This is a genomic window from Dyadobacter sp. LHD-138 (genome assembly GCF_030929615.1).
In the GTDB taxonomy this organism is placed as follows: Bacteria; Bacteroidota; Bacteroidia; order Cytophagales; family Spirosomataceae; genus Dyadobacter.
On the sequence record NZ_JAVFVU010000036.1, the window covers coordinates 1 to 84,591 of the forward strand.

At 44.5% G+C, this 84,591-nt stretch carries 71 protein-coding genes, 1 pseudogene and 1 riboswitch; of the genes and pseudogenes, 45 read left to right on the forward strand and 27 right to left on the reverse strand.

Annotated elements, in window-relative coordinates; translation table 11 throughout:
• Positions 1 to 222 (forward strand): hypothetical protein (locus RB622_RS23315; RefSeq protein WP_308049117.1); only part of this gene is annotated, 222 nt, incomplete at its 5' end.
• Positions 223 to 243: 21 nt separating this feature from the next.
• Here RB622_RS23315 and RB622_RS23320 read toward each other — a convergent pair.
• The 6 genes from RB622_RS23320 to RB622_RS23345 form a co-directional block, all read right to left on the reverse strand.
• On the reverse strand, positions 244 to 1,482 hold the full coding sequence (locus RB622_RS23320) for a DUF6596 domain-containing protein (protein WP_308049118.1): 1,239 nt from the start codon (positions 1,480 to 1,482) through the stop codon (positions 244 to 246).
• A 53-nt stretch (positions 1,483 to 1,535) separates the two neighbouring features.
• Positions 1,536 to 1,883 (reverse strand): YciI family protein, encoded by a 348-nt coding sequence (locus RB622_RS23325; RefSeq protein WP_308049119.1) that lies wholly within the window; start codon positions 1,881 to 1,883, stop codon positions 1,536 to 1,538.
• Positions 1,884 to 1,944: 61 nt separating this feature from the next.
• The gene (locus RB622_RS23330) at positions 1,945 to 2,397 is read right to left on the reverse strand and encodes a carboxymuconolactone decarboxylase family protein (RefSeq protein WP_308049120.1); all 453 of its coding nucleotides are present in this window, start codon (positions 2,395 to 2,397) and stop codon (positions 1,945 to 1,947) included.
• Positions 2,398 to 2,554: 157 nt separating this feature from the next.
• Positions 2,555 to 3,334, reverse strand: coding sequence for an aminoglycoside 6-adenylyltransferase (locus tag RB622_RS23335; protein WP_308049121.1), 780 nt, complete (start codon positions 3,332 to 3,334; stop codon positions 2,555 to 2,557).
• A 179-nt stretch (positions 3,335 to 3,513) separates the two neighbouring features.
• On the reverse strand, positions 3,514 to 3,963 hold the full coding sequence (locus RB622_RS23340; RefSeq protein ID WP_308049122.1) for a VOC family protein: 450 nt from the start codon (positions 3,961 to 3,963) through the stop codon (positions 3,514 to 3,516).
• Positions 3,964 to 4,044: 81 nt separating this feature from the next.
• Positions 4,045 to 5,064 carry an alkaline phosphatase D family protein gene (locus tag RB622_RS23345; RefSeq protein WP_308049123.1) on the reverse strand — a complete coding sequence of 340 codons (1,020 nt, stop codon included), beginning with the start codon at positions 5,062 to 5,064 and terminating at the stop codon, positions 4,045 to 4,047.
• Between the two features lie 433 nt (positions 5,065 to 5,497).
• Between RB622_RS23345 and RB622_RS23350 the strand changes: the two genes are divergently transcribed.
• Positions 5,498 to 6,346: a neutral zinc metallopeptidase gene (locus RB622_RS23350; RefSeq protein ID WP_308049124.1), complete on the forward strand. Its 849-nt coding sequence runs from the start codon at positions 5,498 to 5,500 to the stop codon at positions 6,344 to 6,346.
• A gap of 167 nt (positions 6,347 to 6,513) precedes the next feature.
• Here the strand turns inward: RB622_RS23350 and RB622_RS23355 are convergent, their stop codons facing one another.
• From RB622_RS23355 to RB622_RS23375, 5 genes are read right to left on the reverse strand one after another with little or no spacing between them, the layout of a single operon-like run.
• Entirely contained in the window at positions 6,514 to 7,302 is a 789-nt protein-coding gene (locus RB622_RS23355; RefSeq protein WP_308049125.1) for a phytanoyl-CoA dioxygenase family protein, read from the reverse strand.
• A 12-nt stretch (positions 7,303 to 7,314) separates the two neighbouring features.
• Positions 7,315 to 8,601, reverse strand: a complete 1,287-nt coding sequence (locus RB622_RS23360; RefSeq protein ID WP_308049126.1) for an MFS transporter — start codon at positions 8,599 to 8,601, stop codon at positions 7,315 to 7,317.
• Positions 8,598 to 9,479, reverse strand: coding sequence for a TIM barrel protein (locus RB622_RS23365; RefSeq protein ID WP_308049127.1), 882 nt, complete (start codon positions 9,477 to 9,479; stop codon positions 8,598 to 8,600). The genes RB622_RS23360 and RB622_RS23365 overlap by 4 nt, the downstream gene beginning before the upstream one ends.
• A gap of 51 nt (positions 9,480 to 9,530) precedes the next feature.
• The gene (locus tag RB622_RS23370) at positions 9,531 to 10,898 is read right to left on the reverse strand and encodes a Gfo/Idh/MocA family oxidoreductase (RefSeq protein WP_308049128.1); all 1,368 of its coding nucleotides are present in this window, start codon (positions 10,896 to 10,898) and stop codon (positions 9,531 to 9,533) included.
• Positions 10,895 to 11,614 (reverse strand): DUF1080 domain-containing protein, encoded by a 720-nt coding sequence (locus RB622_RS23375; RefSeq protein WP_308049129.1) that lies wholly within the window; start codon positions 11,612 to 11,614, stop codon positions 10,895 to 10,897. The genes RB622_RS23370 and RB622_RS23375 overlap by 4 nt, the downstream gene beginning before the upstream one ends.
• 114 nt (positions 11,615 to 11,728) lie before the next feature.
• Here RB622_RS23375 and RB622_RS23380 point away from each other — a divergent pair, with 114 nt between their 5' ends.
• The gene (locus RB622_RS23380) at positions 11,729 to 12,622 is read left to right on the forward strand and encodes an AraC family transcriptional regulator (RefSeq protein ID WP_308049130.1); all 894 of its coding nucleotides are present in this window, start codon (positions 11,729 to 11,731) and stop codon (positions 12,620 to 12,622) included.
• Between the two features lie 51 nt (positions 12,623 to 12,673).
• On the opposite strand, the gene RB622_RS23385 is transcribed toward RB622_RS23380, so the two are convergent.
• Genes RB622_RS23385 through RB622_RS23395 form a run of 3 tightly spaced genes read right to left on the reverse strand, consistent with a single transcriptional unit; the run spans position 12,674 to position 16,454 of the window.
• Positions 12,674 to 14,911, reverse strand: a complete 2,238-nt coding sequence (locus RB622_RS23385) for a xanthine dehydrogenase family protein molybdopterin-binding subunit (protein WP_308049131.1) — start codon at positions 14,909 to 14,911, stop codon at positions 12,674 to 12,676.
• Between the two features lie 12 nt (positions 14,912 to 14,923).
• Positions 14,924 to 15,943 carry a xanthine dehydrogenase family protein subunit M gene (locus RB622_RS23390; protein ID WP_308049132.1) on the reverse strand — a complete coding sequence of 340 codons (1,020 nt, stop codon included), beginning with the start codon at positions 15,941 to 15,943 and terminating at the stop codon, positions 14,924 to 14,926.
• Entirely contained in the window at positions 15,936 to 16,454 is a 519-nt protein-coding gene (locus RB622_RS23395; protein WP_308049135.1) for a 2Fe-2S iron-sulfur cluster-binding protein, read from the reverse strand. The genes RB622_RS23390 and RB622_RS23395 overlap by 8 nt, the downstream gene beginning before the upstream one ends.
• 151 nt (positions 16,455 to 16,605) lie before the next feature.
• On the opposite strand from RB622_RS23395, the gene RB622_RS23400 reads away from it, so the two are divergent.
• The gene (locus tag RB622_RS23400) at positions 16,606 to 17,172 is read left to right on the forward strand and encodes a 2'-5' RNA ligase family protein (protein ID WP_308049136.1); all 567 of its coding nucleotides are present in this window, start codon (positions 16,606 to 16,608) and stop codon (positions 17,170 to 17,172) included.
• A gap of 11 nt (positions 17,173 to 17,183) precedes the next feature.
• On the opposite strand, the gene RB622_RS23405 is transcribed toward RB622_RS23400, so the two are convergent.
• The 3 genes from RB622_RS23405 to RB622_RS23415 all read right to left on the reverse strand — a co-directional run bounded on the left by RB622_RS23405 (position 17,184) and on the right by RB622_RS23415 (position 22,769).
• Positions 17,184 to 19,046, reverse strand: a complete 1,863-nt coding sequence (locus RB622_RS23405) for a right-handed parallel beta-helix repeat-containing protein (RefSeq protein WP_308049137.1) — start codon at positions 19,044 to 19,046, stop codon at positions 17,184 to 17,186.
• Between the two features lie 139 nt (positions 19,047 to 19,185).
• A complete protein-coding gene (locus RB622_RS23410; RefSeq protein WP_308049138.1) occupies positions 19,186 to 19,992 on the reverse strand; it encodes a DUF4397 domain-containing protein in 807 nt (268 codons plus the stop codon).
• A 23-nt stretch (positions 19,993 to 20,015) separates the two neighbouring features.
• Positions 20,016 to 22,769 (reverse strand): TonB-dependent receptor, encoded by a 2,754-nt coding sequence (locus tag RB622_RS23415; protein ID WP_308049139.1) that lies wholly within the window; start codon positions 22,767 to 22,769, stop codon positions 20,016 to 20,018.
• Positions 22,770 to 23,231: 462 nt separating this feature from the next.
• Positions 23,232 to 23,331: riboswitch (SAM riboswitch) on the reverse strand.
• 183 nt (positions 23,332 to 23,514) lie between these two features.
• On the opposite strand from RB622_RS23415, the gene RB622_RS23420 reads away from it, so the two are divergent.
• On the forward strand, positions 23,515 to 24,423 hold the full coding sequence (locus tag RB622_RS23420) for an Rpn family recombination-promoting nuclease/putative transposase (protein WP_308049141.1): 909 nt from the start codon (positions 23,515 to 23,517) through the stop codon (positions 24,421 to 24,423).
• 59 nt (positions 24,424 to 24,482) lie between these two features.
• On the opposite strand, the gene RB622_RS23425 is transcribed toward RB622_RS23420, so the two are convergent.
• Positions 24,483 to 25,796, reverse strand: coding sequence for a hypothetical protein (locus RB622_RS23425; protein WP_308049142.1), 1,314 nt, complete (start codon positions 25,794 to 25,796; stop codon positions 24,483 to 24,485).
• Between the two features lie 316 nt (positions 25,797 to 26,112).
• On the opposite strand from RB622_RS23425, the gene RB622_RS23430 reads away from it, so the two are divergent.
• The 20 genes and pseudogenes from RB622_RS23430 (at position 26,113) to RB622_RS23530 (ending at position 48,220) form a co-directional block, all read left to right on the forward strand.
• Positions 26,113 to 27,429: a TlpA disulfide reductase family protein gene (locus tag RB622_RS23430; protein ID WP_308049143.1), complete on the forward strand. Its 1,317-nt coding sequence runs from the start codon at positions 26,113 to 26,115 to the stop codon at positions 27,427 to 27,429.
• Between the two features lie 29 nt (positions 27,430 to 27,458).
• Entirely contained in the window at positions 27,459 to 28,013 is a 555-nt protein-coding gene (locus tag RB622_RS23435) for a protein-disulfide reductase DsbD domain-containing protein (RefSeq protein ID WP_308049145.1), read from the forward strand.
• Between the two features lie 19 nt (positions 28,014 to 28,032).
• Entirely contained in the window at positions 28,033 to 28,989 is a 957-nt protein-coding gene (locus RB622_RS23440) for a cytochrome c peroxidase (protein ID WP_308049146.1), read from the forward strand.
• Between the two features lie 21 nt (positions 28,990 to 29,010).
• On the forward strand, positions 29,011 to 29,400 hold the full coding sequence (locus RB622_RS23445; RefSeq protein ID WP_308049147.1) for a carboxypeptidase-like regulatory domain-containing protein: 390 nt from the start codon (positions 29,011 to 29,013) through the stop codon (positions 29,398 to 29,400).
• Positions 29,401 to 29,451: 51 nt separating this feature from the next.
• Positions 29,452 to 30,696 (forward strand): dipeptidase, encoded by a 1,245-nt coding sequence (locus tag RB622_RS23450; RefSeq protein ID WP_308049149.1) that lies wholly within the window; start codon positions 29,452 to 29,454, stop codon positions 30,694 to 30,696.
• Positions 30,697 to 30,959: 263 nt separating this feature from the next.
• On the forward strand, positions 30,960 to 31,367 hold the full coding sequence (locus RB622_RS23455) for a hypothetical protein (RefSeq protein WP_254562059.1): 408 nt from the start codon (positions 30,960 to 30,962) through the stop codon (positions 31,365 to 31,367).
• A gap of 26 nt (positions 31,368 to 31,393) precedes the next feature.
• Positions 31,394 to 33,220, forward strand: coding sequence for a hypothetical protein (locus RB622_RS23460; RefSeq protein WP_308049150.1), 1,827 nt, complete (start codon positions 31,394 to 31,396; stop codon positions 33,218 to 33,220).
• Positions 33,221 to 33,578: 358 nt separating this feature from the next.
• Positions 33,579 to 35,189: an aminotransferase class V-fold PLP-dependent enzyme gene (locus RB622_RS23465; protein WP_308049151.1), complete on the forward strand. Its 1,611-nt coding sequence runs from the start codon at positions 33,579 to 33,581 to the stop codon at positions 35,187 to 35,189.
• A gap of 623 nt (positions 35,190 to 35,812) precedes the next feature.
• Positions 35,813 to 36,202, forward strand: a complete 390-nt coding sequence (locus RB622_RS23470; protein WP_308049152.1) for a nuclear transport factor 2 family protein — start codon at positions 35,813 to 35,815, stop codon at positions 36,200 to 36,202.
• 24 nt (positions 36,203 to 36,226) lie between these two features.
• The gene (locus RB622_RS23475) at positions 36,227 to 38,158 is read left to right on the forward strand and encodes a hypothetical protein (protein ID WP_308049153.1); all 1,932 of its coding nucleotides are present in this window, start codon (positions 36,227 to 36,229) and stop codon (positions 38,156 to 38,158) included.
• Between the two features lie 24 nt (positions 38,159 to 38,182).
• Positions 38,183 to 39,235 (forward strand): ferritin-like protein, encoded by a 1,053-nt coding sequence (locus RB622_RS23480; RefSeq protein ID WP_308049155.1) that lies wholly within the window; start codon positions 38,183 to 38,185, stop codon positions 39,233 to 39,235.
• 247 nt (positions 39,236 to 39,482) lie between these two features.
• Entirely contained in the window at positions 39,483 to 40,901 is a 1,419-nt protein-coding gene (locus RB622_RS23485) for an enolase C-terminal domain-like protein (protein WP_308049156.1), read from the forward strand.
• A 110-nt stretch (positions 40,902 to 41,011) separates the two neighbouring features.
• Positions 41,012 to 41,452 (forward strand): hypothetical protein, encoded by a 441-nt coding sequence (locus tag RB622_RS23490; protein ID WP_308049157.1) that lies wholly within the window; start codon positions 41,012 to 41,014, stop codon positions 41,450 to 41,452.
• Positions 41,453 to 41,596: 144 nt separating this feature from the next.
• On the forward strand, positions 41,597 to 42,439 hold the full coding sequence (locus RB622_RS23495) for an ankyrin repeat domain-containing protein (RefSeq protein WP_308049158.1): 843 nt from the start codon (positions 41,597 to 41,599) through the stop codon (positions 42,437 to 42,439).
• Between the two features lie 88 nt (positions 42,440 to 42,527).
• Positions 42,528 to 43,387 (forward strand): annotated as a pseudogene (locus tag RB622_RS23500) (alpha/beta hydrolase).
• Positions 43,388 to 43,395: 8 nt separating this feature from the next.
• Entirely contained in the window at positions 43,396 to 44,181 is a 786-nt protein-coding gene (locus tag RB622_RS23510) for a glucose 1-dehydrogenase (protein ID WP_308049161.1), read from the forward strand.
• A gap of 416 nt (positions 44,182 to 44,597) precedes the next feature.
• Positions 44,598 to 45,296, forward strand: a complete 699-nt coding sequence (locus tag RB622_RS23515) for a response regulator transcription factor (RefSeq protein ID WP_308049162.1) — start codon at positions 44,598 to 44,600, stop codon at positions 45,294 to 45,296.
• Positions 45,280 to 46,644: a HAMP domain-containing sensor histidine kinase gene (locus RB622_RS23520; RefSeq protein ID WP_308049163.1), complete on the forward strand. Its 1,365-nt coding sequence runs from the start codon at positions 45,280 to 45,282 to the stop codon at positions 46,642 to 46,644. Before RB622_RS23515 ends, RB622_RS23520 begins: the two co-directional genes overlap by 17 nt.
• A 155-nt stretch (positions 46,645 to 46,799) precedes the next feature.
• Positions 46,800 to 47,261, forward strand: a complete 462-nt coding sequence (locus tag RB622_RS23525; RefSeq protein ID WP_308049164.1) for a hypothetical protein — start codon at positions 46,800 to 46,802, stop codon at positions 47,259 to 47,261.
• Positions 47,262 to 47,311: 50 nt separating this feature from the next.
• On the forward strand, positions 47,312 to 48,220 hold the full coding sequence (locus RB622_RS23530; protein ID WP_308049165.1) for a bestrophin family ion channel: 909 nt from the start codon (positions 47,312 to 47,314) through the stop codon (positions 48,218 to 48,220).
• Between the two features lie 372 nt (positions 48,221 to 48,592).
• On the opposite strand, the gene RB622_RS23535 is transcribed toward RB622_RS23530, so the two are convergent.
• Both RB622_RS23535 and RB622_RS23540 read right to left on the reverse strand, forming a co-directional pair.
• Positions 48,593 to 50,692, reverse strand: coding sequence for a metallophosphoesterase (locus tag RB622_RS23535; RefSeq protein WP_308049166.1), 2,100 nt, complete (start codon positions 50,690 to 50,692; stop codon positions 48,593 to 48,595).
• A 58-nt stretch (positions 50,693 to 50,750) separates the two neighbouring features.
• Positions 50,751 to 52,580 (reverse strand): cytochrome c peroxidase, encoded by a 1,830-nt coding sequence (locus tag RB622_RS23540; RefSeq protein WP_308049167.1) that lies wholly within the window; start codon positions 52,578 to 52,580, stop codon positions 50,751 to 50,753.
• 268 nt (positions 52,581 to 52,848) lie between these two features.
• Here RB622_RS23540 and RB622_RS23545 point away from each other — a divergent pair, with 268 nt between their 5' ends.
• The 6 genes from RB622_RS23545 to RB622_RS23570 all read left to right on the forward strand — a co-directional run bounded on the left by RB622_RS23545 (position 52,849) and on the right by RB622_RS23570 (position 57,463).
• A complete protein-coding gene (locus RB622_RS23545) occupies positions 52,849 to 54,171 on the forward strand; it encodes an MFS transporter (protein ID WP_308049168.1) in 1,323 nt (440 codons plus the stop codon).
• A 175-nt stretch (positions 54,172 to 54,346) separates the two neighbouring features.
• Entirely contained in the window at positions 54,347 to 54,733 is a 387-nt protein-coding gene (locus tag RB622_RS23550) for a VOC family protein (RefSeq protein WP_308049169.1), read from the forward strand.
• Between the two features lie 64 nt (positions 54,734 to 54,797).
• Positions 54,798 to 55,292, forward strand: a complete 495-nt coding sequence (locus RB622_RS23555) for a DinB family protein (RefSeq protein ID WP_308049170.1) — start codon at positions 54,798 to 54,800, stop codon at positions 55,290 to 55,292.
• A 45-nt stretch (positions 55,293 to 55,337) separates the two neighbouring features.
• Complete coding sequence (locus tag RB622_RS23560; protein WP_308049171.1) at positions 55,338 to 55,847, forward strand: DinB family protein; 510 nt, start codon at positions 55,338 to 55,340, stop codon at positions 55,845 to 55,847.
• A 23-nt stretch (positions 55,848 to 55,870) separates the two neighbouring features.
• Positions 55,871 to 56,443, forward strand: coding sequence for a dihydrofolate reductase family protein (locus RB622_RS23565; RefSeq protein WP_308049172.1), 573 nt, complete (start codon positions 55,871 to 55,873; stop codon positions 56,441 to 56,443).
• Between the two features lie 147 nt (positions 56,444 to 56,590).
• The gene (locus RB622_RS23570; protein ID WP_308049173.1) at positions 56,591 to 57,463 is read left to right on the forward strand and encodes a poly(3-hydroxybutyrate) depolymerase; all 873 of its coding nucleotides are present in this window, start codon (positions 56,591 to 56,593) and stop codon (positions 57,461 to 57,463) included.
• Positions 57,464 to 57,579: 116 nt separating this feature from the next.
• Here RB622_RS23570 and RB622_RS23575 read toward each other — a convergent pair whose 3' ends face one another.
• Positions 57,580 to 60,750 carry a metallophosphoesterase gene (locus RB622_RS23575; RefSeq protein WP_308049174.1) on the reverse strand — a complete coding sequence of 1,057 codons (3,171 nt, stop codon included), beginning with the start codon at positions 60,748 to 60,750 and terminating at the stop codon, positions 57,580 to 57,582.
• A 257-nt stretch (positions 60,751 to 61,007) separates the two neighbouring features.
• Here RB622_RS23575 and RB622_RS23580 point away from each other — a divergent pair, with 257 nt between their 5' ends.
• On the forward strand, positions 61,008 to 61,562 hold the full coding sequence (locus RB622_RS23580) for a hypothetical protein (protein WP_308049175.1): 555 nt from the start codon (positions 61,008 to 61,010) through the stop codon (positions 61,560 to 61,562).
• Between the two features lie 510 nt (positions 61,563 to 62,072).
• On the opposite strand, the gene RB622_RS23585 is transcribed toward RB622_RS23580, so the two are convergent.
• A complete protein-coding gene (locus RB622_RS23585; RefSeq protein ID WP_308049176.1) occupies positions 62,073 to 64,388 on the reverse strand; it encodes a carboxypeptidase-like regulatory domain-containing protein in 2,316 nt (771 codons plus the stop codon).
• Between the two features lie 144 nt (positions 64,389 to 64,532).
• Between RB622_RS23585 and RB622_RS23590 the strand changes: the two genes are divergently transcribed.
• Positions 64,533 to 65,087: a TetR family transcriptional regulator gene (locus RB622_RS23590; RefSeq protein ID WP_308049177.1), complete on the forward strand. Its 555-nt coding sequence runs from the start codon at positions 64,533 to 64,535 to the stop codon at positions 65,085 to 65,087.
• Between the two features lie 89 nt (positions 65,088 to 65,176).
• Positions 65,177 to 66,085 (forward strand): NAD(P)/FAD-dependent oxidoreductase, encoded by a 909-nt coding sequence (locus RB622_RS23595; protein WP_308049178.1) that lies wholly within the window; start codon positions 65,177 to 65,179, stop codon positions 66,083 to 66,085.
• 89 nt (positions 66,086 to 66,174) lie between these two features.
• Here the strand turns inward: RB622_RS23595 and RB622_RS23600 are convergent, their stop codons facing one another.
• The 5 genes from RB622_RS23600 to RB622_RS23620 form a co-directional block, all read right to left on the reverse strand.
• Entirely contained in the window at positions 66,175 to 67,110 is a 936-nt protein-coding gene (locus RB622_RS23600) for a sugar phosphate isomerase/epimerase (protein WP_308049179.1), read from the reverse strand.
• Positions 67,111 to 67,146: 36 nt separating this feature from the next.
• Entirely contained in the window at positions 67,147 to 69,996 is a 2,850-nt protein-coding gene (locus tag RB622_RS23605; RefSeq protein WP_308049180.1) for a PQQ-dependent sugar dehydrogenase, read from the reverse strand.
• A 113-nt stretch (positions 69,997 to 70,109) separates the two neighbouring features.
• The gene (locus tag RB622_RS23610) at positions 70,110 to 73,052 is read right to left on the reverse strand and encodes a TonB-dependent receptor (protein ID WP_308049181.1); all 2,943 of its coding nucleotides are present in this window, start codon (positions 73,050 to 73,052) and stop codon (positions 70,110 to 70,112) included.
• A gap of 201 nt (positions 73,053 to 73,253) precedes the next feature.
• Positions 73,254 to 74,378 carry a FecR family protein gene (locus tag RB622_RS23615; RefSeq protein ID WP_308049182.1) on the reverse strand — a complete coding sequence of 375 codons (1,125 nt, stop codon included), beginning with the start codon at positions 74,376 to 74,378 and terminating at the stop codon, positions 73,254 to 73,256.
• A 110-nt stretch (positions 74,379 to 74,488) separates the two neighbouring features.
• The gene (locus RB622_RS23620; RefSeq protein ID WP_308049183.1) at positions 74,489 to 75,049 is read right to left on the reverse strand and encodes a sigma-70 family RNA polymerase sigma factor; all 561 of its coding nucleotides are present in this window, start codon (positions 75,047 to 75,049) and stop codon (positions 74,489 to 74,491) included.
• 272 nt (positions 75,050 to 75,321) lie between these two features.
• On the opposite strand from RB622_RS23620, the gene RB622_RS23625 reads away from it, so the two are divergent.
• From RB622_RS23625 to RB622_RS23675, 11 genes are all read left to right on the forward strand, one after another.
• A complete protein-coding gene (locus RB622_RS23625) occupies positions 75,322 to 75,714 on the forward strand; it encodes a hypothetical protein (RefSeq protein WP_308049184.1) in 393 nt (130 codons plus the stop codon).
• Positions 75,715 to 75,852: 138 nt separating this feature from the next.
• On the forward strand, positions 75,853 to 76,680 hold the full coding sequence (locus RB622_RS23630; RefSeq protein ID WP_308049185.1) for an MbnP family protein: 828 nt from the start codon (positions 75,853 to 75,855) through the stop codon (positions 76,678 to 76,680).
• Positions 76,681 to 76,698: 18 nt separating this feature from the next.
• The gene (locus tag RB622_RS23635; RefSeq protein ID WP_308049186.1) at positions 76,699 to 77,838 is read left to right on the forward strand and encodes a cytochrome c peroxidase; all 1,140 of its coding nucleotides are present in this window, start codon (positions 76,699 to 76,701) and stop codon (positions 77,836 to 77,838) included.
• 10 nt (positions 77,839 to 77,848) lie between these two features.
• The gene (locus RB622_RS23640; protein WP_308049187.1) at positions 77,849 to 78,754 is read left to right on the forward strand and encodes a hypothetical protein; all 906 of its coding nucleotides are present in this window, start codon (positions 77,849 to 77,851) and stop codon (positions 78,752 to 78,754) included.
• A 144-nt stretch (positions 78,755 to 78,898) separates the two neighbouring features.
• Positions 78,899 to 79,735, forward strand: coding sequence for an MbnP family protein (locus RB622_RS23645; RefSeq protein WP_308049188.1), 837 nt, complete (start codon positions 78,899 to 78,901; stop codon positions 79,733 to 79,735).
• A gap of 24 nt (positions 79,736 to 79,759) precedes the next feature.
• Positions 79,760 to 80,902: a cytochrome c peroxidase gene (locus tag RB622_RS23650; protein WP_308049190.1), complete on the forward strand. Its 1,143-nt coding sequence runs from the start codon at positions 79,760 to 79,762 to the stop codon at positions 80,900 to 80,902.
• A gap of 9 nt (positions 80,903 to 80,911) precedes the next feature.
• Positions 80,912 to 81,289, forward strand: coding sequence for a hypothetical protein (locus RB622_RS23655; protein WP_308049191.1), 378 nt, complete (start codon positions 80,912 to 80,914; stop codon positions 81,287 to 81,289).
• Positions 81,290 to 81,443: 154 nt separating this feature from the next.
• Positions 81,444 to 82,235: an MbnP family protein gene (locus tag RB622_RS23660; RefSeq protein WP_308049192.1), complete on the forward strand. Its 792-nt coding sequence runs from the start codon at positions 81,444 to 81,446 to the stop codon at positions 82,233 to 82,235.
• 20 nt (positions 82,236 to 82,255) lie between these two features.
• The gene (locus tag RB622_RS23665) at positions 82,256 to 83,293 is read left to right on the forward strand and encodes a cytochrome c peroxidase (protein ID WP_308049193.1); all 1,038 of its coding nucleotides are present in this window, start codon (positions 82,256 to 82,258) and stop codon (positions 83,291 to 83,293) included.
• Between the two features lie 63 nt (positions 83,294 to 83,356).
• Positions 83,357 to 83,842 carry a hypothetical protein gene (locus tag RB622_RS23670; protein ID WP_308049194.1) on the forward strand — a complete coding sequence of 162 codons (486 nt, stop codon included), beginning with the start codon at positions 83,357 to 83,359 and terminating at the stop codon, positions 83,840 to 83,842.
• A 1-nt stretch (position 83,843) separates the two neighbouring features.
• The gene (locus RB622_RS23675; RefSeq protein WP_308049195.1) at positions 83,844 to 84,473 is read left to right on the forward strand and encodes an SCO family protein; all 630 of its coding nucleotides are present in this window, start codon (positions 83,844 to 83,846) and stop codon (positions 84,471 to 84,473) included.
• Positions 84,474 to 84,591 lie beyond the last annotated feature (118 nt).

The window sequence follows — 84,591 nt, forward strand, 5'->3', positions numbered from 1 at the left end:
GAAGAAGTAAATCAAGCCCTATATTTAATTGGGGTGCCTCAAGCACATCAATTAAATATAGGTTCCAAGGGGTCTGGGGAATGGAAGATTCCCCAGGACGATGGAAAAAGATATTGCCTAGCAAATTCCTCCAACAAAAGGTTGCAATTCCACATTAATTCGACACAAAACAGTGAGGAACATGCTTACCTTAGTGTCCTTTTTGATGATTATAATACTTGAAATTGCGAATCATAAGCTTAATCACAATGAGGATTCAATTCGTTCAATATTTCGATTAATCGTCGCTTTATCCGCATTCGAGCCTGCAAGTTGTAGTGCCGTTTCAAAATGAGCCCTTGCTTTTTTATTATCAATATCCGTGTACAGGTTGCCCAGCAACGAATAATAAAAGTGGTTTTCTTTCAGGTTTAGTTTTTCGGCTTCGATGATTGCCTCCTTTTTCCCATTGGTCTTGGCGAGGGCAAAAGTTCTGTTCAAGGCGGCAATCGGGGAGTATTCCAAAATTAGCAAATGATTGTAGAGCTGTAATATGTTTTCCCACTTGTCATTTGAATCTTCCTTTTGCGTGTGCCAATAGGCAATACCGGCTTCGAGGTGATATTTTGACAACTGATTTCCGGTGGAAGCGTTGTTTAAGAAATACCGACCCTGGTTAATCAGTTCCTGGTTCCAAAGTGTTTCATCCTGATCCTGATACAAAATTGTTTCGCCGTTTTCGTTTATTCTCGCTTCAAAACGTGACGAATGAAAACTCATTAAGGCGAATAAGGCGTTTACGGCCGGCGTATTGGTGCGCTCATTTTCGATTAGAAGATAACACAAGCGCATGGCTTCCGCACAGAGATCCTTGCGGACAATCGTATTTTGAGAGGTGGAGTAATAACCTTCTGAAAATAACAGATAAACGGTCGTTAAAACGGTTTCCAGTCTGTTGTTGATATCGGCAAGCGTGGGTTCTTCGATTTTTATACTGGCCGATTTCAGCTTCTCTTTTGCGCGGTTGATTCTTTTGTAAACAACTTCCTTATTGGTCAGATAGGCGTCTGCTATCTCCTGTATCCCGAAACCGCAGAGCAAATTCAGGGCAAGCGCCACTTGCGACTCACTGGAAATAACGGGGTTGCAAACCGTGAAAATCATAGCCAGCTGGCTATCCGATATGTTTTTGGTAGACAAATCAATTTCAATTTCTTCTGTTTTTTCGGTATTGTATTTTATTTCAGCAGCGAGTTTTTGCTCGAAAAGTGAATTTCGTTTCAGGTAGTTTTTTGTTTTATTTTTGGCAACCGTATAGAGCCATGCGGTAGGATTTTCAGGCAACCCCTTTATAGCCCATGATTCGGTTGCTGACAGAAACGTATCGCTTACAATATCTTCTGCAATTTCGATATGTTCGATACCAAACAAATAACAAAGTACCGCAACGATTTTCCGGTATTCGGTTCGGAATAGATGCGGCAAAAGTTCTCTTTCTTCCATAGATCAATATAACTGCCTTTGCGGACAATACAAAGGCAGTTTCTTTTTGTCAGTTATTCTGTCGGAACCGCCATGCGGATTTCCACTTTCGCCCCCCACTGAATGATTGGGCAGCCTTTTGCTATTTCCACGGCTTCATCATAATCACTAGCCCTGATGGTGAGCATGCCGCCAATGGATTCTTTAATTTCCGCGTACGGGCCGTTGGTAACCACATTGTTCTGACCGACAACCCTGCCCTCGGATTCCCAGCGCTTGGGAGGAGTCACCAGCTTGTTTTGTGCGGCAATACCGCCGATCCAATCCTGAAAAGGTTTTATCGCAGCTTGCATTTGCTCCGGAGAGGGTTTGGCGTCTTTGCTTGTAAGATCTCTGTGGATCACGATTAAGAACTCGTTCATTGTGGTTTAGTTTAAAAAGGGATTGACTGAATTTATTTTGGCCAATATTATGCAAAAGCAATTACCCAAATTGTCCTACCTGGTAAGTGCCAGGTTCATTTGGAAATGCAAGGTTAATACGATTCCAGGTATTAATCGTCGTGATTGCAAGGGTCAGGTCAATTAATTCTTCGTCTGAAAATTGTGCTTTTGCCTCTTTGTAAGCTTCATCAGGTACGTGGCATTTGGTCACCGCTTCCGCCCAGCCTAATGCGGCCCGCTCACGGTCTGTGTAATAGGGTGTTTCGCGCCACGCACTCAGCCCGTACAGGCGCTGCTCGGTTTCTCCCTTGGCACGGGCGTCTTTGGCGTGCATATCCAGACAATAGGCACAGCTGTTGATTTGTGATACCCGGAAATAGATCAGTTCGAGAAGGTTTATTTCAATAGGTGATTTTTTCAAATAACCACCGATTCCGTAAAGTGCTTTTAATGCGTTTTGTCCTTTTTGATGGACGTTGATTCTCTGTTCCATTTGCTTGAAAATTAATTGTTAAAAACTAATGACAATCGGATTTTCAGTTCTGGACAAAGTTGGGGAAATATTTTTCTGATATTTTAATATTTTTTTTGGAGGGGTGATTTTTTGTGCTTGCTAATGGTTGCAGTGTTAAGTTTAGACAATTGCTTGATTAGCGAATTTCTTTTAAATACTCCCTAACCCGTAATTCTGCTCTGGTTTTAAATTCAACTTTATTGGTCATTAAAGCTTCCCGAAGGCTGCAATAATAAGCTACAATATTGTGAAGCGACGTCAGACAGGATTGTTTGTCATAGGATGTATTGGTTTGGCGCATTGCCTGTAAATCAGCAGGCGGTAAAATCATTTCCAGCTTTCTGACACCTTTTGGAAGCTGTCCGTTGCGGATTAGTGCCAGTGGGCCCAAAACGGTTTGTTGCATGAAAGATACAAATGTCAGCGTTTCAAATAATTCTCCACGCCCGATTTTGACTGCCGCATAATGAATCCAGACCCAAAAACGATCTTCAATCCATTGGAAATCCGGGTGCGGGAATTGTGCCGTAGAGCTGGCTATAATATCGGTCAGGACTTTATCTCTTTCCCAAAGTATTACGGGATTTTCAACCCTTTCTTGCATGTCGGACAGTTGAACGAATTTCAGGTCCACATGCAAAAGCGGATTTTCGTACAAACAAATCAATAACCGAGGCTCTCCTACATGTTCCCCGGTAAAACAGGACAGCAAATCGCCCGCGGATTCGGCAATGGATTTTCTTTGCTGAACAGGCAGTGCCGCAGATTGATGCACGATCACAAGATCGATATCGGAAAATACGTCAATCTTATCCTCAATCCATGAACCACCCGCTGCGACAGCCAGAAATTCATGATCCTGAGCAAGAATATTGGTAAGATTTTTGACAAAATGCTGGAAATATTCAGGGATCATGGCTAAAAGTTTACTTTGCGTTATGGATTGAACGGTGTTGTAAATTGATCCTAATATTAGAAAATACAAGGATGGAAGGAAACTTTTGTGGGAAATGTTTTCCTGAAATTAGTCAGGCGCCATAACAGCAAAATGGACCTGCGATATCGTAAGCCCATTTTGTCGTTAAAAATCATTCTTTATTTTGCCCGCTGGTTCAGCTCAATCAGATAACCGTCAGGATCAGCGAAATAGATTTGTGTCACTTTATCGAAACGAACCTGTTTGTGGAATTCAATATTTTTAGCGGTCAGAAACTTTTCAGCCTCGTCAATAGAATCCACAAAAACCGAAAAGTGACTTCCGTTTTTGTCGTTAACCACCGGCGTCGTTCTCCCCGCCAACAGGTGGATCATCTGGCCATTTCCGATATCGAACCATCCGCGGATCGCTTTTAAATTGTCGGGAACGGTAACGGGAGTGAGTCCGATAATGTCTTTGTAAAATGTTTTACTCGCCTCAATGTCTTTTACCTGAAGGGCCAGATGGTTCCAGGTCACATGTCCAAGTTTTGAAGAGGCCACCTGAGCCGAAGAATCAGTAGTATGGAGTAGCTGGACGAGTAATAATAAAAAAAATATTCTTTTCATCAGAGAAAATAGTTAGTGGATTATTGCCACTTCAAAGGTAGGTCAGGAATAGAAATATCAGGTCTTACTGAAAAGGTTTAATCAGAATTTAATTTCCTGCGTCAGGTACGTGGTATTTTCGTCTCCATTGATTTTAACAGTCGCCGAAAGTGGCTTTTTGTCCCAGTTAATGGTGATCAGTCCGTAATTTAGTTTCGCCACCATATCGCCAACGCGATGCTTATTGGGTTCTTCATGTGGTTTGGAAACATGGGTTAATCCGCTGCTGGTAATATCGAAAAGATCGTAAGACAATCCGGGTAAAGTCACTTTTGATACTTCCGCAATGTGACGGTCGCCGCTGATCAGCATGGCACCTTTGGGTTTTGTTTTGCTCAGCAGGTCCAGAAAACGCTGACGGGACGTCGGGAAATTTCCCCATTTTTCATACGGATGCTCTTCCGGTAAAAACTGAACTCCACAACCGATTACGTGTACATCGGCATCGGAGCCGGTCAGTTCAGTTTCAAGCCATTTCCACTGCGACTCCCCAAGCATATCAGCCGACGGATCGGGTACGTTGTCTTTGCCGTTTTTTTTCAATGGATCTCTGAAATAACGACCGTCGAGCAAAATTACTTTCACACGCTGGCCTTTGGGTCCGTAAGTATGTGTAGAATAACCGCCTTCGCGCGTACGCTGCGGACTGTTTGCCGCCACATCCATAAAGTCGAGCATCAGCTGCTGGCTTTCCTTTTTGCGTGGATATTCTTTCCCTCCGTCATTGACACCATAGTCGTGATCGTCCCAGACGCCGATAACAGGTGTTGATTTTCGCAATTGCTGATAAAACGGATTGGATTTTTGCCTGTCATATTTTGCTTTCAGCGTATCCATGTTTTCTGAGTCGCCATAAATATTGTCGCCAAGCCAGATCCAAACCTGTGGTTTTTGGGCCAGAATATCATCCCATAAAGGCTGTGGCCGTTTTTGATCACTGCATGATCCAAAAGCGATGGTCGAGACTGTTTTCTGGTGACCGGCGGCGGTATTGATTTTGGACGTGTGGCAGCCGGCAAAAGCCAAAGTGCCTATGAGGCCAAGTGCAAATAGTTTTTTCATGGGAAGATTAGGTGATTAATCTCACAAAAGTAGAAAATGGAACCACGCTTTCACCAAGTTTACAATTTGTTCACATGCGCCTTAGCATGTCAGAATCTAAACCATCAACACCCCGATTACAAATCGGGGCGAGCCTGGTATTTGTGTTTTAAATAAAAGTGAAAATATTCGGCCGGGAACCTATGACATTTTTTTCGTTTGGTCGTCATGGTAATTGACATGCATTTACAAGCCTTTAAGCAAAATATTCTCTCCGACGGGTCAAATCTACTGCCATTCTACAAATTTATTTTTTTGTAACAACAAGTTTTTCCTGTACCTTATCCTGCGTTTTTTAGCTCATTTTAAACGGACAATTTTATTGATATCGTTAAGTATGGTACTTTTGTTCTTGCTATACAAAACTAAAAACAACACTTAAAAATTAAGCAATATGCGTTGGCAGGATTTACGAAGAAGTGGAAATGTGGAAGATCGTCGCGGCATGTCTGGCGGCGGTAAAGTGGCCATTGGTGGTATGGGTGTCATCATCGTGCTGGCAATAGGTTTGCTGACAGGGCAGGATCCATCTGAAATCCTGTCAAACTTGCAGCAGGCCCAGGGTACCGAACAGGTTGGAAGCCGGCTGGCTGGCCCGCGTCCTGATGACAAAACTGCCGATTTTATAACGGCGGTTCTGGGTAGTACGGAAGATGTATGGAGTCAGATCTATGCGGAAAACGGCAGTCAATATGAATTGCCAACCTTACAGATCTTTGAAAATGCTACGCAGGGCGGATGCGGAGGAGCTTCTGCCGCGATGGGGCCATTTTATTGTCCGGCGGATCAGAAAGTGTACATCGATCTTTCTTTTTGTGAAGAGTTGAGAGAAAAGTATAACGCACCCGGTGATTTTGCCGTGGCCTATGTGGTGGCACATGAAGTAGGGCATCATGTACAGAATCTTATGGGGATTTCGGATCAACTTCAGCAGCAGCGCGGACGGATCAGTGAGGCAGAATACAATAAGTTGTCCGTAAAACTTGAACTTCAGGCGGACTTTCTGGCTGGTGTTTGGGCCAATCGTGCTCAGAAAATGAGTAACATTCTCGAGCCAGGCGACCTGGAAGCGGCCTTAACGGCGGCCAATGCAATAGGGGATGACAAGCTGCAAAAACAGGCACAGGGGTATGTTGTCCCGGACGCCTTTACACATGGCTCTTCCAGACAGCGTATGTATTGGTTTAAAAAAGGATTTGATACCGGAGATCTGAATCAGGGGAAATATAATGACATACAATAACGCGTTGATTTTTAACTGAAATATTAAAAACGAGTATTTGAACAGGAGATTGCATCGGTGCGATCTCCTGTTTTTTTAGGGTAAGTGGTAGGTAGTGTTGCAACCCACGATGCGATACCCCTTACGAAGGGTCATTCACCCAGACTGTTAGATTCGATGGTCAGACACTACTTTATTAAAAAATCGGCATCATCTGAAATACTGACTGTTTTCTCGGTCAATAAATCTCCGGTGAAGGGTTGAATGGGTGTATGACTGCTGGCATGGATATCCTTGTAAGGTTTGTTGCTGACAAGATTATAGGCGGTAATGATAGACCAGCGGGATTTATCCGACAGGTTTGCCGCGGAGGCGTGCAAGGTATTGCAATGAAAAAATGCGGTATCGCCGGGTTCCATTTCGAGATAATCCAAAGGCATAATCTTGAGTGCTTCATTTACCTTTTCCATATCGGCTCCCACCTGTTCTCCTGAAAAGCCGTGCTCTACACGTCCCAGCCTGTGCGAGCCACGGATCATCTGCAGACAGCCATTTTCCTTTGTAGCCTGAGTAAGTGCCGTGAGCACGCTCAACATGTCGGGAAACAGAAAGCCGTTGTTTTTATACCAGTAACCATAGTCCTGGTGCCATTCCCAGGCCCCTCCCGTTCGGGGCTCTTTCTGCATTAATTTGGAGTGGTAGTGGCCCGCTGGTCCACCTAAAATTTGCTCTACGCCAAGCACGATACGTTCTGATCGGGCAAATTTGCTATACAGGCTTTCATCCAGTGAGTACCATAAAGCAAGTTTGGTTTTTAGTCCCGAGGCGTCTGTCCGGTCATAACTTTTTTTGTTCATGATTTCATCGCCAATGGCGATGTTATAAAGCAAATCTACTTCTTGCTTTGAAAAAAAATTGCGCACTACCACGTACCCATCCCGGTGATAGGTTTCGAGATGCTCTTTTGTAAACTTCATGATCTTACTTGTTTAAGATTTTACTTTATCAATATCAGGCACTAAAATGTGAATCAGGGCAAGGGCGATGCTGTACATGGAAGCAGCCACGATAAATAAACTTTTGTAACTTCCGGTAGCTTCCAGTAAATGCCCGGTCGCGGAGGCCATTAACATACCGCCAATAGCCCCAGACATCCCAATGAATCCGACAACGGTCGCAATGTCTTGTTTTGGGAAAAAATCGGTGGCCAGGGTATACATATTGGCGGACCAGCCCGTATGCGCAGCCATACCCAATCCAATTAAAAAAACGGCGGGCCATAACGTACTTATATCGGACACCAGGTAAATGGGTATTACCATCACGGCGCAAATCAATAGAGTTGTTTTCCGGGCGGCATTGATGGTCCATCCTATTTTCAAGAATTGGGATGAAATCCATCCACCACCAATACTACCGGCATCGGCAATCAGGTAAACGGTTATTAGTGGTAAACCTATTTTGTCTAACTGTAATCCATAGGTTTGGTTTAAAAATTTTGGCAGCCAGTACAGGAAAAACCACCAGATGGGATCGGTCAGGAATTTTCCAATAGCAATGGCCCATACTTTCCGGGTGCGGATAATCTGCCAGATAGATGCGGGTTTTTCACTGCCGGTGTCTGTATCAGATTCAATCAGCGCTAATTCGGAGACGTTGACGTCCGGGTGATTTGCCGGGCTGTGCGCCATTCTGAGCCAAAAGAACAGCCAGACAAATCCCAGTGCTCCGGTAGCAATAAAGGCCCACTGCCAACCGAAATGCAATGCGATCATGGGCACGATCAACGGTGCTACGATGGCACCTATATTGGACCCTGAATTAAAAATTCCGGTCGCCAGGGCACGCTCCTTGCGTGGAAACCATTCGGCAATTGTTTTGACTGCAGCAGGAAAATTACCGGATTCACCGATACCCAGCGCCATTCTTGCTACACCAAACCCGGCAGCTGTACGGGCAAATGCATGGCTCACGGCGGCAAGAGACCATAAAACAATGGAAATGGCGAACCCTTTTTTGGTTCCTAAAAAATCAATCAGTTTCCCCGCCAATAACAGACCAATGGCATAAGAAAATTGAAAGGAGGTTACAATGTAGCCATATTCTACTTCCGACCATCCCATTTCCTTTTGAAGCTGGGGGGCCAATATCGCCAGCACCTGACGGTCGATGTAGTTGATGGTGGTGGCAAAAAACAACAGCGCGCATATCCACCAGCGCATAGAGGAGGGTTTATGCGTAACGTTGACCTGGATTTCCGTAGTTGATTTCATCATTCGGTTTCTAAACGCGATTTGTATTCCTTCCAGACCGTAATCGTATTTTTGATCAGGGCCGGTTTGTCTCCTGTTATCCCATAACACTGGGCGCCTATCGGTCCTTGGAATTTCAGATCCCTTATCATGTATTTTAATAATCCGTAGGTATCATAACTGCCGGTTCCCAAGGGTAAAATATAATCATTCCAGACGTTTTTCTGCTGTGACATTACCTCATTTGCCCCGCTAATGGTGATCATTTTTAGGTAAGGTTTAAGCATTGTCAGGTGTGATTTTAAACCAGATCGTTCCTCAGAAGTTGTGGTAGCCAGCCAATGACATAAATTGAAAGTAAGACCCGCATTTTTCCGGTTAACCTGTTTTGCCAGAGACAAAGCGTGGTCGGTACGTTCTACATAAAATCCAATATGAGGATAAATAGCAACCTGCAAGCCCGATTCCCTTGCCCAATCTGCCAACTGGCACACTTGTTCTACAACCGTTTGGTCGGCACCATGTGTGGAAGGTTTGTTCCGCTTGGAATCACTGATAAAGAAAGGGGCTATGATTGTCCGGGATCCTTTGAGTTTCCGGATGTAGTCTTTTAACCGTACATCAATATACGAGGTATCTGGATTGAGTCTTACATAAAAATAGGAACCTTCCAGCTTGTATTGATCAAGGGCCTCCTTCATTCCGTTGAAGCTATCGACCTGATTAATTTCAAGCCCGTCATATCCGGCCTCCTTGATTAACTTCACTTGCTTGTCGAAAGTGTTGTAAATAGAATCCCCCCGAATAATATTGTGCAGGGCAAAGAAATGATTCCGTACTTTTTGTGCGGAAACATTCCCGGAAACCAAGACGAATAATAGTAAAATCAAGCTTGCTCTCATCTTGCTGTTATTACAAATAAATGTGCTTCTTCTAAATCCGCTTCCAGTCACTCAGACAATCCATTCCTTTCTTGCTAAGGGCGCTGCCAACAGGGCATTGGCCGCATTGTTGCCTTCAAAAAGCTCTTTTTCCGGATTCCATTTTAATTTTTCTCCGATCTGGCTGGCAATCAGCCCGATTTGAGAAATGGAAATGGTGCGGTGCCCCGTTTCGATTGGTTCCTGCGTTTTACGTTTGGATCTAATTGCGTCAATAAAATCCACTTTGTCCCACAAGGTCTGCGATAGGTCCAATTCTCCGCTTCCTGGCTTGGAAGTAAGTATTTTCGGATTTGATGTCGTAATAGTCCCGGGATAACCATCCACCATGATCCATCCCTCGGAACCAATATACTTAATGCTGGCGCCGCTGGTTGGTGTCTGTTCGCAGGTCATTTCCACACCGTTGGCATAACGATACTTTACGTGGAAGTTGATCATCGAATTCCACAAACTTTTAGGAAACATACCCTGACCCTCCACCTCAACCGGGCCGGACAATTCAGTGTTGTTAGCCCATTGGGCAACGTCAAAATAATGCGCGCCCCAATTGGCGATCATGCCTTGGGCATACGTATCAATGCGCATCCAGTTCGGGCGGTTTTTCAGATCGAACGGCTGGTGCACACGCTTTTCTGTATAGGGTACATAGGGGGCCGGGCCGAGCCACATGTCGTAATTGAGCTCCTTAGGGATCTGCATGTCGGACTGGCTTGGAACAGGGGTGGGATCAGACGGGAATGAAATTTCAATCTTTTTTAAATCTCCTATCCGGCCGTTTCGAACCAGTTCCACGGCGTGATTCTGGGGGCGGATGGAACGCCATTCACTATCGGTTCTGTTCACCACACCATATTTTTTCAGGGCATCAACCAATGCTCTTCCCTGATGCACCGTCATACTCAGTGGTTTTTCGCAACTGACATGCTTATTCGCCTTTGCTGCCAGAATCCCCATCGGTACGTGCCAGTGATCCGGTGTTGAAATCATTACGGCATCAATGTCCTTGCGATTGAGCAGCTCCCTGAAATCAGCATATGCCGAGATTCCTTTAAATGTGCCACTGGCTGCATCTTTTCCATAACGTGCCTCAATAATTTTTTTTGCCTCATTCATCCGCCAGCTATCCGTGTCGCTGATGGCTATAATTTGCGCCTCTTTCACATCCAAAAGCCCGGGATTTCTGACTGCATTGAGGGGAGCAGGTAAATTAGCGCCCTGAAGATTGACACTGATTCCTTGTCTTCCGGTTCCGATCATACCAACAGTAATCCTGTTCGAAGGCGCATTTTTACCAAAAACAGAGGCAGGAACAATCGTCGGAATACCCATGGAAGCCGTAGCCAGGGTTGTGTTTTTCAAGAAACTTCTGCGATTCATAATTCTTTAAGTTTGATATTTTTAAAAGCCACATTGTGGCCATGGTCTTGCAATAAAATATGACCGCTTGGAATGGTCGCAAATCCCGGATAATTTTTGAATTTACCGTTTTCAACACCTTTCAGGAACTTCTCGGATTTCCGGTCTGTCTCCATAACCAGTTTTCCATCGAGCCAGTGTTCAATGTGGTTATCCTTTACGACAATCTTCGATGCGTGCCATACATCCATTTTAACATCAGGTTGCTGAGCCGGGACGACATCGTAAATGGCGGCTGTTTTAAGATTCTGAGGCAATGGTTTTCCGTTATAAATATAATTGGCATCATCAATGAGCTGATACTCATAGGCTGGCTGAGAACCCTGAGGTTTGGGCTGGCGCTCTTCGACAAAATATTTGACCCCCGAGTTACCCATTTTCTTCAATTTCCAATCAAAAACCAATTCGAAACTTTTGTATTTTTTCAGGGTTACAATATCCCCTGCGTCACCGGATTCTCCTCCCTCGGACAATTCTCCTTTTATCTCACCATCCCGAACCGCCCAACCATTTTTAGGAAACTCGGTACCATAGGCGCTCCGCCATCCCTGCTTGGTTTTACCGTCGAATAACAGGTTCCATCCGGCCTTTTTCTCCGATTTGGAAAGCACGTTATCTTTTGAACAGGAAAGTAAGCCCAGCGACAGGGCAGATAAAAGTAGATAATAACACTTCATATTTTTTTGTATTTTGTTTAGCAAAAATAAGATAAATAAAATATGACGAATATCAATAATTTTGCGTTTTGTTATATTATTTTTGCATTAAGTATAAATTTATAGCAAAATTATATGAAACCTAAATTATTAAAGGTTCAGGAAAACCCGGTTCAGTCATTTGATATTCGTCATGAAAAGGCAAAATATTTTGGAAATCCCTGGCATTATCATCCGGAACTCGAACTTGCACTGATTTTAAAAAGCACGGGAACCCGGTTTGTGGGTGACAGTATTGCACCGTTTGGCGTGGATGATCTGGTTCTAATCGGTTCTAATCTGCCGCATCATTGGCAAAACGATGGGAGTTTCTATGCCGATGACTCGAAAAGTAGTGCGGAAGCAATCATTTTACGCTTCAAATTGGATATATGGGGGGCTCGTTTCTGGGAAGCTCCGGAGAGTCAGGAAATAAAAGCACTGTTTCAACTGGCTTCCAAGGGAATTTTATATGATAAAAGTGTAGCCCAACTGGTAAAACCCATGCTTTTCCAGTTATGCCAGGCAAAAGGGAGTGAGCGCATGTGGCTTTGGATACAAATTTTTGAGGTATTGGCCCAAACCTCAGCCTATCAGTTATTGTCACAATCTGCGTTCGTTAATATAAATCCGAATAAGGATTCCGACCGGATCAACAAGGTGCTGTCGTATACACAGGATCATTTGGCCGAAAATATTACGTTGGAAACGATCGCCGGGATAGCCAATATGAATGCCGCGGCCTTTTGCAGGTATTTTAAGCAACAAACCAATAAGACTTTTATTGAAACACTGAATGAGATCCGGATCCATTATGCCTGTCGGCTGCTTATTGGCTCGGATAAGGATATCGGGCAAATCGGGTTCGAAAGTGGATTTCGCAACGTTCCTCATTTTAACCAGGTTTTTAAGGCAAAAACAGGTGAAAGTCCGTCGCGCTATAAGCTGAAATATGAAAACAGGGCAAACGGGACTAGTTTATCCCCATGATCTGCGGGTAAAATGAATAGCAGATATTTCATTTGGAACACGATATCAGTTTTATAAAAGCTGATCAAAATGAATGGGCAATTGATTGATACGCTTTCCGGTGGCATGATAAATGGCATTGGCTATCGCCGGTGGCATGGCAACCAACCCGATTTCTCCAATCCCCTTGCTGCCCAGCTCGTTCACGATCTCGTCTTTTTCCGTTACGAAGATCACATCCAGATCATGAATATCGGCATGCACGGGGATATGATATTCGGCCAGGTTTTGGTTCATATATTTCCCGAACCGATGATCCGTGACCGTTTCTTCAAACAAGGCTTTACTGATTCCCCAAACCATTCCGCCCAAAATCTGGCTCCGGGCTGTTTTGGGGTTAATGATATTCCCTGCTGCAACTGCGGTAATCGCCCTTGTCACCTGTATCGTTCCTAGTTCCTCATCCACTTCGACTTCCACAAAAGCCGCGCTGTGCGCCGCACGGGTGTAATTTTTTAGTTTAAAAACATTCGGGAAAGCCATGTTTGTTGTTTTAATCGCCTTGTTTTTGCGGGTGGCAACGATGTCTTTAAAATAAACAATAACGTCCGGATTATGCTTTAAAGCGATACCACCGCGTTCAAATACCACCTCTTTTTCTGACATATTTTTCAGAGGAGAATCAGCCATATTTTTGGCTTTTTTCAATAACTTTTTTCGCAGCGCTTTTCCTGCAGCTTTCACCGCCGAACCAACGGTTGAAACGGTAAATGAACCTCCCTGAACCGGTGCGAAGGGCATTTTGCTGTCGCCATACGAAAAAGTAACATTTTCAAGTGGTAAACCCAGTTCATCCGCCGCGATTTGCGTCATGACGGTAAGCGTTCCGGTTCCTATGTCGGTAACGGCGCTGTTTATTTCCAGTTTTCCTTCTGCGGTCATCAGTGCTTCTACTCTGGCAAGCACTTGCATAGCCTCCCAGATTCCGGTAGCCATGCCGTAGCCAACGAGCTTATGTCCGCGACGCATGCTCCGGGGTTCCGGGTTTCGGTCTGACCATCCGAATTTTTCAGCGCCCTGTAAGTAGCATTGTCTTAGTTCTTTGCTGGAATAAGGCCGGTTCGCTGTCACGTCAAAATCGGTGTAATTGATTAGCCTCAATGCCAGTGGATCGATTTTTAGTGCATAAGCAAGCTGGTCCATACTGCTTTCGATGGCGTGCATACCTGTGCTGCCGCCGGGCGCACGCATATCCAGCGGACTGAATACATCCAGCGGAACCAGTTTATAACCAAAGGAAGTATTCGCTGCCGGATATAACATATTCGACCAATTGACAACAACTTCGGTGTAATCCTCATACTGGGATGTTTCAGCCAGGGCTTCATGGCTTAGCGCAGTAACTTTTCCTTGTGCATCCGCACCGAAACGCGTTTGTTGCATGGTTGGAGGCCGGTGCCCGAACGTAAACATTTGTTGCCTGTCCAGCGTCACCCGCACGGAGCGTTTCAATTCCAGTGCCGCCATGACCGACAAAAATAATTGGTACTGTGGCCGCAAGCCGGATCCGAACGCCCCACCGACATAAGGAGAAATCACCCTTACATCGTTGTAATGCAGTCCAAAAACATTCCCGACATACAACTGACAGTTAATCGTTCCCTGTGTTTTGTCATAAATGGTAAGTTTCCCATCTTCTTCATAAACCACGGTTGTTGCGAACAATTCGATGGGGTTATGGTGTTCAGCGGCATGTGTAAAGTCAGCCGAAACCTGCGCCGTTGCATCGCTAAAGGCTTTATCGAAATCACCGCTGGGTTTCGCTGGCAATGGTTTCAAAAAAGTAGCCAGTCCCATTTTGGGGTTCCGGGCTTTATCCTTATTGCTTTCAAGATCCGTGGAAAAACGTTCTTCCTTATAAGTTACACTGATGATAGAGGCCGCATATCGCGCGAGCTCAAAAGTTTCCGCCACCACCAATGCGATGGGTTGACCGTTGTATTTGATATCATCATGCTGCAAAGGCCGGAACGGGGCGCCGGAAGGTGCATCCATATCGGCATACTGTAAGTCAAACCAGGCCAGTGACGGTCTGTTTTGATGCGTAAAAACCTCAACCACCCCATTGATTGCCTTTGCTTCCCGAGTATCAATTTCTAGTATTTTGCCCCTGGTTATAGCGCTGTTAACGACATAACCGCACAAAAGTTCGGGGACGTGATAATCTCCGGCGTAGCGCGCAACGCCAGTTACTTTTAGCTGGCCTTCAATACGGCTGACCGGTTGGCCTATCCATGGTTTATGAGACATGATGTTCAGTTTTTATAAGGAAGGATGCGCACCAGGCCGTTGGGATTCCGGATTAAGCGCCATCAGACAATTGCGTACGATTGCTCTTTTTGCCAGCTCGATTTTAAAATTATTATGTCCGTAACCGATAGCTCCGGCGATAATTATTTCGGCTGCGGTGGCAAAGTTGCCGGGCGTTGGAGGTTTTCCTGCTAAAAAATCTTCGGCACCTTTAACGCGCCAGGGTTTATGGGCAACACCGCCTAAGGCGATCCTGGCTTCATTTATTAACCCCTCTTTCAGATCAAGGCCGGTCGCCACGGACACCAGTGCAAAAGCGTAGGAACTTCTGTCCCGTAATTTCAAATAAGAATAATTTTTCTCAAATCCGTTGGCAGGCAGATCAATACTGGTGATGATTTCTCCCGGCTGCAAATTGTTATCCCGTTCCGGGGTATTGCCAGGTAAACGATGAAATTCTGCAAAAGGCAAACTACGCGTCCGATCAACTCCCTGCATAGTAACAACGGCATCCAAAGTGGCGAGTGCCACACACATGTCTGATGGAAAAACGGCGATACAATCCTCGCTCGTACCTAAAATGGACATAATCCGATTGTAACCACCAACCGCCGAACAACCGCTGCCGGGTTTTCGTTTGTTGCAGGGCGTATGCGGATCGTAGAAATAATAACACCGCGTCCGTTGCAAAAGATTACCTCCGTTGGTCGCCATATTTCTGATCTGCGCAGATGCTCCGGCCAGTATCGCCCTGGATAATAAAGGATAACGGGCTTCGATGAGCGGGTGATAGGCCGTTTCGGCGTTGGTTGCGAACGCGCCAAGCCGTACGCCGCCATCTGCGTTTTCTGTTACCGCCTGATGTCCTGTGATATGATTTACATCCACCAATAACGTAACATGGATGAGATTATATTTAAGCAGGTCTATCATATTGGTCCCGCCCGCAACGAATCCGGCATCAGAATTTTGGCTGACCGATAAAACCGCGTCCTCAATATTTTTGGCTCTGGTGTAGTTGAAATTATTCATAACCACCGGCATTTTTAATCTCCATGATCGCATCGATGATATTGGTATTAGCACCGCAGCGACACAGATTTCCGCTCATCAATTCCTGCACTTCTGCCCGCGAATTCGCTTTTCCTTCACTTAACATACCTATCGCACTGCATATTTGACCGGGTGTGCAATAACCACACTGAAAAGCATCATGTTTTATAAATGCTTTTTGCAATGGATGCAGATGGTTATCCTGAGCTAAACCTTCAATGGTTGTAATTTCAGAACCTTCCTTCATGACCGCCAGCGTCAGGCAACTAAGAATCCTTTTTCCGTCACAGAGCACCGTGCATGCGCCGCATTGTCCATGGTCACAGCCCTTTTTTGTTCCTGTTAAATCGAGGTGCTCTCTGAGTGCATCCAATAAACTCACCCACGGTGACACGTCTACCATGCGGGGAATGCCATTGACATGAAATGAAATAACCCTTGAATTCGCCAGGGCAATTTTCGGCTTTAAACCTGTTGGATTTGTCTGCATAGTGAGTATCTGAAGAGGAATGTACGGATAAAGTGCCGGGTAAATGCGGAACTTGTAAATAACTGTGCCAGTAAATTTAACTTAAATCCCGGTTGCCCGGATTTAACTTTTTAAGTTTTTTGTTAATAAGCTTGTTGTTAAAATGTGTACCATGGAAAATCAAAACTTGTATTTCATAGCCATTGTACTCCCTGAGGAGCTGGCACAGCACGTTATTGAAGTCCAGCAAGACATTGCCTACCGGTTTCAAAGCCAGAAAGCGTTAAAGGTGATGCCGCATATCACTTTGAAAGCACCGTTCCCATTGTCTGCGGCGGACCACGATGATTTATTGCAATGGTTTTCGGATCTGTCGGTTAAGGTATCACAATTTACAATAAATTTAAAAGGTTTTGACGCATTCCGAAATCCTAAGCACCCGGTTATTTACATCAAACCAGTGCCAAATCCTGACTTAATGGATTTACAAAAAGTACTTATCCGGCAATTTTACAGTGCATTTAACAACACCGCAGCCAGTGGAACGGAGGCCAGTTTCAAGCCGCATGTAACAGTCGCATACCGAGATCTCGAACCGGAAGCCTTTAACAATGCCTGGCCGGAATTTGTGACAAAACCGTTTTCAGGATCATTTTCTGTAAACCGTTTTCAGTTATTGCAGCACGACAGGAGAAAATGGAATGTGATTGCTAGGCATGATTTGAGGGAAATTGAGTAAAGAATACTTTCTTATTCAATCACCAGATTGCTATTTTTATCCAGCTTAATGTCGCTTTTGCCCATATTATTCAGTTTTATATTTTTCCCTAAAACATCACCTTCCAGTTTTACGTTGCTGATCACGACCTCGGAGCATGCATTCAGGTCAAACATTTTTTTGCTGGTAGACTGAGGTTTCATGTCATTCGTTCGGAGCACCGAATTGTTGCTGAAAATCAAACCCTTGGTGCTTTTTGCAAAGAGGACCGGATAGTCAAACGTTTTGAAAATGTTATTCTCAATTTTGATATTAAAGTGAACAGGTGTTTTGATGTCAGCCGCCTTGTTGGACGGATTGATGGCGATAATGGCATTTCCAGGGCCGCCCTGATAGGCGCAATCGATAAACTCATTGTTACGAATGGTGACATCACGTACCGGTCCCGATTCGAACCAGCCTTCGGCGTCGGCTTCTATGAGTATAGCGCTCATGCCGGTTTTGTAAAAGGTATTGTTTTCTATAATGGCTTTTCTCGGTGTCGTTAACAGAATTCCTCTTGTATTCGTCCGGGTAAAATGGGAGCCCTTGATCAATACTTCGGGCGTCCAGGTCATGTTTTCGACGCAGTCGTTGGGTTCAAGATTCTGGGGCACGGACTTTTCAAAAGCGAGTTCAATTTCACGATCGCTGATTCTGTTGACCGTTTTAACCTTCCCTTTTGCAAACCGCTGCATGGAAGCCGAGTGTACAAAGGCAACTTCATCACCCACGAAAAAAGCGTTGAAACCATAACTCTGGCCGTGCATAAACCGTACTTTCAGCTTGTTGCTTTCAAGTTTTTCAGCGATACGGAGATTGGTGCCATGCACATTGATAGGGTCATCATGTGCACCGGAAAACTTACAATCTTCAACAGTAATTTGCCCACGACAACCTGAAAAGTGCATGAAATCGGCTGAGGATGCAATGATACGTTTGGTTTCAGGACGGGGCGCACAGGTTACCCTTCGCATCGTGATATTTTCAGTGTACTGGCTGACAATGCCCAGTCCGTGCATGTAGTGCATGCCCACGTCCTGCAATGTGACATTTTTACTTTCAAGAATAAACATACCAACCTGATCGCGGATGATATCCCGTACCGTCAGGATGTTGCCGGAAACAGGTTTGAAACCGGGTGGTGTTTCAAAATGTACAAGACCAGGACGGATTTCAGAGGCTTTGCTTTTGTTCAATGTTTTCCAATCCGCATAACGCATCGTTTTGACTGTTGTATCAAATTCCACTGCATGAAAGTGATTTGTTTTCCAGCCCTCGCCATGCCATACAAGCTGTCCGTCCTGAATAGAATATTTTGCATCCGGGTGAATTTCAAGATCGACACCTCCCTCAGTCACGTTTGTATAACGCATTTCCGACATCGTTGGGCGCTCAAAATCGATATGGATGTTTTGAAAGAGTACATTTTCACAATGATCAAAGAGAACGGTTGTCATTTTACCATGAAAAATAAAAAGAGACCCATTGCCATCAATCGTCAGATTTTTCATGTTTTTGAACAACATGCCGATGGTCTTGACTTTTAAGGAATTTTCCTGTTCCGTGGATGTATTGGAGACAAAATACTTTGCCCTTATCGCGCCGTCCGGCCAAAAATCATAGCGGCCCTTTGGGAAAACAAGTTTTGAGGCATTATTCTTTCCGATGTGTTCAATGATCTTTTGAACCCGCTGCGTAACGTTTTCATAACTGTCGGGCTTTATTCCAAAATCAGCGACGGAAACAGACTGGCAGTCGGCATGAGCTATTGTGAAACAATAGATTACGATGAGGAGTAAAATTCGGGAAAGTGAAACGGTAAAAGGCATAGGGATGGTTGTAAAATAATTCAAAGGATACTATTTTACAGAAGGAGTTGAAAGCGGATTTTTACCGATAAATGCTGTGTAAGTCTTGTGAAAATATTGAATTGAAAACAAAAAATCCCCGCCATTAAAGTTAACGGCGGAGATTGAAACCCTGATCACCATTTTATCTGGCCGGGTGTTCCAGTACCTTCACGTCGAATGACGGAGAGCCGGTCGTGAGCCCGTTGCTAAAAACGGTATAAATTTTACCCGCTTCCAATGTTACGGAAGAAGTTGAACCGGTAGTGTTGCCGTTGGCAGCGTCGGTAAAATTTAAGTCGTATTTACCAGGATTTACCGACTGGAACGGTCCCAAAGACCACACATTTAAACTTTCACCGGCAAGTGACGAATTTGCGGCGCGGCCATAACCCACGTTATTAAAAAGTGGTGTTTTACCGTTTAATACATTGATTGTCCCGGTACCCGGAGCGAGATTGACAAACCTTAGCTTTGCTTTGCCGGACTCAGGTGTTTTCAGATCGTCATAAAAAAGAATGAGCGAATCTGCTTTGTTATTGGCCGTTCTGACAGCGACGACGGTATGGTAGTAAGTCGCAATGGGCCCGTTGGGTCTGCCCGTTGCAGTAAACGTGGCACTATTTCCGAACTGATAGGATGCCTTGTAACTCGTGTTGGTGCCTTCCGTGAAGTTAATCTGCACGTTCCCGAAAACGGTTGGATAGTAGGTCGATGCAGCATTGATCGCTACCGGCGTTGGTGTTATTTTGTCAGTAAACGTCCAGAAATTCAGGCCTGTGTTAATCGGACGGGCATTGACAAAACTGATGTAAGCGCTCAGGGGAGGGCGATCGGCCGCATTAACGTCCAGGTAATCGGTATCCTTGCAGCTCGACAATCCGGCCAGCGTCACAATGCCAAAGGTCAGTTTGCCCAATGATTTTATCGAAAATATATGTTGAAGTTTCATCTTGATCGGATTTGATTTTGAGATTAAAGTCTGGCCGTAATTCTTACGAAAGGCTGGATGCCTGCGCTTCCGTTTTGCAAGCCGATGATCGAAGGATTGTTCAAGGCAGATAGTTTAGGATCGGAATAGTCGCCAAGTTCGTTGAACAGGTTGTTTACGCCAATCGTAGCATGGATGATTTTTGAGAACGCATAGGCAACGGACGCATCAACAACCCAGATCGGTTTAAGTTTCTGGTAGAAATAATCAGGCTGCGGGAATGTTGCGTTCAGGGCAGAAGCATTGGTAACCGATCCAAAATAAATGGCGCGGGCCATGTAAGTCAGTTTTCCAACCTTGTAAGTTCCCTGAAGGTTAATTTTCTTGCCCGGAATATGGGAGGTTACCCTCGCTTTCTCGCCATCGTTGAAGATGATGTAACGATAAGCTTCCAGTCCTTTTGGCGTGTTCACTTTTGTTACCTCATTTTTTACAAAATTTGCGCCAAAAAGAAGGTTAAGTGTTCCGCGGCGAAATGGTGTGCGATAGCTTCCTGTTAATTCAAGCCCTTTGGTTCGTGTGCTGAAAGAATTGTAAAAGAATTTCGCCTGCGTTGTTCCGGTTTGCACAAACAACGACCTGACTTCCTGCGGGAGGTTAACATCCGTTGCTGAGAAATTTCCTGTGTTTCCAACCCGGTTGTTGACATCAACCAGATAGGCATCCGCCGTCAATTCGAAATTTTTGAAGGGCTGTGAAGTGAATCCGAACGTATAACCTTTTGATTTTTCAGGGGTTAAAGTCGGGATACCCAGAGCTCTCGTTGCTGCACTCTGATTGGAAGCCGTAACCTGGTCAATCGCGCGGCCCTGCTGGAAACTTGTAGAAGTTTCCGTGTAATAAAACTGGGCTAAATCCGGCGCCCGGAAGCCTGTGTTATGAGATCCGCGAATACCCAGCCAGTTTGAAAAACTGTATTTTGTCGCCACTTTATAGGTGGTCACGTTACCAATCTGCGAGAAGTTTTCCAGACGTAAAGCCCCGGAAACAAGCCAGTTGGTGGTAATGTTCGCTTCCACGTCCGCATAACCCGCCAAAATCGAACGGTTGACATTAACCTGGTTTTCCGGACGGAAACCAGCGTGGATCTGTGAGCCAGGAGACAGTCCGTTTAATCCGATGCTGCCTTCTTTGGTATTGTAAATGATGCCGGCTGCGGTGGTGTCCAGTCCGTAAACTGTTCTTAAATCACCTTTGGAATAGGAAGCCTCTTCGCCAGCAATGATCTGATAGGTTTCAACCCGGTATTGCGCCCCGAATGCTACGTTGACACCTTTCAGTGCTTTGTCAAAATACCTGCTGATGTCGATGCTTCCGGTATTCTGGCTTGCGTTATAACTTCCGGCGTCAAAAGTTGTCGGTGTTTTTAATCCCAAACTTGCGTTTAAAGAATTGGTGATCACGTTGCCAAAACTGTTTTTTCCATAAACATTTGAAATATCTACGTCCCAGTTATGGATTTTTCCTTTGATCCCCACAGCCAGTGATTTGTCACTGATAATGTTTTCCATGGCCGGCAAAAATCCGTCGGGATATAAGAAAGCATTGTTGCGTTCAGTCCAGCCTGGTAAGCGATATACCGCTGTGAACTGTGAGCTGCGATGACTGATGCCTCCGAAAGCATAAACTTCTGCATTTTGTTTCAAAGGAATCGCAGCGTTGAAAAACAGCAATGCGTCTTTGGCTTTGTTGGAGCCTCCGCCACGGCGATCGAAGTAATGACGGTCGATGCCGCGTTCTTTCAAAATGGCCTCATCAATTTCTTTGGTGTAAATAGCATCATAATTTCTCGTGTTGGCACCACCACCATAAACAGGCCCGAGGTATAGTCCGGCGTCGTCTTTACCGGGTAAAAGTGAAATGGCCTGTGTGGCAAATTCTGCGGTGGTGTTCAGATATCCGCCTGTTTTTCCCAAAGCAAAACCGTAATTGGCATTGGTCCGGGTGGTCGTTCCATCGCCACGGCGGCGGGTACTGGCGGTTGAACTCAATGTTAGCTGGTCTGTGCTTTTGCTTAGGACGATGTTGATCACCCCCGCAATGGCGTCGGAGCCATACTGTGCGGCCGCTCCGTCACGCAGGATTTCTACGCGCTCAATGGAGGCTGTCGGGATAGAATTCAGGTCATAACCTGTGGCACCGTTTCCTAAGCCACCCCAGTTGATGTTGGAGCTTTTGTGGCGACGCTTGCCATTTACCAACACCAAAACCTGATCAACACCCAGGCCGCGAAGCTGAGATAAGTTTAGGGCCGAACCGGCGTCACCGGCATTACTGCCATTCACGGAGTGAAAAGAGGGTGAAACATATTGCAGGAGCTGCGTGATGCTTCCCTGCGGAGCGGATTCCAGAAGTGGTTTAAGGTCAATCACGTCCACCGGAACGGGAGAGTCTAACTTGGTACGATTGGCGTTACGGGAACCTACGACCTGAACCTCGCCTAAGGTGTGGGTAGTCGGTTCCAACACCACGTTGTATTCGTTTGCGGAGCCAATCGCAACTTCTTTTGCAGTAAAACCGATGAAGGAGAAAACGAGTGTCGTTCCTTTTACCAGATTAAGGCTGAACCGGCCGTTGGCGTCGGTGATCGTGCCTTGTTTGGTGTGTTTAATGGAGACATTTACGCCGGGGAGTGCTGATCCGTCTTCCGAAATGGTTACGACGCCGCTGAGCGTTGGCTGCTGTGCAATGGATTTTAGGGAGACAAGAAGGAATAGTAATAGGATATATTTTTTCATTCAAAGATCTGGTTGAAGTGTTTTCAGTTGATCAGGGTAAACCTTTCAACTAAAAACTGTTGCGTTTTAATTTTTTAAAAAGCTCGTTGCGGTGAGTTGAGCCAAGTGCTTTTGAGTTTTTCAATAACCCTGATTCGGCGATGAAAAGATTGGATAATTGCCTTTAAAAAGATGCCGGAGAGCCTGCAGTCCCGGCATTACTTCTGTACAACGGATACTCCTGAGAATACTTCCTTTCTTTTATCGCCGAATCAGGATGTTGGGTTTTGTTGCTATATAGAATATTAATTCTATCAATTTAGTATACTATTTATCTAAATTTTAAACTTTTAGTATACCGATCCCGTTTCTGACAAAGACGATGGTCAACTACGCCATTTATCTCCCGGACAACATCTGCGATTGTTTACTTTTCCGCACAAAGCGGTGTTTGCTGAAAAACAGTTTTGTGACATAGCTGTAAATTTATAGTTCCTAAATTTTAGGCAGGTTAGCACTTATTCCACCCTGGAAAGTTGCTAAGAGTTCAATGAGCCTGTCTCTCCCTCTTTCTTTATAAATCCACATTTACTTTGCAGGTAGTAATTGTAAGACGATGCAAAGGTAAGCGCAAGATTTCCGGTTTGTCAAAAATACGGATAACTATTTCGGAGAAAATCGGGAACAATGCCACCAAGCCATGGTGACTTTATTGGCCTTTCGGAGTCTTTAAACAGGCAGCAACAGGTTATAAATTTGACGTTCTATGGGAAGAATACAATCGCCGCATGACACCTTTTTTCGTGGTATTTTAGCTGATAAAGAGGTTGCCAGCGATTATTTTAAGGCTTACCTTCCGACGTTCGTAACAGAAAAGCTTGACTTTGATACGCTGGTTCAGACTGGGGAAAGTTATATTTCAAAACAATTGAAAGAGTCCTTTTCGGACGTGGTCTTTACCTGTAAATTAAAAGAGGGAGAACGGCAGGTAAAGGTCTCGCTGCTCATTGAACACAAAAGTTATATCGACAAATACACGCCGATACAGCTCGGAAGTTATATTTTTTCTGGTTTGCAAAAGCAGCTTGATAACCGTGAAAAGTTATCAATTATCATTCCAATATTGTTTTATCACGGAGAGGAGCGCTGGGAATACAAGGATTTATCCGGTTTGTTTAACAATCCCGATCCTGATTGGGATCAATATGTTCCCAATTTTTCGTATGTTTATAATAACCTTTGGGAGATGTCCGATGAGCAGCTGGAAGCATTGTCCAACCAGTTTCTTACGGCTTCATTGTTAACCTTAAAACATTTTAAACAGAATACCTGGCTGGAAGAAAATGCAACGAAAATATTCATCAAAACGCGGGACGTTCCTGAAAATTTGTTGGAGCTATTGATCGTTTATTTTTTACAGATTAATAAATCGGACGAACCAAAATTTATTGAGATATTTGAGTCAATTCCGGAAGCTTTAAAAGATAAGATTATGAGCACGTATGATATGTTGATTGAAAAGGGTGAAAAGAGAGGTTTTGAGAAAGGCTTTGAAAAGGCCCAGGCTGAATATGTAAAAAATATGCTCTTGAAAGGATTTGCTGAGGAAGTAATTTGTGACACACTCGGAGTGAAGTCTGAATTTGTGAAAACCATTGCTGAGACATTGAAATAGGCTCCAAACGCTGCGCATAACATGCAGCCTTTGGAGCCTATTATTATAGAAAACTTCTATTAATATTTCCGTTTTTCTTCCAGTGGGTATTTCTTTTCTATTTTCTTTAAAACGACATAAATCGAATCTTTACGCTCATTGATTCCTGACAACACAAACTGCTTGTCGTCAGGATGTTCGTAGTGCAAAATTAACTTGCTGGCTGTATCGGCCCGGTTGCTGAGGGTAAAAATCTTATTGATCGTATCGGCCTTATAACCATAATAATACCGCCCGATGTTGGCATAGTATTCGGTCGTTCGAATGGAATTTTTGGTGTTAATTTTGAACGGTTTGTCGATTTTTATACTGATACTGTTGAATTTTTCAAACACCACATTTTGCCAGCGTGTGGTATCTCCGGGCGTGCTCGGAATGGTCTGGTTATTGACCTTAAATTCGGATACGCTGTACAGTCCGTTGGTTTCGGTGAGGCCGTTATCCAGCGGAAGCTTGAATGATTTTCCACTTGCATAAAGATTGCCGTAGCCAAAGCCGCGATAAACGATAAACAAGGCAATGAAGCTGCCTTTCAACACAAGTCGCGCCGTATTTTTCCATTGTTCGGGGAAAACAATTTTTGGAATGTAGGTTAATGCAACTGCTTTATGTTCGATCAGTATTTCCCAGAATCTTCTGCCATCTCGTACCAAAAGCAGCAAGGAAAGGCTCAGGATATGCAGGCTGGTGAGCTCCACACCGGCATCATAACCGATGTTCACAAACCAGATCGGTAGCAGTATGGAAACCATCATAATAGCGCCAAGCGTGGTTGTTCTTCTGAAAATGATCAGCAGGGTGGCGATAAGTTCAAATACGCCGGCGAAAACTTCGAAAAAGGGAGAAACGCCGGTGGTGAGCCAATATAATTTGCCCGGCGTGAAATCACCCAGATTCGTGTTTAGCTGGCTGATCGTCGGAAAGGGCATCTGAACGGGAAACACCTTCGCCCAGGCAAACCAGGACATCCGCAGCGCAATGCCGTATCGCGCCGCGACGTAAAACCAGTAGTACAGGCTCTCAAAATTTTTTCGGTTTTTGTCAATAATATTCCAGATAAAACCGGCTGCAAAACACACAAGTACCGTGATGAACCAGCCCGTATAATTCTTGCCTTCCTGACTGGCGAAAAACCAGGGCTTGTTTTGAGAAATAACATCAAGCCAGCGAAATGCGTAGGAATTTACATTAAATCCTGCATCGAAATCCTGTAAATAAAATTCGGGGGTGAATGGAATGGTGCTTATGACGGCATAAATAAGTGCGGTTCTGACGGCAATTTTTTCATAAATCTTCCAGCCGGAAGACGGAGCGGGTATTTCTGTAAAAGACATAATTTTGGTAAGTGAAGTTTCGAATATCTGCAAAAGTAGGAGGGCTAAAACTTCCCTGCAACAGATTTGGTGGTACGAAACCGGATTTATTCTATTAAGTCTATAAAATTAATAGACAATTTGTTTGTAACCTTGCTCCCGCGCTTTATATTTGCCAAACGTTTAAGAGACGACTGATTAAAAACCACCTTTGATTAGTTAACGTATTATCGGAAAAAATCCTGCAAATGTTTCCGGTTCAGTAAGAGTTCTTTCGGAGCAGTTCCGTAAGGCATATAGTTAACTATTATTTCAAAACTTAACAAAATCAAGTTGTATGAAAATCAACAACCAGATTAAAGCCGTGGCTTTGGCAGGCGCCACCATTTTAAGCAGTTATGCAAATGCAGGAGACGATAAACCGGGTGCAAAAGCGCCGAAACAGGGGATTTGGCGTGGTGAATTCGTAATCAGCGAAACCCACATTCCATTTAATTTTGAATACAACAACAAAGATAAAGACCATCCGATCCTGACACTTTTGAACGGAACGAGAAGGGATGATTTCAAGGTGACAAAACTGAGCGGTGACTCTATTTTTGTCAAAATGAACACCTATGATGCCGCTCTCGTGGCCAATGTGGAGTCTGATGGAAAAATTACCGGAGAATACAGAAGTCTGGTTCCTGGTTTCCGGGGAAGTTCGCTTCCATTCTCTGCGGAGCATGGTAAGGACTACCGTTTCGTAGAAAAAGGAAAAGAACAGCCAACCAAACATAACCTAACGGGAAAATGGGATTTACAGGTTTACAGTAAAGCAAAAATGCCTGACAACGTGGCGCTTTTGAAGCAGGAAGGGAATAAACTTACCGGCGTGGTGATGTCGACCGTGGGCGATAGCCGTGAACTGGAAGGCGTTGTGGAAGGCGATGAATTTGTGCTTTCACATTTCTCTGGCCCAAACCCAAGGGTTTACAAAGGAAAAATCAATGAAGACGGTTCGATCACAGGCGTGATCAGCTCCGGTATTTATGACAACACCAAGTTTGAGGGATCTAAAAACGCGCTGGCGGAATTGCCTGATCCATATAAACTTACGCACTTGAAAGAAGGTTATACCAAGCTTGATTTTACACTGCCTGACCTGAACGGAAAACAGGTTTCGTTAAGCGATGACAAGTATAAGGGAAAGGTTGTAATCGTCGAAATTGTAGGTACCTGGTGCCCGAACTGTACGGACCAGACTGCATTTTTATCACCATGGTTTAAAGAAAACAAAGCACGTGGTGTAGAAGCGATTGCGATCGGTTTTGAGCAAAAAGATGACCTTGAATACGCAAAATATACCCTGGGTACTTTGAAGAAAAAGTATGGAATCGAGTATGATGTTCTTTTCGGTGGTATTGCTGATAAAAAAGTGGCATCTGAAAAACTTCCTGCCCTTAACCGCATGATGGCTTTCCCAACAACCATCCTGATTGACCGCAAAGGAGAAGTTCGCCAGATCCATACAGGATACACCGGAACCATTACCGGTGATTACTATACGGAGTATGTGAAAAAGTGGAACAAGGATCTTGACGAGTTAATCGCTGAGCCGGTACCATCCACATTTACGTCTGCAAAGACATCTGCAACAAAGAGTTCTAAATAATATGCGTGTAAGTTTAGGTACGCTGTAATTTGAAACAACTGCAAAGCCTCCGGAAACGATGTACTTTGCAGTTGTTTATCGCTTTGTACCTGAAATTATTGGCTTCGCTTATTTCACGGATTATTATCATGATTAACAAACTGATCGTTTTTTTACTGATCATCATGTCCTCGGCGTATGCGCAGGAGACAAAGGATATTTCTAAATGGAAAGTTTCGGTTTCAAAAAACAGCGTCAAGCCCGGCGATGAAATTGAGGTGGTCTTTTCGGCAGATATCAACAAGGACTGGAAATTGTATTCGTCCGATTTTAAGGGTGATATCGGTCCGCTGCCCACAGAATTTAAATTTACCGGCACCGAGCATTACAAGTTGCTGGGTGATATAACGGCGGTTTCTCCATTGAAAACCGTTGACCCGATCTGGGATGTGGCTTATACCTATTTTCTTGAAAAGGCGGAATTTCGTCAGAAGATTAAAATTGTAAAAAAGGATGCACTGGTGAAAGGGACCATCAAAGGGCTTCTTTGCAATAACAAAGACGGAATCTGCGTGCCTTTCCAGGAAACTTTTCAGGTTAATTGATCAATAATTTTTTCAAAAAATGTTAAGGATAAAAAAATTTTTTATCGTGATCCTTAGTGGGTTTGCCTTTACGCTGACTGTGGCCTTTCAGGCTCAGAAAGAAGAGGAGGTATTAACAAAAGAGGGCCTGGGGGAAAAGCTTTTTTTCGATCCCGTTTTGTCGCGCGGGCAGGTGATCAGCTGTGCCTCATGTCACATTCCGGCTTTCGCATTTGCCGATACTGCCGCGTTCAGTATTGGTGATAAGGGTACACGTGTGGCCAGGAATAGCCCGGCACTTACCAATTTGTCGGGGCGGACAGACTTTTTCTGGGATGGCAGGGCTTCTTCACTTGAAGAACAGATTCTTGGTCCGCTTTCTGCACACGACGAAATGGATTTGCCGGTTGAGCAGGCTGTTGAGCGCTTAAAGAAGCATGATTTTTACAGCGCTGCTTTTCAAAAAGTATTTAAGACAGAAGTAAACCAGAAAAATCTTTTAGGAGCGATCGCCGCATTTGAAAGAACGCTGGAAACGACGGATACGCCTTACGACCGGTATCTGGACGGCGATGAAAAGGCGATGTCGGAATCGGCCATTCGCGGACGTATATTGTTTATCGGCAAAGCGAATTGTGCTACATGCCACTCAGGAGAAGACTTCACAGCCGACCGTTTTAAAAGTATCGGATTGTTTAACGGCAAAGAATTGACCGATACCGGGCGGTTTAAAATCAGTAAGGATAGCGCGCATATCGGTATGTTCAAAGTGCCGGGATTGCGGAATGTGGCCGTCACTGCCCCGTACATGCACAATGCGATGTTCAGGACATTGCGTGAGGTGGTGCAATATTACAACACACCAGACAAATTTATCAGTAACAGTATCAACCGGGATTTGTCGCTGGGCAGCTCGCTTAACCTGTCAGACAGAGAAGTGGATGACGTCGTTGCGTTTCTGGAAGCACTTACCGACGACCGGTTTAAAAAGAAGTGATTTATACTTAATTATCGGGTTATGAAACGAAAAATCATAGTACTTGGCATTTTGTCTGTCGCGATTTCGGCGCCATCCTTTGCGCAAAAGAAAAGCATTATCGGGACGATTACTTCCAGCGAAAACGGCAATCCGGTAGGCGGGATCATTGTGATGGTGAAAGGTACGCATCAGGGTTTGGTGACTGCCGATGACGGCTACTTTGATCTGATTGTTTCAGAAGGCGATACGATCGAGTTATCGCCCAGGTATTTTGTTGACCGGGAGGTTATTGTTGGTGCCGATTTTAAATACAACATCAATCTGGACGAGAAGTACGGACAGAAACGCACGGGATATCTTTTCCGGCAAATGGATAAAAAAGAAGAAAACGTGTTTACACAAAATACATCTTCATCAATTAACAAATAGCAACATCACTGATCGGCCTCAATCCTGAGACCGATTTTAACACCATAAAAAATGAAAAGAATAATCGTAACAGCACTTGTTCTGGGGTTGTCGCTCAACTTCTCGTGCAAGAAAAAAGCAGAAGAAACGGCTACAAACGAAGATTTTGCAAAAGTTCATCAGGCTGCGCTCACGATCGATCCGCACATCGATATCCGCGAAGACTTTGACGCAGAAGGCAATGACGCCGGTACCGAAACGTTGGATCAGATTGACCTGGTCAAATTGGAGAAAGGGCAGCTGGATATCGCGACGCTCGCTCTTTTTGCGGATCCGCTCCGCCGGACTCCGGAAAATATTGTTTTGGCAAGAAAGCAGGTGGATTCGAAGCTGACGACCATTCAGGATTTTGTCAATAAACATCCGGACAAACTGGAATTCGTAAAGTCGACCAAAGACATCGAGCGGATTGCCGATGGTGGGAAACACGGGATTTTGTTAAGTTTTCTGAATGCCCTTTCGCTTGGGAAGGATACCTCGCTGATCAGCCATTATTATGATAAGGGTGTGCGTCTCTTTGGTTTTGCGCATGCCGGAAATAACGACTGGACTGACTCGTCGCGTCCTAGCGAAGCTTATGGCGACAAACCCAATGAGGCTGGCGGTTTGACAGCTATTGGAAAACAGGCCGTTCCGATTTTAAACCGTTTGGGCGTGATCATTGATGTTTCTCAGCTGACAACCGATGCTTTAAACCAGACCCTGGCACTGAGCAAAGCGCCGGTTATTGCTTCGCATTCGGGCGTCAGAAGTATCGTTGACAATACAAGAAATTTGTCTGATGCGGAATTGAAGGCGATTGCGGACAAAGGCGGGGTTGTGCATATTGTTGCGTTTGCAGCTTATTTGAAAGACACGGCTGCTTTTAAGGAGGATTACAAAAAGAAAATATTTGAACCGCTTGGGCTGGTGGTGGGTAAGGATAACCCGAAAGAAAAACTGGATTCAGCCGGGTACCGGAAGTTTAAAGATGCTTACAAGGAGTTTTCGCGAAATGAATGGAAGTATGCTACGCTAAACGAATATCTCAATTCGGTTGACCATGCCGTTAAACTGATCGGGATTGATCACGTGGGTTTCAGTGCCGATTTTAATCACGGTGGCGGAGTGAAAGGTTATGCCAGCGTAGCTGACGGCCCGAACATTACGCAGGAGCTTATCAAAAGAGGTTACTCCGAAGAAGATATCAAAAAACTTTGGGGAGGCAACTTCCTGAGGGTTTTCAAAGAAGTTGAAAAACAGGCTGGCAAGAGCTGAGCAGTTTTATATCGATTTTAGATTTACGTGTCTGGAAATATTCATTTTCCGGACATTTTTTTGTCTGTTACAAAAATTCGGCAAAGGTTAATTTGGGTAAATTAAACGGAGGCATACAAAAGATCATTCGAAACCGGAAGATGACCATTGAATAAAAATGCTCCGGTTTTACGATTGATTTAAAAATGTTCATGTTAAGTTTGAGTGCTGTTTTAAGAAAGAATGAGCATTGTTTGTAAATCAGTACTTTATTTAATATTACTATGCCAACGAACATCACAACGCCCGAAACCGTCAAAAGATGTATTCCTTTTTTATTACGGGTTATGGTTTTTAGTCCCGAATCCGGATATAAGTTTACCATCGAAGTTCAGAAAGCCTGCACGGCTGAAAATGAAGAGGTGTGGAAGCTGCTTTTCGATCTCTATAAGAAGAAAACGCCAGAGAGCGATTTTGACCAGATTGTGAGTGTCGAGTTTGTGGCCGGTGACCCCAATGATATTGATAAAGTTGCCGCAATTACCGACGAAGGCATGAAAAGAGCACAGGTACGGGCGTTCCGGGATAATGTCTATCCGTTGGTTAAACCGTTTGGTGAGGATGGTCAGGTTCCGACCGAAGCAGATCAGGCTGCCATTGACGCAGCAATGAAAAAGGCAATCAATGCCTGATGTTTCCGGGGCTCGGATCTCCTGATATGATGGTAGAAAATGATGGTGTCTGTTTCAAAGCTGCGCTTAAAATGTTGTCTCGGAACGGATTCGTACTGAAAATTTTCCTGTTTTTACTCCTGATTTCGGACATCGCGTCGGGACAGGCGGCTGATTCGTGTAATGCCATTACGGCAAGCATGCACTATACCGTGCGGTCTGTTTCGATAAAAGGGAGATTTGTTCCCGATGTTTTACAACAAAAAACAGAGCAGATCATAGGGGTTGGAACGTTGTTTGATCCGGCAAGACTGGGCCCGGCACAAGAGGAAATCAGGACAGCACTTGTCAGTTCGGAGCAGAATTTTTTCATGCGGTTTGTCAAACAGTCTTCCTCTGTTTTATATATCTATACCAAAGTTTGCCCCGTCGTGACAGACTCGACGTCCGGTCAGGTAAGCGTCGAAATTTTCCCTTACTATCTTCGTGTGGACCTGGTTAGTATTGGCGACAATATCTTACCCATTCCCCGAAGCGCACGACCGGTCTTTTTTACGCAGGTTCCGCCAATACTCAGAATTACCTCCCCAATCGCCGGTTTTTACAATGACAGAAACTACGGCCCGGCAATTTTTGTGCGGACTAATACCGACCTGCTGCATGTTTTGGGGAAACCCTCCGGTCGTAAAGACAACGGCTTATGGCATTTGAATTTTGGACTGCAAATACGGAAATCGCTGAGCGAGTCTTTCAATGATATCGGTACGGGTTTCGAACTGAACAGGTCGGATTTTAACGTTAAAAATCTGGGATGGAGCCTTGGCGGTTATTACGGACATCAGTCTTTGCCGCTGGGCAAAGAGGAGAGTACACGAAATGTGTTTGGCGTAAATGTCGGAATGACCGGAATCCGTCGATTGCTGGTGTTCTCTAAATATGCTGTCAATGCAGGTTTCAGATACTCACGGAACGACTTCGGAAACCAGGCCCGGCAGTTTGTCTCCGAGCGAGGCCTGAGAATAGCATTTATAGGAGACAGCCGGATAGGGCAGGGGATGTCCCGGTTTGGTATTTATTTTGATGATAACTTTCCCAAAAACTTTGATTCCGGGACATCTTATCAGCGGCTTAGCTCGAATTTGGGCTACAACACCGTCATCGGTAAAGAGCATAACAATATTGATATGGAAGTGCTGGCCGGTGGCGGGCTGAGTTGGGGGAATGTACCTTTATATAATCAGTTCTGGTCTGGAAATGGTGCGAGAAACTTTATGTATGAGTCTTTGTCAGGTATGGCAAACCAGGGGTACTCACCGGGGCCCTCGGTACGGAGTTTGGGCGAAAATGAAGGGGGGATGAGAAATCCTTCGGGGTATTTGCAGGGCGGGAGTGCCTACTGGCATATTAATCTCAATCTGTCCATTCCCATCAGAGCCTGGTCCAGACCGCTAATCCCCGATATTGTTATTTCAGAAACTGCACGGCGCAGAAGTACGCTCCGCTCAGCATTGAAAGGTGTGGTGGAAACGACAAAAAATGCCATTATATCCGATTTGATCGATAATGACAGCTTGCCAGACAACGAAGAAACTGAGAAAATTGCCGATAATATCGTGAACCGGGATATTCGCCCGACCATCAATTTTCTTGCCGACCGCGCCAATGTTTATGCCATCAAACCGGTCGCATTGTTTGACATGGCCAGGTTATACAACGATGGAAATTCCAAAACCTGGTACGCAGCTGGTGCCGGTCTTCAGGTGATTATCATCAACGCGAGACTTCAGGCGGGTTACATGCACACCCTTTCTCCGGCGTCGGATCATCACAAGGGTAATTTTTTTGTCAAACTTACCGTGAGTGATTTTTACTAATGCCCGACGCAGCTTAAATGTGTAACTTTGACAGTTTTCTTCTTGGCCACATCTCGCCCTGTTCCATTGTCGTCGATGGCTCTTCCGCTTACCGGTAACGTTACCTTAAAAGGTTAATTATATTTGGTTAAGAACCGTTTTAGTGTTAAACTCGTCCGGTTTTTAGCCGAAACAACAATACAATGAGCCGTTTTGCTTTTTTTATTCAAAATATTATACTTTAAGCATAATTCGGACCCCGCATAAAAAGATTGTCCGAAAAATCGATATCAGGATCGTGTTGTAACATGCAGAAACCGGCATTAAATTTCGATTAATATTTCCTTGAAAAAATTCCTAAAACTCTTATTTTATTAAAATGAATCGTAGAGATGCTATTAAAGATTTATCACTGCTCCCGCTCGCGGGAGGTGTGATGCTTCCTAAAATGTCAGCTCCTGTGGCAGAACCAAACGGTGCTGCGGTGGCTGCTGGGAAGGAAATTTACCAGGCTATTGGTGTGGAGCCTATTATCAATTGCAGAGGGACGTTTACGATTATAGGAGGCTCCATTGAACGTCCGGAGGTGAGAAATGCCATGGATGCTGCTGCGCAGGTTTTTGTACAATACGATGAATTGGCTTTCGGGGCTGGAAAGCGCCTGGCCGAACTTACTGGTGCGGAATGGGGTATGGTTTCGGCTGGATGTGCCGCCGGAATGAAACATGTTACTGCGGCCTGTGTTACAGGCGGTAATCCCGAAAAGCTGATCCGGATTCCTAATCTGGCTGGTTTTGATAAAACGGAAGTGATTATTCCAAGATATTCCCGCAACGTTTATGATCACGCGCTTCGGAATGTGGGCGTAACGTTGATCACAGTTGATTCTATTGATGAACTGAAAAATGCGATAAGCTCCCGTACAGCCATGATTTATCTGATGGCGATGCAGGAATCCATGAGTGGACCGATGTCTCTGGAAGTTATTTCTAAAATAGCGAAGGAGAAAAACGTTCCCGTTATGGTGGATGCTGCGGCAGAAGATCTTACAGTCCCGAATGTTCACTTAAAAATGGGCGCGGACGTGGTGATTTATAGCGGCGGAAAAGCATTATGCGGTCCGCAATGTGCCGGGCTGGTTTTAGGTAGAAAAGACCTACTGATGTCAGCCTGGCAGGCCAGTGCACCGCATCATGGTCCTGGCCGTGATAACAAGGTAGGCCGCGAGGAAACGATGGGTATGATTGCTGCTGTGGAAGCGTGGACAAAACGTGACCATGCAGGCGAGTGGAAAAGATGGCTGCTGTGGTTGGATACTATTTCCAAAAAAATGGCTACGATTGACGGTGTAAAAACGACTGTGGTGGAACCGAAAGAACTTTCTAACCGGACACCGCAGTTGCGGATCACCTGGGATCCGGCCAAACTAAATATTTCAGGCGAAGAAATTGCGGAGCTTTTTGGCAGAACGAAGCCACGCATTGCACTCGGCGGCGGTACCCGCGATGGCGCGACTTTTGTTTCCATCACCACCGGGCAAATGCAGCCTGGGGACGATAAAGTCGTTTCAGATCGTTTGCACGAAGTTTTAACACAAAAACGCGCGCCGCAAAAAACAGATATGGCAGCGGCTTCTTCCTCTGTTAAAGGGCACTGGGATATGGAAGTTGAGTTTTTTACAAGCACCAGCAAGCAGTCTTTGATCATCGAACAGGACGGAAATTGGCTGGTGGGTTCGCATAAAGGCGAGTTCAGCGTGCGGGAAATGCAGGGTACGCTGGAAGGAAACGAGATAAAAATGAGAAGTACGGATCGTCAGCTTGGAGACGCCATCACCTTTATGTTCTCTGGCGTTGTGAAGGATGATGCGATGACCGGTTCGATTTATATGGGTGAATATATGACCGCGAAGTTTACCGCGAAACGCCATACGTTTAAATCCAAAAGGGAAAAAATAATGATCCCGTCAGGACCACCGCTGGCGACTTAGGATTGATTAATTTAGTACAAAAAAGAGCTGTCTTCACAGCTCTTTTTTGTTTTGATACTGCGTGATGGGACAAATTTGGTAGTGTCGTTAAAACGGCAGTCCATCAAGTCGTTTGTAATGATTACCGGATTAGGTGGAAATTTTTGAATATTGATTGTCAGGTTATTAGTGTTCGATAGCCACGAAACGTTCCTACGGAACGAAAACCACCTCGATCTGTCCCTGCTACCAACGAAATGTCCCTATGGGACAAGGATATAAGGCTGTTTCTGTGTTTTTGTCCCATAGGAACATTTCGTTGGTAGCCATGATATGGAAATTATAAAATATCGTTCCTTGGGAACGGCTGGTGGTGTTGGCCGCAATTTTGATCGTCCGGCGCGCGGCGCGGTACGTCCGGGTTCTTATGCGGTCTCTGCCCGCTGTATAGGAATGGCATCATACACATTACCGTTAAATAAGTTAAGTCATATTAATTCTACTTTCTGTGTAGAATATTGCAGTAGTTGTTTCTTCTTGCATTCTTATTGATATGGTTTTCAGAATCTCTGTTTTAAAACAGAGATTCTGTTGATTTGTTCGATATCAGTAGGATACTATGCGTTACCTGAAACTTCACAACCATGAACATGCAAGATGAAAAAGAAAAAATTGATACGCTTCGGCTTATCGTCCAGGAGGCCGAAAACACCGGTAACCTACCCATGATGACGGCCATACTGGCTGATGATCTCACGGTGATTGCGCCTGGGGCACCGGTAATTAATACCAAGGCAGGTGGCGTGGATTTCCTTAAATCCTGGTTCGATGCGTTTAAAATTGAGATCCGTTATGTATCTCAAGATATTGAAATCAAGGGAGATCTCGCTTACGAATGGGCTATTTATCACCAGACAACCACCGACAAAACAACCGGAGAAAAGGCATCCGAAGTCGGCCGAATGCTTTGGATATACAAAAAGTACGGTGAGCAATGGTTGCAGCACTTTATCATCTGGAATACTGAAAATTAATCCCTCATAATAAATTAATTCACCATGTCTTATTTACACGCGCCGCGGCTCGTGTTTACCGGCGATTTCCTCTCTGACGTCAGCACGGTAAACAACGACACCGCTCACTACAACAATGCCACTTTCAAACCCAATTTTCAGGAACCCGGAAAGGGAGCCACCAACGGATGGTGGAATCCGGAAGGAGGCGCTGTTTTTGATTTTCAGAATTGCGCTGTTCGCCAGATTTTTCTGCCCGATGGGACTACGCAGTCCGACTCGTCACAGGATATCATCATTGGTCAGCTCGTTGTCGGGGCGGAAGGACGCCCGACCGGAAAAATGGTCGATCTGGATCCTGATGCCCAAATGGTCTCGGCCTTATGGTGTGTGCAGCTGAGAATTAGCACGGCACAGAATGAGCTGCTTTTTAAAGGTGATATCAAAGCAACCTGTTTTCGGGATATTCAGCTCAGACAGCTGGATGGTGGGAAAAGCAATGGCCAGCCACTTGGGGCAACCTGGACTTCCACATTAACAAATGTGGAATGGGGCGAACTGGCGGATACTTCGCCATTTTTAAAGCAATTAAAAACAACCACGCAGGGGGATAAGTTATCGATAAATTTAAATCCCTTTGGATATTATTACGCACACAATGACGGCAGGTTTTCGCTTGGCAGAATTATCGGATCGATCGGGCCTTATTTTGAAGGAGAGCCAACCACGTTTGCGCCATACCGACGGTTATACGGGATCAATTACAACAGTGGCATTCGCTCGACGTATCTGAACAATACCAACTTTCTGGTTGAAACGGATAACAAGCGGCTTTCCATTGATTTTGGTGCCAGCTTTCCGGTTGCCAATTCCATCGGGGCGATCAATTTCAATCAAACCTTGATCCTGGCAGTGAGTAAAATCCCGCTGACTTATGTTGCCAGCAAAGCGAGTCCGGTTTTCTACATTACGCCGGATGATTTTACGGAGATTGGCCCACTGAATTATCAATCGGATCCCAACTGGCTGAATCAAACGGGCGGTATTGTTTCGTTTAATAATTTATCCTCAGAAATCATAACGGCGCTGGGTAATCATCAGTTGCTGGTGCTTACGCCATCAGCCGCCAACCCGGGGCAGTATGCGATCATCGCACGTGAATCGATCGACGGACTTTTTGTGCGCGCAGATGATTTTGTGCAGCGGCTGGACTGCGGCGACTCCGTTGAAGTCGATTTTTATGCCTATCAATGGGGGAAACCGCTTGCCAGCAATGTCATCACGATTACCCTGGAGGCCCCGACGCCAGACACTCCGATTGGTCCCCAAAGTCCAATTTCCGAGCTTTACGGGAACAATTACCCAGTAGATGGGATAACCTTTCAGTCGCAGATCTCCACCTGTGAAAAAGGAACAGCAAAAATGCTGTTGACTGGCAATGCAATCCATAGCCCGAGGCATTATATCGACGGGCAGATATACACGTTTGATTATCAGATCAGTACAATTGATCCTGCTTTCGGGACTGAGTCGGTGGTGGTGCATTTGCGGGACTATTTTGAAGTGATAGAAAAACCGGTCTGGTCGGATATTTCTTCCATGATGATCCAGTACAGCAATCTGTATCCGATCATGAGCAAATATGTCGTGAACCTTTCTGATCCGGAAGACTTGATCCTGAAAAAGAACATTTTGATTTTCGCTTTTTCCCGGGTGATGGAAGATACCATGCACATGCCGGTGACGAGGGACTTATCTGCTCCTAAAAGACAGACAATTCTCAATTGGTTAAAGGATCCGGTGTTAACCCGTGCAAGCAGTCGGAAGGGTATTGCTGAAAAACCTAAATCGGAAAATCCGGTTGCGGTGGGAACGGCATTATCCGAAAAACAGATGCAATACAAAGAGGCTGTTAAAGCTAAAAACGGATCATTTCCAGGCTTTCCAAAGACAGACAACTTGTTTGAAAATTTATGATCCACCGTTAGAAAAATCCTCACAATGCTTAAAATAGATTCGAAATTTATACAAAAAGTGCAGCAGTCCGAGGCGTTGGAAGAGCTGTATCCGTTGCTTCAAAATGCCATTGAACTGGAGCATTCGACCATTCCGCCTTATCTGACGGCCATGTTTTCGATCAAGCCTGGAAAAAATCTGGTCGACAGACGGATCATTCATTCCATCGTGATTGAAGAAATGATGCACATGACCATCGCGGCCAATATTCTGAATGCGCTGGGTGGGCAGCCTTATATCAATAACAGTGATTTTGTACCCGAATATCCTGGCCCTTTGCCCATGGGGATCGGGAACGGGCTGATCGTGGGACTTGAAAAATACTCAAAGGCCTGCGTGAAAAATGTTTTTATGGAAATAGAAGAGCCGGAAAATCCGCTGGTTTTTAAATCTTATTCTCTGGGGGCAACCCAGGATTTCAGTACCATCGGGCAGTTTTATCTGGCTTTGCAAAAAAAGATTGAAGAAATAGCGCCTCTGGAATTGCCCGGAGATAAAAGCAAACAGGTGACTTCGTCTTTTTTCGATCCGGCATTACTCTTTCCGATTTACACGAGACATGATGCTGTCAATGCCATTAACATTATCGTGGAACAGGGTGAAGGAACGTCCATTTCTCCTCTGGACCAGGATGGAGAACTTGCCCATTATTATCGTTTTGAAGAGTTGTTTAAAGGCAAAAAATTGATCAAAGATGACAATGCGCCCAACGGTTTTTCTTTTACAGGACCGGATATTCCTTTTAATCCGGATGAGGTATACCCGTTGTTCCCGAATACCAAAATTGATATGTTGCCAAAGGGCAGTGAAGAATGGAACCGGATGAACCAGTTCAATACCAGCTATTTTTCTTTGCTGCAAGGCTTGCATAAAACTTTTAACGGCGATCCGGCAGGGCTGGACAACACCATCGGGATCATGTATGACCTCAAATTAACGGCCGAAAAACTGTGTGCAACGCCGTTTCCGAACAAGGAAGGTTATACCATCGGGCCTTCGTTTGAATATATCACTGTTCCTTCCAGCGTACTGGTTTAAAGCGGCTGGACTGGAAAGAGAAAAGCGCGGATGTTTTGCAACTCCGCGCTTTTTTGTGGTGAATACATGATTTTTGCCGTCCTGATTTATTTCAGTGTCCTGATTTCCTATGCCAATAGCAGGGCAAATAATTTTAAACGACTCGGCTCCGATAACTTTTAGTCCAAATCAGATTATAACCGGACCTTACTTTGCTTTAAGGTTAGAGTGCTTTTATGGCCTTCTGATCTGATCAAATTTAATATCCATGAATATTTTTCCCGATAGTGAAAATCCTGTAAACCGGCGTGAGTTTGTAAAGTATACCAGCGCATTGGCATCTTTGGGGTTAACAGGTTTTGGACAAAATTTAAAAGAAATGAATACGGCTAATAGTATAAAAAATCCGGTTCGCGTAAAAAATGTCAGCGCCAACTTTGAGCGCGAGGCGCTGAATCCCTATCGTTTTAAAGGCAGTCAGATTACCGAAAGCTGGCAAACGGCGGCTTATCTTGAATCTGATTCGGGAATAAAGAAAGTTGGCCTGGCAACGCAGGGTGTGTTATGGTCGGACTCGAAGGTTGCGGCCGGGCATTCGGAAAGTGCAGGAAATGCGCTCATGTATGCGATGACCGAACGCGCTTTACAAATGATGAAAGGAACTTCATTTACGGATCCGGTTGCACTGCTGGATCAACTGTTACCCGAAGTTTTGGCTTATGGAAAGAAGATAACAGGGAATGCGGATCTTAGAAAAACTTTCGCGCTGAATGCACTTGTGAGTGTCGACAATGCCGCCTGGCTTCTCTACGCGGCTGAAAATAAGATGAAAACGTTTGATGAAATGATACCGGCTGCTTACAAACCCAGTCTTTCCTACCGTCACGAAAAAGTTGCGAGCATTCCTTCATTTGCAGTGGGTACGGATACCGGAAAAATAAAAACCGCTGCGGATGAAGGTTATTTTATCATGAAACTGAAAACAGGATCGGCCGGAACGCAGGCGGAGATGCTGGAAAAGGATATGGCTTTTATGTCGGCGGTTCATAAAACGATCGGGCATTACGAAACACCTTATACGAAAAAAGGCAAGATCCCGTATTACATTGATCCGAATGGACGATACGAAAAAAAGGAAACCCTTTTACGCTTTATTGATCATGTGAAAAAGATTGGCGCCCTGGATCAGATTGCCGTCATTGAGGAACCGCTCGGAGAAGATAACAATGATTTTGTCGGTGATGTAGGGGTGCGGATCGGTGCGGATGAAAGTGCACATACGGTCGAAGATGCCGCCAAACGGATGGAACAGGGATATTCGGTGATGATTGTTAAAGCCATCGCGAAGACTTTGAGTATGACAATGAAAATCACCCAGCTAGCATATGAAAAGAAAATTCCATGTTTTTGTGCCGACCTGACCGTTAACCCGATATTGGTAGACTGGAATAAATCGGTTGCGGCCCGGTTGTCACCATTTCCGGATATTGCCATTGGTTTGCAGGAAACAAATGGGCATCAGTATTATAAAAATTGGGATAGGCTGATGCGTTATCACCCCAAAGCCGGTGCAAACTGGACACAAACCCGTAACGGCGTTTATCTGACGGATAAGACGTTTTTTGAACAAAGTGGTGGTATTATGGAATCTTCACAGCATTATTCGGATTTATTTGTCACCGGATAAAAACTTCTTGCAATCGAGAATATATTCTATAATTTTTGTAAATTACTTCGTGACCGGCATGGTTTTTACGAGCTAATAAAGTTATTGATTTACAATTAATTATGATGATTATGAAAATGAAATGGATTGTCAACACACTGGGAATGATGCTTATATCTCTTTCTCTGTCAGCACAGGTAGTATCAAAGGATTCATTAAATGTTTTAAAGCAACACAAAGAATCACTGGAAATACGCAAGAAATTAACCGATCGCAAGCTGGAACTGGCCAAGTATGAAAATCAATTGGCTGAAAAAACGGCTGAGGTGACCAAGACGGCGGAGCAGGCTCAGAAATCTGCGGATGAGAATCGTAAAATGGCTGCAAAACTAAGTGAGGACGCACAGCACAAGAAGCATGCAAAAAGCGCACGTAAAAGTGCCAATGCTGCGGAACGGGATGCTAAAAAGGCCCGGAGAGCGGAAAGTAATCTGGCCACCCTGAAAAAAAATATAGAGTCGCTGAAAAGCAAAATTGCTGACGATGAAACCAAGTTATCGACGATGCAGTAAATGTGTTCATGAAGTTTTTAGCATGAAACAATGTACTGCATGATATCAGAGAAGTCCGGCGAATCCGGGCTTCTTTTTTTATAAATTAACGCTGTAATTTTATAGGTAATTGTTTGTTAATTTGACTTATCAAATGATGGTCCGATGGAAACGAAACCATATCATGAACGTATCACAGACAGCAAATTCCGGAATGCGGTGGATTTGCTGGATGCCGGAGATGCAGTTGGTTTGGAACGATATCTGGTTCAACATCCGGAGCTTGTTTATCAGCGCATCTGGTTTAATGAAGAAGGTTATTTCAAAAATCCAGGTCTGCTGGAATTCGTTGCCGAAAATCCAGTGCGACATGACCGCCTTCCCAAAAACATAGTGGAGGTTGCCCGGGTAATTTTGGAAGCTGGTGCAAAAAATAATGCAGTTCAGATTGCCTATACACTTGGATTGGTTTGTTCAGGACATGTCGCACGCGAATACAAGGTGCAGATTCCCCTGATCAATCTGCTTTGTGCCTATGGAGCAGACCCGAACGGAGGCATGCTACCGGCGCTCGCGCATGCGGAGTTTGAGGTAGTGGAAGTGCTGATCGCCAGGGGAGTGGTAGTTGATTTGCCAACCGCCTCGGCAACCGGACGAACCGATCGTGCTGCAAAACTTATTCGGCTGTCGGACAACCGGCAAAAGCATTTGGCGCTGGCTTTTGCAGCACAGCACGGACATCCTGAAATTTTGAAATTATTGCTGGACGCAGGCCAGAATCCGAATCTTTACAATCCCGAAGGTGCCCATATGTTTTCTACGCCTTTGCATCAGGCCATTCTTTCCGGCCATGAAAAAAATGTGAGGATGTTGGTTGAAGCGGGTGCCAGAATGGATTTGAAAGATACAATCTATCATGGCAATGCTTTGGATTGGGCAATGCATGTGGAAAATATTGCAATCGCTGATTATCTTCGGTCACAGGGAGCGGAACCAGGCGGGCAGTAATTGCTGATCTTTTTAAAAGCTTTCTGTACAGTAGTTTGAAGCTGTTTTGGGCTTACCTGTTGGTAAACTCAAAATTATTCCGGCGCATATGAAAACCGTTAATTTTACCCTGCTGTTCGTATTGTTGGTTACCTGTGTCTTTGCCCAGTCGGGGAAAGTACTGGATAACCTTTCACTCCCAAGTAAGTTACTGAAATCAGAAAGGAAATTTGCGATTTATTTGCCGCCTGATTATGGTACATCGGAGAGAAGTTATCCGGTTTTATATTTGTTGCATGGTTCTGGTGATGATCACACAGGCTGGGTTCAGTTTGGTGAAGTATTGAATATTACGGACAAAGCCATCCGCGACGGACTGGCCACACCGATGATTATCGTGATGCCGGATGCCGATACGGGGCGCAGAGGCTATTTTAACGACGTAAAAGGCGACTGGCCCTATGAGGATTTTTTCTTTCAGGAGCTGATGCCTTTTGTGGAAAAGAAATACAGAATTAAAACGGACAAGCGGTACAGGGCCGTAGCTGGTTTGTCGATGGGCGGTGGCGGAAGTTTTATGTACGCGCTGCATCATCCTGAATTGTTTTCATCGGCCTGCCCGTTAAGTGCGTCAACCGGGCCTATTACCCTGGAAGATGCCCGGAAAATCTGACCCGAAATAACACCAATATTGCTGATTCAACGGTAACCAACTACTACAACAGGCACAGTGCGCTGGCATTGATCGATAAGGTTCCGGATGCGCAGAAAAAAGCAGTGCGTTGGTATATCGATTGTGGTGACGATGATTTCCTGTTTGAAGGAAACAGTCTTGTCCACATTGCCTTGCGTAAAAAGGAAATTCCCCATGAGTTCAGGATCCGTGAGGGGGCTCATAACTGGACATACTGGCGAACTTCGCTTCCCAGTGTACTGGAATTTGTTTCGCAGGGCTTTCATCAGTATTAATCCGGCTTATGCACGACTCGATTCTTCCCGGTATTAAACAATTCGATCTGACAGGAAAAAGTGCCGTCATTACCGGCGGTTCCCGCAGTCTGGGTTATGCAATGGCCGCCGGATTGGCCTCCGCCGGCGCAGACATTATGCTTGTAAACAGAAACATCGAAGATGGAAAAGTTGCAGCGGACCAACTGGAAAGGGATTTTGGTGTTAATGCCATTGCTTTCGCTGCTGATATTACCAGTCAGGTGGAAACAGAGGCAATGGCGCAAATGGCTGTAAATACTTTTGGCAAAATTGATGTTCTGATCAATAGCGCGGGCATAAACATCCGTGGCCCGATTGATGAAATATCACATGAGGATTTTAACAAGGTCATGCAGGTGAACGTAAATGGAACCTGGCTAAGCTCAAGGGCGGTAACACCTTTTATGAAAAAAAGAAAAAGCGGACGGATCATCAACCTTGCGAGTACACTCGGGTTGGTCGGGCTGGCCAACCGCACTCCTTACACGGCCAGCAAAGGAGCAATCGTACAAATGACAAGGGCTCTGGCGCTTGAACTGGCGCCTTTCAATATTATGGTCAACGCAATATGCCCAGGGCCTTTTTTGACGGATATGAATATTCCCATTGCCGATAGCGAAGAAGCCAAAACGATTGTGCTTGGCGCCACAGCACTCGGACGCTGGGGACAATTAAAAGAAATTCAGGGCGCTGCGATTTTTCTTGCCAGCGATGCTTCCAGCTATATGGTAGGCTCCATGTTAACAGTCGATGGGGGCTGGACGGCAAGATAATCCCGAATTTTTAAGACGCATTTTTCTCCTTTACCGTATCAAAACACAGTAAAACGCGATGTTTCACTGTGTTTTGATACGGTATTTTTTGTTCGAATCCAAGCATCTGGTTCCTGACTCCGACATACGTCTGGGGCTATTTGCATCTGTTTTTGTGGTACTCGGGTTGGTTTATGGTTATGTTCGATATCTGAAAAAGTAGGGAAAAATGACGGATCAGATGGTTTAGGGAAGCGTTTGGTTACAAAATTGTTCTTACAAAATATTCGGGTTTAGCGATTCATTCATTAGTTTTAAAGGCAGGTATTGATTCAGTTCATAGCCTGCTTTTTGTTTATTAATGGTCTGGCAAGAATTTTTTAGGGCAAAAGCAGGTTATTTTAGCAAGCCAACACTCTTATACATTTAATGTGCACATGAAGCTTTTGCTTATCGAAGACGAACCCAGTGTAATATCCCTTATTCAACGAAGCCTTTCCGCGTCCGGACATGAAGTTACTGTGGCTATGGATGGCCAGTCGGGTTTGCAGATGGCCTTGCAGCATGAGTTTGACCTGGTTTTGCTGGATCTGATGATCCCAGTCATGAATGGTATGGAGGTTTGCCGGAGAATCAGAAGTACCAATGCCTCCATGCCGATTTTGATGCTCACCGCCCTTGGAACGACCGAAAACATTGTTTCCGGGCTGGATGCAGGTGCAGATGACTACATGACCAAACCTTTCAAACTGGCCGAACTGGAAGCCCGCATCCGAACTTTAACCCGTCGTGGCAAAGAGCAGGAAGCGGAGAAAAATAACGACATACTTAAAATCGGAGATCTGATTCTTGATAAAATAACGAAAACGGTTACCCGGGATTCTCAGCCTGTTGACATGACGGCGACGGAATTTCGTTTGCTTGAATTTCTGCTTTCCAACCAGAATAAAGTGTTGAACCGCATGGAAATTCTTGAAAATGTCTGGGATATCAATTTCAACCTGGGAACCAATGTCGTGGACGTTTACATCAATTATCTTCGGAAAAAAATCGATAAAAACCACCGTGTCAAGTTTATTCATACCGTTTTCGGCATGGGTTATGTGATGCGTCAGACTTATGAAGATCCAAAATAGAATTTCCCTTATTTTTACAGTGCTGACGGCGGGGATCATTCTGTCGCTCAGTGTTTTTATTTACATCTTCGCATCGGACAGCATTTCCCGCAGTTTTTTTCACAGGCTGGAAGTCCGTTCCAATATCGTCGGGCATGCGGCGCTGGAAAAAAATAAATCCCAGACTTCCATATATTACGACTTCAAAGAAAAACATCTCGGGGATCTTCCGTATGAACAGCATCAGATCATCTGGAAAAACGAGATACATAAAGCCGATAGTCTGAGAAAGCGATTTCCAATGCCGCAGTCATTTTATGATGCAATTGTAAGAAAACAACCGGCGCGTTTTTTTAAGAATGACACCTCCTATGTTGGCCTGGGGATTATTCAGTCGGGTGAAAATGTTATTGTTCTTTCTTCGGCCGTGGACCTTTATGGGCGGGAGGAAATGGAAAATCTTAAAAATCTGCTCATTATCGGGTTTTTCATCTCACTGATTTTTGTATTTACGTTTGGCAAGTTTTTCTCCATCCAGATTTTTCAGCCGATCCGTCAGATTATCCGGAATGTAAAAGGGATCAGTGCGCATAACCTGAATCAGCGCCTGAAGGTGAGTACGAGTAAGGATGAAATTACGGATCTTTCCAAAACTTTTAACGATATGCTCGACAGGCTGGAAATTACCTTCGAGATCCAGAATAATTTCGTCAGCAATGCCTCTCATGAGTTTAAAACACCATTGACCATTATCAGCGGCGAGGCGCAGCTCGGGCTTTCCATCGACGATATCCCCGAAATTGCGAAAGATTCCCTCCGCACTATTTTTCGTGAATCGGAAAAACTGGAACATCTTACGAATAGTATGCTGAGTCTGGCCCAAACGGGTTTTGACGGAAAAAAGGAACAATGGGATGAAATCAGGATTGACGAGCTGATTTTATCCGTTAAAGGCACCGCAGATCAGATCATGCCTGATAATAAAGTGGAAATTAACTTTGATCAGCTGCCCGAAGATGAAGAAAAACTGGTCGTAAACGGAAATGAAACCTTGTTGAAGGCTGCATTTACCAATATTGTATTAAATAGCTGCAAGTACTCGGACAATAAACCGGTTCACGTGCTGATAAAAGCGGGTGAAACGTATGTGATTATCGAGATCACCGATGAGGGCATAGGTATCCCGGATCGCGAGATAGCCCAGATTTTTGTACCGTTTTTCCGAGCTTCCAATACCGAAAAGTATCAGGGTTACGGGATTGGACTTCCGTTGACAAATAATATTATAAAGCTGCATCTGGGCAGCATTGTCGTGAACAGTGAAGTGGGCGTGGGGACCCGTTTTACCGTTTATCTGCCGTTTAAGTAAGCGTTGCTTCTAACCCCATTTTAATATTCTCATCTGATTTTAATAAATCACTCACAGGATTATAATCTCGTTTTTAGCTGGTGCTAATCCGTCGGCTGTAACATTGCATTATCAAAATTTCAACGAAAAGCATTGTTAACCAAAACGATAGGATTATGAAAACGATAATAATTCCAAGTGATTTCAGTATTGAGTCTATCCAGGTAGCCGAGACGATTGTGAGAAATGCGAAGGAAGAAGTAAGAATTCTCTTTATACACATGTTCCATGTCGCTGACGATATTCAGGACCTGCTTTTTTCAAATTACCGTAAAAAAGAATACGAGTTTGTATCGGACGAATTCCGTCACGAATGTGCTATGCTGAAAAATGTTTACACCGGAAGATTGAAAAGCATAACCGTAGAGTTTTTTTATGGAAGCAAACTGGCGGTTTTTAAAAACTTTCTGGATTATAACAACGCAGACTTTATAGCTTATTCTAAAAGTTACGGCATGCCCAAGCTTGGTAAAAGCAGTATTGATGCCCTGCCGGTCATTCACAAATGCGGACTACCACTGATTGATGCGGATGAAATTAACAACTCCGTATTTTCCGACATCGAAAATTTTCGGTAACCATTCAGCTAACATCCGTTATTCCAACAATCAATAAAGCCATATAAATTATGCTTCTTAAAAAAAATATTCCCATTAAATACATATTTGGGAAAATAAAATATGAAGTGCTGCTGGTGACTGTGTATGGACTGGCCATTGAAATTGTCTATAAAAACTTTGAGATCACCAATATTTCCATCAACATGACGGTGCCGACCGTTTTGGGAACGATCATATCGCTGTTGCTTGCTTTCCGGTCCAACCAGGCATACGACCGGTGGTGGGAAGCCCGAATTATCTGGGGATCTATTGTGAATGATTCACGTACGCTGGCCCGTCAGGTGCTTTCGCTGATGGATGATCCGTATCAGCCGGAAAATATCAAGGCCTTCAAACACAGGATTATCAACCGGCAAATTGCCTGGTGTTATGCGCTCGGCAACGGCCTTCGTAAGGAAGATCCGATGCCTTCGGTGGAAAAATTTGTGTCGGACGATGAGTGTGAATACGTCGGAGACTACGACAACAAGCATCTGGGACTCGTACAATTACACGCCAGGGATCTTAACAACGCACTGAAACAAGGGTGGGTCAATTCATATCAGCAAATAGAAATTGATAATACGCTGACGCGCTTGACAGATGCCATGGGGAAATGTGAGCGGATTAAAAACACAGTTTTTCCGGCTACGTATAGCTTGTACATTCATTTGGCGCTCCACTTTTTCATCGTCTTGTTACCATTTGGGATGGTAGATCTTTTTGGATTTTTGATGGTGCCTGTGTTGGTGGTAATTACAGCATGTTTTTTCCTTATTGAGAAAATGGCAATTCATTTGCAGGATCCTTTTGAAAATAAACCGACCGATACGCCGGTACTTTCAATCTCCCGCAACATCGAACGCGACCTGAAACAGATGATGAACGAAAAATACGTTCCAAAAGCATTCGAACCGGCTGCATTTTATATTTTGTAAGTACAGTAGTAAGTGTTAATAAAAAAGTGAGCCGGATAGGCCCACTTTTTTTGTGATAAACAGGCGGCTCCTACGGAGCCAAAATCGGGTTGTGACCTAGATTTCTATAAACAGGTTGCTCCAATGGAGCGACGATGCGAAACATCTGATTCTTTAAACTGACCAGTACAATGTCGCGTAGGTTGCCTGGTAAATCATTATGCAATGACAAATCGTGGTGTTACAAACATTTAATTGATCTAAATGAATCGACTTATTCCAGCTCCTTTGGAGCACCCTGTTTATAGATAACAATGCGCAGGAACCCAGCGGGAAAACTCCTTTAGGAGTTTCCTTAGATTTTAATAAAAGGTGATCCAGATCCAGCGACATCTATAAGATCACAAATTTTCGTGTGATCGTTTTGTTGTCGATGACTACTTTAAGAAAATACGCTCCTTTGGAAACAGTCTGGGGCAGGAAAGGCGCGAGATCTTTCGTGAGTTTCATTGTTCTGTTTAACAGTACTTTACCGGAAATGTCTACAACGGTGATCTCGGCAACGGCGAAATCTTGCCCCACAAGTTTAACCTGAATGTCGTCTGGCGAAGACGGGTTAGGGACGATGTGAACATCAAGCGCTGAAACCGGGTCGTTCCCAAGAATGATTTCATTTAATTTGACTTTAATTACTTTTGAATATTCCGACTTTCCGGCCAGGTCTGTCATTTTCAGGCGATAGGACAGGGTGTCAGGTGATAGAATTGTTTTACCAGTCTGATCAATAAACTCATAGAATTTTTTCTCTTTGGAATTTTGACTGCTGTTTACCCGGCCCAGGTCGGTAAAATCCTTGCCATTTACCGATCTTTCTACCTGAAAATGAGAAAAGTTATTTTCCAATTCTGTTACCCAGTTGAGTTTCACGATGTTTTGCGCATCGGCAGCTCCATCAAAGGAAAATAATTTCACAGTAACTGGAATGGTTACTTTTACATGAAAAACATCATTCAGGCAATTCTGAGCGTCCTTCACGCTGTAATCTGTATCAGCCGTGGGTGATACCGTTACAATTTTGGAAGTTGCTCCGGTGTTCCATACATACTGGCCATTAAAAGAAGCTTCCAGATTCACGCTTTTTCCTTGTTCGATGCTCAGGTTTTTATTCTGATTCACATCTTTTACGATCGTAAACTTGTCTCGGATCAATCCATCCCGACCAATCCATTTTACATCCAGCCGATTCCCTTCAACCTCCAGCATCAGCGAACCGCCCTGTTCTGCATTGGAATAGTACATGGCCTTATGTGGAAATCCGGCACTCGGATTTCCCAGTTGCCCGGCAGAACCCGCCACAACATATACCGTTCCTTTGTTGGATGTCGAGTTTTTGATATAAGTACAGGAATTATCTGTTCCGTCATATTTCCCGGATGACTGGCTGACATTATGAACCGCACCGTTAAAAGCACCGGAATAATCATAAAATCCTTGCATTAACCTGGTTCGTTCATAGACGTGACTATGCCCGCAAAGGATCAGGTCTACGCCGTTGCGTTCGAGAATACGGATAAAATTTTCGCGGATCTTAATCATATCAGTTTCTGTTTCTCCGTTTCTTGAACCCAGTGAAAAAGGCGGATGATGCCAGTACGCGACGACCCAACCCTTATTTTTATGGGCTGCCAAATCTGCTTTTATCCATTGCACCTGTTTCCCGAGCGTATCATAAAGCCGGGTGGACTGATCTTCTTTTCCGTAGGAATCAAGGGAAAGGAAATGCACATTGCCGTAGTCATAGGAGTAATACGCTTCATTTTCGGAAGCGACTCCGCCTGATTCTCCTTTAATCGGCATCGTGAAAATATCATAATACGGCATCTTGTGGCTAAGCTGCAAATTAGGATTGTCATTTCCGTAATCGTGGTTACCCGGGGTGGGGAACAGTGGATATTTTTTTAGGAAATTGTCTTTGTAATGATTGAAAAAATTCGACTGGTATTCGGGATCCGTTCCATGCGAATAAGCATTGTCTCCCAAAAGAAGCAGGGCGTTCATGTAATTGTTTCCAAGATAAGCGGTGAGCTGGTCCCGCACATTTCCCTGAAAAGCCGAGTTTGTACCGCAATCGCCCAAAACACCAAAACGGTATTTTCCTATTTCTCCGCTCACCGGCGTTGTCTCGAAATAGTTATTGTCATCGCCCTGATAAACAACCGTTGCTGATCCGATGGAATAGAAATATTTTGTCTTGGGAGATAAGCCCGTCAGCTTAATTTCATGCTCGGTGACCATAGCATTATCTTCCACTTTTTGGTTGAGGGCATTTGCGGCACTACCGTACTGGACCCGCGACGTAGCGGCGGCATCCGTCCGCCAGCGAATCACCATGCTGTTGGAGGTAGCTGCCTGTAGGTAGGGGCCCCGGATGAGCTGGGCATAACCGGGAATTACGAAAGAGAGAAGAAGAATTAGGAGTATATTTTTTTTCATATCGTTCAAATGTTAGAGGAACAGTGCCTTCGTACGGCCAGTTAAAATTCCGAATAATTTACATATTTTTCATATCATCTGTCAGTGCATTTAAAAATTCAATGATATCTTTTTTTTCACTTTCTGTAAGATTGAGCTTCCCGGATGACAAGGTCTGGCTGGGCATTGCCAATCCTAAGCCTGCACCGCCGCCCTGATTATAAAATTCGACTAGCGTTTCTAATGACCGGAAGGCACCGTTGTGCATATACGGGCCCGTTTTTGCAGCATTCCGAACGGTTGGCGTTTTAAAAGCACCCTGGTAAAATTTAATAGGACGTGAAGAAAAACGGCCTTCATCCGGATCAACCGACGCTTTTTCCAGGTTATCGGTCTTTGTTGTTCCCAACACTTCAAATTCGGTGAGTGTATAAAACGGAGGGATAAGTCCGTTAAAAAGCGGTGCAAAATGGCAGGTTCCACATTGTGCTTTGCCCATAAAAAGATTAAAACCGGATTTTTGATTTTCTGTCAATGCCTGTTTGTTTCCTTGTACGTACTGGTCAAAGGGTGCATTGTAGGGATTCAAAGTCCGGATGTATGCAGCAATTGCCTTGAAGACTTCCTGATCCACAACAGGCTCATGACGTTTTTTAGAAAAAGCCTTTTGAAAAGCCTTTCGATATGTTTTGTCGTTATTTAATTTTGATAAAATAATATTTAATTTTCCGTTCATTTCCAGCGGGTCGGTGATCACCGTTTGAATCTGTTCTTCCAGACTTTTAACCCGGCCATCCCAAAACTGGCTGTGCTGAAAACTACTGTACAGGAGTGTGGGAGCATTTCTTTTAACCGTCGTTATCTGATCAAACCCAATGCTTTTTGGTAAACCATCCGTAAAATAATTTGCAGGATTATGGCAGGACACACAGCTTTTAGCACCATTGCCGGAAAGCATGGTTTCTGAAAAAAGTTTTTCCCCCAGGGCAATTTCTTTGTTGGATGACTTTCTGTTATTTCCTGAAAATGCGTGACTTTGGAAGGCGTTACTGGCGAACATATTATCTGCACCATAATTCAAAACACCGTATTTGTTCGAATCCCAATCATTATTCCTGATCATTATTCCTAAATATTTTTGCAGCGGCAATGCGCAGGTTGTAAGAAATAATAACCGATCGAAGGAATCAAAATCAGGATTTTCGTGGAGATATTTCGACGTCTTGTCAAGATAAAAACGCAAACTATCCGTGTTGGATTTACTTTTGCTGAGATAAGGTATTGCCACTTTTCGGATGGTCTCCATAGCAATCGCCGACTCGGGAATACCTGATTTCAACAACGGTGCATCAAATCCGGTGATGCCCAGCGCAATAATGCGGATCAGTTCCATACGGACACTTTCCAGGATTTGTTTGTCAGTACCCTGGAACTGATACAAAAGGGAATTCAGATCCCCCGAAGCCGTTTGTAACAACCTGCTTTGTTCTGCAAAAGTACTTTTGTGCGATTCGGGCAGACTATCAAAAAGCATGGTTTCAAGGTATTGCAATCCGGCGAGTTCCTGATATTCCAGAAAAGGTTCTTCAATTTCGTTTTTGGGCGCACGGTTATAAACCCTGGAAGAAGTATAGAAAAAATATTCCAGTAAATATTCGATCTTTTTATAAGCCAGTCGGCTTTCAACCAAAGTTTCCTTCGCTTGCTGAACGGTTTCGGGTTTGGAAGAATCCAGATTTTCCAATGCTTTCGCAAGCCCGGAAATCGATGTGGCGAAAACTTTGGAATCATTTCGGAATTGTTCGACGCAATGCGCTACCCCGATGCTGTTTTGATCAGGGGAAGTTGCCGCCATGAACATGCATAGCAAAGCGCTGAATAGTAGAAATAATTTGAAGGTTCCAGCCATATATTCGTCTTTCCTGAAATGAAACCCAGGAAACTGATGGACAAAGTTAAGAGGTATTGAGAAGTAAAACCGGTAAATTTATTGACTGGTATTGAAAAATGGCATTCGCATTGAATATTTTCAGTATCTGCTTATTTTTATACTGGTTATTTAATTGTTCATAAATTATAATTGTCGCAATCACCCCCTTATTCTGTCTTGTAAAGCCTCGTTTCAAACTGTTTAATTGTAATACTTTTGAATTGTTATTTTCCTTACCGGCAGACCCATGAAAACCTTTTACGCCATATTAGCCAATTCCCTTGCCGCTGCACTGACAAACACTTTTGTCTGGTTTGCAGTGACATTTTGGGTGTATCTGGAAACCAGATCCGTAGTGGCAACGTCCGTTATGGCCGGGGTTTATTTTGGAACCGTGGCCATATCCGGATTTTTTCTGGGTTCGATTGTGGACAGATATAAGAAAAAAACTTCCATGATGCTGTCGGGAGTCCTTACGCTGGCCTTATACATTGTTGCCCTGATTATTTACTTCGTAACACCTGCCGAGGTTTTTAAAAATGCTTCCAGCGTCAACCTTTGGCTGTTTATCATCCTTTGCCTCTTCGGAGCCATTACGGGAAATATCCGGACCATCGCGCTTTCAACGGTTGTGACCATATTGATTCCCGAAGAGAACAGAGACAAGGCAAATGGATTGGTCGGCACGGCCAACGGCGTTTCGTTTCTGGTGGCTTCTATTTTTAGCGGGCTCGTGATCGGTTTTCTGGGGATGATGTGGATGCTCGTGATGGCCGTGGGATTAACTGTACTCGTGCTCCTGCACCTGACGACGATAACCATTGAAGAGAAGGAGATCGTACATGTTCAGTCGCATTTGGAAAGTATCGATATCCGGGGGACTATTGAAGCTGTGCGTGTTGTCCCCGGGCTTTTCGGGCTGATATTTTTCAACACTTTCAATAATTTTCTGGGCGGTGTATTTATGTCGCTCATGGATGCCTACGGTTTGTCCATGGTTTCCGTGCAGGTTTGGGGAATTCTCTGGGGATTTTTGAGCCTTGGATTTATCGTGGGCGGGTTAATTGTGGCCAAAAGGGGATTGGGGAAACAACCGCTCCGGACACTTTTTATTTCCAATATCGTTATGTGGACGATCTGTATTTTCTTTACTATTCAGGCTTCGATTGTCCTTTTAGCCGTTGGTTTGTTCGTTTACCTGTGTCTGATCCCGGTCGTGGAAGCTACCGAACAAACGATACTTCAAAAAGTAATCCCGCTGGAAAGACAGGGGCGGGTATTTGGTTTTGCACAAAGTGTGGAGCAGGCGGCTTCACCAGTAACCGCTTTCATGATTGGCCCCATCGCCAAGTTTATTTTTATTCCTTTTATGACCACCGGGGCGGGAGTCAGTCTGATCGGCGGCTGGTTTGGTACGGGAACTGACAGGGGGCTCGCCCTTTTGTTTTCTGTAACAGGGGTCGTGGGACTGATTATCACACTGATGGCCATGCGGACGGATGCCTATAAAAAGCTTTCAAAAAATTATCAAAAACATCAGCCGGATTTCAACCAGACACAGGTTGTTTGAGATTTAAGCTTATGAAAGTAAGTAGCTGTTGGTGATTAGTTCAGTAACCGGATGATTGATAGCTTATTATAAAAATCAATAATATAAACTAATTTTTCACTACTACTTATTTGAAATAGTATAGCCGTTTTTTTTGTTTTAATTGTTTATTAGTCAATGCTTAAACCAGACCATTATGTTTAGGGAAACAAAAGCATTCAGCGGTTTTTCAGTGAATGATCTGGCAAAGGCCAGGCGGTTTTACGGAGAAACGCTTCAAATAGAAATTACAGAACTAGCTGAAATGAACGTATTGCAGCTGCACGTCGCGGGAAGTAATGCGCTGGTTATCTATGAAAAAGCCGATCATAGGCCGGCATCGTTCACCATCCTTAATTTTCCGGTTTCCGATGTCAAAATAGCTGTGGAAAAATTGAAAGCGCTGGGTGTAACGTTTGAAAGCTATGACTGGCCCGGATTTAAGACGGACGCGGATCATATATTTCGTGGGGGCGGTCCGCTTATTGCCTGGTTTACAGATCCGGCCGGGAATATCCTGTCGGTAATTCAGGAGGAGGAATAACTTCAAAGTTCCTCAGCCAGTTCGTATGGCTTATTTTAACTTTTACCAATAAACTGAAATGAATATGGAAACTGTGAAAAGCGACAGATTGTACGGTATTCTTACCCTGTATGATATGCAGACTACATTTTTTAAAAACGTTATTGACGGTATTTCAAATGACGATATTCACAACCGGCTCGACACCAAAGCCAACCACATAGCCTGGCTTGCCGGTAGTGCTGTTCATGCGCGGTTTGACCTGGCCGGGGAACTGGGTGCGCCGGACAAACATACCGCATTTGATTTTTTTCGCGATAATAGGGGGATTCAGGAAGGTATTATTTACCCTGATCTGGAAGTTTACAAAGGTGACTGGGAACATATCACACCGGTTTTAAGAAAACTGCTCGTGCATGTAACCGACGAAGCTTTGGATAAGCGGATCGACATGATGCCGGGGCAGACCATTTCTATTTATGAACTGCTGGCTTTTGTGATGTATCGTGAGGCTAATCTTATCGGTCAGATTGCTTTGTGGAGGAGATTGCTGAACTATCCGGCAATGAAGTATATGTAGTGGCTGATAAGGTACAGACAATAAACCAATTACAAACTTAATTCGATGCATACGGAAACACTTGATGAAATAAACGAAACGCTGGCGGAGTTCAAAAATTTGACTTCTACTTTCACGGAGGAGCAATTAAATAAGGTACCGTTTGAGGGTAGCTGGACGGCCGGGCAAGTGAGCCAGCATATGGTGATGGCAAATAGCGGGTTCGCTCAGATGCTGAATGGTCCGACACGTGAAACGGATCGAAATCCCGATGAAATGGTTGTGAAAATCAAATCTGACTTTCTGAATTTTGATATAAAAATGCAATCTCCCGATTTTGTCAGACCGGAATTAATAAGTTATAAAAAGAGAGATTTGCTGGTATCTTTGGAAGGCGTTCGCACGGAAATAGGAGCGGCTGTTTCAAAACTGGATCTGACCAAAACCTGTACTTCTTTTGAGCTTCCTGTTTATGGATTTCTCACCAGGCTTGAAGCTGTTTATTTCGTGATTTATCACACACGGCGGCATATTCGCCAAATGAAAAATATCCGCAGTGAGGTGATGGGTAAATAGAAAATTTCAAATCATCTGATCCGATGAAAAAGGTAATTTTGGATCTGTCTATGTCTTTGGATGGGTATATAGCAGGCTCGGATGTCACTCCGCGGCAGCCGATGGGTGTTGGCGGAGAACGGTTGCATGAATGGATATTTAAAGGAAAAACACACATTGACGGCAAAATACTTGAAGAGGTTGTCTCATCTTCCGGTGCGGTTATTGTTGGCGGCAGAACTTACGCGATCGCGATTGATGATGCCTGGGGAGGCGCTTCGCCTTTTTCAATGCCAGCGTTTGTGGTAACGAACCAAAATCCTGAAAAAGCGATCAGTGGATTTACCTACGTGCCCGAAGGGGTAACAGCAGCGCTGGATAAGGCAAAAGAAGTGGCCGGAGAAAAAAATATCTGGTTAATGGGGGGAGCGAGTATCGCGCAAAGTTTTATAAAAGCCGGTTTGGTTGATGAAATTCACATCCATATTATTCCCGTATTACTTTGCTGTGGCACGTTGTTATTTGAACAAATCGGGATGAAGCCTATTGAGCTGGAGCGCGTTAAAATGGAAGAGTCATCCGGAGCTACGCATATTTGGTTTCGTGTGGTTAGATAAATCGGCGTCCGTAAACATTGGTACTTTCATGGATAAGATCCTGCTCGATTCAAAGTTTGTTTTGGATTTATTAAATGTGCATCAGTATAATATCGGTTTCAGGTTATTTAGTGAAATGAACAATGCTTATACAACTTGCCGATCGAAATGTTTAAAAAACTGCTTCTGACTTTAATCTTTTTTCCATGTGTTTTTGTAAAAGCGCAGACCATCAAAGATTCACTGCTTATTGAAAACCATTACCGAATCTTTTATTTCAATAAACCCCAGTCTGAAGTAACGGGAGCCAGTCTTATTTTCGCAATGCATGGGTCTGGCGGCGAGCCTCAGTCGCTTTTTGATAAAACTAAAAAACTGGAAGCACAGTCAGCAAAGGAAAACTTTATTCTGGTTTATCCGGCTGGCTACAAACGATACTGGAATGAGTGCCGGAAGGCTTCTACTGCGGCTGCCAATCAGGAAAATATTGACGAGCAAGCATTCTTTTCTCAAATGATAACGTATTTCAAAACGAAATATAAGATCAATGAGAAGCATGTTTTTGCGACCGGTTTTTCGGGTGGCGGCCATATGACTTACAAACTGGGGCTTACGATGCCTAAAAAATTCAAAGCGATTTCAGCGATCGTGGCCAACATGCCAGCACCCGACAATATGGACTGCGGCGAAGCAAAAATACCAATCGCGACACAGATCATCAATGGAACTGCCGATGAGACCAATCCCTACAACGGCGGAGAAGTGAGGACGCCGGGCGTTACTTTGGGTAAAGTACGGGCAACCGAACAATCGTTTCAATACTGGGCTACGCTGGACGGATATAAGGGAAATCCTGTCAAAACCATTTTGCCTGATGCGGATACCAGCAATAATATCACGGTGGAAAGTTATTCCTACCGAAAAAAAAACAAACCGGAGGTAACACTGTTGAAAGTTATCAACGGAAAGCATCAGTTTTTAACAGATATTGACGTTTTTGAAGAATCCTGGAAGTTTTTCAAAAGACAGATTAATGACTAGGATTCAGGATTTTGTTAAGGAGCAAAGTACATGCAATATCAATCTGGTGGTTTAAGCCAGATTGATATTGTTGTTTGTTAGGCCTTTTTACAGTGCATACGGATAAATCAGCGTCATTATTTTTTTATGATCTTGTAATGCGTAACCTTATCCCTGTCCTGGCTGGACAAAATAAATACACCTGCTGAAAAATCTGACAGGTCCAGTTCGTTAAGACTTCCCGGGACGGACAAATACCGGACAACGACGCCCCTGGCATCCGTCATCCGGATCGTTTCATAGACCAATGGATTGCTAAAATAGACTTTGCCATCCGTTGGGTTGGGGTAGAGAATGTGTAAAGGTTCAGTGGTTTGCAACGCTTCTGCTGCGGCAATACGGGCCGGAGCCGTCAGTGCATCCTGACTTAAAACCACTTCCATGTCGAATTGAACATCTGAACTGGTTAAACTATTCTGATGCAGTTCAACCGCGACCGTGTTGGTTGCGTTAAAAGGCTCTTTACGAAAATAATTGCCATCGTTGGGGATCACAACGGTTAGCCAGGCATATTCGGGGGAGCCATTGGAAAAAGTTGCTTCGGTTATTGTTCCCGTCGGCATATTCGGGTCCCGGGGTAATAACTCTTTCCCGTTTACATAGATGATTACACCGTCGTCCCGCTTGTAGTTAATGATAATGGATTTGTAAATAGCATTGGAAAGATCGGGCGCTGCGAATGTTTTTCGGAAATAGTAGGTAGTCCAACGGTTTGCACAAGGCGTTGTAATGCAACCCGGAATCAGGTGTGCTTCATTGGCATTGACCTGGTAACAGGCCAGTTCGGCGGCACATGCCGGAATTGTCCAGCGCTCAAAATCTTCGCCATTGGGTGAGTAACCGAAGGATGCAGTTCCCTGCGGCCAGTTCGCAAACGTGTTATAATAATCTATGATTTTATTGCTGCCTTTCCAGCTTAATACCTCGGTGACGCCGCCGGAGACATTGGTATAATCAACGGGTTTTATACCCGTTGCCAGATATTTCCATTGATCGCCGGATGAAATAAGCATGAGCGAACCCCGCGGGTTAAGGCCGTATCCTTGCCCCCCGATACCGCCGCCACCTGCCAGTCTGCCTACGACAAACTCACCATAATGGGTGTCTGACAACAGATAATGAAAATGCAGTGGAAAATCCCCGATGTAACGGTTCTTGAAATGGTTTAGTGATGCCTGCGCAGGCGTGATGTCCGAGCTTTTATCATAGATCCAGATCCCGTCCTTGTTATAGGCCGTTGCTCCCTGCAAGGTGTTGTGTTTCCCTGCCTTGGGATCCAGGTTATAGGCCGTGTTAATGCTGTTGATTTTATAGAATTTTAAATAATCGCGATAGACCAGATCTTCGGCACTTGCTCCCCAGAACAAACTGGCCAGGTCCTCCTGTTTATAATAATGCCGGATCGTGACCTGCTGTGTTCCGCTGAGTTCAGTCGTGGGTTTAACTGACCAATATCGGTTCATGATACGCCAGTTGGAACTGAACGACCTTGTTCTGTCGGCCCGTACATAATTATCCGGATAAAAAGCCCCGATATTGGTCCGGCCGGCCGCACCACTTAACCGGACTTCAAAATTGGATACACCAACTTTTCCAATGTTGATATCGTGTTTGGCGATGGACAACAGCAGGTTGGCGTTATTGTCCGTGTAATGCGTAAAACTTGTGTTCTGATTGAGGGCCTCCGTACATTCGCAGGTGGCAATCCGGGTGGTACTATCGGTCCGGGGAACAGTGAAATTGTCCAGATCCTTATAAATGACAAACTGGTCGAGCACCTGTTTATTGGCCCCGATGAATTTTGCAGTGAGACGTTTGTTTTCAACCTCAATATGCATGGACCCGCCCATGAAAATGGCAGATTGCATGATTTTGCTGATGAGCGATGGATTTTGTAAAAGTTGGCTTGCAGTACCTTCATTAGGTCTCCCGCCACCGCCGTTTACAACATAAACAATGCCCTCATTTTGGGTGGCTGCGCTGGTTTTGTAATAAAAGCAGGAATTGGCTGTGCCATCGTATTTTCCGCTTCCCTGCGCATTACTGCCGATCGAAGGATTGTGCGTTGTCGAATTAAAGGAAGCGGATGTTTGCGAATGGCCCCGCATTAAGCGGGAACGTTGATAATCATGACTATGACCGCTCAAAACAAGATCGACCTTGTTGGAATCAAGCAGGGGAATCAGATTCTGGCGTGTCGCCGTTAATTCATCTTCAGTGTCGGAATTGTGCGAGCCGCCGCTGTATGGAGGCATGTGCGTAAACACGATCACCCAGTTGATATCAGGGTTTGCATTGGTTTTTGCAAGATCCCTTTTCAGCCATTTGTACTGTTCACCGCTTGTGGTCAGTATCTTGATAGGGGTGTCACCCGATTTTTCGTATCCATAGGTATCCAGACTTATGAAATGGATATTACCATAGTTAAAGGAATAATAGGCTTCTGTACCGGAAGGTTCTCCACCTCCTTCGCCGTTTTTGAAGTTGTCAACGACCGAGTAATAATGAACATTTTTTGTGAAGCGGTTAACTTCCCGCTGAGGAACGGTTGAGGCTCCGTCATAGTAATCATGATTACCGGGTGTTGCATAAAACGGTGTCTGCCGGAATATCCAGTCATAACGTCCTCTGCCCTTGTCGAAAATATGATCCTGATACTGGTCTTCGGTTCCCTGTTCATAGGCATTGTCACCCAGCCATAACCAAAGATCCATCGGGCCGGTTTTGTTCGCGGTCATGAAATTCTGAAACGATGCAATGGTGCTGTCCTGTCTGTTGTTGAAATTCGTTTTTGGCAATGCCCCGAAGTCGCCGAGTACCCACATCTGTATTTTTTTCTTTGAACCGGGTGGGGGAGGAGTCCGGAAAACGTGGTTAACGGATTTCTCTAAAATGAGCGTCTGTTCAGCGGGATTAGAATTATTAAACGCGGTTCCGATGTAGTAGTTGTAAAGCCGGTCTGTCGCCAGGTCGGTCAGGACAATCTTATGTTCCGTGGAAGCTGTTGTTTCGTCCACGATTCTGCCTCCGTTACTTAGGCCTTCAAATTCTTCTGCGTAGACAACACGCCCCAGTGTAGGCAGATCTGTCCGCCAGCGTATCGTCACAAACGCACGTGTAAAGTTTTCATTTTGCTTAATAGCATAGGCCATTTGCAAGTATGGCCCGCGCACAACGACAGGTGTCTGACTAAGCACTTCCAGTGAAGACAGCAGACAATACAGCAGAACGAGTATAGCTTGTCTCATAAGAAAAAGAGGTAAGGTGAGTGAGCATGGGTGCAGAAAAGTATTAGCTAAAAATTACTATTTTTTGTTTAAAAATCAAAATTTTATTTTATATATTTAATATATTATCACACTGCCAATCAGATCGTTAACTGCCTGAGGTGGTGCCGCTTTTTCGATAACCCCAACTGCAAATCAGTGCAATTGGAGGACGGGTAGACTTGGGTTATACCTGACGTAATCTGAAAACTATTATTACCGCCTTACCTCTTAATGTAATGATCAAAACAATACGATTATTGAGCCGTAAAGGGCTCCTGGCCGTGGCACTGTTCACCTGCCTGATGGCTTGTAAAGGAGAAGATGGAGCTGTCGGTCCTGCGGGCCCTGCCGGCCCGCAAGGAACACAAGGTGTAGCTGGTTCGACGGCCAATCTGGTAATATCAGCCTGGACGAAGGTGGCGAGCACGGCTTGGGTAGCCAACCAGAATTCATCCTATTTTTTAGTGTCACTGGATGAAAAAACGATTACCCAGGCCAATCTTGATAAAGCGCTTGTCATGGCCTATTATCGTAACACCGGAAGAGATAATGTTGTGTTTTCGCTTCCCACAGCAAACCAGGAGCTTGCTTTGGGTTTCTTCATGCAGGTCAGGGAAAGCAAGGGCACAATGAATTTTGATCTGACTTATGCCAAGCCACGTCTCGAACCAATTGATTTTGATCTGGAATTTCGCTGGGTTATTGTGCCGCCCGCGACAGGAGGCCGTTTGAAAAATACTGACTGGGCTAATTATTCGCTTGTAAAACAGGAATTGGGGCTTATCGATTAGATACTTACTATCTACCATATACGTGTAACCGTTCGGGCAAATACGTCAGAAGATCAATATCGGTTTTCTTCGGCATGGTCACGGCTATCGGGTTGTGTTATGCCAGGGAAATCAATGAAGTGGTTTAAATTTATTTGTGGTAAATTAATATAGGTTACGCGAATTACATTGTAAGACAGTTTTGCCGTCGGCAATCGACCAAAATTTCATTCCTTGCCTTCATATGGTAGTTGATGGGGCTACATCATCAGCCCGCAAAAATCCCAGAGGGATGACATTATTGTAGCATTTAAATGTCAGACGATTCCATCAAACCCCGTTGGGGTGGCCGATTGGTTGCAATTAGCCGTGGAATAAGAATTCTTGACGGCGTTGTACATTCGATTTCTGAAATGGTTATGTCACCCTTTCAGGGCTATGACCTGAATGTTTATCCGCATTTTCTACAATAATATCATCCCTTCGGATTATCTCTAAGTTTAAACAACTTCAATGACTTATCGTGGTTACTCAAAATTCCAGTCTGTAATTTAAAATCGGCAATAAACCGGTTTGGGTAATTAATTTGACACGGTCATTTTTTAACTCATAATAGCGGTTGAACGCGTTTAGCCGGTTCGTCACATTCTGGATATCCAGCGACAGGGTGGAAGAGGTACGTTTTCTGTTTTTGGTATAACTCACCCGCAGGTCGGTACGGAAATAGGTTGGCAGCTGTTCGGAATAACTTTTTGACCAGTCGTAAACCGTTTTTCTGTCTTTCCGTGATTGTTCAAGGTCGATTGGCGTCGTACGGTTTCCTCCGGCGGCAAGCAGCTTGATATTCGCTGCGAAAATGTTGGTTTTGTTTTTCCCGACTTTCCACTCTTTTCCTGCCAAAACATTTTGTACAAATTTTCCGTTGAAACGGCTGTCGCGCTCAATACCGTCGCGTCCGGTATATTTCGATTGGTAAAGAGAGGTCGTGCTCATGAAATAAATACCATTGGTAAGCGATTTCTCAACCGTCAGTTCAAGGCCATAACTGCGTCCTTTGCCGTCACTTGTTAAGGTATCCGTTACAAAACCACTGATTTCATTGAGTTGCGAATTATGGAGCAGAAAGGGCGTGGTGGTATTGGCCGGGCCTATGGGAATATTGTAATGATGCTGATAATACACTTCCGACAGCACCCGCCAGCTCGCCGAAGGCCGGAATTCATAACCTGCCACGGCGTGCGCCGATTTCATCAGTTTCAGGTTTTTGTTTAATTCATCGGTCCGGTTGTCGCCGATGTTTACCTGTGCGAAATAAGTGGAAATTGATTCGGTTTTACTGTGTAAACCGGCCCCCAGGCTAAATGTATGTTTTGGTGCGGCGGCCCATTTTAACCCCAGCCGGGGTTCAATGGAACTTTGGTCATTCAGCGCCAGCAGCATCGCGTGAATACCTGCGTTTAGGGTTAATGTAGAGGTGAGACGATGTTTCCACTGTCCGTATGCCTGAAATAATTCCGTACTTCCCTCCTGATTTACCTTAACCACATAGGGGCCGTCTTCATCGTCTTTGTCGAAAAGGTTGAAATTGTAATGATTCACAATAACACCCAGCCGGAATGTATTTCTGGCGTTCATTTTATAGTTGTACAACAATGAGATCCGAAGCGCCTGGTTGATGAAATCCTGCTGGTAATTGGTTTGTCTGATTTTATCGTAAAAATCGTCGCTTTGTTTGGTCGCCGAGTAAGATATGGTATTTTCGAAATAAGATTTATTGTTAATAAAACGCAGGTAATTGACACCGACAACACCGCGGTTGGACTGAAATTTTTCTTTAAGATCTTCATTATCTGCTGATGAAGTACTCAATCCGCCCAAACCCCAGACCGAAACCACGGCTCTGTCGCCATAAGGAATGTATACTTTGAAAGCGCCATCCTGAAACGTATTGGAAAAATCGCCCTGGATGTTCAGCCCGATTTTATTAAGTACAGCCAGGGTGGAGTAGCGATAATTAGCAAGATAAGAAGCACCACATTTGGGCCCGATGGGTCCTTCGGCTGCAAAATCGAGTCCGAGAACACCAGCCTGCATTGCGTACTCACGTTTTTCATTATTCCCTTTTCTGAGTTTCAGGTCAAAAACGCCCGATGTTGCGTTACCATATTCGGCTGGAAATGCGCCCGTCAGAAAATCGGAGTTTCCCAGGACGTTCGCGCTTAACGCGCTGATGCCGCCGCCGCTGGACCCTTCCTGTGCAAAGTGGTTGGGGTTAGGGATTTCTACGCCTTCCATGCGCCATAACATGCCTTTGGGGCTGTTTCCTCTCACAATGATCTGGTTGTTTCCGTCATCATTGGTGGCCACGCCCGCAAAGGACAACGCCATGCGTGCGGGATCATTGACAGCCGCGGCAAATCGTTTGGTTTGGTCTACCGTGAAAGAACGGCCGCTGACGCTAACCATGTCATTGAGCGGTGCTCCGTTTTCTTTTTGTGCTTTAATCACCACTTCGTCCAGGGCCTTGAAAGACTCGGAAAGTTTTATCGTCAGTTCAACCTCTTTTCCCGACCCAACGGTGATTTCCTGCAAAAACGCATGGTCGTAACCTACGCTCGTAATCTTAAAAGAGTGACGGCCGACAGGGACATTTTCGATCCTGAAATACCCTTCTGTATCTGTCGTGTTGCCAATAACAGGGTTCAGGGAAGTGATTACCACGTTGGCGCCAATGACGGGTTGCTGAGATTCGGTATCGGTTACGCGTCCCTTCACGACCTGGACGGGTTGCGCTTGTGCGATGACGGAATATAGTCCGGCGAGCAGTGTAAAGAAGTATTTTTTCATAGCTAATTTGTTTACATCCCTGACAACTTCGCTTTGTTTTACCCTAAATCTGACCGAAACATTTTTGTATAGAAAATATTTTTCCAATAGAATGTCTCATATCTGAGAAATATGACATAATTTTGTTTGAAAAATATGGCGGTGATGAAGGACACAAAACAAAAGATTACGGACGCGGCAATAGCGATTTTTAACGAAGATTTTTCGGCGCCTTTGGAAACAGTTGCGGAGAAGGCTGAGGTGACCCGGAGAACCTTGCACCGGTATTTTAAAGACCGGAATGATCTTTTGGCGGCTTGTCATCATACCATGCAGGAAAGTTGCAGAAGCAGCATTGGTGCCGTTTATGCTACTTACACCGAGCCGCTGGAAAGATTTGAACACATGCTTTATGCCGCGATCGATTGTGGTGTCAAGTTTTCTTTTTTGCATAAACTGCATAATAACGAACATCATAACCATTCCGAAGTGGATAAAAACTGCTCTGATTATGACAGGACTTTTAACAAGTTCAAAAGCACCATCGAAGACCTTCAAAACAAAGGTTTAATCACAGGCGGGTTGACTGCCGAATGGATTGAAATGTTATGTACCGGGATTGTTACGGCGGCTATTAATGCGGAAAAAGCAGGGAATGTAGCCCGGATCAACATTAAAAAGTTCGCATGGTATTCGTTAAGTAAAGGAGTTTTAGTTTAAAAAATTTGCATATAAATGTCTCATATTTGAGAAATTTTGATTAAAATAATGACAAAATGGATTTCGATAATTTTTACAGACAAGGCATAATGGAAAACAGAGATTTTGATGTGGTGATTATTGGAGGCAGCTATGCCGGGTTATCGGCTGCTATGGCTTTGGGCAGGGCCATCCGGAAAGTGTTGATTATTGATGCCGGTAAACCCTGCAACAGACAAACGCCGCATTCACATAATTTTATCACACACGACGGAGCCAAACCAGCCGAAATATCGGCGCTGGCCAAAGCGCAGGTACTGGCTTATCCGACTGTTCGTTTTGAAAACGACACGGTTGTCGATGTTACGGGGGCAAACAATGATTTTACGATTGTAACGGAACAAAAAGGAGCATTTACGGCAAAGAAAATCATTTTTGCCACGGGTGTCAGCGACATCATGCCGGCTATTCCCGGATTCTCGGAGAGCTGGGGAATTTCAGTCATTCATTGTCCTTATTGCCATGGATACGAATACAGCGGTCAGAACACGGGGATTTTTATGAATGGGGAAGGGGCACTGGAATTTGTCAAACTGATTGATAACTGGACGCAAAAATTAACGCTTTTTACGAATGGGAAAGCAGCTTTCAACAAAGAGATGTTCAGCAAGATTTCGAATCCGGATTTTAGAATTGTCGAGAAAGAAATAAAAGAATTATTGCATGACAGAGGACATCTGAGCGAAGTTGTGTTCAAGGATGGAAGCAGAGAGGAGTTGGATGCAATGTATGCGAAACTGCCGTTTCAGCAGCATACGGATATTCCGGCCAGGATAGGATGTGAAATAAATGATGCAGGTTACATCAAGGTCGACGAGTTTGGCAAAACTTCCGTGGCGGGAATATTTGCTGCGGGTGATAATACTTTGCGTTTACGGTCGGTGTCGTCGGCGGTGGCGACAGGAACCGTAGCAGGAGCATTTTTAAATCATGAAATGATCAGTGACCGGTATGTTTAAGGATAACTGGTTTTGGGTATTTGAAAAGGGAGGAGTCAAATTTTGAGGGGGTGAGGAGTCAACTTTCCAAAAGTTGACTCCTCTAAAACTTACCCGATTATCTTTTTTAAATTCGTATAACAGGTTTGTACCGTGTCAAACGAAGGCGCCAGGTCGTACTCGACAAAGAAATATTTTAAACCGGCGATTTGCACAGCTTCAAAAATTCGTTTAAATTCAACCACACCAGTCCCCACTTCTGTTATTGTCTGAAGATCTTTTTTGATATCCTTCACATGCCATAACGGGAAACGGCCGGGATGTTCTTTAAACAAGGCTACCGGATCTTTGCCAGCTTTGGTTGCCCAGGCCAGGTCAAGTTCCATTTTTACAAGATCCTTATCCGTTTGAGATAGAACCAGTTCATAGGCTGTTTTTCCGCCTTCCACAGGGTCGAATTCCGTGGCGTGATTGTGGTAAGCAAAACCTATTCCGGCCTTTTTACTGGCTTCGCCGGTTTTTTGAAACACTTCAATTGAATTTTTAACCTCGTCCTGCGTTCCCACCGGGGTGCTTGCACAAACCAGATAACTCAGCTGAGCTTCCGCCGCATCGTCAACGAGCTGCTGGTAGTTATCACGCAGGTTCATCATGGTCGGGATGGTGATCGGTTTTCCGTCCGATCCCACTGGTAATTTACGGCCTGGAGGTAATTTGAAAGGCGCTCCGAGCGCATGGTGTGCTCTCCATGTCATGCCCAGGTCTTCAACTACTTTTTTGAATTCCTTTGGCTTATAACCATAATAACCGCCGCGTGTACTGAACGCCGATTCGATTTCCTTGTATCCGATGGACGCAATTTTTTCAAGTGTTCCTTTCGGGTCATTGTTCATTTTTTCAAAAACAGTGAACAACTGGATACCCACGGACTTTTCCGCTGCAAATAAGTCTGTCAGGCCCGATGCTTTGGATAAGTAGGGCAGGGCCAAGCCACTGGCTGCAAGTGCGCCTGCTTTTTTCAAAAAATGTCTTCTGTCGTTATTCATATAAAAAGAAATTAGAAGTTAAATCCTGATTGTTTGTTATTGCTGAAAAGTGACTTTTGAAAAAGATAACAAAGGCTGAATTGCTTTGGCGTTCTCATTTCTGAACACAAAATAAATATCATGTTTGCCCTTTGTATCCTTGATTTTAACATGAACGGGCGGTCTGGCGAAAGGATTGAAAGGCTTGGCTGGTGTACCCGGCTTGGCGTTCTTTTTCTCACTTTCCATTTCTGCCATCACTTTGGCTATGTCAACTTCGGGTGCCATTTCCACTTTTTGTTCGCCGACGAGCATACCCGTCGGTGAGTCGAGCCTGATTTCGATGGTTCCGCCAACACTGCCTTCCCTTTTCTGTGCCGAGGCGTCGAATTCAAGTTTATCGATGCCCGATAAGTCTATGCCTTTAAATGCCAGATAACTGTTGTTAAAAGCAACCAGACTAAAACCTAAGCCGGCAACGCCTAACGCTTTTAATTCAGCACCTTTAATCACGGGCGCTTCTGCGGCATAAATTTCCGGATTTCGTAAAACGGTCATTTCTTCCGATGTCTGTGCAGGAATGGTTTTGGCGCCGCTTACGGCTCTGTCGGTAAATGCTGCCCTGATTAACACCGATCCTTTTCCGTTATCGCCTTTTGGGATCTCAGGGGTGTAGGAGCCTTTTACCGGAAGCGTGCTCAGAGTTTTGTCAGTGCTGTTCAGAATGTATTTGACAATAACCTCTGCATCAGCCACAGGCAGGGCAGGGTGGGCCGCCATCGCTACTTCTCCCCAAACACCGGATCCGCCTTCCAGTACTTTTTTGACGAGTTTGTCCAGCGCTCCCGACCGGCCTTTGTATTTATTTGAAATGTCGGCGAAAGATGGTCCTACCGATTTTGTGTTTGGCTGATGACAAACCTTGCAGTCGCTTTTACGCATCAAAACCTGCGCAACAGCAAACTGCGTGGAAGCATCCACACTGCGCTGGCTTTGTACGACTTCGGCGTAGTCAAAACCTTCGGACGTGTAATCCACGCTGACGGCAACCTGATCAGCCTTGATCTTTCCGTCCGCTAAACTGCCGCCTTCCTTATCGCTGACACTGACTGCATAATCAATCGGTTTGCCGACGAAGAAAAAGGTACTGTTTCCGGCAAGATTTACAACCACTTTCGGGGGCTCATTTCCGGCTACAATTTTCAGGGATTGGTTATTGCTGGCTCCTTTCGAGTCGGTGACAGTCAAAGCAACGTTATAAACACCGGGTTTATCAAAAGAAACATTTGGGTTTGCTGCGGTTAAAGTCTTTGGCGTAGTACCTGCACCGGTAATTTTCCAGCTGTATTTTAAAGCATCCCCATCAAAATCTTTCGTGCCTTCCGACGATAATTTCGCCTGGAAAGGAACGGTGCCACCTTTTTTATCTGTCGAAACCTGAACGATCGGTTTGCGGTTTCCACCATTGTATTCAATCCTTATCAGACGCGAGTTATCACTTTTTCTGAACCAGTTACTACCATATTCCAGAATATACAAATCACCATCGGGACCGAATTTGATATCAATCGGTTGCACCGGATGATAACCTGGAAGCACTCTCTCCATCGATTCATAATCGCCGTTTTCCTTCATACTGATCGCCATAATCCAGCCGCGCGAAAAATCTGCTGCGATCCATTTATTTTCATAATATGCTGGCCACGGACGTTTGGGATTCGTAAAATCTGACTTATGATAAATCGGACCGCCGGTAGCACTTCTTGAACCTGAACCCACAAGCGGGAATTTTTCAGAAACTCCGTAAGGATAATAGATAAAATTGGGTGCCGTTGGAGGCAGCTCCTTTAAACCAGTATTGTTTGGCGAAGTATTGACAAGGTGTTCGGGGTCTTTTTTGGCAAGCGGTTTGTTCGCAGCGTAGTCATAAACAGGAAAAGCCTGATTGTCCGCCACAAACCACGGCCAGCCGAAATTCCCAGGTTTACGCGCCTGGTTCAACTCATCATAACCTCTTGGTCCGATATCGGAATCTTCATTTGCATCCGGACCCACCTCACCCCAGTACACATAATTGGTCTTGCTGTCAATGGAAATGCGCCACGGATTGCGGTGCCCCATCGAATAAATTTCAGGTCTGGTTCGGCGGTCGTCACCGCTAGGCGTTCCTTTTGGATAAAGGTTCCCTTCCGGAATGGTATAACTTCCGTCTGCTTCGGGATGAATCCTTAATATTTTTCCTCTTAAATCATTGGTATTGCCCGCATGGCCCTGGTCATCCCAGCTGCTGCGTCCTTCCCGTTCGTCCGTTTGTGCGGCTTTTTGGTTTCCGGTGTTATTGCCAACCGTCAGAAAAAGGTTACCAGCTTTATCCCAGGTCATTCCGCCGCCGGTATGGCAGCAAACTTCGCGCTGGGTTTCTACTTCCAGAACGGTTTTTTTTGAGCTTTCAACCAGCTGTTCGTCCTTTATTTCCCAGCGGGCCAGTATATGTTTTTTTTCTGTGGGATGTGCGTAGTAAAGATAAATCCAGTGGTTTTTTTCATAGTTCGGGTCCATCGTAAACCCCATCAAACCCTCTTCGGCTTCTTTTACAACCCCGTCGGCACTGGTATATTTTGTGTTAACAGGAATGGTGGCAATAAGGTCTGTTGTTTTTGTAGCCGCATTGTATTTTTTCAGCGCGCCTTTTCTTTCAATGATATACGCCGAACCGTCTCTGATGACTTCAAAAACCATCGGCTCATCCAGGTTATCGGCGATCACGACGGGTGTGAACCTGCTTTCATCGGGTTTAGGCGGACTATCCTGCATCGTAAAGGAAGCCAGGCACGCCAGGCCGACCATCTTGATTGCAGTTTTGGTGAAATTTAAAATGTCAGGATAAATGGCGGATGGATCAATCATATAGTCAGGTTTATGGTAGTCTTGAAAATATAATAATATTTTAAGAAAAAATGGTCAATTGCGAAGTGGTGCCGGACCCGAAAATCCGACACCCTTCTTTCCATCCATCAGTATTAAAATTCGAAAGCCAATGATAGCCACAAGCTTCTTGGAAGCAAGGCTCTGCCTGGCATCATTGTGCCTTTTTCAACAGCGGAGAAATTGCGGAACTGATCACCGCGCACATCACCTTCTGTTAGTACTCTTGCATTGAGCAGGTTGTCTACCCAAAATCTGGCATTCAGATTTTTAGTGAAACTATAACCCACGCCGCCTTTCATCAAAGCATAAGCGGGTAATTTGTAGCTGTTACTTGGAGCCGTGAACCGGCTGCCGATGTAACTTCCCGCCAGATAAATGTTGAATTTCTTGTAATCATACGTTGCTGACAATTCCGTATTCAACACAGGAACGCGTTCTGTTCTTTTTCCTGTGAAACTGTATGTCGTATCGCCCAGAATCGCCACGATCGCCGAGTTTGTATTGGTGCTTGCAGAATAATCCGTGTATTTCGAATCTTGAACTGTACCCGTTAAACGTAAGTTCAGTGACTTAGTAACTTTATAGGATGCTTCAAATTCTGCGCTGTACGTTCTTGTCGATCCAAATGCCAGTAAGACTTGATTTCCCGAAGAAACCGTTGGCACGGTGATGGACAAAGAAACGTTTTTGATAGCCGAATAACTGGCTGATGCAAAAAGAGAGAAATCGTTTTTAGCATATTTAAAACCAATTTCACCTAAGTAAACCGGACGTTTCTTGATTTTTTCTGGGTTATAAGCCGTTGCATTGTAATCGGCGATATTGGGTGCGTTGTAAGCTCTTGTTGCTCTGGCGAATAAAGCTGCCGCATTGTTAATCTTGAAGTTTAAACCCGCCGTAGCTGCCCAGTTTGTAACGTTTTCAGAATATTTGGTATAGTCAGCAATCACCAAAGTAGAAGCTTTTGTGTAGTCCGGTGTACCGTCGGCTTTGTATGCATAAAACGGTCTTTTGCCATCCACATTCTGGTTATCGATACGCGCGCCCAAATCCAGTCTCCACTGCGAATTCAAAGTAATTTCGTCAGAAGCATAAGCAGATAATGTTCTTGAATCACCGATTACCGTTGCCAGTGTCAGCGGCGTGATTTGCGCAGCCGTTGGCGAGGTAATCAGTCTTCTTGGCTTTTCCTTGAATTCCTGCAAATAAGAGAAGTTATAGTTCGGTCCGTCGTTACGGTTATATTGATGAATTCCTGCACCGATTAAAAAACTATGATTGCCAAAAGTCTTTTTCAGGTCAAGATAATTCACAATCTGAATATCTTTTAATTTCTGCGTCACGCCTGTCACATTCACAAGTCTGTCACCGGATTTCAGGGAAGCCGCGGTTCCATCCAGGTAATAATATTGCGTAGTGCCGTTATAGGCAACGTTGTTTGCAGGAATCCCAGCAGTAACGTTCATGTTGGTGTGCTGATAGCGGAAATTATTATTGATTTCCCAGCCTTGATCTGTCGTGTAATTAAACTGAAAACCGCCGGCACCCTGTTTGGTATGTATCCCGTCAGACATATCGTAATTTCTGGTCACGCCGTCTGCTGCAGTGTAGCTGAATTTCGTATCAATCGTTGCCAGAGACTGGCTTACCATATCAAAAGAACTGGTTTTCGTAGGTTTTCCGGTGCCGTCGTATGGGTAAAAACTTGTCAGCATCCATTGCACCTTATCGTTCAGGTATTTTCCGTAGACACGTACAAATCCTTTCTGATTTTTAAAGTTGTAAGTCATGTTACCTTTCAACTGTCCACCCTGATTGGCCGTGTAACCTGGTGAAACAATTCCTTTATCGGTACGGTAAAAACCACCGATGTTGTAACGGATATTGCTGTTTACTTTTCCGCCTATGTTACCATCCAGACGGTAAAGTCCTTGTGACAAACCCGTTGTAGCTTTAAACTTGCCATATGTTTTTTCAGCGCCGGTGTAGCTCAGGTTATTGATTACGGCACCAGGCGTATTGGCCATCACGATCGACGCGTTACCACCTCTTACCGCTTCAATGTTTCTGATCGTAAGATCCGTTTTATAATATTGGTCAACGGAAGGAAGTGAATTATAACCAGTAGGTAAAACCGGCAATCCGTCCTCCATGATACCCAGGAAAATATAACCTCCCTGCTGCGGAAAACCACGTACCCATACGTTACCAGGGCCGTCGCCGCCTGTACTTTCAACCGTTAATCCGGGAATTGCTTTAAGTAGATCTGTGCTATTTAATGGTGCTCTGGTTTGAATGTCCTTATTATTGATCGTGGTGATGGCCACGCTGCTTTCGATTTTCTTTTTCGGGTTTCCGCCTGTCACCACAATTTCCTGCAATTGAAGGATATCGTCTTTTAGATCGATATCAATCTGCAAATCGCCGCCGATCACCTGAATTTCTTTTTTTACAGCCGTGAAACCGATGCTGCTTACGGAAAGCGTATAAGTGCCTTCGGGAATGTCAACAAAAGAGAAAGCGCCGTTCATATCCGTCACGACGCCATTGCTTTTGTAGTTCAACAGCACGGTCACGCCACCCAGTGTTTCTCCTTTGCTGTCCTTTATTTTACCTGAAACCGTATAGTTTGGCGCCTTACTTTTCATCCCGTTCAGAGATTGCGCCCCTTCCTTTGACGTGCGGCTGATGATGATCAGGTTATCCGTCACACGGTAAGTAAGTTCAAGTGGTTTCAGGGCTTCGTCCAATACTTTGTACAAAGGCTGCTGATTAACTTTCAGATTTATTTTACGATCTCCTCTGATGATTTTTGTACTGAATACAAATTTTCCGTTGATCTGTTTTTCAATACTTTGTAATATCGTTTCCACCTCTTTGTTTTCGGCATTAAGGCTGATTTTTCTGCTTAGTAATGTCTGGGCGTTTCCTTCCGTCGCATTGGCATTACCCAAAGCCCAGATGGCAATTATTAACTGATAGAGCGAGATACGCATGGCTCTTAGAATTACTTGAAAATTACACGCTTCTTTCATACATTTGAATGTTTTATTGAGGTTAGATTTGGTAAAACGGTCCCCTGCATCCTTTTTGCGAAGGATGTCTTGTTGGTTCCGAAAGCAACTTGGGGGATTCATGAGGGTCGGAGATGTTGGTAGCATCATCCGACTCTTTTTTTTAACTGTACTTTGTTTTTTACATAAATGTTGAGATAGGGTTAAAAGAATTTTTTTAGCTTAATTTTTGCAACCTTTACTATATACGATGATCTGTCCGTCGAGCATTTCATAGCGGGCTTCGATCACTTCGCAGATTATATCAAGCTTTTGAAACAGCGACTGGCGGGTCAGTGAAGCCGTTACCGGGCAGTCGCGGAGAAGGTCTTTGTCGAAAATAATATCTACCTGATAAGCATCTTCCAGATCATCCAAAACCTGGGAAGCCGGTGCATTCACGAAATCAAAAGTGGCAGCGTCATCACCATCAACCACCTCAGGCGTGTCACGGATGGTTTTTGACATATTCGTTGTTTCCCGTTCGTAAACCATCTTTTGATTCGCAGTAAGGACCATACCTTTGGATTTAAGTACTTTCTGGTCTTTGGTTTCGGTAAAATCTTTTTGCCTGAACACAGAAACTTTACCTTCCTTCACTTCAACGGTTGTTTTCAAAGCCGCGTCTTTGGCGTTGATCGTAAAACTTGTTCCCAAAACTTTGGTAACCAATTCATTGGCATACACCAGGAAAGGTCTTTTCGGATCTTTGGAAACTTCGAAAGACGCCTCGCCCGACAGATAGACTTCACGCTTTTCAACGAGGAATTTTTCAGGAAAACTGATCTTCGAATGTGGAAACATCGTTACCTTACTGCCATCCGACAGGGTGATGATCTTATTCGTTTTTGTTTCGTTTTCTTCTTCGTGTAATGGTTTTCCGGCTGTAAGTCTTTCGTAATTGCTGTCGCTGATACGGTTACGCTGATAAACCCAGCCCAGACTCAACATCATCACAACGGTTGCCGCTGCCCAGAAAACGGAGCTTCTGCTGAAAATATTCCGTGTGGAAGCAAGGCTTTTCGTTTCGGGAACTGCTGCGAAAGCCGTTTCCTTTTCACTGCGGACCTTACTTAACAACTCCTGAATCTCGAAATCGATTTCACTCTCGTCCAGGTGCGTTTCGTAATGCACGTAAACACTTTCCAGCAAAGCCTGCGCCCGGGCAATCTCCTGCTTCTGGGCAGGGTTATGGATCAGGTAGTTTTCCCAGAAAGTATTGTCGGCGTCACGTTTGTATCGTACCCAATTTTGAAACCGGGCGTCTAATACAAAATCTTCAAGGCTATATTCTTGGTATTGATTCATGTTATTGTTGGCTTCTACTTATACATAGGCAGCGGTTAACATGAAATAATCAAAATATTTCACTTTTTTTTGAAAAAACTTCGAAAAGGTGTTTTTCGGGGAACGACGGGCTATAATTTGTCTTTCAGTTCCTGAATGGTGCGGTACAATAAATTGGCAACAGATTGCTTTGAAATGGACATCACCTGTGCAATGGATTCGTTGTCGAGGTTTTCGAAAAAGCGGAGATAAATAATTTCCTGCTGGCGTTTGGTCAGCAGGTTAATCTGCTGGTTCAGCATTTTCAGCATCGCTTCATTCGTTTCAATTTCGATAATTTGCTGCTCAATGGAGTTTTCACCCAGATTCTCTGATTCAAAATCCATATCGTCTTCATCCGAAAGCCATGGTTGTTTCAGGCTTTCGCGGTGGATTTTCCTGCGTAATGATTTCAGAAGATAAAATTTCACAAAACCGGTGTCGCCGATCGTTTCTCTTTTTGCCCACAATTCGAGAAACAAATCCTGAATGCAATCCTTGACAAATTCGCGGTCTCTGGAAAATTTTACGCCATAACTAAACAGACTGCGGTAGTACTGTCGTGCAATTTTTCCAAAGGCGATATCATCCCCTGCACGAAAAGCATTCCATAGTTCAGATTCGTCTGTATTTAGGTCAGTAGGGCTGGGCATTTAAATTCTTGAGAGCGATGCGAGTTCGATAAAAGGGATGCAATCCTACGATTTTTTATATAAAACTACAATATTATTTTATCTTATTCTGATATAAACCGCTCATTTGCCGGTGTAGCTGTTGATTTTTGCGGTAAATAATTTGGTATAAATCGTTTTCTGCGGGACCCGGAATTACAAATAACAAGGCTTGGAAGGCGGTCGTGAAGGTTTCTTGTCTATATTTGTAACCTCTGAAAAAAGGTAAAGATTCTTATCTCGCTGATTAACAATTGAAAAATCCCAAAAAACAATGGATTGCGTTAAGCTTGCTTACGCTGATGCTTGTAAAAGCGTGGGTGCTTCCGTTGTTATACCTGGATTTTGAGATCCGCCGCGACTACATTATTGCCAATTTGTGCGTAAACCGTGACAAGCCGATGATGCATTGCGACGGGAAGTGTTACCTCGCCAAACGCATTGCCGAAGCCAAGGAAAAAGAAGCGCGGCAGGCTGAGAACGACTATTTGTCTCATCTTTTATATCAGGTAATGGATAGCAGTCAGGCTGTTTATTCAGCACCGCCGGTCACTTTTGAAGTGCGGATGCCTGTCAATTACCAATACAAATCTCCTTTTGCAGCGCGTAATGCTGTGGCCGATATTTTCCATCCGCCTCTGGTTTAACTGATTTCTTTTAAGGGTATTTACGACTTTCATTTTGCCGACAAAGCAGATTGATTGCAAGGATTTTTCCGTTCGAACCGTACGGAAAACGGAATTCGTATGTACCTGTTTTTGAATTTTCAGTTTAAACAAGATTGTATGAAACCAGGCTTTTCAATTTTATATATTTTTATTTTCCTCTCCGCACTGTTGTTCTCCTGTGGCTCCGACGAGCCCGAACCAACCGATGGAAACGGCCGTGGTGATATCGTTTTTTATTTTGATAACACGGTTGGTAACGAGCTTCTTGCGCTTAACAACACGAATTATAAAAATGCCAGCGGAGAGAGTTTTCGTGTTTCGGCGCTGAGTTATTATGTTTCGAATTTCAAATTGCTTCGCAAGGATGGAAGCCAGTATGTGATTCCGCAGGATTCGAGTTATTTTTTGATCAATGCCGCTGATAAAGAAAGTTATGAAGTAAGACTGGAAAATGTACCCGTCGGGGATTATTCAGGCGTTACTTTTATGCTGGGCGTAGACAGCGCCAGAACCGTAGCTGCGGCGTCAAAACGGACAGGTGTACTGGATACCGGGGCTGGGAAAACGGGTGCGGCGATGTATTCGGATGCTAACGAAGGCTACACTTTCTTGAAACTGGAAGGGACGTCTGCAGCAGCGCCTGCTGCGAACGGCAACAAATTTGCATATCAGATCAAAGGTTTTGGCGGATTGACAACGAAAACAGCCAATAACATCAAAACGATAAGCGTTCCTTTTACCGGAACCACAGCGACTGTTACGACAAGCAAGTCGCCGGAGGCTCATTTGCTGATCAACATTCTGAAAATATTTGATGGCGTCACGAAAGTCAGCATAGCGGGTTTGCCGCAGGCAGCAACCCCTGAACTGACTGCACCGCTGGCCAACAATTATACAACGATGTTCAGTCTGGATCACATCCATCCTACGTCCAGTGCTCATTGATGTTAATCGTGAAAAACAGTGAAATCAATTAAGAAAATATTGGAGCAAAAACGACTGATAAGGCCTGTTCTGGTCTTGTTGATCGGTGTGACTTGGATAGGCGTCATGTTGGGTGCATGCAAACCGGAAGAAAATAATCAGGAGCCGGAACCGTCCGGATCAACACCGCTGGCATGGAAAAAACCGGCAAATTTCCCGGATCCCGTTTATAACCTGACCAAGAATCCGTTGACAGAAGAAGGTGTTGCATTGGGCAAGTTTCTTTTTTACGACGGCATCCTTTCCAGCAACCAGATTATCGGATGCGGAACCTGTCATCAGCAGCAGTCTGCTTTTACGCATCATGGACATGAATTAAGTCACGGTGTCAACGACCAGCTTGGAAGACGCAACTCGCCTTCGATTCAAAACGTGGCCTGGAATCCGGCTTTCTTTTGGGATGGCGGCGTGTTTGATATGGATTTCGTCCCTTTCAACCCGATCGAAAACCCGGTAGAAATGGGTGAAACGGTAAACCATGTGCTTGAAAAACTGCGGAACACGCCTGATAAATCGGCAAAGGTGCAGGTAGATTATCCTAAAATGTTCAAGGCTGCATTTGGTACACCGGAGATCACCACGGAACGAATGATGAAGGCTTTGTCGCAGTTTATGACCACCATGGTTTCGGCCGAATCGCGTTACGACAAGTTTGCCCTGGGTGATGTTACCGCGCTTTCAACGGAAGAAAAAGAAGGGCTTAAACTGTTTCGGCAAAATTGCGGATCGTGTCATGAAGGTGAGCTGTTTACCAATTTCAGTTTCAGGAATAATGGTTTGGCACCCTTAAAGGCCGACGATCAGGGACGTTATGAAGTGACAAAAAGCGAAGCGGATAAGTACAAATTCAAAGTGCCGAGTCTTCGGAATATCAGTTTCACAGCGCCCTACATGCACGATGGTCGTTACAAAACGCTGGGTGAGGTCATGGAACATTACACCGATAAAGTAATAAATTCCGAAACGCTGGATCCATTGCTGAGAGCTGGCGGGAAGCCGGGGCTTAATCTCAGCGAAACTGAAAAAGAGAGCATTATAGCTTTTCTCAGAACGCTGAGTGACGACAACTTTATAAAAAATAAATCCTTTTCCGATCCCGGAATCGGCAACGCATTATAAATTTTTAACGATGAAAATACGCAGCTTTTTAATGACCCTGCTTTTGGCACCGCTTTTTTCGCAGGCCTGTGATATATGCGGGTGTGCAAACAGCGGATCCTATTTCGGACTTATGCCGCAATCCAACAAGTCGGTTATTGGTATCCGTTACAACCATCTGAATTTCACGACGCACCCTGCAAGCCAGGTTTTACGCACGGAAGAAAAATTTAACGTTACAGAACTTTACACACGGTTTTTCCCGATAAAACGGGTGCAGATCATGGCGTTTTTGCCGTATCGGATGGATCAGCAGATCACGACTTCCGGGACTAAAAAACAGAATGGTTTTGGCGACATGACCATCCTCATCAATTACAACATTCTGAATACGCTCATGGACCGGGAAAATTCTTCAAAATTCACGCATACGCTGATGGTCGGCGGGGGGATCAAACTTCCGACGGGGCGTTTCAAGTATGATGAAAATGATGTTTTGCAGGTTGCCAACGCCAATTTTCAGCCGGGCACCGGTAGCACGGATTTTATCTTGAACGCATTTTACACCGTCAATCTGGATCAGTGGGGACTGGGTTTCAATGTTTCAAGAAAATTCAATACGACCAACTCGCAGGAATATCATTTTGGAAATCAGTTGTATGGAACCATGGATTTGTACCGGTCTTTTAAAGTGGGAAAAATGACGTTGACGCCAGCCGTTGGCCTTTATGCGGAGCAATCTGCACGCGGGACAAAAAATGATGTGGTTTTGGATGAAACGGGTGGCAGGCAGTTAAACGGAACGGTAGGCTTGAATCTTTTCTCAAACCGCTGGACTCTGGGTATTAACGGCCAGAAACCCATTGCGCAGAAAAGTAATTCGGGGCATGTGGTCGCGAAGGAAAGGATACTGGTACAGGTTGGCTTTCTTTTTTAGAGATTTCAGAGCTCCTGAAATTTAATATACGACTTGGCTGCGGTGCTATATCAAAACCTGCTGTTTAGCCGTTTTTGAAAGTAACCGTTCGTGAGTAAATGTCTGATTTTTTATAACAGAATCTTATTTAGTTTTATAAATAGTATGAAAAAACTGGTGTATTTCTATCTTCTTTTGATGGTGGTTTCTTTGCTGGTCGTAGCTTGTAAAGATGACTCCGATGAAATAAAAGATCCCGGACTAGTGGCCGGAAAAGGCAAATTTCTGCTGCAATTTGACAACGTGGTGGGAAAGCAGGACCTTGTTCTTGATAACAAAACCTATACCAATAGTCTTGGCGAAAGTCTTACGATATCCCGGTTCAATTATTTTGTTTCCAACATCAAGCTTCTGCGTGAAGATGGACAAAGTTATACGATCCCACAGGATTCGAGTTATTTCAGAATTGTGGAGTCTGATCCGAAATCTCAGATTCTTTCACTGAACAACCTGCCTGATGGAAATTATTCGGGAATTGAATATATCATCGGAGTAGACAGTCTGCGCAGTGTTTCCGGGATCGAGAAAAGGGGAGGCGCTTTGGATCCGTCGGGTGAAATGTCTGGAGATGGTATGTACTGGGCCTGGAACTCGGGCTACATTTTTCTTAAACTGGAAGGCGCCTCGCCGCAATCGTCCGCTTCCAATGGCAAGTTTTATTACCATATCGGCTTGTTTGGAGGGTTTAACCAGAAAACGGTCAATAACATCAAAACGGTTAAAATTGATTTTGGAGGAAGCAGGGCCATTGTGAAAGGCGACAGTATTCCGAGCGTAAAATTGTATGCCGATGTGGAGAAGGTTTATAACGGTCCCAACCCGATCAGTTTTGATAAAAATCCGAGCATTATGGCTGATCCGGTTTTGTCGGTTGGAGTGGCCAATAATTACAAATCGATGTTTAGTTTTGGAGAGCTAAAACAGAATAGCCAGGCAAAGTAACCGGGCCAGTCGCTGAAATCATTTATGGATAAAACGTTTCATGTTGTTGTGAAGAGGATTTGCCTGCTTTTGAGCGTGTCATTAGTCATGTTGCTGATGGGGATAGCCTGCTCGGGATCGGGAGGAGGTACGGATAATCCTGATCCGGACCCTGAACCAACCGGGCCGACACCGCTGCAATGGGTGAAACCAAAACATTTTCCAGATCCGGTTTATGATCTCACCAAAAATCCTCTGACGGCCGAGGGCGTTTTACTGGGCAAGTTTTTGTTTTATGATGGCATCCTTTCCCGCACCAATATCATCGGATGCGGCACCTGTCATCAGCAGCAGTCTGCTTTCACGCATCATGGGCATGAACTTAGCCACGGTGTGGACGATAAGCTGGGCACACGAAATGCGCCTGCTGTTCAGAACCTTGCATGGAATACGTCATTTTTCTGGGATGGAAATGTGCATGGGCTGGATTCTGTTCCGCTCAATCCGATTCAGAATAAGGTGGAAATGGATGAAACCATGGACAATATTCTGGTGAAACTGAGGGCAACACCCAATCCAGCCTCCAAAGTGCAGGTGGATTATCCTAAAATGTTCAAGGCTGCGTATGGTACTACGGAAATTACTTCTGAAAAGGTAAGGAAAGCCTTGTCGCAGTTTATGATGACGATCGTTTCAGCCAATTCGAAATACGATTATTATGTGCTGGGTGACGCTGCTGCTTTCACGGCCGACGAAAAAGCAGGCATGGTACTTTTCAAACAGAAATGTTCCTCATGTCATAGCGGTGAATTATTTACCGATTTCAGCTTCCGGAATAATGGCCTGCCGCCGAAGAAGATAAATGATCAGGGACGTTACGCGATCACTAAAAACAACAGCGACCTGAACAAATTCAAGGTGCCAAGTTTGAGAAATGTTGCGCTTACCGCGCCCTACATGCACGATGGCCGGTTCGTTACTTTGGAGCAGGTACTTAATCACTATACCGATTCGATGCAGTCGTCGGAGACTTTGGACGATGTTTTCAAGCTGGCCGGCGGAAAAGTCGGGGTTAACCTGACGGCCTCAGAAAAGCAAAGTATTATTCTGTTCCTGCGGACATTAAGCGACGATCAGTTTATTCGTGATCCGGCGTTATCGGATCCGGGTGTTGGAAATGCCCTTTAATTAAAATCAATGCGCGTCTTTACAGCCTATTTGTTGTTGTTTTCGATAATGCTGCCAACGGTTAGCCCGTGGGGGACGATCGCGTATTTCCATTTAAACCGTGATTATATCGCAAAGGTACTTTGTGAAAATCGCCAGCGGCCCGAGCTGAAATGTAACGGTAAATGTTATCTGGCCCGAAAACTCAAAGAGCAGGAAGACAATAAGGACAAGGAGACAACAAGTCAGGTTCAAAATTTGCCTGTGTTGCAGCTTTTTAATCAGCCTGTCACCTTATTTAAATTTTCTCCCGATCTTTTGCACCTGAAAGAAAAGCCCGGTTTTTTCTATCAGCTCGCCGTTTATCTTTCTCCCGCATCGCGTTTACTGAGACCGCCCAGGGGCTAGGTTTTGCATCGATTTTCTGGTTTTACCACATCCCTTTATTCTTTCTGACGATCGGATTTATCACACATTTAGATAAATGTGTGAGGGGAAATCATGTGTAACCCGAACAGATTTCAACCAATCATCTTTCTGGATTTTAGTAAACAAAACATTTATGAAACGAATTTTCATTTTCGCTCTGGCGACTTTTATATTTTCCTCTTGTGATAGTAACGATGATGCATCGGACGTGGCACCTGTTACAAATTCAAAAACAAGTATCACTTTTGACGCCCGCGTTGGTTCTGCCGATTTTGCCCTAAACAAGGATTTTGTCATTGGCAGCCGGACCTACAACTTTTCAAAACTTCGGTATTGGGTCAGCAACGTCACATTGGTTGATGCAAAGGGCGCGGAATATCTCGTTCCCAATTCATATTACCTGATGGAGGAAGTGGGCGACCTGAACCTGTCCGGCACGATTGCAGATAAGCTTACCTATCCTGCCCGCAAAAGGGAGACCATCGAGGTCGGGGATATTCCGGCAGGGGAGTACAAAAGCATCAAATTCTCTATCGGTGTGGATGCCAGACACAACGATAATCTGAGCCTTACCGACGGCGAACTGACCATTGCCAATGGCATGAGCAATATTGCCTGGATGTGGCACACGAGTTATATTTTTACTTCGGTGGGTGGCACGGTGAAGGAGGGGACAACGGGTGGAGAATTTACGGCAGAAACAGGTTTGAACGCCAATTACAAAACGGTTTCTCTTGATTTTACAACACCTGTCAATTTTGCAACCACCAAAGGTGTGGTACTTAATCTGGATGTGACCCGTATTGTCGATGGGATTGATCTGATCAAAACCCCAAAAGTAAATGCCGCACAGGCCACGATCATGTCGGCTTTGGCAAATAACTATGGAACCAAGGCGCTCTCTTTCAGTGCGATTTCAAAATAAATTAGGCACTATTGAAAAACTTGGCTTTCCATATTGCTGGTTTAAGTTTTGTTCTGGCGGCTTGCCATGACAATCCGAAAGTTGAACCGGGATCTCAGCCTTATGGGTTTGAGGTCCCGGCCAATTTTCCTGTGCCGCAGGAAAATCCTGAAAACCCGATGACGAAAGAGGGGATTGCTTTGGGCAGATTGCTCTTTTACGATGTTCGGCTTTCTGGCAATAACAAAATTTCCTGCGCAAGCTGTCACGAGCCAAAGCTGGCTTTTAGTGACGGCAAAGCGCTGGGCAATGCCGGTGTTTCAGGAACAACGTTACATAGGCATGCCCCGGCACTCATCAATCTGGCGTGGGCAGGGAATGGTCTTTTTTGGGATGGAGGTTCCACAAATCTGGAATCTCAGGCATTTGGTCCGTTAACCGCCGCTGACGAAATGCATCAGGATTTATTTGAATTGATAGAAGAACTGAATATCGTTCCTGATTATGTAACGCGGTTTAAGGCTGCTTTCAATGAGAAAATTACCTCGCAAAATGTGGTGAAAGCGTTGGCACAGTTTCAGAGAAGCCTGGTTTCGGCCAGTTCCCGGTACGATAAATACCGGAGAAATGAGCCCGGAGGAAATTTATCGCCTCAGGAATTGGTTGGTTTGCAGCTGGTTCAGGAAAAATGTCAGGGCTGCCATGTCGGTGAGTTATTCACTGATCATGATTATCATAACAATGGTATTGATGCAGATTTTAGTAACGATGCCCTGGAAGGTATTTTTCAGGGAAGGTTCCGGGTTACTTATAAAACGGCTGATATTGGACGTTTTAAAACACCGACATTACGGAATGTTGCGCTCACCGCTCCCTACATGCACGATGGCAGGTTTGAGCGCCTGGAAGATGTGCTGGACCATTATTCAGAAGAAATTAAAACATCATCCACGCTGGATTTAAAACTGCCCGAAAAAGGGTTAAAGTTGAAAGCGGAAGAAAAAAAGGCGATCATAACATTTCTGAAAACACTGACAGATCAAGAATTTATCACCAACCCTGAATTCAGTCGCCCATAATCCTGTTGTTTATTTTATAGCCCGTTTCTATTTATTATTTACCATTACAATTAATATTCTACTATGAAGAAGTACATTTTAGCCGCCCTGACCATTTCGTTTTTATATGCCTGCAATGGTGCCGGTGAGAAAAAAGAGGGCCACGAAGGGCATGAGCATAACGATGAAAAAACACCTTTGGACGCCCAAACGCAGGAGATGCTGGCCATTCACGACAGCATTATGCCGCATATGGATCAGGTCATGAATTTGAAAAAACAGCTCGGCGATGATATTAAAACGACGGATAGTCTGATTAAGATCAAGTCGACAAGTTTGCTGACGGCACGGAAAGAGGAAGCGCAAAAATTACATGGACAACTGGACAGCGCGGATAAGGCGATGATGGGCTGGATGCATGAATTCAAATTTGATACGTTGAAATCGCTGGAGAAAACAGCGGCGGGTGCTTACGTCGCCGATCAAAAGAAAAAAATCGAAAATGTTAGGGTGCTCATGAATAAGGGTATTGCGGATGCGGCTCAGTTTGTTGAAAAAACGAAAAAGTGATATGAAAGTACCATGGATTTTGCGCATTGCGGTGCTATTAGCGATAAGTGCCGGCTGCCAGACTAAAAAGCTGGATTATTTCGGAGAACCCGAGGTAGTTAAAAAGGTGGTGGACGGGAAGGAAACCGAAGAGACGATTTATCCGACAATTCCTGACTTTTCGTTCACGAACCAGGATAAGCAGACGATTACCGAAAAAGATTTTAAGAACAAGGTTTATGTGGCTGACTTCTTTTTTGTGACTTGTCCTACCATCTGCCCGATTATGAAAAAAAATATGCTGACGGTTTACAAGGAATTTAAAGACAATCCGGATGTCAGAATTCTTTCGCATACCATCGATCCCGAACATGATACGCCGGAGATTTTGAAACAATATGCGACCGATTTGGGGATAGCGGGAAATACGTGGCAGTTTGTCACAGGTGATCGTGAGAGGATTTATGACATTGGCCAGAAACATTATATGGTGAGTGCGATGGAGGATTCAAGCCAGGCGGGCGGATATATCCATAGTGGTGCTTTTGTGCTGATCGATAAAGACAGGCATATCCGGGGTATGTACGACGGAACCACGCAGGAGGGGACAGACAAGCTGATCAAAGACCTGGGTGTTCTTTTAAAGGAATAAAAGAGGCTGTCTCAAAAGGGCAGTCTCTTTTTTTGCGTATATAGTGTTGTTTATTTTTTCAGAATTGATTATCTTTAGTTATAAGCAAATCAGGAAAAATGGGCCGCAGACAACCTAC

What these genes read in the sequence shown, in the direction of transcription:
- RB622_RS23615 (WP_308049182.1), bottom strand. Translation starts at nt 74,378, where the DNA reads ATGAATCAATACCAAGAATATAGCCTTGAAGATTTTGTATTAGACGCC.
- RB622_RS23350 (WP_308049124.1), top strand. Translation starts at nt 5,498, where the DNA reads ATGCGTTGGCAGGATTTACGAAGAAGTGGAAATGTGGAAGATCGTCGC.
- RB622_RS23445 (WP_308049147.1), top strand. Translation starts at nt 29,011, where the DNA reads ATGAAACGAAAAATCATAGTACTTGGCATTTTGTCTGTCGCGATTTCG.
- RB622_RS23470 (WP_308049152.1), top strand. Translation starts at nt 35,813, where the DNA reads ATGAACATGCAAGATGAAAAAGAAAAAATTGATACGCTTCGGCTTATC.
- RB622_RS23415 (WP_308049139.1), bottom strand. Translation starts at nt 22,769, where the DNA reads ATGAAAAAATATATCCTATTACTATTCCTTCTTGTCTCCCTAAAATCC.
- RB622_RS23575 (WP_308049174.1), bottom strand. Translation starts at nt 60,750, where the DNA reads ATGAGACAAGCTATACTCGTTCTGCTGTATTGTCTGCTGTCTTCACTG.
- RB622_RS23655 (WP_308049191.1), top strand. Translation starts at nt 80,912, where the DNA reads ATGCGCGTCTTTACAGCCTATTTGTTGTTGTTTTCGATAATGCTGCCA.
- RB622_RS23480 (WP_308049155.1), top strand. Translation starts at nt 38,183, where the DNA reads ATGCTTAAAATAGATTCGAAATTTATACAAAAAGTGCAGCAGTCCGAG.
- RB622_RS23535 (WP_308049166.1), bottom strand. Translation starts at nt 50,692, where the DNA reads ATGAAAAAAAATATACTCCTAATTCTTCTTCTCTCTTTCGTAATTCCC.
- RB622_RS23525 (WP_308049164.1), top strand. Translation starts at nt 46,800, where the DNA reads ATGAAAACGATAATAATTCCAAGTGATTTCAGTATTGAGTCTATCCAG.
- RB622_RS23320 (WP_308049118.1), bottom strand. Translation starts at nt 1,482, where the DNA reads ATGGAAGAAAGAGAACTTTTGCCGCATCTATTCCGAACCGAATACCGG.
- RB622_RS23360 (WP_308049126.1), bottom strand. Translation starts at nt 8,601, where the DNA reads ATGATGAAATCAACTACGGAAATCCAGGTCAACGTTACGCATAAACCC.
- RB622_RS23365 (WP_308049127.1), bottom strand. Translation starts at nt 9,479, where the DNA reads ATGAGAGCAAGCTTGATTTTACTATTATTCGTCTTGGTTTCCGGGAAT.
- RB622_RS23510 (WP_308049161.1), top strand. Translation starts at nt 43,396, where the DNA reads ATGCACGACTCGATTCTTCCCGGTATTAAACAATTCGATCTGACAGGA.
- RB622_RS23425 (WP_308049142.1), bottom strand. Translation starts at nt 25,796, where the DNA reads ATGTCTTTTACAGAAATACCCGCTCCGTCTTCCGGCTGGAAGATTTAT.
- RB622_RS23420 (WP_308049141.1), top strand. Translation starts at nt 23,515, where the DNA reads ATGGGAAGAATACAATCGCCGCATGACACCTTTTTTCGTGGTATTTTA.
- RB622_RS23610 (WP_308049181.1), bottom strand. Translation starts at nt 73,052, where the DNA reads ATGAAAGAAGCGTGTAATTTTCAAGTAATTCTAAGAGCCATGCGTATC.
- RB622_RS23355 (WP_308049125.1), bottom strand. Translation starts at nt 7,302, where the DNA reads ATGAAGTTTACAAAAGAGCATCTCGAAACCTATCACCGGGATGGGTAC.
- RB622_RS23585 (WP_308049176.1), bottom strand. Translation starts at nt 64,388, where the DNA reads ATGAAAAAATACTTCTTTACACTGCTCGCCGGACTATATTCCGTCATC.
- RB622_RS23530 (WP_308049165.1), top strand. Translation starts at nt 47,312, where the DNA reads ATGCTTCTTAAAAAAAATATTCCCATTAAATACATATTTGGGAAAATA.
- RB622_RS23455 (WP_254562059.1), top strand. Translation starts at nt 30,960, where the DNA reads ATGCCAACGAACATCACAACGCCCGAAACCGTCAAAAGATGTATTCCT.
- RB622_RS23640 (WP_308049187.1), top strand. Translation starts at nt 77,849, where the DNA reads ATGAAAATACGCAGCTTTTTAATGACCCTGCTTTTGGCACCGCTTTTT.
- RB622_RS23670 (WP_308049194.1), top strand. Translation starts at nt 83,357, where the DNA reads ATGAAGAAGTACATTTTAGCCGCCCTGACCATTTCGTTTTTATATGCC.
- RB622_RS23370 (WP_308049128.1), bottom strand. Translation starts at nt 10,898, where the DNA reads ATGAATCGCAGAAGTTTCTTGAAAAACACAACCCTGGCTACGGCTTCC.
- RB622_RS23490 (WP_308049157.1), top strand. Translation starts at nt 41,012, where the DNA reads ATGAAAATGAAATGGATTGTCAACACACTGGGAATGATGCTTATATCT.
- RB622_RS23440 (WP_308049146.1), top strand. Translation starts at nt 28,033, where the DNA reads ATGTTAAGGATAAAAAAATTTTTTATCGTGATCCTTAGTGGGTTTGCC.
- RB622_RS23430 (WP_308049143.1), top strand. Translation starts at nt 26,113, where the DNA reads ATGAAAATCAACAACCAGATTAAAGCCGTGGCTTTGGCAGGCGCCACC.
- RB622_RS23545 (WP_308049168.1), top strand. Translation starts at nt 52,849, where the DNA reads ATGAAAACCTTTTACGCCATATTAGCCAATTCCCTTGCCGCTGCACTG.
- RB622_RS23565 (WP_308049172.1), top strand. Translation starts at nt 55,871, where the DNA reads ATGAAAAAGGTAATTTTGGATCTGTCTATGTCTTTGGATGGGTATATA.
- RB622_RS23495 (WP_308049158.1), top strand. Translation starts at nt 41,597, where the DNA reads ATGGAAACGAAACCATATCATGAACGTATCACAGACAGCAAATTCCGG.
- RB622_RS23330 (WP_308049120.1), bottom strand. Translation starts at nt 2,397, where the DNA reads ATGGAACAGAGAATCAACGTCCATCAAAAAGGACAAAACGCATTAAAA.
- RB622_RS23385 (WP_308049131.1), bottom strand. Translation starts at nt 14,911, where the DNA reads ATGTCTCATAAACCATGGATAGGCCAACCGGTCAGCCGTATTGAAGGC.
- RB622_RS23580 (WP_308049175.1), top strand. Translation starts at nt 61,008, where the DNA reads ATGATCAAAACAATACGATTATTGAGCCGTAAAGGGCTCCTGGCCGTG.
- RB622_RS23555 (WP_308049170.1), top strand. Translation starts at nt 54,798, where the DNA reads ATGGAAACTGTGAAAAGCGACAGATTGTACGGTATTCTTACCCTGTAT.
- RB622_RS23540 (WP_308049167.1), bottom strand. Translation starts at nt 52,580, where the DNA reads ATGGCTGGAACCTTCAAATTATTTCTACTATTCAGCGCTTTGCTATGC.
- RB622_RS23630 (WP_308049185.1), top strand. Translation starts at nt 75,853, where the DNA reads ATGAAACCAGGCTTTTCAATTTTATATATTTTTATTTTCCTCTCCGCA.
- RB622_RS23560 (WP_308049171.1), top strand. Translation starts at nt 55,338, where the DNA reads ATGCATACGGAAACACTTGATGAAATAAACGAAACGCTGGCGGAGTTC.
- RB622_RS23340 (WP_308049122.1), bottom strand. Translation starts at nt 3,963, where the DNA reads ATGAAAAGAATATTTTTTTTATTATTACTCGTCCAGCTACTCCATACT.
- RB622_RS23390 (WP_308049132.1), bottom strand. Translation starts at nt 15,943, where the DNA reads ATGAATAATTTCAACTACACCAGAGCCAAAAATATTGAGGACGCGGTT.
- RB622_RS23660 (WP_308049192.1), top strand. Translation starts at nt 81,444, where the DNA reads ATGAAACGAATTTTCATTTTCGCTCTGGCGACTTTTATATTTTCCTCT.
- RB622_RS23335 (WP_308049121.1), bottom strand. Translation starts at nt 3,334, where the DNA reads ATGATCCCTGAATATTTCCAGCATTTTGTCAAAAATCTTACCAATATT.
- RB622_RS23465 (WP_308049151.1), top strand. Translation starts at nt 33,579, where the DNA reads ATGAATCGTAGAGATGCTATTAAAGATTTATCACTGCTCCCGCTCGCG.
- RB622_RS23550 (WP_308049169.1), top strand. Translation starts at nt 54,347, where the DNA reads ATGTTTAGGGAAACAAAAGCATTCAGCGGTTTTTCAGTGAATGATCTG.
- RB622_RS23590 (WP_308049177.1), top strand. Translation starts at nt 64,533, where the DNA reads ATGAAGGACACAAAACAAAAGATTACGGACGCGGCAATAGCGATTTTT.
- RB622_RS23620 (WP_308049183.1), bottom strand. Translation starts at nt 75,049, where the DNA reads ATGCCCAGCCCTACTGACCTAAATACAGACGAATCTGAACTATGGAAT.
- RB622_RS23380 (WP_308049130.1), top strand. Translation starts at nt 11,729, where the DNA reads ATGAAACCTAAATTATTAAAGGTTCAGGAAAACCCGGTTCAGTCATTT.
- RB622_RS23650 (WP_308049190.1), top strand. Translation starts at nt 79,760, where the DNA reads ATGGATAAAACGTTTCATGTTGTTGTGAAGAGGATTTGCCTGCTTTTG.
- RB622_RS23645 (WP_308049188.1), top strand. Translation starts at nt 78,899, where the DNA reads ATGAAAAAACTGGTGTATTTCTATCTTCTTTTGATGGTGGTTTCTTTG.
- RB622_RS23345 (WP_308049123.1), bottom strand. Translation starts at nt 5,064, where the DNA reads ATGAAAAAACTATTTGCACTTGGCCTCATAGGCACTTTGGCTTTTGCC.
- RB622_RS23675 (WP_308049195.1), top strand. Translation starts at nt 83,844, where the DNA reads ATGAAAGTACCATGGATTTTGCGCATTGCGGTGCTATTAGCGATAAGT.
- RB622_RS23515 (WP_308049162.1), top strand. Translation starts at nt 44,598, where the DNA reads ATGAAGCTTTTGCTTATCGAAGACGAACCCAGTGTAATATCCCTTATT.
- RB622_RS23460 (WP_308049150.1), top strand. Translation starts at nt 31,394, where the DNA reads ATGATGGTAGAAAATGATGGTGTCTGTTTCAAAGCTGCGCTTAAAATG.
- RB622_RS23450 (WP_308049149.1), top strand. Translation starts at nt 29,452, where the DNA reads ATGAAAAGAATAATCGTAACAGCACTTGTTCTGGGGTTGTCGCTCAAC.
- RB622_RS23375 (WP_308049129.1), bottom strand. Translation starts at nt 11,614, where the DNA reads ATGAAGTGTTATTATCTACTTTTATCTGCCCTGTCGCTGGGCTTACTT.
- RB622_RS23410 (WP_308049138.1), bottom strand. Translation starts at nt 19,992, where the DNA reads ATGAAACTTCAACATATATTTTCGATAAAATCATTGGGCAAACTGACC.
- RB622_RS23570 (WP_308049173.1), top strand. Translation starts at nt 56,591, where the DNA reads ATGTTTAAAAAACTGCTTCTGACTTTAATCTTTTTTCCATGTGTTTTT.
- RB622_RS23595 (WP_308049178.1), top strand. Translation starts at nt 65,177, where the DNA reads ATGGAAAACAGAGATTTTGATGTGGTGATTATTGGAGGCAGCTATGCC.
- RB622_RS23520 (WP_308049163.1), top strand. Translation starts at nt 45,280, where the DNA reads ATGAAGATCCAAAATAGAATTTCCCTTATTTTTACAGTGCTGACGGCG.
- RB622_RS23605 (WP_308049180.1), bottom strand. Translation starts at nt 69,996, where the DNA reads ATGATTGATCCATCCGCCATTTATCCTGACATTTTAAATTTCACCAAA.
- RB622_RS23485 (WP_308049156.1), top strand. Translation starts at nt 39,483, where the DNA reads ATGAATATTTTTCCCGATAGTGAAAATCCTGTAAACCGGCGTGAGTTT.
- RB622_RS23325 (WP_308049119.1), bottom strand. Translation starts at nt 1,883, where the DNA reads ATGAACGAGTTCTTAATCGTGATCCACAGAGATCTTACAAGCAAAGAC.
- RB622_RS23600 (WP_308049179.1), bottom strand. Translation starts at nt 67,110, where the DNA reads ATGAATAACGACAGAAGACATTTTTTGAAAAAAGCAGGCGCACTTGCA.
- RB622_RS23395 (WP_308049135.1), bottom strand. Translation starts at nt 16,454, where the DNA reads ATGCAGACAAATCCAACAGGTTTAAAGCCGAAAATTGCCCTGGCGAAT.
- RB622_RS23475 (WP_308049153.1), top strand. Translation starts at nt 36,227, where the DNA reads ATGTCTTATTTACACGCGCCGCGGCTCGTGTTTACCGGCGATTTCCTC.
- RB622_RS23400 (WP_308049136.1), top strand. Translation starts at nt 16,606, where the DNA reads ATGGAAAATCAAAACTTGTATTTCATAGCCATTGTACTCCCTGAGGAG.